Source organism: Bacillus sp. XT-2 (genome assembly GCF_025696525.1).
GTDB lineage: Bacteria > Bacillota > Bacilli > Bacillales > Bacillaceae > Bacillus > Bacillus halotolerans.
In genome coordinates this window covers 1-115,343 of sequence record NZ_JAHVOC010000005.1, presented here as the reverse complement: position 1 = coordinate 115,343, position 115,343 = coordinate 1, and the positions used below count along the sequence as shown (strand labels likewise).

At 42.7% G+C, this 115,343-nt stretch carries 119 protein-coding genes and 4 pseudogenes (1 of these 123 running past the window's edge); 90 read left to right on the top strand and 33 right to left on the bottom strand.

Going from position 1 to position 115,343, the window contains the following annotated elements; all coding sequences use genetic code 11:
- Positions 1–361, top strand: the final stretch of a protein-coding gene (locus tag KXD37_RS14580) for a M24 family metallopeptidase (RefSeq protein WP_024121192.1). It extends 734 nt beyond the left edge of the window; the window shows 361 of its 1,095 coding nt (coding positions 735–1,095); its start codon lies off the left edge, out of view; the stop codon is at positions 359–361.
- Between the two features lie 53 nt (positions 362–414).
- Here the strand turns inward: KXD37_RS14580 and KXD37_RS14575 are convergent, their stop codons facing one another.
- Positions 415–540, bottom strand: coding sequence for a hypothetical protein (locus KXD37_RS14575; RefSeq protein ID WP_010334030.1), 126 nt, complete (start codon positions 538–540; stop codon positions 415–417).
- A 106-nt stretch (positions 541–646) separates the two neighbouring features.
- Between KXD37_RS14575 and KXD37_RS14570 the strand changes: the two genes are divergently transcribed.
- The 7 genes from KXD37_RS14570 to splB all read left to right on the top strand — a co-directional run bounded on the left by KXD37_RS14570 (position 647) and on the right by splB (position 8,384).
- Positions 647–1,612: a LacI family DNA-binding transcriptional regulator gene (locus KXD37_RS14570; protein ID WP_101865214.1), complete on the top strand. Its 966-nt coding sequence runs from the start codon at positions 647–649 to the stop codon at positions 1,610–1,612.
- Positions 1,613–1,673: 61 nt separating this feature from the next.
- Positions 1,674–2,540 (top strand): glucose PTS transporter transcription antiterminator GlcT, encoded by an 867-nt coding sequence (glcT, locus tag KXD37_RS14565; RefSeq protein ID WP_038954190.1) that lies wholly within the window; start codon positions 1,674–1,676, stop codon positions 2,538–2,540.
- Between the two features lie 231 nt (positions 2,541–2,771).
- Positions 2,772–4,871: a PTS glucose transporter subunit IIABC gene (ptsG, locus tag KXD37_RS14560; protein ID WP_024121195.1), complete on the top strand. Its 2,100-nt coding sequence runs from the start codon at positions 2,772–2,774 to the stop codon at positions 4,869–4,871.
- A gap of 98 nt (positions 4,872–4,969) precedes the next feature.
- The gene (locus tag KXD37_RS14555; protein WP_010334034.1) at positions 4,970–5,236 is read left to right on the top strand and encodes a phosphocarrier protein HPr; all 267 of its coding nucleotides are present in this window, start codon (positions 4,970–4,972) and stop codon (positions 5,234–5,236) included.
- Positions 5,236–6,948: a phosphoenolpyruvate--protein phosphotransferase gene (ptsP, locus tag KXD37_RS14550; protein WP_263463631.1), complete on the top strand. Its 1,713-nt coding sequence runs from the start codon at positions 5,236–5,238 to the stop codon at positions 6,946–6,948. Before KXD37_RS14555 ends, ptsP begins: the two co-directional genes overlap by 1 nt.
- A gap of 90 nt (positions 6,949–7,038) precedes the next feature.
- Complete coding sequence (gene splA / locus KXD37_RS14545; RefSeq protein WP_044156104.1) at positions 7,039–7,278, top strand: splAB operon transcriptional regulator SplA; 240 nt, start codon at positions 7,039–7,041, stop codon at positions 7,276–7,278.
- 77 nt (positions 7,279–7,355) lie between these two features.
- Positions 7,356–8,384 carry a spore photoproduct lyase gene (splB, locus tag KXD37_RS14540; protein WP_255004352.1) on the top strand — a complete coding sequence of 343 codons (1,029 nt, stop codon included), beginning with the start codon at positions 7,356–7,358 and terminating at the stop codon, positions 8,382–8,384.
- Here splB and KXD37_RS14535 read toward each other — a convergent pair.
- Positions 8,377–9,079, bottom strand: a pseudogene (locus KXD37_RS14535) (GNAT family N-acetyltransferase). The gene splB and the pseudogene KXD37_RS14535 sit on opposite strands and share 8 nt — an antisense overlap.
- A gap of 157 nt (positions 9,080–9,236) precedes the next feature.
- Here KXD37_RS14535 and KXD37_RS14530 point away from each other — a divergent pair.
- Complete coding sequence (locus KXD37_RS14530) at positions 9,237–11,204, top strand: methyl-accepting chemotaxis protein (protein ID WP_255004354.1); 1,968 nt, start codon at positions 9,237–9,239, stop codon at positions 11,202–11,204.
- A gap of 137 nt (positions 11,205–11,341) precedes the next feature.
- Entirely contained in the window at positions 11,342–12,208 is an 867-nt protein-coding gene (locus tag KXD37_RS14525; protein WP_106020385.1) for an NAD(P)-dependent oxidoreductase, read from the top strand.
- Between the two features lie 39 nt (positions 12,209–12,247).
- Here the strand turns inward: KXD37_RS14525 and KXD37_RS14520 are convergent, their stop codons facing one another.
- Positions 12,248–13,027: a CAP domain-containing protein gene (locus KXD37_RS14520; RefSeq protein WP_024121205.1), complete on the bottom strand. Its 780-nt coding sequence runs from the start codon at positions 13,025–13,027 to the stop codon at positions 12,248–12,250.
- 338 nt (positions 13,028–13,365) lie between these two features.
- On the opposite strand from KXD37_RS14520, the gene KXD37_RS14515 reads away from it, so the two are divergent.
- Positions 13,366–15,489: a peptidoglycan D,D-transpeptidase FtsI family protein gene (locus tag KXD37_RS14515; protein WP_255004356.1), complete on the top strand. Its 2,124-nt coding sequence runs from the start codon at positions 13,366–13,368 to the stop codon at positions 15,487–15,489.
- Positions 15,490–15,652: 163 nt separating this feature from the next.
- On the top strand, positions 15,653–17,485 hold the full coding sequence (kinA, locus tag KXD37_RS14510) for a sporulation histidine kinase KinA (protein ID WP_255004358.1): 1,833 nt from the start codon (positions 15,653–15,655) through the stop codon (positions 17,483–17,485).
- Here the strand turns inward: kinA and KXD37_RS14505 are convergent.
- Together KXD37_RS14505 and KXD37_RS14500 are read right to left on the bottom strand one after the other, a co-directional pair.
- A pseudogene (locus KXD37_RS14505) lies at positions 17,482–18,665 on the bottom strand (aminotransferase A). The gene kinA and the pseudogene KXD37_RS14505 sit on opposite strands and share 4 nt — an antisense overlap.
- A gap of 201 nt (positions 18,666–18,866) precedes the next feature.
- Positions 18,867–19,028, bottom strand: a complete 162-nt coding sequence (locus KXD37_RS14500; RefSeq protein ID WP_003238943.1) for a hypothetical protein — start codon at positions 19,026–19,028, stop codon at positions 18,867–18,869.
- Positions 19,029–19,235: 207 nt separating this feature from the next.
- On the opposite strand from KXD37_RS14500, the gene cheV reads away from it, so the two are divergent.
- The gene (gene cheV, locus KXD37_RS14495) at positions 19,236–20,147 is read left to right on the top strand and encodes a chemotaxis protein CheV (protein WP_024121210.1); all 912 of its coding nucleotides are present in this window, start codon (positions 19,236–19,238) and stop codon (positions 20,145–20,147) included.
- A 41-nt stretch (positions 20,148–20,188) separates the two neighbouring features.
- Here cheV and KXD37_RS14490 read toward each other — a convergent pair whose 3' ends face one another.
- The 4 genes from KXD37_RS14490 to KXD37_RS14475 all read right to left on the bottom strand — a co-directional run bounded on the left by KXD37_RS14490 (position 20,189) and on the right by KXD37_RS14475 (position 23,559).
- Complete coding sequence (locus tag KXD37_RS14490) at positions 20,189–20,653, bottom strand: YkyB family protein (RefSeq protein WP_044156084.1); 465 nt, start codon at positions 20,651–20,653, stop codon at positions 20,189–20,191.
- Positions 20,654–20,778: 125 nt separating this feature from the next.
- Positions 20,779–22,071, bottom strand: a complete 1,293-nt coding sequence (locus tag KXD37_RS14485; protein WP_127695343.1) for an MFS transporter — start codon at positions 22,069–22,071, stop codon at positions 20,779–20,781.
- A 75-nt stretch (positions 22,072–22,146) separates the two neighbouring features.
- Positions 22,147–22,641, bottom strand: coding sequence for a L,D-transpeptidase family protein (locus KXD37_RS14480; protein WP_263463642.1), 495 nt, complete (start codon positions 22,639–22,641; stop codon positions 22,147–22,149).
- 57 nt (positions 22,642–22,698) lie between these two features.
- Positions 22,699–23,559, bottom strand: coding sequence for a metallophosphoesterase (locus tag KXD37_RS14475; protein ID WP_127695341.1), 861 nt, complete (start codon positions 23,557–23,559; stop codon positions 22,699–22,701).
- A 144-nt stretch (positions 23,560–23,703) separates the two neighbouring features.
- Between KXD37_RS14475 and fadH the strand changes: the two genes are divergently transcribed.
- The 14 genes from fadH to KXD37_RS14405 all read left to right on the top strand — a co-directional run bounded on the left by fadH (position 23,704) and on the right by KXD37_RS14405 (position 34,173).
- Complete coding sequence (gene fadH, locus KXD37_RS14470) at positions 23,704–24,468, top strand: 2,4-dienoyl-CoA reductase (protein WP_127695339.1); 765 nt, start codon at positions 23,704–23,706, stop codon at positions 24,466–24,468.
- Between the two features lie 63 nt (positions 24,469–24,531).
- Complete coding sequence (locus KXD37_RS14465) at positions 24,532–25,755, top strand: EAL-associated domain-containing protein (protein ID WP_263463630.1); 1,224 nt, start codon at positions 24,532–24,534, stop codon at positions 25,753–25,755.
- 247 nt (positions 25,756–26,002) lie between these two features.
- Positions 26,003–26,911: a manganese catalase family protein gene (locus KXD37_RS14460; protein ID WP_103671621.1), complete on the top strand. Its 909-nt coding sequence runs from the start codon at positions 26,003–26,005 to the stop codon at positions 26,909–26,911.
- A gap of 190 nt (positions 26,912–27,101) precedes the next feature.
- A complete protein-coding gene (locus KXD37_RS14455) occupies positions 27,102–27,341 on the top strand; it encodes a YkuJ family protein (RefSeq protein ID WP_003218671.1) in 240 nt (79 codons plus the stop codon).
- A gap of 109 nt (positions 27,342–27,450) precedes the next feature.
- Positions 27,451–27,969 carry a ribonuclease H-like YkuK family protein gene (locus KXD37_RS14450; RefSeq protein WP_106020384.1) on the top strand — a complete coding sequence of 173 codons (519 nt, stop codon included), beginning with the start codon at positions 27,451–27,453 and terminating at the stop codon, positions 27,967–27,969.
- 139 nt (positions 27,970–28,108) lie between these two features.
- Complete coding sequence (gene abbA, locus KXD37_RS14445; protein ID WP_003218673.1) at positions 28,109–28,300, top strand: AbrB antirepressor AbbA; 192 nt, start codon at positions 28,109–28,111, stop codon at positions 28,298–28,300.
- A 138-nt stretch (positions 28,301–28,438) separates the two neighbouring features.
- A complete protein-coding gene (cbpB, locus tag KXD37_RS14440; protein ID WP_024121221.1) occupies positions 28,439–28,882 on the top strand; it encodes a cyclic-di-AMP-binding protein CbpB in 444 nt (147 codons plus the stop codon).
- A 146-nt stretch (positions 28,883–29,028) separates the two neighbouring features.
- Positions 29,029–29,910 (top strand): transcriptional regulator CcpC, encoded by an 882-nt coding sequence (ccpC, locus tag KXD37_RS14435; RefSeq protein ID WP_044156069.1) that lies wholly within the window; start codon positions 29,029–29,031, stop codon positions 29,908–29,910.
- 115 nt (positions 29,911–30,025) lie between these two features.
- On the top strand, positions 30,026–30,502 hold the full coding sequence (locus KXD37_RS14430; RefSeq protein WP_106020383.1) for a flavodoxin: 477 nt from the start codon (positions 30,026–30,028) through the stop codon (positions 30,500–30,502).
- On the top strand, positions 30,492–31,385 hold the full coding sequence (locus KXD37_RS14425; protein ID WP_106020382.1) for a WD40/YVTN/BNR-like repeat-containing protein: 894 nt from the start codon (positions 30,492–30,494) through the stop codon (positions 31,383–31,385). The genes KXD37_RS14430 and KXD37_RS14425 overlap by 11 nt, the downstream gene beginning before the upstream one ends.
- Before the next feature lie 15 nt (positions 31,386–31,400).
- Positions 31,401–31,856: a flavodoxin gene (locus KXD37_RS14420; RefSeq protein ID WP_024121225.1), complete on the top strand. Its 456-nt coding sequence runs from the start codon at positions 31,401–31,403 to the stop codon at positions 31,854–31,856.
- Between the two features lie 105 nt (positions 31,857–31,961).
- Positions 31,962–32,672 carry a 2,3,4,5-tetrahydropyridine-2,6-dicarboxylate N-acetyltransferase gene (gene dapD, locus KXD37_RS14415; RefSeq protein ID WP_024121226.1) on the top strand — a complete coding sequence of 237 codons (711 nt, stop codon included), beginning with the start codon at positions 31,962–31,964 and terminating at the stop codon, positions 32,670–32,672.
- Positions 32,673–32,742: 70 nt separating this feature from the next.
- Complete coding sequence (locus KXD37_RS14410; RefSeq protein WP_106020381.1) at positions 32,743–33,867, top strand: N-acetyldiaminopimelate deacetylase; 1,125 nt, start codon at positions 32,743–32,745, stop codon at positions 33,865–33,867.
- A gap of 60 nt (positions 33,868–33,927) precedes the next feature.
- Positions 33,928–34,173 (top strand): YkuS family protein, encoded by a 246-nt coding sequence (locus KXD37_RS14405; RefSeq protein ID WP_010334064.1) that lies wholly within the window; start codon positions 33,928–33,930, stop codon positions 34,171–34,173.
- A 34-nt stretch (positions 34,174–34,207) separates the two neighbouring features.
- On the opposite strand, the gene KXD37_RS14400 is transcribed toward KXD37_RS14405, so the two are convergent.
- Positions 34,208–35,011, bottom strand: coding sequence for a mechanosensitive ion channel family protein (locus KXD37_RS14400; RefSeq protein WP_024121228.1), 804 nt, complete (start codon positions 35,009–35,011; stop codon positions 34,208–34,210).
- Positions 35,012–35,255: 244 nt separating this feature from the next.
- Here KXD37_RS14400 and ahpA point away from each other — a divergent pair, with 244 nt between their 5' ends.
- The 3 genes from ahpA to rok all read left to right on the top strand — a co-directional run bounded on the left by ahpA (position 35,256) and on the right by rok (position 37,365).
- Entirely contained in the window at positions 35,256–35,798 is a 543-nt protein-coding gene (ahpA, locus tag KXD37_RS14395) for a biofilm-specific peroxidase AhpA (RefSeq protein ID WP_010334066.1), read from the top strand.
- An 81-nt stretch (positions 35,799–35,879) separates the two neighbouring features.
- Entirely contained in the window at positions 35,880–36,338 is a 459-nt protein-coding gene (ykuV, locus tag KXD37_RS14390; RefSeq protein WP_103671624.1) for a thiol-disulfide oxidoreductase YkuV, read from the top strand.
- Positions 36,339–36,789: 451 nt separating this feature from the next.
- Positions 36,790–37,365 carry a transcriptional regulator Rok gene (gene rok, locus KXD37_RS14385; RefSeq protein WP_024121230.1) on the top strand — a complete coding sequence of 192 codons (576 nt, stop codon included), beginning with the start codon at positions 36,790–36,792 and terminating at the stop codon, positions 37,363–37,365.
- Between the two features lie 41 nt (positions 37,366–37,406).
- Here rok and KXD37_RS14380 read toward each other — a convergent pair whose 3' ends face one another.
- On the bottom strand, positions 37,407–38,372 hold the full coding sequence (locus KXD37_RS14380) for a hypothetical protein (protein WP_024121231.1): 966 nt from the start codon (positions 38,370–38,372) through the stop codon (positions 37,407–37,409).
- Positions 38,373–38,504: 132 nt separating this feature from the next.
- Between KXD37_RS14380 and KXD37_RS14375 the strand changes: the two genes are divergently transcribed.
- The 16 genes from KXD37_RS14375 (at position 38,505) to sipT (ending at position 54,918) form a co-directional block, all read left to right on the top strand.
- Positions 38,505–39,104, top strand: a complete 600-nt coding sequence (locus KXD37_RS14375) for a molybdenum cofactor guanylyltransferase (protein WP_263463629.1) — start codon at positions 38,505–38,507, stop codon at positions 39,102–39,104.
- A 51-nt stretch (positions 39,105–39,155) separates the two neighbouring features.
- A complete protein-coding gene (locus KXD37_RS14370; RefSeq protein WP_103671626.1) occupies positions 39,156–40,175 on the top strand; it encodes a MoeB/ThiF family adenylyltransferase in 1,020 nt (339 codons plus the stop codon).
- Positions 40,176–40,192: 17 nt separating this feature from the next.
- Positions 40,193–41,485 (top strand): gephyrin-like molybdotransferase Glp, encoded by a 1,293-nt coding sequence (gene glp / locus KXD37_RS14365; RefSeq protein ID WP_263463628.1) that lies wholly within the window; start codon positions 40,193–40,195, stop codon positions 41,483–41,485.
- The gene (gene mobB / locus KXD37_RS14360; RefSeq protein WP_106020377.1) at positions 41,446–41,967 is read left to right on the top strand and encodes a molybdopterin-guanine dinucleotide biosynthesis protein B; all 522 of its coding nucleotides are present in this window, start codon (positions 41,446–41,448) and stop codon (positions 41,965–41,967) included. Before glp ends, mobB begins: the two co-directional genes overlap by 40 nt.
- Positions 41,967–42,440: a molybdenum cofactor biosynthesis protein MoaE gene (locus KXD37_RS14355; protein WP_101865195.1), complete on the top strand. Its 474-nt coding sequence runs from the start codon at positions 41,967–41,969 to the stop codon at positions 42,438–42,440. Before mobB ends, KXD37_RS14355 begins: the two co-directional genes overlap by 1 nt.
- On the top strand, positions 42,433–42,666 hold the full coding sequence (gene moaD / locus KXD37_RS14350; protein WP_044156050.1) for a molybdopterin converting factor subunit 1: 234 nt from the start codon (positions 42,433–42,435) through the stop codon (positions 42,664–42,666). Before KXD37_RS14355 ends, moaD begins: the two co-directional genes overlap by 8 nt.
- A 237-nt stretch (positions 42,667–42,903) precedes the next feature.
- Positions 42,904–44,661, top strand: a complete 1,758-nt coding sequence (locus tag KXD37_RS14345) for an ABC transporter ATP-binding protein (RefSeq protein WP_151174988.1) — start codon at positions 42,904–42,906, stop codon at positions 44,659–44,661.
- Positions 44,662–44,671: 10 nt separating this feature from the next.
- Positions 44,672–46,486: an ABC transporter ATP-binding protein gene (locus KXD37_RS14340; protein ID WP_106020375.1), complete on the top strand. Its 1,815-nt coding sequence runs from the start codon at positions 44,672–44,674 to the stop codon at positions 46,484–46,486.
- 121 nt (positions 46,487–46,607) lie between these two features.
- On the top strand, positions 46,608–47,303 hold the full coding sequence (gene yknW, locus KXD37_RS14335; RefSeq protein WP_024121240.1) for a toxin SDP protection protein YknW: 696 nt from the start codon (positions 46,608–46,610) through the stop codon (positions 47,301–47,303).
- Positions 47,304–47,307: 4 nt separating this feature from the next.
- A complete protein-coding gene (locus KXD37_RS14330) occupies positions 47,308–48,444 on the top strand; it encodes an efflux RND transporter periplasmic adaptor subunit (protein ID WP_101860674.1) in 1,137 nt (378 codons plus the stop codon).
- Positions 48,445–49,137 (top strand): ABC transporter ATP-binding protein, encoded by a 693-nt coding sequence (locus KXD37_RS14325; RefSeq protein ID WP_024121242.1) that lies wholly within the window; start codon positions 48,445–48,447, stop codon positions 49,135–49,137.
- On the top strand, positions 49,134–50,327 hold the full coding sequence (gene skiZ, locus KXD37_RS14320) for a sporulation-delaying-protein transporter subunit SkiZ (protein ID WP_095714711.1): 1,194 nt from the start codon (positions 49,134–49,136) through the stop codon (positions 50,325–50,327). The genes KXD37_RS14325 and skiZ overlap by 4 nt, the downstream gene beginning before the upstream one ends.
- 278 nt (positions 50,328–50,605) lie before the next feature.
- Positions 50,606–51,361: a DeoR/GlpR family DNA-binding transcription regulator gene (locus KXD37_RS14315; RefSeq protein ID WP_024121244.1), complete on the top strand. Its 756-nt coding sequence runs from the start codon at positions 50,606–50,608 to the stop codon at positions 51,359–51,361.
- Positions 51,358–52,269, top strand: coding sequence for a 1-phosphofructokinase (pfkB, locus tag KXD37_RS14310; RefSeq protein ID WP_101860676.1), 912 nt, complete (start codon positions 51,358–51,360; stop codon positions 52,267–52,269). The genes KXD37_RS14315 and pfkB overlap by 4 nt, the downstream gene beginning before the upstream one ends.
- Positions 52,270–52,283: 14 nt before the next feature.
- Positions 52,284–54,194, top strand: a complete 1,911-nt coding sequence (locus KXD37_RS14305; protein WP_254518215.1) for a PTS fructose transporter subunit IIABC — start codon at positions 52,284–52,286, stop codon at positions 54,192–54,194.
- Positions 54,195–54,336: 142 nt separating this feature from the next.
- Entirely contained in the window at positions 54,337–54,918 is a 582-nt protein-coding gene (gene sipT / locus KXD37_RS14300; protein ID WP_024121247.1) for a signal peptidase I sipT, read from the top strand.
- A 34-nt stretch (positions 54,919–54,952) separates the two neighbouring features.
- Here sipT and KXD37_RS14295 read toward each other — a convergent pair whose 3' ends face one another.
- Positions 54,953–55,222 (bottom strand): hypothetical protein, encoded by a 270-nt coding sequence (locus KXD37_RS14295; protein WP_017696821.1) that lies wholly within the window; start codon positions 55,220–55,222, stop codon positions 54,953–54,955.
- A gap of 184 nt (positions 55,223–55,406) precedes the next feature.
- On the opposite strand from KXD37_RS14295, the gene KXD37_RS14290 reads away from it, so the two are divergent.
- Together KXD37_RS14290 and KXD37_RS14285 are read left to right on the top strand one after the other, a co-directional pair.
- On the top strand, positions 55,407–57,026 hold the full coding sequence (locus KXD37_RS14290) for an ABC-F family ATP-binding cassette domain-containing protein (protein WP_024121248.1): 1,620 nt from the start codon (positions 55,407–55,409) through the stop codon (positions 57,024–57,026).
- A gap of 60 nt (positions 57,027–57,086) precedes the next feature.
- Complete coding sequence (locus KXD37_RS14285) at positions 57,087–57,998, top strand: ketopantoate reductase family protein (protein ID WP_101865186.1); 912 nt, start codon at positions 57,087–57,089, stop codon at positions 57,996–57,998.
- 27 nt (positions 57,999–58,025) lie between these two features.
- Here KXD37_RS14285 and KXD37_RS14280 read toward each other — a convergent pair whose 3' ends face one another.
- The 3 genes from KXD37_RS14280 to mreBH all read right to left on the bottom strand — a co-directional run bounded on the left by KXD37_RS14280 (position 58,026) and on the right by mreBH (position 60,613).
- Positions 58,026–59,258 carry an aminopeptidase gene (locus KXD37_RS14280; RefSeq protein ID WP_106020639.1) on the bottom strand — a complete coding sequence of 411 codons (1,233 nt, stop codon included), beginning with the start codon at positions 59,256–59,258 and terminating at the stop codon, positions 58,026–58,028.
- A gap of 113 nt (positions 59,259–59,371) precedes the next feature.
- A complete protein-coding gene (locus KXD37_RS14275) occupies positions 59,372–59,503 on the bottom strand; it encodes a protein YkpC (protein WP_024121251.1) in 132 nt (43 codons plus the stop codon).
- Positions 59,504–59,605: 102 nt separating this feature from the next.
- Entirely contained in the window at positions 59,606–60,613 is a 1,008-nt protein-coding gene (gene mreBH, locus KXD37_RS14270; RefSeq protein WP_024121252.1) for a cell shape-determining protein MreBH, read from the bottom strand.
- Between the two features lie 282 nt (positions 60,614–60,895).
- Here mreBH and abhA point away from each other — a divergent pair, with 282 nt between their 5' ends.
- From abhA to ade, 5 genes are all read left to right on the top strand, one after another.
- Entirely contained in the window at positions 60,896–61,174 is a 279-nt protein-coding gene (abhA, locus tag KXD37_RS14265) for a transcriptional regulator AbhA (protein WP_095714714.1), read from the top strand.
- Between the two features lie 190 nt (positions 61,175–61,364).
- Complete coding sequence (gene kinC, locus KXD37_RS14260; protein ID WP_024121254.1) at positions 61,365–62,651, top strand: two-component sensor histidine kinase KinC; 1,287 nt, start codon at positions 61,365–61,367, stop codon at positions 62,649–62,651.
- A 15-nt stretch (positions 62,652–62,666) separates the two neighbouring features.
- Positions 62,667–63,497, top strand: coding sequence for a gamma-glutamylcyclotransferase (locus KXD37_RS14255; RefSeq protein WP_106020369.1), 831 nt, complete (start codon positions 62,667–62,669; stop codon positions 63,495–63,497).
- Positions 63,498–63,568: 71 nt separating this feature from the next.
- The gene (gene ktrC, locus KXD37_RS14250; RefSeq protein ID WP_010334094.1) at positions 63,569–64,234 is read left to right on the top strand and encodes a Ktr system potassium transporter KtrC; all 666 of its coding nucleotides are present in this window, start codon (positions 63,569–63,571) and stop codon (positions 64,232–64,234) included.
- Between the two features lie 156 nt (positions 64,235–64,390).
- Positions 64,391–66,124 carry an adenine deaminase gene (gene ade, locus KXD37_RS14245; protein ID WP_106020368.1) on the top strand — a complete coding sequence of 578 codons (1,734 nt, stop codon included), beginning with the start codon at positions 64,391–64,393 and terminating at the stop codon, positions 66,122–66,124.
- Positions 66,125–66,158: 34 nt separating this feature from the next.
- Here the strand turns inward: ade and rnjA are convergent, their stop codons facing one another.
- Together rnjA and rnpZA are read right to left on the bottom strand one after the other, a co-directional pair.
- Positions 66,159–67,826 carry a ribonuclease J1 gene (gene rnjA, locus KXD37_RS14240; protein ID WP_010334096.1) on the bottom strand — a complete coding sequence of 556 codons (1,668 nt, stop codon included), beginning with the start codon at positions 67,824–67,826 and terminating at the stop codon, positions 66,159–66,161.
- Positions 67,827–67,831: 5 nt separating this feature from the next.
- Positions 67,832–68,041 carry an RNA polymerase subunit omega 1 gene (gene rnpZA, locus KXD37_RS14235; RefSeq protein ID WP_010334097.1) on the bottom strand — a complete coding sequence of 70 codons (210 nt, stop codon included), beginning with the start codon at positions 68,039–68,041 and terminating at the stop codon, positions 67,832–67,834.
- Between the two features lie 381 nt (positions 68,042–68,422).
- Here rnpZA and KXD37_RS14230 point away from each other — a divergent pair, with 381 nt between their 5' ends.
- Positions 68,423–69,196, top strand: a complete 774-nt coding sequence (locus tag KXD37_RS14230) for a Cof-type HAD-IIB family hydrolase (RefSeq protein WP_263463627.1) — start codon at positions 68,423–68,425, stop codon at positions 69,194–69,196.
- A gap of 41 nt (positions 69,197–69,237) precedes the next feature.
- Here KXD37_RS14230 and def read toward each other — a convergent pair whose 3' ends face one another.
- Both def and KXD37_RS14220 read right to left on the bottom strand, forming a co-directional pair.
- Positions 69,238–69,792 (bottom strand): peptide deformylase, encoded by a 555-nt coding sequence (gene def, locus KXD37_RS14225; RefSeq protein ID WP_044156028.1) that lies wholly within the window; start codon positions 69,790–69,792, stop codon positions 69,238–69,240.
- Between the two features lie 109 nt (positions 69,793–69,901).
- The gene (locus KXD37_RS14220; protein WP_024121259.1) at positions 69,902–70,057 is read right to left on the bottom strand and encodes a YjcZ family sporulation protein; all 156 of its coding nucleotides are present in this window, start codon (positions 70,055–70,057) and stop codon (positions 69,902–69,904) included.
- A gap of 218 nt (positions 70,058–70,275) precedes the next feature.
- Between KXD37_RS14220 and KXD37_RS14215 the strand changes: the two genes are divergently transcribed.
- From KXD37_RS14215 to lpdA, 5 genes are all read left to right on the top strand, one after another.
- Entirely contained in the window at positions 70,276–70,947 is a 672-nt protein-coding gene (locus tag KXD37_RS14215) for a YkyA family protein (RefSeq protein WP_106020366.1), read from the top strand.
- A 408-nt stretch (positions 70,948–71,355) separates the two neighbouring features.
- Positions 71,356–72,471, top strand: a complete 1,116-nt coding sequence (gene pdhA, locus KXD37_RS14210; protein ID WP_024121261.1) for a pyruvate dehydrogenase (acetyl-transferring) E1 component subunit alpha — start codon at positions 71,356–71,358, stop codon at positions 72,469–72,471.
- 3 nt (positions 72,472–72,474) lie between these two features.
- A complete protein-coding gene (gene pdhB / locus KXD37_RS14205) occupies positions 72,475–73,452 on the top strand; it encodes a pyruvate dehydrogenase complex E1 component subunit beta (protein ID WP_014113660.1) in 978 nt (325 codons plus the stop codon).
- 114 nt (positions 73,453–73,566) lie between these two features.
- Complete coding sequence (gene pdhC, locus KXD37_RS14200) at positions 73,567–74,895, top strand: pyruvate dehydrogenase complex dihydrolipoyllysine-residue acetyltransferase (RefSeq protein WP_024121262.1); 1,329 nt, start codon at positions 73,567–73,569, stop codon at positions 74,893–74,895.
- 4 nt (positions 74,896–74,899) lie between these two features.
- A complete protein-coding gene (gene lpdA / locus KXD37_RS14195; RefSeq protein ID WP_024121263.1) occupies positions 74,900–76,312 on the top strand; it encodes a dihydrolipoyl dehydrogenase in 1,413 nt (470 codons plus the stop codon).
- Between the two features lie 45 nt (positions 76,313–76,357).
- On the opposite strand, the gene slp is transcribed toward lpdA, so the two are convergent.
- Entirely contained in the window at positions 76,358–76,732 is a 375-nt protein-coding gene (slp, locus tag KXD37_RS14190; RefSeq protein WP_024121264.1) for a peptidoglycan-associated lipoprotein Slp, read from the bottom strand.
- A 431-nt stretch (positions 76,733–77,163) separates the two neighbouring features.
- Here slp and KXD37_RS14185 point away from each other — a divergent pair, with 431 nt between their 5' ends.
- Positions 77,164–77,283, top strand: a complete 120-nt coding sequence (locus tag KXD37_RS14185) for a GapA-binding peptide SR1P (RefSeq protein WP_010334106.1) — start codon at positions 77,164–77,166, stop codon at positions 77,281–77,283.
- A gap of 36 nt (positions 77,284–77,319) precedes the next feature.
- Here the strand turns inward: KXD37_RS14185 and speA are convergent, their stop codons facing one another.
- Positions 77,320–78,792, bottom strand: a complete 1,473-nt coding sequence (speA, locus tag KXD37_RS14180; RefSeq protein WP_024121265.1) for an arginine decarboxylase — start codon at positions 78,790–78,792, stop codon at positions 77,320–77,322.
- A gap of 185 nt (positions 78,793–78,977) precedes the next feature.
- Here speA and KXD37_RS14175 point away from each other — a divergent pair, with 185 nt between their 5' ends.
- Positions 78,978–79,244, top strand: coding sequence for a UPF0223 family protein (locus tag KXD37_RS14175; RefSeq protein WP_024121266.1), 267 nt, complete (start codon positions 78,978–78,980; stop codon positions 79,242–79,244).
- 36 nt (positions 79,245–79,280) lie between these two features.
- Here the strand turns inward: KXD37_RS14175 and KXD37_RS14170 are convergent, their stop codons facing one another.
- Complete coding sequence (locus KXD37_RS14170) at positions 79,281–79,919, bottom strand: YktB family protein (protein ID WP_263463626.1); 639 nt, start codon at positions 79,917–79,919, stop codon at positions 79,281–79,283.
- A 238-nt stretch (positions 79,920–80,157) separates the two neighbouring features.
- Between KXD37_RS14170 and KXD37_RS14165 the strand changes: the two genes are divergently transcribed.
- From KXD37_RS14165 to KXD37_RS14155, 3 genes are all read left to right on the top strand, one after another.
- Positions 80,158–80,346, top strand: coding sequence for a hypothetical protein (locus tag KXD37_RS14165; protein WP_010334110.1), 189 nt, complete (start codon positions 80,158–80,160; stop codon positions 80,344–80,346).
- A gap of 137 nt (positions 80,347–80,483) precedes the next feature.
- The gene (gene suhB / locus KXD37_RS14160) at positions 80,484–81,281 is read left to right on the top strand and encodes an inositol-1-monophosphatase (protein WP_024121268.1); all 798 of its coding nucleotides are present in this window, start codon (positions 80,484–80,486) and stop codon (positions 81,279–81,281) included.
- On the top strand, positions 81,268–81,723 hold the full coding sequence (locus KXD37_RS14155) for a GNAT family N-acetyltransferase (protein ID WP_151174996.1): 456 nt from the start codon (positions 81,268–81,270) through the stop codon (positions 81,721–81,723). Before suhB ends, KXD37_RS14155 begins: the two co-directional genes overlap by 14 nt.
- Before the next feature lie 98 nt (positions 81,724–81,821).
- Here KXD37_RS14155 and KXD37_RS14150 read toward each other — a convergent pair whose 3' ends face one another.
- From KXD37_RS14150 to KXD37_RS14140, 3 genes are all read right to left on the bottom strand, one after another.
- Complete coding sequence (locus KXD37_RS14150) at positions 81,822–82,736, bottom strand: class I SAM-dependent methyltransferase (RefSeq protein ID WP_254518219.1); 915 nt, start codon at positions 82,734–82,736, stop codon at positions 81,822–81,824.
- A gap of 232 nt (positions 82,737–82,968) precedes the next feature.
- Complete coding sequence (locus KXD37_RS14145; RefSeq protein WP_232350979.1) at positions 82,969–83,067, bottom strand: hypothetical protein; 99 nt, start codon at positions 83,065–83,067, stop codon at positions 82,969–82,971.
- Between the two features lie 338 nt (positions 83,068–83,405).
- On the bottom strand, positions 83,406–84,971 hold the full coding sequence (locus KXD37_RS14140) for a M4 family metallopeptidase (RefSeq protein WP_095714832.1): 1,566 nt from the start codon (positions 84,969–84,971) through the stop codon (positions 83,406–83,408).
- A gap of 349 nt (positions 84,972–85,320) precedes the next feature.
- Between KXD37_RS14140 and KXD37_RS14135 the strand changes: the two are divergent.
- Together KXD37_RS14135 and KXD37_RS14130 are read left to right on the top strand one after the other, a co-directional pair.
- Positions 85,321–85,509 (top strand): annotated as a pseudogene (locus KXD37_RS14135) (sigma factor-like helix-turn-helix DNA-binding protein); the annotation flags it as partial.
- Entirely contained in the window at positions 85,506–85,799 is a 294-nt protein-coding gene (locus KXD37_RS14130; protein ID WP_095714831.1) for a zf-HC2 domain-containing protein, read from the top strand. The pseudogene KXD37_RS14135 and the gene KXD37_RS14130, both read left to right, overlap by 4 nt.
- Positions 85,800–85,843: 44 nt before the next feature.
- On the opposite strand, the gene KXD37_RS14125 is transcribed toward KXD37_RS14130, so the two are convergent.
- Together KXD37_RS14125 and KXD37_RS14120 are read right to left on the bottom strand one after the other, a co-directional pair.
- Complete coding sequence (locus tag KXD37_RS14125) at positions 85,844–86,449, bottom strand: hypothetical protein (protein ID WP_106020363.1); 606 nt, start codon at positions 86,447–86,449, stop codon at positions 85,844–85,846.
- Between the two features lie 272 nt (positions 86,450–86,721).
- On the bottom strand, positions 86,722–86,910 hold the full coding sequence (locus KXD37_RS14120) for a YlaF family protein (RefSeq protein WP_010334117.1): 189 nt from the start codon (positions 86,908–86,910) through the stop codon (positions 86,722–86,724).
- A gap of 111 nt (positions 86,911–87,021) precedes the next feature.
- Between KXD37_RS14120 and typA the strand changes: the two genes are divergently transcribed.
- Complete coding sequence (gene typA, locus KXD37_RS14115) at positions 87,022–88,860, top strand: translational GTPase TypA (protein WP_010334118.1); 1,839 nt, start codon at positions 87,022–87,024, stop codon at positions 88,858–88,860.
- A gap of 55 nt (positions 88,861–88,915) precedes the next feature.
- Positions 88,916–89,233: a YlaH-like family protein gene (locus KXD37_RS14110; RefSeq protein WP_024121276.1), complete on the top strand. Its 318-nt coding sequence runs from the start codon at positions 88,916–88,918 to the stop codon at positions 89,231–89,233.
- A gap of 55 nt (positions 89,234–89,288) precedes the next feature.
- Here KXD37_RS14110 and KXD37_RS14105 read toward each other — a convergent pair whose 3' ends face one another.
- Positions 89,289–89,498 (bottom strand): YlaI family protein, encoded by a 210-nt coding sequence (locus KXD37_RS14105; protein ID WP_081638297.1) that lies wholly within the window; start codon positions 89,496–89,498, stop codon positions 89,289–89,291.
- A gap of 86 nt (positions 89,499–89,584) precedes the next feature.
- Complete coding sequence (locus KXD37_RS14100) at positions 89,585–90,214, bottom strand: YhcN/YlaJ family sporulation lipoprotein (RefSeq protein WP_101865171.1); 630 nt, start codon at positions 90,212–90,214, stop codon at positions 89,585–89,587.
- 157 nt (positions 90,215–90,371) lie between these two features.
- On the opposite strand from KXD37_RS14100, the gene KXD37_RS14095 reads away from it, so the two are divergent.
- Entirely contained in the window at positions 90,372–91,700 is a 1,329-nt protein-coding gene (locus tag KXD37_RS14095) for a PhoH family protein (protein WP_255004423.1), read from the top strand.
- A gap of 4 nt (positions 91,701–91,704) precedes the next feature.
- On the opposite strand, the gene KXD37_RS14090 is transcribed toward KXD37_RS14095, so the two are convergent.
- The gene (locus KXD37_RS14090; RefSeq protein WP_103671640.1) at positions 91,705–92,190 is read right to left on the bottom strand and encodes a hypothetical protein; all 486 of its coding nucleotides are present in this window, start codon (positions 92,188–92,190) and stop codon (positions 91,705–91,707) included.
- 103 nt (positions 92,191–92,293) lie between these two features.
- Here KXD37_RS14090 and glsA point away from each other — a divergent pair, with 103 nt between their 5' ends.
- The 4 genes from glsA to pyc all read left to right on the top strand — a co-directional run bounded on the left by glsA (position 92,294) and on the right by pyc (position 98,537).
- Positions 92,294–93,223 (top strand): glutaminase A, encoded by a 930-nt coding sequence (gene glsA / locus KXD37_RS14085; RefSeq protein ID WP_106020362.1) that lies wholly within the window; start codon positions 92,294–92,296, stop codon positions 93,221–93,223.
- A gap of 97 nt (positions 93,224–93,320) precedes the next feature.
- Entirely contained in the window at positions 93,321–93,602 is a 282-nt protein-coding gene (locus KXD37_RS14080) for a YlaN family protein (protein ID WP_003221339.1), read from the top strand.
- Positions 93,603–93,804: 202 nt separating this feature from the next.
- Positions 93,805–95,016, top strand: coding sequence for an FtsW/RodA/SpoVE family cell cycle protein (locus KXD37_RS14075; protein ID WP_106020361.1), 1,212 nt, complete (start codon positions 93,805–93,807; stop codon positions 95,014–95,016).
- 74 nt (positions 95,017–95,090) lie between these two features.
- On the top strand, positions 95,091–98,537 hold the full coding sequence (gene pyc, locus KXD37_RS14070; protein WP_105954174.1) for a pyruvate carboxylase: 3,447 nt from the start codon (positions 95,091–95,093) through the stop codon (positions 98,535–98,537).
- 417 nt (positions 98,538–98,954) lie between these two features.
- Here pyc and ctaA read toward each other — a convergent pair whose 3' ends face one another.
- Complete coding sequence (gene ctaA, locus KXD37_RS14065) at positions 98,955–99,875, bottom strand: heme A synthase CtaA (RefSeq protein WP_095714822.1); 921 nt, start codon at positions 99,873–99,875, stop codon at positions 98,955–98,957.
- A 351-nt stretch (positions 99,876–100,226) separates the two neighbouring features.
- Here ctaA and cyoE point away from each other — a divergent pair, with 351 nt between their 5' ends.
- The 6 genes from cyoE to ctaG all read left to right on the top strand — a co-directional run bounded on the left by cyoE (position 100,227) and on the right by ctaG (position 106,234).
- A complete protein-coding gene (gene cyoE, locus KXD37_RS14060; RefSeq protein WP_010334129.1) occupies positions 100,227–101,144 on the top strand; it encodes a heme o synthase in 918 nt (305 codons plus the stop codon).
- 240 nt (positions 101,145–101,384) lie between these two features.
- Entirely contained in the window at positions 101,385–102,455 is a 1,071-nt protein-coding gene (gene coxB, locus KXD37_RS14055; RefSeq protein WP_106020359.1) for a cytochrome c oxidase subunit II, read from the top strand.
- Positions 102,456–102,487: 32 nt separating this feature from the next.
- A complete protein-coding gene (gene ctaD, locus KXD37_RS14050; RefSeq protein ID WP_127695305.1) occupies positions 102,488–104,356 on the top strand; it encodes a cytochrome c oxidase subunit I in 1,869 nt (622 codons plus the stop codon).
- A complete protein-coding gene (ctaE, locus tag KXD37_RS14045) occupies positions 104,356–104,979 on the top strand; it encodes a cytochrome c oxidase subunit III (RefSeq protein WP_010334132.1) in 624 nt (207 codons plus the stop codon). The genes ctaD and ctaE overlap by 1 nt, the downstream gene beginning before the upstream one ends.
- Before the next feature lie 2 nt (positions 104,980–104,981).
- Positions 104,982–105,314: a cytochrome c oxidase subunit IVB gene (gene ctaF, locus KXD37_RS14040; protein ID WP_024121287.1), complete on the top strand. Its 333-nt coding sequence runs from the start codon at positions 104,982–104,984 to the stop codon at positions 105,312–105,314.
- A gap of 26 nt (positions 105,315–105,340) precedes the next feature.
- The gene (ctaG, locus tag KXD37_RS14035) at positions 105,341–106,234 is read left to right on the top strand and encodes a cytochrome c oxidase assembly factor CtaG (protein WP_263463625.1); all 894 of its coding nucleotides are present in this window, start codon (positions 105,341–105,343) and stop codon (positions 106,232–106,234) included.
- 33 nt (positions 106,235–106,267) lie between these two features.
- Here the strand turns inward: ctaG and KXD37_RS14030 are convergent, their stop codons facing one another.
- On the bottom strand, positions 106,268–106,630 hold the full coding sequence (locus KXD37_RS14030; protein ID WP_106020356.1) for a YugN family protein: 363 nt from the start codon (positions 106,628–106,630) through the stop codon (positions 106,268–106,270).
- 139 nt (positions 106,631–106,769) lie between these two features.
- On the opposite strand from KXD37_RS14030, the gene KXD37_RS14025 reads away from it, so the two are divergent.
- The 8 genes from KXD37_RS14025 (at position 106,770) to coaD (ending at position 111,702) form a co-directional block, all read left to right on the top strand.
- On the top strand, positions 106,770–107,216 hold the full coding sequence (locus tag KXD37_RS14025) for a CBS domain-containing protein (RefSeq protein WP_127695303.1): 447 nt from the start codon (positions 106,770–106,772) through the stop codon (positions 107,214–107,216).
- An 85-nt stretch (positions 107,217–107,301) separates the two neighbouring features.
- Positions 107,302–108,339 carry a CAP domain-containing protein gene (locus KXD37_RS14020; protein WP_101860694.1) on the top strand — a complete coding sequence of 346 codons (1,038 nt, stop codon included), beginning with the start codon at positions 107,302–107,304 and terminating at the stop codon, positions 108,337–108,339.
- 439 nt (positions 108,340–108,778) lie between these two features.
- Positions 108,779–109,177: a YlbD family protein gene (locus tag KXD37_RS14015; RefSeq protein ID WP_188323711.1), complete on the top strand. Its 399-nt coding sequence runs from the start codon at positions 108,779–108,781 to the stop codon at positions 109,175–109,177.
- A 15-nt stretch (positions 109,178–109,192) separates the two neighbouring features.
- The gene (locus KXD37_RS14010) at positions 109,193–109,432 is read left to right on the top strand and encodes a YlbE-like family protein (RefSeq protein WP_024121292.1); all 240 of its coding nucleotides are present in this window, start codon (positions 109,193–109,195) and stop codon (positions 109,430–109,432) included.
- 127 nt (positions 109,433–109,559) lie between these two features.
- Positions 109,560–110,009, top strand: coding sequence for a regulatory iron-sulfur-containing complex subunit RicF (gene ricF, locus KXD37_RS14005; protein WP_010334140.1), 450 nt, complete (start codon positions 109,560–109,562; stop codon positions 110,007–110,009).
- A 54-nt stretch (positions 110,010–110,063) separates the two neighbouring features.
- Positions 110,064–110,336 (top strand): YlbG family protein, encoded by a 273-nt coding sequence (locus KXD37_RS14000; protein ID WP_024121293.1) that lies wholly within the window; start codon positions 110,064–110,066, stop codon positions 110,334–110,336.
- Positions 110,337–110,657: 321 nt separating this feature from the next.
- The gene (rsmD, locus tag KXD37_RS13995; protein WP_024121294.1) at positions 110,658–111,215 is read left to right on the top strand and encodes a 16S rRNA (guanine(966)-N(2))-methyltransferase RsmD; all 558 of its coding nucleotides are present in this window, start codon (positions 110,658–110,660) and stop codon (positions 111,213–111,215) included.
- 1 nt (position 111,216) lies between these two features.
- Complete coding sequence (gene coaD / locus KXD37_RS13990; RefSeq protein ID WP_044155995.1) at positions 111,217–111,702, top strand: pantetheine-phosphate adenylyltransferase; 486 nt, start codon at positions 111,217–111,219, stop codon at positions 111,700–111,702.
- Positions 111,703–111,714: 12 nt separating this feature from the next.
- Here the strand turns inward: coaD and ylbJ are convergent, their stop codons facing one another.
- Entirely contained in the window at positions 111,715–112,941 is a 1,227-nt protein-coding gene (gene ylbJ, locus KXD37_RS13985) for a sporulation integral membrane protein YlbJ (RefSeq protein ID WP_044155993.1), read from the bottom strand.
- Positions 112,942–113,121: 180 nt separating this feature from the next.
- Here ylbJ and KXD37_RS13980 point away from each other — a divergent pair, with 180 nt between their 5' ends.
- The 3 genes and pseudogenes from KXD37_RS13980 to KXD37_RS13970 form a co-directional block, all read left to right on the top strand.
- A complete protein-coding gene (locus KXD37_RS13980) occupies positions 113,122–113,901 on the top strand; it encodes a patatin-like phospholipase family protein (protein WP_024121297.1) in 780 nt (259 codons plus the stop codon).
- Between the two features lie 4 nt (positions 113,902–113,905).
- The gene (ddcP, locus tag KXD37_RS13975; protein ID WP_188323712.1) at positions 113,906–114,931 is read left to right on the top strand and encodes a protease DdcP; all 1,026 of its coding nucleotides are present in this window, start codon (positions 113,906–113,908) and stop codon (positions 114,929–114,931) included.
- 98 nt (positions 114,932–115,029) lie between these two features.
- Positions 115,030–115,343: pseudogene (locus tag KXD37_RS13970) on the top strand (IS3 family transposase); the annotation flags it as partial.

The window sequence follows — 115,343 nt, the reverse complement described above, 5'->3', positions numbered from 1 at the left end:
GAAGCAGGAAGAAATGTACGAGACGGTGCTTCAAGCGGAAAAAGCCGCGATAGAAGCAAGCAAACCAGGCGTGAGAATCGGAGATCTGGACTTAACTGCCCGCGGAATCATTGAAAAAGCCGGATACGGAGAATATTTCCCTCACCGGCTGGGCCATGGTCTCGGCATTTCAGTGCATGAGTACCCGTCAATGAGCAAAGCCAATGACACGCTGCTGCAGGAAGGAATGGTTTACACAATCGAACCGGGCATTTATGTGCCGGATGTTGGCGGCGTACGCATTGAAGATGACGTTCACGTAACAAAAGACGGGGCGGTTGCGCTTACTCAATATCCGAAGGAATTAACGATATTGCCGTAACAGGCAGAGATAAAAAAGGACTTTGTTCTCGACATCGTCCTTTTTTATCTGTTTTAAATAAAAAAATCATCAAACGTCCGAAATGGTTTCACTTCATGTTTTTGATTGAGCGGTCTTACAGCCAGGCAGCTTCCGCCCAGAACGGCCAGACATAATCCAATTAAAATGAAGAAACCCATTTATATCTTCTCCTTTCAGCAAAAAAACATCTAATCTGTCGGTACGTTCTTATCGTATTGTATGAAACGCATTCCAGATCAAGGGAAATCAGAAAGAAGGGAATTTATGGCTAATATTAAAGACATTGCAGACAAAGCCGGTGTCTCCGTTACGACGGTTTCCAGAGTCATAAACAATCATCCTTATGTAAGTGAAGAGAAAAGAAAAAGAGTGCTTGAAGCAATGGAAGTGTTGGAGTACACAAGAAATGTCCACGCTGTGCATTTGTCGAAGGGGTTTTCAAACATGATCGGTGTTGTGATGCCGACGATCGGCCTTCCTTATTTTGCGGAACTGATGGCGGGAATCTCAGACGCTGCCGCAGAATCAGGTATTCACCTCTCTTTATTCCAGACAAATTATGACGTGAAGAAAGAAATCTTTGCGCTGTCCCAATTAAAACAGCGCCAGGTTGACGGTTTGATTTTTTGCTCGAAGGCGCTGTCTGATGACAAGCTCAAGGAGTGGGAAGGGCCGATATTGCTTTGTCAGAATTCAAACAAGGGCGGATTTTCCACAATCAGCATTCCTCATCAAGCCGCATTCCGGGACGGACTCGACTATTTAATCGCCAAAGGGCACAAAAAAATAGCGATTTGCTTAGCGAGAAAAAAAGGCATGAACAGTCATTTTCGCATCAAAGCATATAAAGAAGCATTGGAAGAGATCGGAGAAACATTCAATGAAGAATGGGTGATCGAGAAAGCGATTACAATGAACGATGGGAAAGCGCTTTTTCATAAATGGAACAACTGGAGAGAAAGGCCGACGGCTATTTTTGTCGCGAATGACCAGGTATCGGCAGGGCTTTTACTCGAAGCGAAAGCTCAGAAAGTGTCTGTTCCGGATGAACTTGCGATCTTAAGCTTTGATAACCATGAAATCAGCCAATTGCTTGGGATATCAACTATCGATATTCAAGCGAAGGAAATGGGCAAGCAGGCGTTTGCCATGCTGGAAAAAAGGATTCAAGGTCAGCCGATTGAAAGCAGGGTTCTTGATTACCGTCTCATTGAAAGATCGACTGTTTAGTGAAAGCATGAAAAAAGGTTTGACGCGCATTCCGTTCGTTATGTACGATATGAGGTATTGAATGACAAAGGAGCTGAGGATCGTGAATGGGTCCTTTACAGTGAAAAAGGTACTGAATAATAACGTATTAATTGCTTCTCATCATAAATACAGTGAAGTAGTTTTGATAGGAAAAGGAATTGGTTTCGGAAAAAAACAAGATGATGTGATTGAAGATAAAGGGTACGATAAAATGTTCATTTTAAAGGACGAAAAGGAACAGAAGCAGTTTAAAAAGCTCCTCGACTATGTTGATGAAAAGCTCGTTGATATTTCAAACGATGTCATATACCATATCAGCAATCGGACAAACCGCTCACTAAATGAACATATTCATATTGCACTGACTGACCATATTGCATTTGCAATCAAAAGGCAGCAGCAGGGCTTTGATATGAAAAATCCTTTTTTAATGGAGACGCAGTCACTTTATCCGGATGAATATCAGATTGCCAAAGAAGTCATTGATATGATCAATGAAAAAGCGGGCATCTGCCTTCCGGAAGGGGAGATCGGTTTTATCGCCCTGCATATTCATTCAGCCCTGACGAATCGCCCGCTGTCCGAAGTCAATAAGCACTCTCAGCTGATGGCGCAGCTTGTAGAGGTGATTGAAGACTCGTTTCAAATGAAAGTAAATAAGGAAAGCGTCAACTATTTACGGCTTATCCGGCACATCAGATTTACGATAGAAAGAATTAAAAAAGAGGAACCGACTAAAGAACCAGAAAAATTAATGTTGTTATTGAAAAATGAATATCCGCTATGCTACAATACAGCTTGGAAATTGATTAAAATCTTGCAGCAAACATTGAAGAAACCAGTTCATGAGGCGGAAGCGGTTTATCTCACGCTTCATCTGTACCGATTAACCAATAAAATTTCATAAATTCAGTTTATCCTTTAAAAACGTGTTACTGATCCGATCAGGCATGAGTGATTGAGGGGAAAAAACGGGAAGGTCATTCTCGTTCTTTTGCGCACCCTATTTTGCTCATGCCTTTTTTGTTGTGTAAAAGGGCAAATGTAAACGGTTAAACTGGAAGACTTACGCCTGTGAATTCGTTGTCATGATTTTTAGCTGTAAGGTCAGACTAGTAAAAAGAGGAGGTCAATTCTTATGTTTAAAGCATTATTCGGCGTTCTCCAAAAAATCGGGCGTGCGCTTATGCTTCCAGTTGCGATTCTTCCTGCGGCGGGTATTTTGCTTGCGATCGGGAATGCAATGCAAAACAAGGACATGATTCAAGTCCTGCATTTCCTAAGCAATGACAATGTTCAGCTCGTAGCGGGTGTGATGGAAAGCGCTGGGCAGATTGTTTTCGATAACCTTCCGCTTCTTTTCGCAGTAGGTGTAGCCATCGGGCTTGCCAACGGAGATGGAGTTGCAGGGATAGCAGCAATTATCGGTTATCTGGTGATGAACGTATCCATGAGTGCGGTTCTTCTTGCAAACGGAACCATTCCTTCCGATTCAATCGAAAGAGCCAAGTTTTTCACGGAAAACCACCCGGCATATGTAAACATGCTCGGCATACCTACCTTGGCGACAGGGGTATTCGGCGGTATTATCGTCGGTGTGCTGGCGGCATTGTTGTTTAACAAATTTTATACAATTGAATTGCCGCAATATCTTGGTTTCTTTGCGGGTAAACGTTTCGTACCGATTATTACGTCAATTTCCGCACTGATTCTTGGTCTTATTATGTTAGTGATCTGGCCTCCGATCCAGCATGGATTGAATGCCTTTTCAACTGGATTAGTGGAAGCGAATCCAACCCTTGCTGCATTTATCTTCGGGGTCATTGAACGTTCGCTTATTCCATTTGGTCTGCATCATATTTTCTACTCGCCGTTCTGGTATGAATTCTTCAGCTACAAAAGTGCAGCCGGAGAGATCATCCGCGGGGATCAGCGCATCTTTATGGCGCAGATTAAAGACGGCGTACAGTTAACAGCAGGTACGTTCATGACAGGTAAATATCCATTTATGATGTTTGGTCTTCCTGCTGCGGCACTTGCGATTTATCATGAAGCAAAACCGCAAAACAAAAAACTTGTTGCAGGTATTATGGGTTCAGCAGCACTGACATCCTTCCTGACAGGGATCACAGAGCCATTGGAATTCTCATTCCTATTCGTTGCCCCTGTCCTATTTGCGATTCACTGTTTGTTTGCAGGGCTTTCATTCATGGTCATGCAGCTGTTGAATGTTAAGATTGGTATGACATTCTCCGGCGGTTTAATTGACTACTTCCTTTTCGGCATTTTACCGAACCGCACGGCTTGGTGGCTTGTCATCCCTGTTGGTTTAGGGATTGCGGTTATTTACTACTTCGGATTCCGATTTGCGATCCGCAAATTTAATCTGAAAACACCAGGCCGTGAGGATGCTTCAGCTGAAACAGCAGCATCCGGGAAAACAGGAGAAGCAGGCGACCTTCCTTACGAGATCCTGCAGGCCATGGGTGACCAGGAAAACATCAAACACCTTGATGCTTGTATCACTCGTCTGCGTGTGACTGTAAACGATCAGAAAAAGGTTGATAAAGACCGTCTGAAGCAGCTTGGCGCCTCCGGGGTTCTGGAAGTGGGCAACAATATTCAGGCGATTTTCGGACCGCGTTCTGACGGATTAAAAACACAAATGCAGGACATCATCGCGGGACGCAAACCAAGACCTGAACCGAAAACATCCGCTGAGGAAGAAGTAGGGCAGCAGGTTGAGGAAGTCATTGCAGAACCGCTGCAAAATGAAATTGGCGAGGAAGTCTTTGTTTCTCCGATTGCTGGAGAAATTCACCCAATTACTGATGTTCCTGACCAAGTCTTCTCAGGAAAAATGATGGGTGACGGCTTTGCGATCCTTCCTTCTGAAGGCATCGTCGTTTCTCCGGTACGAGGAAAAATATTAAATGTTTTCCCGACAAAACATGCAATCGGCCTGCAATCCGACGGTGGAAAAGAAATTTTGATCCACTTCGGCATTGATACGGTCAGCCTCAAGGGCGAAGGGTTTACGTCTTTCGTATCAGAAGGGGACCGCGTTGAGCCTGGACAAAAGCTTCTTGAAGTTGATTTGGACGCAGTAAAACCGAATGTACCGTCTCTGATGACACCGATCGTATTTACGAACCTTGCTGAAGGAGAAACGGTCAGCATTAAGGCAAGCGGATCAGTTAACAGAGAGCAAGAAGACATTGTGAAGATTGAAAAATAAGGGTATATAGTACGCTGTGCTTGTCAGATGACAAGTACGGCTGTATGATATAATATTGTGAAGTAATATAGCTTTAAGTTAAAAGGAGAATGATAAAAATGGCACAAAAAACATTCAAAGTAACTGCAGATTCTGGAATTCACGCTCGTCCTGCAACAGTTCTTGTACAAACTGCAAGCAAATACGACGCTGACGTTAATTTGGAATATAACGGCAAAACTGTAAACCTTAAATCAATCATGGGTGTTATGTCTCTTGGAATCGCTAAAGGCGCTGAAATCACAATTTCTGCTGCTGGCGCTGACGAAAACGATGCTCTTAACGCTTTAGAAGAAACAATGAAAAGCGAAGGACTCGGCGAGTAATGCAAGAATTAAAAGGGATTGGTGCTTCAGCCGGCATCGCGATTGCAAAAGCGTACCGGCTTGAAGAGCCAGATTTAACGGTTGAAAAGAAAAACATCTCTGATTCTGAAGCGGAAGTAAGCCGTTTTGATGAAGCGATTGCACGTTCTAAAGAAGAGCTCGAAAAAATCAAAGAGCATGCTTTGAAAGAACTGGGTCAGGATAAAGCTGATATTTTTTCTGCTCACCTTTTAGTTCTCAGTGACCCTGAGCTTCTGAATCCTGTGAAAGAAAAAATCAGCTCTGATTCTGTAAACGCTGAATTCGCTTTAAAAGAAACGTCTTCTATGTTCGTTACCATGTTTGAATCCATGGATAATGAATACATGAAAGAGCGTGCGGCAGATATCCGCGACGTAACAAAACGCGTAACGGGCCACCTGCTTGGCGTTGAAATTCCAAACCCAAGCATGATTTCAGAAGAAGTTATTATTGTAGCTGAAGACTTAACACCGTCTGACACGGCTCAATTAAACCGTGAGTTCGTAAAAGGATTCACAACTGATATCGGCGGACGCACATCTCACTCTGCCATCATGGCGCGTTCTCTTGAGATTCCTGCAGTTGTCGGAACGAAAGCGGCTACAGGCACGATCCAAAACGGCGTGACTGTTATCGTTGACGGTATTAATGGCGATGTCATTATCGATCCTTCTGCGGAAACTGTAAAAGAGTATGAAGAAAAACATAACGCTTATTTAGCTCAAAAAGCTGAGTGGGCGAAGCTGGTCAATGAACCGACTGTATCAAAAGACGGTCATCATGTAGAGCTTGCAGCGAATATCGGTACTCCAGATGATGTGAAGGGTGTTCTTGAAAACGGCGGAGAAGCAGTTGGTCTTTACCGTACAGAATTCCTTTACATGGGAAGAGATCAGCTGCCTACAGAAGATGAGCAGTTTGACGCTTACAAAACGGTTCTTGAGCGTATGGAAGGAAAATCAGTTGTCGTTCGGACACTTGATATCGGCGGAGACAAAGAGCTTCCTTACCTGCAGCTTCCTAAAGAAATGAACCCGTTCTTGGGCTACAGAGCGATTCGTCTTTGCCTTGAAGAGCAAGAAATCTTCAGAACACAGCTTCGCGCGCTGCTTCGTGCAAGTACATACGGAAACTTGAAAATCATGTTCCCTATGATTGCGACAGTTAACGAATTCAAAGAAGCGAAAGCGATCCTTCTTGAAGAGAAAGAAAAGCTTGTCAAAGCGGGACAAACTGTATCTGACGACATCGAAGTCGGTATGATGGTTGAGATTCCGTCAACTGCAGTTATCGCTGATCAGTTTGCTAAAGAAGTTGACTTCTTCAGTATCGGAACAAATGATTTGATCCAATACACAATGGCAGCTGACCGTATGAATGAACGTGTATCTTACCTGTATCAGCCATACAACCCTGCAATCCTTCGCTTAATTACACTTGTAATTGAAGCGGCACATAAAGAAGGAAAATGGGTCGGCATGTGCGGAGAAATGGCAGGAGATGAAATTGCGATTCCGATTCTTCTTGGCTTAGGCTTAGATGAGTTCTCAATGAGCGCAACTTCTATCCTTCCGGCAAGAACACAAATCAGCAAATTGTCTAAACAAGAAGCTGAGTCATTCAAAGAGAAAATCTTATCTATGAGCACGACAGAAGAAGTTGTCGCGCTCGTAAAAGAAACATTCAAGTAATTCACAAAAACCAGACGGCCTCCGGCCTGTCTGGTTTTTTTCATAATCTGGGATGCAGCGGGGCACAATAACATGGCTAGGAGGGATAGAATGTCAAACGAATTTAACGCAGGAGATACAGTCTACGTCATCTACAGAAATCCGCACGCCGCCAATGTTGCTCATATAAAGGAAGCTGAAATTGTGCATCACCCATACCATGAGGGTGAGCTTTCCCTGTTTATATTTGAAACCTATCATCCGTTTGCTGAGGATGATGCTGTTTTTGCAAGCTATGAAGAAGCAAAAACACTTTACAAAGAATTATTTGATATCGATCCGTACGAGTAACAAGGAAAACATTACAACTCATATCCTTTCCGCCTTATGAGAAAAGTAACGGTAGAAAAGGAAAAGGATGTGGCACCATGCAGAACCCATTTGTTCCGCAGCTCGTTTATATTGAACCGAGAGCAATGGAATATCCATTGGCACAGGAATTACATGATAAATTTGAAAAAATGGGCATCGAAATCAGAGAAACGACGTCCCATAACCAAGTGCGCAATATTCCTGGTAAAAACCATCTTCAGCAATACCGTAATGCAAAATCAACTTTAGTTATCGGTGTCCGAAAAACATTAAAGTTTGATTCTTCAAAACCGTCAGCTGAATATGCGATCCCGTTTGCGACAGGCTGTATGGGGCATTGCCATTACTGCTATTTACAAACCACAATGGGAACAAAACCCTATATCAGAACCTATGTAAATGTCGAAGAAATCTTGGACCAGGCGGATCAGTATATGAAAGAACGTGCACCGGAGTTTACAAGGTTTGAAGCTTCATGTACCTCGGATATTGTGGGCATCGACCATTTGACACATACGCTCAAGCACGCCATTGAACATTTTGGACAGAGTGAGCTTGGCAAGCTCAGATTTGTCACGAAGTTTCACCATGTTGATCACCTTTTGGATGCGAAACATAACGGGAAAACAAGATTCAGATTCAGCATAAATGCTGACTATGTGATTAAGAATTTTGAGCCGGGAACCTCTCCTCTCGATAAACGGATTGAAGCGGCTGTAAAAGTAGCGAAAGCAGGCTACCCGTTAGGCTTTATTGTTGCGCCGATTTACATCCATGAAGGCTGGGAGGATGGATACAGACATCTGTTTGAAAAACTTGATGCCGCTTTGCCGCAGGATGTCAGACAGGATATTACCTTTGAATTGATTCAGCATCGATTTACGAAGCCGGCGAAACGAGTCATTGAGAAGAATTATCCAAAAACAAAGCTTGAGTTAGATGAAGAAAAGCGGCGCTATAAATGGGGACGCTACGGGATCGGAAAATATATTTATCAGAAAGATGAAGAGCATGTGCTTCGAGAAACGCTTGAATCTTATATCGATACGTATTTTCCTATTGCAAAAATTGAATATTTCACGTAAACGGGCTGTCAGCTTTACAGCTCGTTTTTTCATAAAAAGGGATTTTTCCACTCCATCAAAACCCCGTAATTCAAGGATTCTTCATCGTCCAAATAATTGCTGACGATGCAGAGCGGTGAACGGCCGCAATGGAGGAGAAATGACAGTACAGGATCTTTCTTTTTTCCTTCTATAACATCCTCTACATATTGTGAAGCACTGATCTCATGTGCGTACTTATGATAAAAAGGAATACGTCCGCCGCCGAGTAACCGTTCCATTCGCATTTCAACGGCTAATTCATACATCGTATTCATCAGCCATTTCCCTATTCCAAGCTTCCGGTAATGCGGTGAAACCGAAATATCAACTACATATAACGTATTTGCCTGCGGATCATGACATGTAATATAGCCGTTATCTGTTGTCTCCGCCCATGTATGCTCGGGAGCATCAGGATCAAATTGCACGATAAGGGAAGTCATCGAACCGACGATTTCACCATTAACCAGCGCGCATAAGGCGCCTTCCGGAAAGGTGTTGATATGGCTGTCAAGCTGTTCTTCTGACCACAGCAATTCCTGCGGAAATGGAGGGGGAAAACACTCTTTCTGAAGGGAAAGCAATCCCTCAATGTCTGTTCTTGAATAATTTCTGATCGTCAGCCGCTCAAATTTAATGCCATTATGGACATACATCTGTTTAAAAATGATAATCACTCTCCTTGTGCTGTTTATTATATCGTAATCCAAACTGCTGAAGCACAATTAGTTTGAATTTTCAGTAAATATCTTGTAATTTCATTATAATTTATTTTATGTTTATTCATTTTTTGGGTGAAAAGGCCGATATAGAAAATAGGAGGGGATTGGTTTGTTTAAAAAACTTCACATGAAGATTGCTGTTTTCGTTTCTATCATGTTAGTCGTCACAGTTGTTCTTTTGATGCTTTCTTCTTACCTGACGTTAAAACCGATGATTACAGAGGATGGGAAAAACACGACACAAAACGTAACAAACTCGCTTGAACAAAATATCGAACTGCAATTAAAGAGTTATGACATTTCGCTGTTAAGATTGGCAAATGGAGAGTTAACACGTGCATTTGTGACAAACTCAAGTAAAGCAGCTTCCAGGCTGTTTAATGATGACATTAAACAAATTAAAGAAAACGATGATTATGTGGCGATGGCCTATATAGGAACCGCAAAAAAAGAAATGTTTACATATCCGAAAGCAGAATTTGCAAAAGATTATGATCCGGTTTCTAGACCATGGTATAAGCGCGCGGCTGAAACACCCGATAAAGTCGTCTGGACGGAACCCTATAAAGATGTCGTGACGGGAGAAATGATCGTCACAGCCTCAAAAGCAGTTCTTGACGGGCAGAAGGTGATAGGCGTTGCCAGTTATGATCTGAAACTTTCTTCCATCCAGACCATGGTAAATAAGCAAAAGGTGCCATACAATGGCTTTGCTTTTTTAGCTGATGCAAGCGGCAATCTTTTAGCACATCCGTCAAACCAAGGAAAAAATATCTCCAAGGACCAAACATTAAAAACCATTGCATCTGACAAAAACGGGATACAAGATGCAAAGGGAAAAATGATTGTGTATCAAACGGTTGGAGAAACGGGATGGAAAGTCGGAACACAATTTGACACAAATAAATTAATGTGGATTTCAGATAAAATGAATCGGGCGAACCTTTTCATCTCACTCATCGCGCTGGCGGTGACGATTATTCTCAGCTACTTCCTCGCCAAAACAATAACCGGGCCGATCCAGCAGCTGATTGCAAAAACAAAGGCCGTCTCTGCAGGCGATTTGACAGTGCATGCAGAGTCAAAGACCAAGGATGAAGTCGGCATGTTAACAAGAGACTTTAATCAGATGGTTGAAAACATGAAGGAAATGGTGGAACAAGTCAGACATTCTTCAGGAAAAGTGTCTGACACCTCTGAACAATTAACAGCTGTCTCCGCTGAAACCAATGAAACGAGCGGACAAATTGCGAAAGCGATCGAAGAAGTGGCAGCAGGGGCAACGGAACAGGCTTCAGAAGTTGAGACCATTAACGAAAAATCAGAAAACCTGTCTGCTAAAATCAGACGAATTGCTGATCAGGCAGGCGGCATGAAAGCACGTTCAAAATCCTCAGAGGATGCAAGCTATAAAGGGCTTGACGCGCTCGGCCAGCTGCTGATGAAATCAAACGAAGCCAATACGGAAACAAAGAAAGTCGAAACGATGCTGCTGGATTTGGAAAATCAAACGAAGAATATAGAAGAAGTGGTTACTGCGATTTCAAATATTTCGGATCAAACCAATTTACTTGCCTTAAATGCCAGTATTGAAGCAGCCAGAGCCGGTGAAAGCGGACGCGGATTTGCTGTCGTGGCTGAAGAGGTGCGGAAGCTTGCCGAGCAGTCAGCGCTTTCCACCAAGCATATCAGTGAGACAGTGAAGTTGATTCAGCTTGAAACAAAAGAGGCTTCCCATGCAATGGTCGAAGCAAGTAAAATGAATGATGAACAAAACAGTGCAATTCATGAGACTGGCGAAGTATTAAACACCATCACCGCGGAAATGCAGTCACTTGTTCAAGGTATTGATCAAATTTACGAAGAAATACAAAGAATGAGTGAAGAACAGCTTGCCATTTCTGAAGCGATTCAAAGCATCTCAGCTATATCACAGGAATCGGCTGCTGCAGCGGAGGAAGTCAACGCCTCAACCGATGAACAGCTGATCACGCTTGAGAAAGTCAAACACTCAACTGATACATTAAAACATGCAAGCCAAGAGCTTATGAACGCTATTGCTAAATTTACATTATAATCATCATTGGATACCCAAGACTTTTTCAAGTTTTGGGTTTTTTTATTTTTTAGACTCTACTATATGATTACTAGATATGGTAGTCTAGAAAATGATAAATTTTAACTAAATGAAATCTAACGTCTGGGGGAATTTACTTGAAAAAAACAGTCGGTTTTATCGGTCTTGGAGTAATGGGAAACAGTATGGCTTCACATATCCTTAAAGATGGACATCACGTATTGGTGTATACCCGGACAAAAGCAAAAGCGGACAGCATACTGGAAAAAGGCGCGGTGTGGAAAGACACTGTAAAAGAACTATCGAAAGAAGCGGATATCATTATTACAATGGTAGGCTATCCCAGTGATGTAGAAGAAGTGTATTTCAGCAGCAGCGGAATTATTGAAAATGCTAAAAAAGGCGCGTATCTCATTGATATGACGACTTCCAAACCGTCGTTAGCCAAAAAAATTGCGGAGACAGCCAAAGAAAAATCATTATTTGCCTTAGACGCACCTGTTTCAGGAGGTGACATCGGCGCGCAAAACGGAACACTGGCGATTATGGTCGGAGGGGAAAAAGAAGCGTTTGAAGCTTGCCTGCCCATCTTCACTTTAATGGGAGAGAATATTCAATATCAAGGGTCAGCAGGAAGCGGACAGCACACAAAGATGTGTAATCAAATCGCGATTGCAGCAGGTATGATCGGTGTAGCCGAAGCGATGGCTTATGCCCAAAAATCAGGCCTTCAGCCGGAAAATGTCCTGAAGAGCATTACAACTGGGGCGGCAGGAAGCTGGTCATTATCAAATCTTGCCCCGCGTATGCTGAAAGGTGATTTTGAGCCAGGATTTTATGTAAAGCATTTTATCAAAGATATGGGAATTGCTTTAGAGGAAGCTGAATTAATGGGTGAAGAAATGCCAGGTTTGTCGCTTGCGAAATCATTATATGACCAACTTGCCGCACAAGGAGAAGAAAACAGCGGGACCCAAAGTATATATAAGCTTTGGGTGAAATAAAAAGAGATTGCCTGTCCAAAACAGGCAATCTCTTTTTTATTATTTTCCGATGAATTGCTGTGTCCAGTAGCTGCCGGATTCAACATAACCGACACCGATGTGTGTGAAGTTAGGGTTAAGAATGTTTTTTCTGTGGCCCTCACTGTTCATCCAAGCTTTTACTACTTCTTCAGGTGTTTTTTGTCCTTTAGCAATGTTTTCACCAGCTGTTTTGTAGCTGATTCCGAAAGATTTCATCATATCAAACGGTGAGCCGTACGTTGGGCTTTGGTGATCAAAATAGTTCTTGTCTTTCATATCCTGTGATTTTGCATGTGCAGATTTGCTTAATGTTTCATCAATTTGTAGCGGTTTTAAACCTTGTTTTTGTCTTTCTGCATTTGTCAGCTCAACAACTTTTTTCTCATATGCACTTACAGATGAAGGTGCAGCTGTTGTTGTATTATTGCTTGTTTTTTCAGGAGTAGCCGGTGCTTTAGCAGCAGTGCTTTTATCAGCAGCGGCTTTTTCAGGAGCCTTTTGGGCTGGCTTTGCAGCTTCCGGCTTTTGAACATCCTGAATCTTCATGTTGGATTGTTTCGCGTGCTTTTGAAGAAGCTTCTCGAGATCTTTTTCGTTAGCCGCGTTTAGTGTTTTTATATTTGTTTTAATATGTAGCTTTTTCACTACATCCTTAAGTGTAAGGTTTTGCACTGTGTTCCCCGTTTTGACCGTTACCACAGGCTGGCAGGAGAGTTCTTTCGCTGATGCTTGCTGTACGCCTCCGAATGTGAATAATCCCACCGCAGCGGCAGCTGATAAAATAAATGCTTTTTTCATTAGTTCGTAACCTCCTAGAGTTGTTTGTTTTCTACAAAAAAATCATAACATAGCTTTTTTGTCATAAAGAATCCATCACTTTCCTTTGACAAATGATGATTGTCATTTTTGTAATCAAAACGCGCTAAACCGCTGATGGCAAGCGAGTAATGCGTATGTAGTGACTTTATCTCACAGTTACATAGCTTCCTATTTTTTGAATCGTTAGTTATATTTTAATGTATTTCATTATTGACAACTTTTTTTATCCCTTTTCGCTGTAACAACTATTACAAAGGTGTTACAATTAAAAACAGTATATGTAAATATATTGAATGATTTGAGAGGGGTAACCAGAAGTGACTGAAATAGGACGTGAACCAAAGAAAAAGCGAAAAGGAAGCAGAGCAATCAGAATGAATCTGTATTTCCTAGCGGTCTTTGTTCTATTTACTGCATTAATCTTTAAGCTTGGCGTTGTTCAAATTGTCGAAGGCGAACAGCATGAAGAAAACGCTGAGAAAGCTAATGCGAAGACAGCGTATTACCCAGCGCCTCGGGGGAAGATGTATGACAGAAACGAGAAAGTGGCTGTTGATAACCAGAGCGTGCCGGAAATTGTGTATGTCTCAACATCAAGCACAAAAACAGAGGACAAAATCAAAACAGCTAAACGGCTTGCCGCTTTGATCGATATTGATACCGAATTTTTAAAGGATAGAGATTTACGTGATTACTGGCTCGCTTCTCATCCAAAAAAAGCTCTCAACCTGTTAAAGGAATCTGAAAGCAATCTGAAGGGGACACAGGCTTACAAGCTTCAAGTTGAACGCGTCCCGGCTGAAGAATTGAAGGCCATCCAGCGGGATGACGAAGAAATGCAAACCGCGGCCATATACACAAGATTTTCAAGCGGGAATGCGTATGAACCTCAGATTGTAAAAGCGATGGACCCAAATGACAGCAACGGCAACGGCAAAAACGGATCATTGCTTGATGAAAAGAAAAACTCCTCGCAAAGACCGAAAAATGATTTAACATATGATGAAATTTCTATTGTGTCTGAGCATTTAGAAGAGCTGCCGGGGATAGATGTCGTAAACGATTGGACACGAAAATACCCTTATGACAAAACACTTTATTCCGTTTTTGGAGGTGTCACAACACCTGATCAAGGGCTGCTCAGCGACCGGAAAGACTTTTATGTTACGAGAGGCTATGCGAGTAATGACAGAGTCGGCAAAAGTTATTTGGAGTATCAATATGAGGACTATTTAAATTCTCATAAAGAAAAAGTGGAATACGTGGAAGACAATAAAGGAAATGTCGTCAGCCAGAAAACAATCGACAAAGGCAGCAGGGGCTATGATCTTCGGCTTTCTTTTGACATGGAGCTTCAGGCAAAGGTAGAAAAGATCATTGAAGAAGAAGTAAGAAACAGCCGTGCACGCGGAAATTACATGCTTGACAGAGCCTTTGTCGTGATGATGGATCCGAATAACGGCGATATTTTATCGATGGCAGGGAAAAAGATAGAATTAAAAACCAACAAAATTGAAGATTATGCGATAGGGGCATTTACCACCCAATATGAAATGGGATCAGCAGTAAAGGGTGCCACCGTGCTAGCCGGCTATCAGGACGGGATCCCGCATTATAAATATTTTGTTGACATGCCACTGTATTTTGCAGGAAACGGTAATAAGCCTAAGAAGTCCTATATGAATATGGGAACTATTAATGAATTAACGGCATTGCAAAAAAGCTCAAACGTATACATGTTTAATGTCGCCATGCACATTGCCGGTGTCACATACAAGCCGCATGGACCTCTTCCTGCTGACCAGAAGGATTTAAACAAAATGAGAAATTACTACAGCCAATTTGGTCTGGGAGTAAAGACAGGTATCGATCTGCCGCAGGAATCAGCCGGTATGCAAACTACACCTGATGCGGTAGGGGGGTTAATTTTAGACTTGGCCATTGGACAATACGATACATATACACCGCTTCAAATGGCTCAGTACATCTCATCAATTGCCAATGGGGGGTACCGCATTCAGCCAAGAATTGTTACAAGTGTTCATGAGCCCAGCAAAAAAGAAGGCCTTGGGAAGACCATTGAACAAAGAAAGCCAAACATTCTCAACAAAATTAACAACTCAGAAAGTGACATTCAGCAGGTGAAGACTGGAATGAAGCTAGTTACCACTTCGGGAACAGCTAGAAATACGTTTGCAGAGGATGTTTCCGGAAAAACAGGAACTGCTCAAACATTTTATTACGGAACAAATCGTAATTGGTGGGGAAAAAGCACGTACAATCTAACATTTGTCGGCTATTATCCGTCAAAAAATCCAAAAGTGGCATTCAGTGTTGTTGTTCCTTCTGTAGCGAACGACCACGACCCGATCAACAAACTCATTGCCAAAAGAGCTATCCACGCCTACGCAGAGCTCGAAAAAAAACACAGTAAAAAATAAAAAAAAGGGTGCACAACTAAAAGATTGTGTGCCCTTTCTTTTATTCAAAAATTGACGTTCACCATAAGAATAGAAGGAGAATACTCATTTTCTAGCGAATCATACTAGGTAAAAGTCAATCTGTATATGTCGAAACACGATGATCATGCAAAGGAGGGATTCTGTGGAACAGGATACGCAGCATGTTAAACCACTTCAAACAAAAACCGATATTCATGCAGTCTTGGCCTCTAATGGACGCATCATTTATATATCAGCCAACTCCAAACTGTATCTGGGTTATCTCCAGGGAGAAATGATCGGATCATTCCTCAAGACATTTCTGCATGAGGAAGACCAATTTTTAGTTGAAAGCTATTTTTATAATGAACATCATCTGATGCCGTGCACCTTTCGTTTCATTAAAAAAGATCATACGATTGTATGGGTGGAGGCTGCAGTAGAAATTGTGACGACGAGAGCTGAGCGGACGGAACGGGAAATCATTTTGAAAATGAAGATTCTCGAAGAAGAGTCCGGGCATCAGCCTCTTAACTGCGAAAAACATGAAATTGAGCCTGAGAACCCGGAATCAACTACATATATAACGGATGATTATGAGCGGCTAGTTGAAAATCTTCCAAGCCCGCTATGCATCAGTGTCAGCGGCAAAATCGTCTATGTAAACAGCGCGATGCTTTCCATGCTGGGAGCAAAAAGCAAGGATGCTGTTATTGGCAAATGGTCCTATGAATTTATTGAGGAAGAGTATCATGATATCGTGAAAAACAGAATTATACGAATGCAAAAAGGAATAGAAGTCGGAATGATTGAACAGACGTGGAAAAGGCTTGATGGCACACCTGTTCATTTAGAAGTGAAAGCGTCCCCGACCGTCTACAAAAACCAGCAGGCTGAACTGCTTCTGCTAATCGATATCTCTTCAAGGAAAAAATTCCAAACCATCCTGCAAAAAAGCCGTGAACGATATCAGCTGCTGATTCAAAATTCAATCGATACTATTGCTGTGATTCATAATGGGAAATGGGTGTTTATGAATGAGTCGGGAATTTCGCTGTTTGAAGCGGCGACCTATGAGGATTTAATCGGCAAAAATATATACGATCAGCTCCACCCTTGCGATCATGAGGACGTGAAAGAGAGAATCCAAAACATTGCCGAGCAAAAAACAGAATCGGAAATCGTTAAACAATCATGGTTTACCTTTCAGAACAGGGTCATCTACACGGAGATGGTCTGCATTCCGACGACCTTTTTCGGTGAAGCGGCTGTCCAAGTCATTCTGCGTGATATTTCTGAGAGAAAACAAACAGAGGAACTCATGCTTAAATCAGAAAAGTTATCTATCGCAGGACAGCTCGCAGCGGGAATCGCGCATGAGATCCGCAATCCGCTGACCGCGATCAAAGGGTTTTTACAGCTGATGAAACCGACGATGGAAGGAAATGAACATTATTTTGACATTGTATTCTCTGAGCTCAGCCGAATTGAATTAATACTCAGTGAACTGCTGATGCTGGCGAAGCCCCAGCAGAATGCCGTTAAAGAGCATTTGAACTTGAAAAAACTAATTGGTGAAGTCTCTGCGCTGCTGGAAACCCAGGCGAATTTAAACGGGATTTTCATCAGAACCCGTTATGAGAAAGACAGCATTTATATAAACGGGGACCAAAATCAGCTAAAGCAGGTATTCATTAATTTAATAAAAAATGCAGTAGAATCTATGCCTGACGGAGGCACTGTAGACATTATCGTAACAGAGGATAAGCATTCTGTTCATGTTACCGTCAAGGACGAAGGGGAGGGCATACCTGAAAAGGTGCTCAACCGTATTGGAGAACCATTTTTAACGACAAAAGAAAAGGGAACGGGACTCGGGCTGATGGTAACATTTAATATCATTGAGAATCATCAAGGCGTTATCCATGTAGACAGCCAGCCGGATAAAGGCACAGCGTTTAAAATCTCATTTCCAAAAAATAAAACAACGGCTTAAACGCCGTTGTTTATATCGTTTGCATCGATTCCCTTTTCTTTAGTACAAATAATTCTAAACGATCTAATCCTTCTCTTAATGTGTCCAGCGAGTATGCAAAAGACAGCCTTACATATCCTTCACCAAACGCTGAGAACGAGCTGCCGGGCACAAGCGCCACACCAGCATCCTCCAAAAGAGCCATACTAAAGTCAAACGAAGACATCCCAAAGGATTTAATAGAAGGAAAAATATAAAATGCGCCAGACGGTTTTACGACATCAAGCCCCATAGACACGAGGCGGTCATACACATAATCGAGCCGTTTTTTGTACTGCTCTCTCATGATCAGTGCGTCGTCAAATCCGTTAGTCACAGCTTCAAGCGCTGCCTTCTGAGAAATAGAGGACGCACATGACACATTGTATTGATGAACCTTTAATATGTGTTTTGCTATGTCTTTCGGAGCGAATAAAAATCCGATTCTCCATCCCGTCATGCTGTGGGACTTTGACAAGCCGTTAATGACAATGGTTTGATCCCGCAAATGTGTTGCAATCGAATGGTGCGGTCTGTCATATGTTAATTCGCTGTATATTTCGTCTGACAATACGAAGACATTTCTGCCTTTTAATAGAGCCGCGATGCTTTTCAGCTCTTCTTCAGATAATGTCACACCGGTAGGGTTTGACGGATAAGGAAGCACGACACACTTGGTATTGGGAGTCAGAGCTTCTTCAATCAGCCGGGCTGTGAGCTTAAACCCGTGAGACGTCGTGTCAACAATGACAGGCTTGGCACCGCATAAATTGATAATAGGTTCATAACCCGGGTATATCGGACCTGGCATAATGACTTCATCGCCGGGAGACAGAATGGTGCGGAATGCTGCATCAATGGCTTGGCTTGCTCCCGTTGTGATCATTATTTCACTTTCAGCTTCATAGTTGAAGTCTGCTTTTTTCTTCATATAAAGCTGAACAGCTTGTCTCAATTCCAGGTAGCCGGCATTTGGAGTGTATGACGTAACATTGTCATCAATGGCTTTTTTTGCGGCAGCTTTCACATGATGCGGCGTGAAAAAATCAGGCTGGCCGATCGTAAGTGAAATGACATTTTCGTGTTGAGATACAAGATTTGAGAATTTGCGTATTCCTGAAATTTCAATTTCTCTGGCTTTCGGATTCAGCAAATGTTCCATAATTCATCACCTTAATATATATAATGAGTTTCTCCTATTTTACCACTAGCTGGCCATTTGTCACCTTTTTAACCGATATATTTCGATTGTATGCGCCTATTTACTAAACATACCTTCCTTCTCAGAAAAAAAGAAGACAACCAGCGATTTGATTGTCTTTATTGTATCATGTTCTATTATTGTTTATATGTGCCAATTTCATCAATAACCATAGTCAAAATGAAGGTCTTCGTGCCAAATCATGTACGGGGGATGCTCTTCTTGAAGATCAGCAGATTCTTTCTTCATATGAAGATAAGTCTCTTCACTGATATCCTCTAAAACAGTCATTTCATTTTCTTTAAATATTACTAAAGTACCCATTATTTACACCCTTCTTTGGAAAAATCCTTGACTATTTTATCACTGTCAGTTGGAAAGTCAATGGCCATTAGGAAAAAAGTTTCTTTTTTTAAGGTTATCAGCATAACTGTCGCCAGAATAGGATTTTGAAGAGCCTCACCATTCATTTTTTATAATTTGCGCCGATATATACAGTACAATACTGAATGCGAATAGCGAGGGATTGAATTGTCGTTACAACAATACGAAATTTTATTGGATTCTGGTACAAATGAATTAGAAATTGTGAAGTTTGGCGTTGGTGGCAATGCTTTCGGCATTAACGTCATGAAAGTAAGAGAGATTATTCAGCCTGTCGAGGTCACATCAGTGCCTCACTCCCACCAGCATGTTGAAGGAATGATTAAACTAAGAGGAGAAATTCTCCCAGTCATCAGCCTGTTTTCCTTTTTCGGAGTTGAGCCTGAGGGATCAAAAGACGAGAAGTATATCGTAACCGAATTTAATAAGCGAAAAATTGTTTTCCATGTCGGGTCTGTTTCTCAAATTCACAGGGTTTCATGGGAAGCGATTGAAAAACCGACTTCCTTAAATCAAGGAATGGAGCGGCACCTCACAGGGATTATCAAACTGGAAGAAACGATGATCTTTTTGCCTGATTATGAAAAAATCATCTATGATATCGAATCAGACTCAGGTGTTGATACGTACAATATGCATACCGAGGGCTTTGATGAAAGAAGAACTGATAAAAAGCTTATCATTGTAGAAGACTCACCGCTTCTGATGCGTCTTTTAAAAGATGAATTAACCGAAGCCGGATACAACAATATTACAGCGTTTGAGAATGGAAAAGACGCATATGACTATATCATGAACCTTACCGAAAGCGGCAATGATTTAACAGAACAGATCGATATGATCATCAGTGATATTGAAATGCCGAAAATGGACGGACACAGGCTGACAAAGCTGCTTAAAGACAATCCGAAGAGTTCTGATGTGCCGATTATGATTTTCTCATCATTAATTACAGATGATTTGCGTCACCGGGGAGAAGTAGTCGGCGCCGATGAGCAAATCAGCAAGCCGGAAATCAGCGATCTGATTAAAAAAGTGGATACGTATGTGATCGATTAATAAAAAAAGCCGGATGCCATAAGTGGCATCGGCTTTTTTGATTAAAAATAACTCTCGCCGAGTTTCTTAAAGACAGGCTTATGATAAGCGGGCTGCTGGCGATTCGTCACAAGCGGCTTTTCTTTCATGCCGACGTATTCTTGCAATAGGTGTTTTGCTTTTGTTAAAGACATTTGAGCTTTAGGATTTCGGTACGACTGATTAAGTGTACCTAAATGCGGAAGATGTTCGAAGTCTTCTTTAGTTGGAGGCATGTGAAAATAGTAGTCTCCGATTGAGATAAGCACGTCCGATTGCTGTTGGCTGAACCTTGGATTTTTTGAAAAATGAAGCCCTATTTTCTTTCCTTTACCTTCTTTGACAAGCTTTTGCAAAGCCCGTTTTTTCAGCAGATATAGGTATTTAGGGTTGGGGGCGGTTTTTGCATGGCGGTTCACGGTGTAAACTGCTTTTGAAAGATTTTCTACGGTTGGCTGCAGATCTTTCGAGTATGCATGGTCGTCCATTATTTCTCTCCTTTGCTCTTATCAAATTTCTTATGATTAGATTATACTTTTTTAAGGTTGAAATGCAAATATTGAATGCAAAAATGCGCTTTTTCTATGGAAAAAAAGCGCATTTTCAACTTATATTATACAGATTTTGCTTTCTTTTTCGGCTGAGCCTGAAATGTTTCCTGTACATTCACTTCCACAGCCTGCGCACTGTATTTTGGCAGTGCGACAAAATAGAAAATGAAAACAGCTAAGATGAAAACGCCCATGCCGTAATACAAATAATCGATGTTTGATACAAACTTAGGGAATAACAGCGCCACTAAGCCAAGTGTCAAAGACTGCGCAAACATCATAAAAGGATCTTGCCAGCCGCTTACACGTCCCATAAGCTTCGGATTGACAATCTTAGGCATCCATCCCCCAATGGCGATGTTTACCGGACCGATGCACATCCCCAGTACAAAAGTAGTTGCATAGTACACCCATAAAACTTTGGTGTAGCCAAGGACAAAAATCAGCAAGCCCGCAATTAAAATCGGCACCGACATTAAAAAGTGAGGCTTCACTTTTTTAGAGATTAACGTGCCGATCACACTTCCTGCCAAAAGCCCAAACCCGATTGCGATCGTAAAAACGGATGTATGCCATTCATAACGGTCGGGGGCCAGTCCATACTTCATTGTAAACATTGGCAATACAGCAAATCCTCCGTTCACAAAACCAAAAACAAAGAAACCGAAAATAAGAGAGGCCAGCAGCTTGTTTTTTAAAATGTAGACAATGCCTTCCTTAAAATCGTTTATCGAATCCTTGACGGAAGCTTGTCTCCAGTTAAATGTGCCGTTCGGCTGTCTGGCTTCTTTCGGAATCCGGCAGGTGCGGATAAGCAGGCCGGAAATAATAAAGCTGACAAAATCAAGAATAATCGCTCCATGAATTCCGATTGTGTTATACATAAAAGCACCGATTCCAACGCCAAATACCATAAAGATACTAAAAAGCATCTGATTAAGCCCGGCCGCTTTCGCATAATGCTCCTTCGGCAGGATGGCTTGTACTAAACTGTTTTCTGCAGGAAAGAAAAACTTGGTTACAGCGCTTCTGACAAACAATATACAGAAAACAAGAGGAATATTGCCGGTAAATAAAGTGAAAAAAAGTACGACAGTCAGGGCGGCTCTGATCCAATCACAGTTTTCCGCGACTTTTTTTCTGTCAAACCGGTCCGCAACGACTCCCACAAGCAAAAACACAAATACTGTAGGAAGGGAATACATCAGTTCAGCCAAGGTTGTATAAGAAGGCTGGCTGCTGAAGCGGTCCAGCAAGAAAAAAGCAAATGCCATGTTGCCTACTGTCGTGCCCATTTGAGAAGCGAGTGCTGCGAAAAATAGACGAACAAAATTACGATTTTTAAATATATCCATAAAAACGCTCCTTACCCTAAAGGTCCCACTTTATCATATTATAAACCGCCTGTTTTTGAAACAAATAAGAAAACATTACCGGTTAATCATGACTCTTGTTCCGTTTGGCACAATTGAAGCGAGTTCCAGAACATCTTTGTTATGCATGCGGATACAGCCTTTAGACACAGCCTTGCCAATCGAAGCGGGATTATTCGTTCCGTGTATTCCATAGTGCTGCCTTGAAAGGCTCAGCCAATAAGCGCCAAATGGGCCGCCGGGATTGCGTTGGCGGTTAATAATATAGAACTCGCCAGTTGGTGTTTGTGTCAATATTTTACCGACGGCGATCGGATAAGTTTTTATTACCTGATTATTTTGGTACAAAGTAAGGGTTTTAGCCCCAATAGAGACTGCAATATGATATGGGATCGTATTTGGGGCCGGCAGACCGGGGATGACAATGCGCTGTCCGGCGATAACTCCTGATTGCAGCGATGGGTTGGCTTGAATCAAAGCAGCGGTGCTGATTCTGAAATCGGCCGCGATGCTGGTGAGTGTATCGCCTTGTTTAATCTGGTACGTAAGCAGTTTCCTCATCCTCCCTTTTTTATTTATAAGTATTGATGAGGAACCCATTCTGCTACATTAAGTTGTGCTTTTTAATGTAAAGACTGTGATTTCAGGTTTAGCCAGAAATCGCAAAGGCAGTCTCGTCATCCCGAGGCCGCGGTTCACATAAATATGAGTGTCGCCTGTTTGGTACATTCCTTCGGTATAGACTTTTCCGTACGGAGGCGTAATAAGCGGTCCGTAGAAGGGCAGCTGGATCTGCCCGCCGTGTGTGTGTCCGGATAGCTGCAGATTGACAGGATATGTTTTTGTATTCAAGGCAGCATCAGGCTCATGGACGAGCAGAATGGAAAACAGCCTCTCGCTTAGTTTCGATAGGGTGCCTTCATAATCGGGCTTGCCGAGCATTAAATCATCGAGCGCAGCGATCTCAATTTCGCTGCCGTCTGTGAGCGCCAATTTTTGATAGGCATTGCGGAATACCGTAAAACCTCCTGATGACATCAGGCTTTTATAAGCATCGGTTCCATAGCCGCCGTGATCATGATTGCCGTAAACACAAAACTTGCCGAAGGGTGCTTGCAGCTTTCTCAAAAAAGGAATCACTGCCTGATAATGTTGATACGTATCAGGGTTATCGATAATATCCCCGGTAAAAACAATTAAATCAGGCTTAGTTTCATTGATCGTCAGGATGACAGTTCTAAAGTCTTCAAGCGTAAAATAATCGCTTAAATGTGTATCACTGAACTGCACGATTTTAAAACCGTCAAATCCATGGGGAATGAGAGAGCTTTTAATCGTGTGCTCAGTAGTCTCAATCATATGCGGTTCCAGATAGCGGGCATAGCCATATCCCCCGCTGGCCGTTAAAACCCCGGCCGCAAAAACGCCGAGCGTTCCTTTTAAAAATTGTCTTCTGGACATCTTTTTCATTTCAAACCAACCTTTAGTAGAGTTTTTCTATTATATCACCTGTATCTTGAAAAAATCTCATCTCAGCATGTGCTGACAGAAGCTTGCGTATAATGATAGAATAATATTGAATGAATACTCATTCATAACAGGAGGGATCATACAATGGAAAAAAAGGTTGTTATTATTACCGGCGGGTCAAGCGGCATGGGAAAAGCAATGGCAAAAAAACAGGCCGAATTAGGCTGGAATGTCATGATAACAGGGCGGAACCATGAAGCACTTGAAGAAACAAAAAAAGAAATTGAAACCTTTGAGGGCCAAGTTGCCTGTTTTCAAATGGATGTCCGTTCTGATTCTGGGGCAGCACAAATGGCTGCAGAAGCGTTACATGTGTTTGGGCGTCTTGATGCACTTATTAATAATGCGGCCGGCAATTTTATTTGCCCGGCAGAAAAGCTCACGCCCAATGGATGGAAAGCGGTAATTGAGATTGTATTAAATGGTACGTTTTTTTGCAGCCAAGCCGCAGCCAGGCACTGGATTGAGCATCAGCAGAGGGGTGTTATTTTAAATATGGCCGCCACATATGCGTGGGGAGCGGGAGCGGGGGTTGTTCATTCCGCTGCGGCAAAAGCTGGCGTATTGTCGCTCACTAGAACTCTTGCCGTAGAGTGGGGCAGTCAATACGGGATCCGCACAAACGCGATTGCACCCGGTCCAATTGAACGAACTGGCGGTGCAGAGAAGCTATTTGAATCGGAAAAAGCGAAGGCCCGCACGCTGAACAGTGTGCCGCTCGGCCGTCTTGGCACACCCGAGGAAATCGCCGCTTTGGCCGCGTTTATGCTTTCTGATGAAGCTTCCTATATGAATGGGGAATGTGTCACTCTGGATGGGGGGCAATGGCTGAATCCTTATCCGTTTTAAAGCATATTAAACTTTGGATTCAATGTGGTATAATCAGACAAAGATAGAGAAGCAGGTGATAACATGTTGGATCCACTTGATATTTTAACGAACATTGATGATGTCCTCCCATATTACCAGGCGATTTTCAGTGCCGAGGAGCAGAAAATCGTCGGATATGAGGTGCTGGGACGTATATTGGCAGATTCAGAAATTCAAAGTCTCGGACCCTTTTTTTTAGATGCGGGGATACCCGAAGAATATAAATTAGAGGTTGATAACAGAATTATCCGCCAGGCTCTTGACCGCTTTTTAGAAGCGGATTCTGATCTGCTGATTTTTATGAATCAGGATGCCAATCTTTTAATGCTTGATCACGGCGAAAGCTTTCTTGAGCTTCTGAAAGAATATGAAGCGAGAGGGATCGAACTTCATCGTTTCGTGCTTGAAATTACGGAGCACAATTTTGAAGGGGACATTGAGCAGCTTTACCATATGCTTGCCTACTATCGTACATACGGAATCAAAATTGCAATTGATAATATCGGAAAAGAAAGCAGCAATCTGGACAGAATTGCGCTGCTATCGCCAGATTTGTTAAAAATCGATTTACAGGCGCTGAAAATCTCACAGCCATCTCCGTCTTATGAGCATGTGCTGTACAGCATTTCATTATTAGCAAGAAAAATCGGTGCGGCGCTGCTTTACGAAGATATTGAGGCGAATTTTCAGCTTCAATACGCATGGAGAAACGGCGGCCGCTATTTTCAGGGCTATTATTTGGTGTCCCCGTCAGAAACGTTTTTAGAGAGAGATGTATTGAAGCGAAGACTTAAGACTGAATTTCACCAATTTATCACTCATGAGAAAAAGAAACTAGAAACCGTCTATGAGCACTCTGAACAGTTTTACAAACGGGTGCACCAAGCTGTTACATCATTGCGGAAAAACAGCCAGTCCCCGGATGATGATTTTATTAAAAAGCTGGCGGAAGAGCTGACGGATTGCAGTTTTAGAATTTATATCTGTGATGGAGAAGGCGATCAGCTGACTGGAAATGTTTTTAAACAAGACGGAGAATGGATTTATCAGCCGGAGTATACGGAGAAGAACTGGAGCTGGCGTCCTTATTTTCTGGAGAACATCATGAGAATGAGAAACCTCAGAAAAGGGTTTTTCAGTGATTTGTACAGCGATTTGGAAACAGGCGAAATGATCAGAACGTTTTCATATCCGATGGATGATCAAATATATTTATTTATAGACCTGCCGTATTCTTATTTATATGAGCAGGATGGATTGATTTAAACGGCTGAAGAGCCGTTTTTTTTATGAATTGAAAAAAATATCAAAAAACGATTGACATTGATACTGAGAATCATTATCATTTAATTATAGAGAGAAGCTACTCTCTGTTCCCCAACCCCTCTATCAGATCAAGATCCGAAAAGCTTGGCGCTACCCCCGCCAAGTTTTTTATTTGTCAACGCATAAGACAATCCATAGAAACAATAAACCTTATTAGTGGTAAACAACGGCACTAGGAGGTAAAAACATGTTCAAAAGGAGCAACAGACTGCTTATTGACCTTCCAACCCCAGAACATCCTGACCCAAATGCGGCAGCGGCGGTTCAAGAGCTGTTAGGCGGCAAATTTGGTGAAATGTCCACTCTCAATAATTATATGTTCCAGTCCTTTAACTTTCGCAGCAAGAAAAAATTAAAACCGTTTTACGATCTCGTATCAAGCATTACCGCTGAAGAATTCGGCCATGTTGAGCTTGTGTCTAATACGATATCCTTAATGCTGACAGGTTCGACATTTAAAGGTGATCCCGACGTTACACCGATGAGAGATGCAAAAAATAAACGCAATTCCCAGCATTTTATTGAAACGGCTCAAACGTCTTATCCGTTTGATTCGATGGGGAAAGCCTGGACCGGTGAAAATGTGTTTAACAGCGGAAATCTGGTGCTGGATTTGCTCCATAACTTTTTCCTGGAATGCGGCGCCCGAACTCACAAAATGAGAGTGTATGAAATGACTGATCATCCGGTGGCCAGAGAAATGATCGGTTATTTGCTCGTGCGCGGCGGCGTTCATATCGTGGCGTATGCCAAAGCGCTTGAGATTGCGACCGGCGTAAATATCGGCAAAATGCTTCCGATCCCGAATCTTGATAATAAACATTTTGATACAGCCAGAAAATTCGAAGAGCAGGGAATTCATACGAAGCTATATACATTCAGTGATACGGATTACAAGGATATCAATAAAATCTGGAAAGGTGAGCATCCGATAGACGGCAGTGAGCTTCATGTCATTGAGGGAAGCCCTAAGGGAGCGCCCGTTCCTGATTTCAGAGAAGTGCCGGAGGAATTTGCTCCCGGGATTTCAAAAGAGGATTTTGACGAAATTGCAAAAAGGCTGTTGGATTCTGCCGGAATATCAAAAAAATCATAATTGTGTGTATGACATTCCAAAAAAAGCCTCAAACTACGTAAAAATAGTTTTTTCACTTTTTTTCTTTTCTTAAATTCAGCAGGGAAAATGCCATCCTGTCCGACTTTATGGTATGATGCTCAATAGAACTTGTATTATAATAAATACTTGTTGATTTGAAGTTGTTTTTTGAAAGGAGTCTTTTTTTAGAATGTCACAATTAATGGGTATCATCACACGGCTGCAAAGTCTGCAAGAAACGGCGGAAGCGGCTAACGAGCCAATGCAGCGCTACTTTGAAGTAAATGGTGAGAAAATATGCAGTGTTAAATATTTCGAAAAAAATCAAACGTTTGAACTGACGGTTTTCCAAAAAGGTGAAAAGCCGAACACATATCCGTTTGATAATATCGACATGGTTTCAATCGAAATCTTTGAACTTCTGCAGTAAGACTCTTGATATAGGGGAAACAAGCTTTCGCTTTGCAGCATGTAATCGAAATAAACGGTAAGGAACATACTTGTTTCATGGTTGTAAATCCTTGAAAAGGAGTGTCGTCATGGCCGATTCTTTTCTGTTTTATAATCTTTCAGAAGCACAGATGACCTTTCAAGATGTGATGGAGCGGCTTAAAGCCTTTATTCGAAGGGATCCCCGTTCTTCATATGTGTTATCGATCGGAACCGATTCACAGGTTTATCGTGATTACACAAAGTTTATTACTGCATTACATTTGCATCGTACAGGCAAGGGAGCTTGGGGCTGCTTGAAAAACCGCGCAGTCGACAGACCCATACATAGCCTTCGTGAAAAGATTTCGTTAGAAACGGCGTACAGTCAAGAAACAGCCGCCTATATTCTGGATGGACATTTGATGGATATTACCGATCTGCTCCTGCCTTTTGCAGGCGAAGGGGCGGATCTTACATTTGAGGTTCACTTGGATATTGGGAAAAAAGGGCTTACAAAAGAACTGATTCAAGAAATGACAGGGCGCATTACTTCAATGGGGATTGAGGCTAAAATCAAACCGGATTCATACACAGCCTTCAGCTATGCAAATCGTTTTACAAAATAATTCCGGCTCGCAAGCCGAGGGAAATGTCGAATTATGCGGTTGACGATTGTTTTCTGATTACTTATTCTAGCGGTAGAGCTGAAAGTAAGTTTTCTTGCTTTCAGAGGTATTCAGTATAAAACAGGGGGCCTGATTACGAATGAGTCTTATCGGTGAACGATTTACAGAAGAAGAACAAAAACTTCTGCTGAATATCCTGATCAATCATGAGTATGCTATCGAGCTTTTAAGCAGTGAGATCAACGATATAGAGACAGGAACCAAAAACGTTGACGGAACCACCTACAAAAAACTTGTAACGCTATACGACCGATTTCGATTTGAAAATTAATGGCACACCTTATAATTGATACTCCTCCAAAGAGTATCTTTTTTATTGAAGGAAACTTTTCGACAAATACTGATAAAGTTTATATTATTGTAGTATAGGGAATGTATGTGTTGATGAAAATGAAAAGGGGTCGAAAACATGATAAGCTTGCAATCAGATCAGCTTCTTGAGGCAACAGTCGGACAATTTATGATTGAGGCGGACAAAGTAGCGCACGTTCAAGTTGGGAACAACCTGGAGCACGCTTTATTAGTGCTGACAAAAACAGGGTACACAGCCATCCCGGTGCTGGATGCGTCATATCGTTTACACGGCTTAATAGGAACCAATATGATCATGAACAGCATTTTTGGTCTTGAAAGAATTGAATTTGAAAAGCTTGACCAAATTACCGTTGAGGAAGTTATGCTGACTGATATTCCGCGTCTTCATATAAATGATCCGATTATCAAAGGGTTCAGCATGGTCATTGATAACGGGTTTGTTTGCGTTGAAAATGATGATCAGGTCTTTGAGGGGATTTTCACAAGAAGAGTGGTTTTGAAGGAATTGAATAAGCATATTCGCTCATTAAACAAGTAGGCTGCTCAGCCTATTTTTTATTCTATTTGCAGAGCAATAAAGAAAGCGCATACATAAATTGGGGTGAAAAGGACTTGAATCATAAACTAAGATTTTATTAGAATAGAAGATAAGAAAAACTTATTGATAATAAAAAGGAGGACGACATGCAGCTTCAAGAGCTTCATATGCTCGTAGTTTTAGCTGAGGAGTTAAATATGAGAAAGGCGGCGGAACGGCTTTTTGTATCCCAGCCGGCTTTATCTCAGCGTTTACAAACCATTGAAAAGGCGTGGGGGACAAAGATATTTTTAAGATCCCAAAAAGGATTGACAGTAACGCCGGCCGGAGAGAAAATCATTCAGTTTGCGAATGACGTTACGTTAGAGCAGGACAGAATTAGAGAAAATATCGATGAGCTCGAAGGGGAAATTCACGGCACACTGAAGCTTGCCGTCGCCTCCATCATCGGCCAGCATTGGCTTCCAAAAGTTCTAAAAACGTATGTGGAAAAGTATCCGAATGCAAAGGTCTCGCTCATTACCGGCTGGAGCAGCGAAATGCTGAAAAGCCTTTATGAGGATCAGGTTCATATTGGCATTATTAGAGGAAACCCCGAGTGGAAAGGCCGCAAAGACTATTTAATGACAGACCATCTGTATTTAGTCGACACTGAAATCTCTTGTATAGAAGATATTGCTCATACAGAACGGCCGTTTATCCAATTTAAAAGCGACAGCACTTATTTTCAGGAGATTCAGCATTGGTGGCATCAAAAATTTAAAACGTCGCCAAAACAGACTATATTGGTTGATCAGATTGAAACGTGCAAACAGATGGCGCTGCATGGGATCGGATATGCGATTTTGCCGTCTGTTACCCTTCAGAACGAAGACAAAGTCAATAAAATGCCTCTGTTAGACGTGAAAGGCAATCCTATCGGGCGGGATACCTGGTTATTAGGCTATGAACCTGCTTTTGAACTGAAGCAAGTTCAAGCTTTTGTTTCAGTTGTAAAGGAGATGCTTGATCAAGAGCATCCATTTTAAGAGAAAAGACAGCAAAAGGCTGTCTTTTTTTATTTATATATTGACAATGAAAATCATTATCATTTAAAGTGATACATATGATATTGAAAATCATTATCAATTATGAGGTGATAACATGGCAAAAGCCTTGATTACATATGCCAGCATGTCAGGAAATACCGAAGACATTGCCGGAATTATAAAAGATACACTGAAGGAATATGGTTTAGACATTGATTGCATCGATATGGATGACGCGGAAGCATCGGCTCTGACTTCTTATGATTATGTGCTCATTGGCACTTACACATGGGGAGATGGCGATTTGCCTTACGAAGCAGAGGACTTTTTCGAAGAGGTTCAGCAGCTCCAGCTGAACGGTTTGAAAACAGCTTGCTTCGGCTCGGGGGATTACTCTTATCCAAAGTTTTGCGAGGCTGTCAATTTGTTCAGTGACATGCTGCAAGAGGCGGGAGCTGCTGTCTATCAAGAAACACTTAAAATTGAGCTTGCCCCTGAAACGGATGATGACGTGGAAAGCTGCAGAGAATTTGCAAGAGGTTTTCTTGCATGGGCAGACTTTGTGAACAAGGGAAAAAGCCATGTTTCATAAAGGGGCGACAGCTGTTGCGGCATCGGCGTTTTCTGGCTATTTTGTGGCAGTAAAAAGAGAAGGCATTTTTCATTATTCTTTGGAACAAGGCTGGAAAAAGCTTTTTCGTTTAAAAGCGAAAATACACTGCATCAGTTACATCGGTCCTTACTTATTCGGTGTCGGTGAAAAGGGAACGATCATTCGTTCATCTGACGAAGGGAAAAGCTGGACGATGTCAAGCTTCCCGACAAATGCGACAGTGTGGTCGATTACCGGCAGGAATGATGGATTTGTTTGCGCCCATGGCAAGCATTGCATTTATGTATCAGAAGACTTCGGTATTTCGTGGCGGGTTGCCAAACCCTTTGCGGAATTTGAACATCCGCCTGTTATCCGTTCACTGTGTCTGCATGGCGGGAATCTTTATATTGGTACACAAATACACGAATGTTTCGGAGGGATTTGGGCTTGCGATTTCAAACGAGGCGCTGTCCGAATGGTAAAAAAAGAAGACAGCCGTATGACGGCATCCATGCTTGTGTTCGATGAAAAATGGCTGGTTGCTGCAATGGGCTCTGCAAAAGGAAAGCGCGGAGCCGTCACTGCACAACATATTTTAACGGCTGAAGAAGTCACGATACATTCCAGCATGATCAAAAAAGAAGAATCGTTTCTTGATATTTCAGAGGATGATGGCATTATTTATGTCACAACGGCTCAAGACGAAAATGGCTATTCGAGGATTTATCAGGCTGATCTTGAGGCCCGAGAGCTAAAATGGTTCGATACCATTAAAGGTCATGGATGGAGAGTCGCCAATCAAAAAGAAAATTTCTTTTGTGCAGGCTTGTATGAATGTAAATTTGTCCAGCCGTACGAAGTTTCAGCAATGATTCATTAGAGGAGGAATACGGAATTGGGGAAGATTTTGCTGGTTTACGCAACGATGTCAGGCAACACAGAAGCCATGGCTGATTTGATTGAAAAGGGTCTTCAGGAGGCGGAAGCGGAAGTAGATCGATTTGAAGCGATGGACATTGATGATGCCGAGCTGTTTAATGATTATGAACATATCATCTTAGGAACCTATACATGGGGAGACGGTGATCTGCCTGACGAATTTCTTGACCTTGCCGAAGAAATGGAAGCCCTTGACTTTACCGGAAAAACATGCGCCGTTTTCGGTTCCGGTGATACAGCATATGAATATTTCTGCGGTGCTGTAGATACGCTTGAAGAGAAAATAAAAGAACGAGGCGGCGAAATTGTGCTTCCTTCCGTAAAGGTTGAAATGAATCCTGAAGGGGAAGAAGAAGAAGTATTAAAGGAATTCGGCAGACAATTTGCCAGAAAAAGCGGCTGTGCTGTCTGATAGATGCAAAGGGAACTGCCGAGCGGCTGTTTCCTTTTTTTCTTGTCTTTGTATCTTTCCTTTGATACAGTAATGAGGTAGAAAATCAGGAGGAGGACTATACATATGAAAATGATGGACGCAAATGAAATTATTTCATTTATTCAAAATAGCACAAAATCTACACCTGTAAAGGTTTATGTAAAAGGTGAGCTGGAAGGAATCAATTTCGGTGAATCTGCGAAAGCTTTTCTAAACGGAAACACTGGTGTTGTTTTCGGTGAATGGAGCGAAATCAAAACAGCAATTGAAGAAAACCAAAGCAAAATCGAAGATTACGTGGTAGAAAATGACCGCCGCAACTCTGCGATTCCTATGCTTGATCTTAAAGATGTCAAAGCGCGCATCGAGCCGGGTGCGATCATCCGCGACCAAGTTGAAATCGGCGATAACGCAGTCATCATGATGGGGGCTTCTATCAATATCGGATCAGTTATCGGAGAAGGTACAATGATCGATATGAACGTTGTTCTTGGCGGACGAGCTACTGTCGGTAAAAACTGTCACATCGGTGCGGGTTCTGTGCTTGCGGGCGTTATTGAGCCGCCATCCGCTAAACCGGTTGTCATTGAAGACGACGTTGTGATCGGTGCAAATGCTGTCGTACTCGAAGGTGTAACAGTCGGTAAAGGAGCTGTTGTCGCTGCGGGAGCGATCGTAGTGAACGATGTTGAGCCATACACAGTTGTTGCGGGAACACCTGCTAAGAAAATTAAAGATATCGATGAGAAAACAAAAGGCAAAACCGAAATCAAGCAGGAATTACGCCAGCTGTAAGGAATGATTTGATCAAAAAGGCGTGGATGATATATCCACGCCTTATTCGTATAGGCAGGAGGAAATGAAAATGAAGAAAGAGGAGCTCATTGCAATTCGCAGAGATCTGCACCGTATTCCCGAGCTTGGATTTCAGGAATTCAAAACACAGCAATATTTATTAAACGTCTTGGAGCAATATCCGAAAGACAGAATTGAAATTGAGAAATGGAGAACCGGACTTTTTGTGAAAGTGAACGGAACAGCGCCGGACAAAATGCTCGGATACCGAGCGGACATTGACGCGCTTTCAATCGAAGAGCAGACAGGGCTGCCATTCGCATCAGAGCATCACGGCAACATGCACGCCTGCGGACATGATTTGCATATGACGATTGCGCTGGGCATCATCGACCACTTTGTTCATCACCCTGTTAAGCATGATCTGCTCTTTTTATTTCAGCCGGCAGAGGAAGGGCCAGGGGGAGCGGAACCGATGCTTGAGAGCGACGTCTTAAAAAAGTGGCAGCCTGATCTCATCACTGCGCTTCATATTGCTCCAGAGCTTCCGGTCGGCACCATCGCGACAAAAAGCGGTTTGCTTTTTGCGAATACATCAGAGCTTGTCATTGACCTGGAAGGCAAAGGGGGGCATGCCGCTTATCCGCACTTAGCTGAGGATATGGTTGTAGCGGCAAGCACACTCGTTACTCAATTGCAAACGATCATCTCCAGAAACACAGACCCGCTGGACAGCGCTGTGATTACTATCGGTACGATTACGGGCGGCTCCGCGCAAAATATTATTGCGCAAACAGCTCACCTGGAAGGCACAATCCGCACGCTTTCTGAAGAATCCATGAAGCAGGTAAAGGAACGGATCGAAGATTTAGTAAAGGGAATCGAAATCGGCTTCCGGTGTAAAGGAAAAGTGACGTATCCGTCTGTGTATCACCAAGTTTACAATACAAGCGGGCTCACAGAGGAGTTTATGTCTTTTGTTGCTGAGCAAAAATTGGCACAAGTAATCGAAGCAAAAGAAGCGATGACAGGAGAGGATTTTGGCTACATGCTGAAAAAATACCCGGGTTTCATGTTCTGGCTCGGCGCTGATTCCGCGCACGGACTCCATCACGCGAAGCTGAATCCTGATGAAAATGCGATCGAAACAGCGGTTAACGTGATGACAGGTTATTTTTCTGTTTATGCCAATTAAGTACAATGGAAAGAATAAAATGCCATATGATGAGCACCCTATTTAACGGAGGTGTTCTTTATGACAAAAAAAATAGGAATTGAACAGTCGTTATCAGATGTAGAAGCTGCATTAAGAGAAAAAGGATATGACGTTGTCATGATGAAAAGTCCTGCAGATGCAAAAGGCTGTGACTGCTGTGTCGTAACAGGGCTAGACAACAATGTGCAAGGTATTGCCGATACAGTAACACAAGCACCGGTCATTACAGCTTCCGGGATGACTGCTGAAGAAATTTGCAGCGAAGTTGAAAGCAGAATTCAGTAAAGTAAAAACCGAAGCAAAAGCTTCGGTTCTTTTGTTATTCTGTTTCTTTAGGAAAAGCGCGATCGAGTGCGGTTTTTATTTCTTTTCTCAGCACTCGTTCGACCCGCCACTGTTCCATATTTTCTGTTTTTGCAATGACTCTGATCACAATTTCAGAGGTTCCCAGCTCTTGAATGCCAATGACATTAGGACCCTCTTTTATTTGTGGAAGAGCAGCTGCCGTTTCGTCACATACATGTTGTAAGATGTGAATGGTTTCATCGAGGTTTCTTTCAGCCGGGACTTTAATATCAACCAGCGCCTGCATCGTTCCGCGGGAATGGTTGCTTACATTTGTGATGTTCCGGTTCGGAATGTAATGCAGTGTGCCGTCAAAGCTGCGGATTTGGGTCGTTCTTAAACCGACCTGCTCCACAATTCCGTCAAAGGTCGCAACGGTTATATAATCTCCGACATCCAATTGTTTTTCAAGCAGAATAAAAAAACCTGTCACGATGTCGCTGACAAGGCCTTGGGCGCCAAAACCGACCGCCAGACCTACGATTCCCGCACCTGCTAAAAGAGCGCTCGGGTCGTAATGAAACAAATCCAGAACCATAACGAAAAAAATAAAAATCAATATGTAAGCAAATACGTTAAGTGTCAGGCTTCGGAGCGTGTGAGCGCGTCCGATAGACAGGCTGTTTTGGGCTTCAAATTTTGCAAATAGATGTTTAATAATTCTCATGCCTACAGATCGAACGATAAAATATAAGCAAATCATAATGACGAGCTTAATGAGTAAAACACCCGCACTGGTGACAAGACCTGTCCAATCATACTGTGTAATAAAATCCATGTTGGAGCTTCCTTTCTGAATGTGTTGCAGCATGTTAAAGTTTGTTTCCCTATACATGAACATGTTAAACTTTTTACCGTAAAATGTCGAAGGCAAAGACATGTATTCTTTGTTAAAAATTGACTGGGAAAATGCGGTTCGATATAATAGTCATTGCGAGGTTATTGACGAAATAAGGAATATTTTCCTTTATTTTCTTGTTCATCTGGCTTTTAAAGCCAAACTATCAATTGGAGGGATACATATGGCAGAACGTATGGTAGGTAAACAAGCTCCTCGTTTTGAAATGGAAGCAGTCCTTGCAAATAAGGAATTTGGCAAAGTAAGTCTTGAAGAAAACATGAAAAACGATAAATGGACGGTTCTTTTCTTCTATCCAATGGACTTTACTTTTGTCTGTCCGACAGAAATTACAGCGATGTCTGACCGTTATGACGAATTCGAAGATCTTGATGCTGAAGTGATCGGCGTTTCAACTGATACAATCCATACTCACTTGGCGTGGATCAACACAGACCGCAAAGAAAATGGTCTTGGTCAGCTGAAATATCCGCTTGCTGCTGATACTAACCATGAAGTATCCCGTGAATATGGCGTTTTAATTGAAGAAGAAGGCGTTGCACTTCGCGGATTGTTTATTATCAATCCTGAAGGCGAGCTACAATATCAAACGGTTTTCCATAACAACATCGGCCGTGACGTTGATGAAACGCTTCGAGTACTTCAAGCACTTCAAACAGGCGGACTATGCCCGGCTAACTGGAAACCAGGTCAAAAAACACTTTAATTCTTTTTGAGAACGAAAGAAAAAGGTCTAACAATTCGTTAGGCCTTTTTGACTCTTACTGCTCACTAGGAGGGAAAAGCGATGAAATTACGTCAGCCAATGCCTGAATTGACAGGAGAAAAAGCTTGGTTCAATGGTGAAGTAACAAAAGAACAACTGATTGGAGAAAAACCGACACTTATTCATTTCTGGTCCATCAGCTGCCACCTGTGCAAAGAAGCAATGCCGCAGGTGAATGAATTCCGTGACAAATATCAAGACAAGCTGAACGTTGTAGCTGTTCATATGCCTCGTTCCGAAGATGACCTGGATCTCGACAAAATCAAAGAAGTAGCTGCTGAACATGACATTACTCAGCCTATTTTTGTTGACAGCGACCATACCTTAACCGACGCATTTGAAAACGAGTATGTGCCTGCGTACTATGTGTTTGATAAAACCGGACAGCTTCGTCATTTTCAAGCCGGCGGCAGCGGCATGAAAATGCTTGAAAAACGTGTGAACCGCGTTCTGGCTGAAACAGAACAAGAAGCTGAATAATTGTGCGCAAATTAAAAACCTGATCCTAATCAGGTTTTTTTATTTGCGCAAAAAAGGAAAAGAGTAAGAAGCTTATTTTTCCATATTTGGGTATAAGAAAAACGCTTTTTAATGATTTATCTTCTAAAAACGAGACCTAATTTCTTATGTTTTTCTGCATATTTAGATATTTTTCATATCCCTGCACGCGAAAATTGTAGATATTACACTAAATTTCATTAAAGAAGTAATTAAAAGATATATTTTCAACTTTATTCCAAATGACTGACATAAGCTCTTGAACCCTTGTGAATAAAGAGGTCTGTTAAAAAATGAAACATTTTCAGAAAATAAGGAATTTTTCATAGAGTAAATATAATAGTAAAATGCTAAAATAATAGTTGATAAAATTACTTTTGTAATCTAATATCTTAATTAAAGATGTTAATTCTGATAGGGGGTACATTGAGGAATGTTTAATGAAAGAGAAGCTTTGCGCTTGCGATTAGAACAATTAAATGAAGCTGAAGTAAAAGTCATTCGTGAATATCAAATTGAACGCGATAAAATATACGCAAAATTAAGAGAGCTGGACAGAAATGGAAGCACTTCCGAAACGAAAAAGGAGTTCCGTTCTGAAAGAAAAACTGACTCTCTGCCAGTTCTCGCCGAGCTTGCAGCTCAGGAAATCAGAAGCTATCAGCCGCCATCACAGCAGCAGTCCGCCCAGCCTCAGCTTCAATCTATTTCCTCTCTTCCTGCCGGTATACCAGATGGAGCGACTAGAAGAAGAAGAGGAACGGCAAGACCGGGATCTAAAGCAGCTAAACTGCGTGAAGCGGCTATTAAAACATTAAAACGCCACAACGCGGCAATTAAGAGCTCCGAACTTCAAAAAGAGATTGAAAAGGAAAGCGGTCTTGAAATCCCTAATATGACAACGTTTATGCAAAGTTTAATTAAAATGTATCCGGAAGTGAAAAAACCGTATCGCGGCCAGTACATTTTAGAGGGTGACATCGAATCAGCTGAATCAGCAACAGAATAAGCACACAGAAAAACTGCTTGGGAGTTCAAGCAGTTTTTTTATTATTGGGTTTTTTTCGGTGAAGGTTTGTTTTCTTTTTCAAGATTAAGCTTATACACCCATTTTTGATAAGGTTTTTCTTCGGCGGCACGGCTCTTCAGCTCTTCAATTTTATGGTTGATAAGCTGGTCAGATGATTGGGCTCTGGTCAGCTGTTTTTGAAGCTCATTTACTTGTTTTGTGACATCTTCAAGGATGGTCTCTACATGACTTGACGGTGCGTAAACGGTTTGAGCTTCTTCTGCCGTTTTTTCTTTCTGTTTCGCACCGCCATCAATATCGGCAAAATGAGAAGCAATCCAGGCATCACTTTCATCAAGCTGTCGTTTGTACGAAATAATAGTTTCTTGAAATAGTTTTTCTTTCGTTTTTTCTATTTCAAGCAGCCTTTCTTTCGTTTCTATGATTCGATCTTTCATATGATCTATTTCTATTTTGATATGTTTTAGCTGGTATTCTTTTTCTATCATTTGCTCTTTCAAGCGTCCGTTTTCGGCTTTTATCGTTTCAGCTTGCTGCTTCGCTTGAAACAATTCGTTCTGTTCCCGCTGGATAGAGGTATTAAGATGAATAATTTGTTTATGCAAATTTTTATTTTCTTCCTCAATTTTGATTTTTTCGATATGAAGCTTATGTTTTTCTTCGATTTCGGTTTTGCGTTTGTAGGTTTCTGCGGAAAGAAGCTCCTGCAAGGTGACGATTTTATCGAGCAGTTCGGCTCTCATTTGATGCAGTGTATGGCTCGTATAGGAGGCGTGTTGTTCTTTCATTGACATTTGCTTTAGCTCAGCGGACAGCTGCTGAAGTTTTTCTTTCATATTGGTATTTTCTTTGAGCAGTTTGTTATTTTTCTGATGGAAGTAGCTTGCCTCAAGCTCGGAAATTAGTTTACGGCACCTTGACAGCTCTGATTTTAAATAAAGGTTCTCCTGTGACACGTCATGGAAAAAAGGACCTGTTCTTTTCAATCGAACCATCTCCCTCATGATGTTAACATTACAATATGCAAATACTGAACAGCTATTCCTCTTTAATAAACAGACAAGCATTGGCGTTGGGGCCTTGCTTTTGCTATGCTTTTGGTAACTAGAGGTGAGAGCATGAAACATATAAATGTACTTTTAGCAGGAGGAGCCTCACGCCGGTTTGGGGAGCCCAAGGCGTTTGTAAAATGGAGAGGCCGCATGTTTTACGAATGGGCTAAAAAGTCGCTGGGTGAGCAAGCGGTCATCATCAGCCGTCCCGAGTTTATCGATAGATTTCAAGAGAATGGCGAAACCGAAGTGTATCAAGACGCGGAGCCGTTCCAAGGAATGGGCCCATTGGCTGGTATCTATACTGCTTTTGAAAAGACAGACGGTGACCTTTATACGATTCTATCCTGTGACACACCGCTGATACGAAAAAGGATGATGGCGGAGCTCAGGCGCATGGTAACTGCCGATACGGACGCAGTCATCCCGATATCAGGCGGACGAGTGCAGCCATTGATAGCACTGTATCATAAAAGGATCATGCCTATTCTATATGAACAGCTATCTGAGAAAAAATTAAAACTATCAGATTTCTTAGACCGTATTTCAGTTCAGTACGTACAGGCAGAGGAAATCGCGGCAGTGCCGGAAGAGTTTATGAATATTAATACACGACATGACTATAGGCGTTTGAATGAACTCAAGACATTCTCCTGCTGGGACTGACGGGGGGAAATCATGGTATGATTGACATAAAAGATAAGGAGATCAGGTTTGATGGAAGAGCGTTATTCACGGCAAATCAGATTTAAGCAAATTGGAGAAGAGGGACAGCAAAGACTGGCAGACAGCCGCGTGCTGATCGTAGGAGCAGGAGCGCTCGGAACAGCCGGAGCTGAAGGGCTATCGAGAGCGGGAGTTGGAACCGTCACCATCATTGACCGTGATTATGTAGAATGGAGCAATCTGCAAAGGCAGCAGCTCTATACAGAAAGCGATGCGGAACTCCGCATGCCAAAAGCTATGGCTGCCAAAGAACATTTATCCGCTATTAACAGCGGCATACATATTGAGGCATACGTTACAGAGGGGACGGCTGAAACGCTTGAACCGCTGATTGAAAAAGCGGATGTTGTCATCGATGCAACAGATAATTTTGAAACACGCATGCTTATCAACGATCTAGCTCAGAAAACAAAGACACCGTGGATTTATGGCGCTTGTGTAAGCAGCCAAGGGATGTTCATGACAATTATTCCGGGGGAGACACCTTGTTTGTCTTGTTTGTTTGAGCAAATTCCTGTCGGCGGAGCGACGTGCGATACAGCAGGGATTATTCCGCCTGCGGTCCATATGGTTTCAGCCTATCAGCAGGCGGAAGCGCTGAAACTGTTAACGGGAAACACAGAGGCGATACAGCGCGGCTTTGTCACGTTTGATGTCTGGAACAATTCACATATGAAAATCAACGTTAGCAATGTACGAGTCGAAGATTGTCCGTCATGCGGCGTACACGCAGTTTATCCTTATCTTCAAGACTGGAACACGCCAAAAGCTGCTGTACTGTGCGGCCGTGATACGGTTCAAGTCAGATCAGAGTCATTAAAAAGAATACCGAAGCAGGAGCTAGCCAGTCGGCTGAAAACAATCGGCAAGGTAGAGGCCAATGCATTTTTGCTTCATATCTATTATGAAAATTTCAGAATCGTCATTTTTAATGACGGACGGGCTCTGATTCACGGAACAAGTGATGTGAAAGAAGCTAATTCTGTGTTGGCAAGAGTAATCGGATTGTAACAACAGGAGGGTTCAGAATGCTGGAGAAAAGAACACCGATACCGGTAGATGAAGCTGTTCGGCGTGTCAGCCGATTTCAAAAACGAGGGGAAACAGAATGGGTGGCGCTTGAAAACAGCCTTCACCGATTTTTAGCTGAAGATGTAACGGCAGATCACCATGTGCCTGCATTTGACCGTTCGCCATATGACGGTTTTGCTGTCAGAGCATGTGATACGGCTGAAGCTTCACGCGAGCACCCTGTCCGCTTTGAGGTCATTGACCATATCGGAGCAGGAGCTGTATCAGAGAAAGAACTTGCTGCGTTTCAGGCAGTGCGGATCATGACAGGTGCGCAAATTCCAAAAGGCGCGGATGCCGTGGTCATGATTGAGCTGACTCAAGCCTTTGAAGAGAATGGTCAGCCGTTTATGTCTTTAAAACGCCGCTTCCAGCCAGGGGACAATATTTCAAAAACAGGTGAAGATGCTCAAAAAGGGAGCGTTTTAGTCAGAAAGGGCACGCGAATTACTCCGGGGGTAACAGCTCTTCTGGCAACCTTTGGCTACGCTTCTGTGCCTGTCGTGAGAAAGCCTGTTGTCGGGATTATCGCTACCGGCACTGAATTGCTGAATGTCAGTGACCCGCTGGAGCCGGGGAAAATCCGTAACAGTAACGCCAGTATGGTATATGCACAAGTTATCGAAGCGGGCGCTTCACCTCTTTACTTAGGGAAAATCTCCGATGATCTTGATCAAAGCTTTGCTGCGGTCGAGGAAGCAATGGAAAAGGTTGATTTTCTAATCACAACAGGCGGCGTGTCAGTGGGTGACTTTGACTTTTTGCCTGGAATCTATGAAAGGCTCGGAGCTGATGTGCTCTTTAATAAAGTTGCTATGCGCCCGGGAAGTGTAACGACTGTGGCTCATGCAAACGATATGCTGCTGTTTGGGCTGTCAGGTAACCCGTCGGCTTGCTATGTCGGTTTTGAACTGTTTGTAAAACCGATGATCCGGTCATGGCTGCTTCATGATAAACCGCATCCAATTTGCGCAGAAGCTGTTTTGACTAAGGACTTTCCGAAGCCGAATCCTTTTACCCGATTTGTACGTGCTTATGTACACCATCAGGAAGGAAAGCTGTTAGCGGCTCCCGTTGGATTAGATAAGTCAAGCTCTGTCACTTCACTTGCAGAAGCGAATGCGTTTATCATCCTGCCGGGCGGTACGAGAGGTTACGAATCAGGCAGAACAGTCCACGTGCTGCTGATCAGAGAAGAGAATGGAAGTGAGTGGCCTTGGTCCGTCCTTTCCCGATCGTCCAAGTTGTAGGTTTCCAAAATAGCGGAAAAACAACATTGATAGAGCGTATTCTTAAAAAAGCCGCACTACAGGGACTGCATGCAGGCTGCCTGAAGCATCACGGTCATGGCGGTGAACCGGAAGCATTCACTGAAGGAAAAGACACTGACCGTTACCAAGCTGCGGGAGCTGAAGTAACAGCAGTAGAAGGAGCGGGTGTTTTACAGCTTACGGCCCGCCGTAAATGGGATCTCCCGCAGCTGATCGAGTTATATCGCTTTCTCGATATGGATTGCCTGCTCATAGAAGGCTTTAAAAAAGCTCCTTATCCTAAAGTAGTAATAGTACGAGATAAGAATGATCTGGCTGAACTGCAGGCAGTAAATATAATCGCAATTATATACAGAGAAAAAGAACAAATGGCTGCACACCAAGGATTACCCGTTTTTCACGCGGATGATCCAGCAGCAGTTGATTTTGTGCTTTCACAGCTGAAAGGGGAATCTGTGTAATGGGAAGGTTTGAGATTACGAAAACACCCATCGTTACTGAAGATATCATAAAAAAAGTAGAGAAACGGGAAGCCGGAGCTATTACCACGTTTATCGGGACAGTTCGGGAGTGGACAAACGGAAAAAAAACAATCCGGCTGGAATATGAGGCTTATGAACCGATGGCTGTGCAGATGCTGGCCCAAATCGGGGCTGAAATAGAAGAGAAATGGAAAGGTGCTTCGGCTGCTATCACACATCGGATCGGTGTACTGGATATCGGCGAAGCGGCAGTTGTCATCGCTGTGTCTTCTCCCCATCGAAAAGCCGCTTATGAAGCCAATGAGTATGCAATCGAACGCATTAAACAGATTGTGCCTATTTGGAAAAAAGAAATTTGGGAAGACGGAGAGCAATGGATCGGTAACCAGCTTGAGACAACAGCTTATCCGAATGGAAAACCAGATGTAAGTGAGGGAGAGCAGCATGATTAACATTCTTTTGTTTGCGGGACTTGCTGAAAAGGCCGGCACGTCAACGCTTGAAATTGATATGGAACAAGCAACAACCGATGATATAAAAGCGGTATTAAAGGAACAATACGGACTTGAATCAATTGATACGGCTATGATTGCTGTAAATGAAAACTACGTCAAAGAAAATACCTCAGTATCTTCCGGTGACACGGTGGCTGTTATTCCACCTGTCAGCGGGGGATGAAAACCGGACGGCGATAAAGCCGTCCGGTTTTTGCGTTAAAAGTCATATCCCTCTTTTTTTGCATATCCTGCTCATCATCCTGCATACAATGATTTTCTGTAGGCATTTATTTTACATAAGTCCCACCATATAAAGTAAGAGACTATCCCCACCATTAGATTGAATTTTTGAAAAATAATAGAAATTTATTTCTGGAATCGATATAGTAAGGGTGAAAAAACTGGAAGGGTGCTGGGTATGGAGACATTTAAAAGATTAAAAGCATTTTATTGGCCGTACAGAAAGGTGTTTATGTGGTCGCTTCTGGCGATGGTTTTGATGACAGCCATTACGGTCGTTTATCCGATCATTCTGCAAATTACGATTGATGAGATCGTACTGGGGAGGCAGTATCAGCTTGCAGCATGGATCAGTCTGGGATTTATTGCGGTTATGGCTGTAAAAGGAACTGCCACTTTTTTTCATCAGTATTTAGGTGATATGTTTGGCATCAAATCTGTTTATCGGCTGAGAAATGGCCTGTATGCAAAACTGCAGAGGCTTTCTTTTTCTTACTATGACAACGCAAAAACAGGTGATTTGATGTCCAGGCTGACAGCCGATGTTGAAGGGCTCAGGTTTTTTTTATCCTACGGGCTTGCTGAGTTTATTCGATTCGGCTTGCTGGTTGCAATCAGCTTATCGGTCATGTTTTACTATTCGGTTCCGCTTACGCTGGTAACAATCGCTGCTTTGCCTTTTCTGGCGGTCGCGGTATATCAGTTTGACAAAAGAGTACACCCCGCATTCCGAGGCATCAGAAAATCGTTTGCAAAGCTCAATACAAAGGTGCAGGAAAATATCAGCGGCATCAACACAGTTAAGTCACTATCAAGAGAAGATTTTCAAATCAGCGCCTTTAATAAGGCAAATGCGGCCTACAGAACAAAATATTTACAAACGTCATCCATCTGGTCTGCGTATTTTCCGCTGATGGAGTTTATCGGCAATATTTGTATTGTGGCTCTTCTTTCATACGGCGGCTATTTGGTCATGCAAAATCAGCTGAATCCGGGTGAGCTTGTCGCTTTCTTCAGTCTTGTCAATTATATGATGTGGCCGATTATGAACTTAGGTTTTGTGATTAATATGTTTTCTCAGGCAAAAGCCTCAGGAGAGCGTCTGTTAGACATTCTTGATGAAGAGGAAGACATCAAAGACCACGTTCATGCTTTACATCAGCCAAAGTTAACCGGAGATGTCTCATTCAAAGATGTAACTCTCACATACAGAAATGAACAAACGAACGCGCTTTCCGATGTAAGCTTTGAAGCAAAAAGCGGAAAGATGATCGGACTTTTGGGTCCTACAGGATCTGGAAAAAGCTCAGTCACACAGCTCCTCACTAGATTTTACAGTCCTGCAGGCGGAATCATCACCATTGATCATAAACCTATCACAGATTATTCATTAAAAACCCTTCGCTCAAATATTGGAGTTGTACTTCAAGAATCATTCCTATTTTCATCTACTATTCGATCAAATATTTCATACGGGAAGCCGGATGCTTCGATGGACGACATTATAAATGCGGCAAAAAGAGCTCAGGCCCACGATTTTATTATGGAACTGCCTGACGGATATGACACCATGCTTGGAGAAAGGGGGCTGGGGCTTTCTGGAGGTCAGAAGCAGCGCATTGCTATTGCCAGAGCCATCTGTTTAAACCCGAGCATTTTAATATTAGATGACGCCACAAGTGCAGTAGATATGCAAACTGAGCACAGCATACAGCTTGCGTTAAAAGAAGTCATGAAAAACCGCACAACCTTTATCATCGCTCACCGCATTTCTTCACTGAAACACGCAGATGAAATTCTTGTCTTCGATAAAGGTAGCATTCGTGAAAGAGGCAATCATCACGAGCTTCTTGCCAAGAACGGCTATTACAAAAAGATATACGATTTGCAATACCGGGACGTCAATATGATAAATGAGCCGCATCAGGTCGGATAGGGAGGAACATATGAAACAAGCAAAAAAACAGGGGATTTTGGAGCGTTTCTATTATTCTTCAGATGAAATCATTGAAAAACCGTTTAACTGGGCTCAAATGTGGCGGCTGTTAAGCTATGTCAAACCATACGGAAAAACAATTCTGCCGCTTTCTTTTCTCACCGTTTTGATTGGGACTGCTGTGAAGCTTGTCATTCCTATTCTGATCGGTGTTTATGTTCTCGATCAAGCCATTACAGCAAAGAATTCGGAATTGCTGATGCAGCTGATTATTTTGATCAGCGTTTTATACGCTGTTAATTATGCAGCCAATATGCTAAGGATCAGATGGATGAACCAGCTTGGCCAGCATGTCATTTACGATTTGCGCCAGCATTTATTTACCCATGTGCAGCGCTTGTCCCACCGATTTTTTGATCAGAGATCGGCAGGGTCTATTCTCGTCAGAATTATGAATGACATTAACTCCCTTCAGGAGCTTTTCACAAGCGGCGTGATTAACTTATTAACAGATTTATTGCTTTTGGCGGGAGTCGTCATCATTTTATTCACGCTGAGTCCTGAACTGACCATAGCCATCATGGTGACTCTGCCGATTATGTTTTTTATTTCAACAAGTCTCAGAAAAAAAATCCGCCGTTCATGGCAAACGGTGCGTCTGAAGCAATCAAAGCTGAACTCCCATTTAAATGAAAGCATACAAGGTATCCGCGTAACGCAGGCTTTCACGCAGGAACAAGAAAACATGGCGTATTTTGACGGAGTCAATCAGGAGAACTATCAATCATGGCGGGAAGCAACAAGAAAAAATGCTGTGTTCCGTCCGCTGGTAGAAATGACAAATGCGATAGGAACGGCTGTATTAATATGGTATGGCGCCACACTCATCATGAACCAAACTATTACAATAGGTGTCTTCGTATCTTTCGCCTTCTATTTAGGCATGTTTTGGGAGCCTATTTCAAGATTAGGCCAGGTTTATAACCAATTGTTAATGGGGATGGCCTCGTCAGAGCGGATTTTCGAGTTTTTAGACGAACAGCCGAACGTCAAGGAAAAGCGGGATGCCATTCACAAGAAAAATATTAAAGGCCATATCAGCTTTGAAGAGGTTGAATTTTCTTATGATGAAAAACGAAAGGCACTTCATGCCGTTTCCTTTTCTATTCCTGCAGGCTCGACACTTGCACTAGTCGGACACACGGGGAGCGGGAAAACAACGATTGCCAATTTAATCAGCCGATTTTATGATGCAACAGGAGGAACCATTAAAATAGACGGCACTCCGATAAAAGACCTGGCCATTGCCAGTTTACGCTCTCAAATCAGCATTGTGCTTCAAGATACGTTTATTTTCTCGGGAACGATTATGGAAAATATTCGTTTCGGAAGGCCGGATGCGTCAGACGAAGAAGTGATAAAAGCTGCTCAAGCAGTCGGAGCGGATGAGTTTATATCTGGTTTAGCAGAAGGATACGAAACAGAAGTGGAAGAAAGGGGCAGCGTACTATCCGCCGGTCAGCGCCAGCTCATTTCCTTCGCAAGAGCGCTGCTCGCAGATCCTGCTATTATCATTCTTGACGAAGCCACGGCAAGCATTGATACAGAGACAGAAGTCAAAATCCAGCAGGCTTTAAAAACTTTGCTGAAAGGCCGTACAGCCGTCATGATTGCCCATAGATTGTCCACGATCCGCGACGCCGACCATATCATCGTTCTTGATCACGGCAGGAAAATGGAAGAGGGCAGCCACGAACAGCTGCTTGCGAAAGGAGGTATTTATGCAGGACTGGTGAAAGCGCAATACAGCATAGCTGCCGAATAAAAGCCTGCAGTTTGAAAGTCTGAAGGCCTATTGAATGATTTGGATATTTTTTAAAAAAATATGAAACTTTTTTTAGATCCTTTCGTATTATCAGCTAGATATGTTCAAGGAGGTTTTATATATGGAAGCAAATGTAGAAAAAAACGGCGGAGTGTCAACTGAAAAGCCATCCCTTTTTGGAGTGATCACAAGTCCTGGAACTCAATTTGAGAGAATAAGAGAAAGGCCGGTTGTATGGGGCCCGCTCTTGATTGTTGCGGCAATCATCATAGTTGGTGCTGTATTGCAGGGTCTCGGAACGGATTATAGCGAGCTTCTTAAAGCGACGGATACTGAAGGTTTATCGCCTGAGCAGATTTCAACTGTCGCCACTATTACCAAGTTTGGAGCAATGGCAGGTTCGATTCTCGGCGGAATTGCAGCTTTATTTATTGCACCTCTCATTTATTGGCTCTGTGTGAAAATATCAGGAGGCGTAACGACGTATAAGAAAATGCTTTCTCTCGGTCTGTTTGTCTCCTTAATCAGCAGCTTAGGATTATTGATCAACGGAATTGTTGCTTTTACAACTGACACAAGTTCACTTTACAGCATGACGTCACTTGCGGGAATTATTCCTTCAGACATGCCTTTAGCCAATGTATTAAATACATTTGAAATCTTCAGCATTTGGAGCTATGTATTATTAGCGATCGGTCTTCACAAAACGGGAGGCATCTCCAAAAAAGCAGGGTGGATATCCGTTATTATTCTTTTCGTCCTTTTGGTCGCATTTTCGTTTGTTTCAGGGGCGATAAACTCTGTGGCAGGTGCATAAATAGATGAAAAAAGTCTGGATTGGAATTGGGATTGCAGCATTAGTCGCTCTTTTTATAGGAATTAATATTTACCGGTCTGCCGCTCCGACAAGCGGCAGCGCCGGCCAGAAGGTGGAGACGGGCAGTCTAGAAGAAAAAAAGATATCGTCAACGGTTATGGTTCCAGGCACACTTAAATTTTCAAATGAACAATATGTGTTTTATGAAGCCGATAAAGGAACTTTGAACGACATTAAAGTGAAGGAAGGCGACAAAGTTAAAAAGGGTACGCCGTTAGTCACTTATACGAACGAGCAGCTTAGTCTGGAAAAAGAACAGAATCAATTGACCTCTGAATCGAACCGGCTGCAAATCGATCAAATTCAAGAAAAGCTACAAGCGTTGGACAGTAAAGAAAAAGAACTGACAAAACAGCTTGGAAAGAAAGAAGCAGAAAAACAAGTTGACTCTGAGCGCACAGAGCTTGAAATGCAGGAAAAAACAGCTCAAATTGAATTAAAGCAAACTGAGCTTCAGCGGCAGTCGCTTGCCAATCAAGTGTCAGATCTTCAAGTGAAAAGCGAGATCGAAGGCACTGTGATTTCTGTCAACCAGGAAGCGGCATCAAAAAAGTCAGATATTCAAGAGCCCGTTATACATATCGGCAATCCTAAAGATCTTGTCGTTGCAGGAAAATTGTCTGAATACGATACACTTAAAGTCAAAAAAGGCCAAAAGGTCACACTCACTTCAGATGTCATTCAGGATAAAACATGGAAAGGTACAGTTTCAGCTGTCGGACTAGTGCCGGATCAGCAGGATAACGCCGCGGCAGCAGCTGGCACAGATCAGGCGGTACAATACCCGCTTCAAGTCAAAATAAAAGGTGATCTTCCTGAAGGAAAGCCAGGTTTTAAATTCATTATGAATATAGAAACGGATAAGCGGAAAACCAATACGCTTCCTTCTAAGGCAGTTAAAAAAGAAGACGATCAATATTATGTGTATACAGTAAAGGACGGTAAAGCCAAGCGAGTCGACGTCAAAATCGGGGAAGTAACAGATGATGTAACGGAAATAAAAGAAGGAATTTCTAAGGATGATCAGGTCATTTTAAATCCTGCTGATGATTTGGCTGACGGAACGGAAGTGAAAGCATAAATGATTCAGCTTTCAAATGTGCGAAAAAGCTACCAGATCGGCAGAGAAACGTTTGATGTTCTTCATTCGATTGATTTGAACATCAATCAAGGGGAATACGTTTCGATCATGGGGCCGTCAGGATCGGGAAAATCAACGATTATGAATATTATCGGCTGTCTAGACCGTCCGACTTCCGGTATATATAAGCTGGACGGCGAAGACATCTCTTCTTATAAAGACAGAGAACTGGCCGCAGTCCGCAACAAATCCATCGGTTTTGTCTTTCAGCAATTCCAGCTTCTCCCGCGGCTGAACGCTAAAAAAAATGTCGAGCTGCCGATGATTTATTCCGGCATTGGAAAAAAAGAACGCCAAGAGAGAGCCGAAAGAGCCTTAGAAAAGGTCGGATTAGCCGATCGGATGCTTCATATGCCGAATGAGTTATCCGGCGGTCAGAAGCAGCGTGTGGCCATTGCGAGGGCAATCGTCAATGAACCAAAATTAATTTTGGCGGATGAACCGACTGGCGCGTTGGATACGAAAACAAGTGCAGCGATTATGGACCAATTTACAGCGTTAAACGACGAGGGAACAACGATTGTACTTGTCACCCACGAGCCGGAAGTTGCAGATTGCACGAACCGGGTCATCATGGTGCGAGACGGAGAAATTGTTCCTCCCGGCTCCGGACAAAGGAGCGTGGGGGAATGAGTCTGTTAGAAAACGTCAGAATGGCTTTGAGCTCTGTTCTTGCACATAAAATGCGTTCCATTTTAACGATGCTCGGAATCATAATTGGTGTTGGCTCTGTTATTGTCGTCGTTGCTGTAGGGCAGGGCGGCGAGCAAATGCTTAAGCAGTCCATCAGCGGTCCGGGGAATACGGTGGAACTTTACTACATGCCGAGTGACGAAGAGCTTGCAAGTAATCCGAACGCCGTAACGGAGTCAACTTTCACAGAAAACGATATTAGCGGATTAAAAGATATAGAAGGGATAAAACAAGTGGTTGCATCGACTTCTGAAAGCATGAAGGCGCGTTATCATGAGGAAGAAACCGATGTAACCATTAACGGAATCAACGACGGATATATGAATGTCAATTCCTTAGAAATAGAAAGCGGGAGAACCTTTACTGATAATGACTTTCTTGCGGGAAAAAGGGCGGGCATTATATCGCAAAAAATGGCAGAAGAGCTGTTTGATAAATCCTCTCCTCTCGGTGAAGTTGTCTGGGTAAACGGACAGCCTGTGGAAATTATCGGTGTGCTGAAGAAGGAAACAGGTTTGCTGTCTTTCGGACTAAGTGAAATGTATGTGCCGTTTAATATGATGAAATCGTCTTTCGGTACAAGTGACTTCAGTAATGTGTCATTGCAGGTCGAATCGGCTGATGATATAAAATCTATCGGAAAAGAAGCGGCACAGCTGGTGAATGACCATCATGGCACTGAGGATTCATATCAAGTAATGAACATGGAAGAGATTGCAGCAGGAATTGGAAAGATCACAACAATCATGACCACGATTATCGGCTCAATTGCAGGCATTTCGCTTGTAGTCGGCGGAATCGGTGTCATGAATATTATGCTCGTGTCAGTGACAGAACGAACGCGGGAAATTGGGATTCGGAAGTCTCTCGGAGCGACGAGAGGACAAATTCTGACCCAGTTTTTAATCGAATCAGTCGTATTAACGCTTATCGGCGGACTGATTGGGATCGGGATCGGATACGGAGGGGCCGCGCTGGTTTCTGCCATTGCCGGCTGGCCGTCATTAGTATCCTGGCAGGTCGTATGCGGAGGCGTGCTGTTCAGTATGCTTATTGGCGTTGTCTTTGGAATGCTTCCTGCAAATAAAGCTGCCAAGCTCGATCCGATTGAAGCGCTGCGTTACGAGTAACCTCATGCATATGCATGAGGTTTTTTTATGTTTGGTGCTTTTTACTATGAATATAAAAGACTTTTTACATTAAGATAAGAAGAAAAAGTCATACAATTGTCCTTATTTTTGTCGAATTTACAGTTTACAAACCCTATATACATACGTTAATATGGAGAAACGTGAAAGATTTTGATAGTTATTGAATGAATTTGAATGATTTTAGTTGCCTATTGTAAAAAAAGCGTTTACAATGAAATTGTATTCAAAATGAATACGTTTTCATTAGGAGGTGAAGCATGCTAACTCCTGAAAGATATCAGTTGATTATTGATCAAATAGAAAAGCGTGATGTGGTAAAGATTCAAGAGCTCATAAATCTTACAAATGCTTCTGAATCTACAATCAGAAGAGATTTATCGACGCTTGAAGAACGCGGTTTTTTAAAGCGTGTTCACGGGGGAGCTGCCAAGCTTTCCGATATCAGACTTGAACCTGATATGCTTGAAAAATCATCCAAAAACCTTCAAGACAAATTGAAGATTGCTGAAAAAGCCGCTTCACTTTTGGAGGAAGGGGATTGCATTTATCTCGATGCGGGCACGACGACTTTGCACATGATTGATTTTATGGATAAAAGCAAAGATATCGTTGTGGTCACGAACGGGGTTATGCACATCGACGCATTGATAAGGAAAGAAATATCTTTTTATCTGCTTGGAGGATATGTAAAGCACAGAACGGGTGCGGTTATCGGAGGCGCTTCACTGATTGCCATGGATCAGTACAGATTCGATAAGAGTTTTCTGGGGGCAAACGGTGTGCATACAGAGGCCGGCTTCACAACGCCTGACCCTGATGAAGCCCTTTTGAAAACGAAGGCTGTCAAACAGGCAAAACACGCTTACGTCTTAGCGGACCCTTCGAAATTTGGAGAAATTTCATTTTCGGCATTTGCCGGCATAGGCGACGCAACAATCATTACGACTGACGCTGAAGAGCTTACATTCGATAATTACCAAGAAAAAACTGTCGTAAAGGTAGTGAAACCATGATTTATACTGTAACACTTAATCCATCTGTCGATTATATTGTTCACGTTGAAGATTTTACTGTAGGAGGCCTGAACCGTTCCGCATACGATACAAAGTATCCAGGGGGAAAAGGCATCAACGTATCGAGACTGCTGAAAAGACATCATGTTCAGTCAAAAGCGCTCGGATTTATCGGCGGATTTACCGGAGAATATATCAAAACATTTTTGCGCGAAGAAAACCTGGAAACAGCTTTTTCTGAAGTAAAAGAAGATACCCGCATCAATGTGAAATTGAAAACTGGTGATGAAACGGAAATTAACGGTCAGGGACCAACGATTTCAGACGAAGATTTCAATGCCTTTTTAGAACAGTTTACATCTTTGCAAGAGGGGGATATTGTCGTTCTTGCTGGAAGCATTCCATCTTCACTGCCTCAAGATACCTATGAAAAAATCGCAGAGGCTTGCAAACAGCAGAACGCGCGTGTTGTGTTAGATATCTCTGGCGAAGCGCTTATGAAAGCAACAGAAATGAAACCGTTTTTGATGAAGCCAAACCATCACGAGCTTGGTGAAATGTTCGGAACGACGATTTCATCTGTTGAAGAAGCTGTTCCTTATGGGAAAAAGCTTGTAGAACAAGGCGCTGAGCATGTAATCGTATCCATGGCCGGTGACGGAGCGCTTCTGTTTACGAAGGATGCCGTTTACTTTGCAAACGTACCAAAGGGGAAATTGGTAAACTCAGTCGGAGCAGGAGATTCTGTCGTTGCAGGTTTTCTTGCCGGTGTTTCCAAGCAGCTGCCGCTTGAAGAGGCATTCCGCTTAGGAGTTACATCAGGCAGCGCTACCGCGTTTTCTGAGGAACTTGGTACAGAAGAATTTGTCCAGCAGCTTCTTCCTGAAGTTAAGGTCACACGTCTATAGAGGAGGAAACAAAAGTGAAAATAACTGAGCTTTTAACGAAGCATACGATAAAGCTTAATATTGAAAGCAAAGAAAAAGAAAACGTTATTGACGAAATGGTCACAGTTCTCGATAAGGCTGGAAAATTAAATGACAGACAAGCCTACAAAGAAGCCATTTTAAATCGTGAAAGCCAAAGTTCAACGGGTATCGGTGAAGGAATCGCTATTCCGCATGCGAAAACGGCAAGCGTTATCAACCCGGCGATTGCGTTTGGGCGTTCAAAAGACGGTGTCGATTATGAATCACTAGACGGCCAGCCGGCACACTTGGTCTTCATGATTGCAGCGACTGAAGGTGCAAACAACACTCACCTTGAAGCACTGTCAAGACTGTCTACGCTGTTAATGCGTGAAGAAATTCGCAAACAGCTGCTTGAAGCTGAATCAGAAGACGCGATTATTGACATTATCAATCAGCATGATAAAGATGATGACGAAGAGGAAGAAGAAGAAGAAGAAGAAACGGCACCAGCACCAGCCGGAAAAGGTAAAATCCTAGCGGTTACAGCTTGTCCGACAGGTATTGCCCATACTTTCATGGCAGCGGATGCCCTTAAAGAAAAAGCGAAAGAGCTTGGTGTTGAGATTAAGGTTGAAACAAATGGTTCAAGCGGTATTAAGCACAAGTTAACTGCTCAAGAAATTGAAGATGCACCTGCAATCATTGTCGCAGCGGACAAGCAGGTTGAAATGGAGCGCTTTAAAGGCAAACGCGTGCTTCAGGTTCCAGTAACGGCAGGTATCAGACGTCCGCAAGAGCTTATCGAAAAAGCGGTGAATCAAGACGCACCGATTTATCAAGGCAGCGGCGGCGGTTCTTCTGCTCAAAGTGATGAAAATGAACCAAAAGCCAAATCTGGCGGCATTGGAAACGCGTTTTATAAGCACCTTATGAGCGGTGTCAGCAACATGCTTCCATTCGTAGTGGGCGGCGGTATACTCGTTGCAATTTCATTCTTCTGGGGTATCCATTCTTCAGATCCGAATGATCCTAGCTACAATACGTTTGCTGCAGCATTGAACTTTATCGGCGGCGACAATGCATTAAAACTGATTGTTGCAGTTCTGGCCGGCTTTATCGCGATGAGTATTGCAGATCGTCCGGGATTTGCTCCTGGTATGGTCGGCGGGTTTATGGCCACTCAAGCGAATGCTGGATTCTTAGGCGGTTTGATTGCCGGATTCCTTGCTGGTTATGTCGTGATTTTATTGAAAAAAGTATTTGTGTTTATCCCTCAGTCACTTGATGGATTGAAGCCTGTATTGATTTATCCGCTGTTTGGTATTTTTATCACTGGCGTATTAATGCAATTTGTAATCAATACACCTGTAGCAGCATTCATGAATTTCTTAACAGACTGGCTTCAAAGCCTTGGGACTGGAAACTTGGTGTTAATGGGTATTATTTTAGGCGGTATGATGGCGATCGACATGGGCGGTCCGCTTAATAAAGCAGCCTTCACGTTCGGTATCGCGATGATTGATGCAGGCAACTATGCGCCTCATGCAGCGATCATGGCCGGCGGTATGGTTCCTCCGCTAGGTATCGCACTTGCAACAACAATTTTCAGAAACAAGTTCTCTCAGCGTGACCGTGAAGCAGGTATTACATGCTACTTCATGGGTGCGGCTTTCGTAACAGAAGGCGCAATCCCGTTTGCTGCGGCTGATCCGCTTCGCGTAATTCCAGCGGCTGTGGTCGGTGCAGCGGTTGCCGGCGGATTAACTGAATTCTTCCGTGTAACCCTTCCTGCACCTCACGGGGGCATATTCGTAGCCTTTATTACAAACCATCCGCTCCTTTACTTATTAAGTATTGTAATTGGTGCTGTGGTTATGGCGATGATCCTAGGTATCGTGAAAAAACCTGTAACTGAAAAATAAGGAAAAAAGCGTCCTGTTACTAAAGGACGCTTTTTCTCTATCTTCTCGCGGCAGCGCGGTTAAGTTATGTATTTTATAATAAATTATGATAAAGTAAAAGAAGGGAAACAACTGACATAGCAATCGTCTAGGAGGAAACACTTTGACCGAAGAAAATCAAACAAAAACTGAAAAAGCGGGGAAGAAAAAAACCAATACGTATTGGGAATGGGGAAAAGCAATTGTCATTGCTGTCCTGCTGGCACTCATTATCCGCCACTTCCTATTTGAACCGTATTTAGTCGAAGGTTCATCTATGTACCCCACTTTACATGACGGCGAAAGACTGTTTGTCAATAAAACGGTACACTATATCGGTGAGCTGGAGCGGGGAGATATCGTCATTATCAATGGTGAGACTTCAAAAATCCATTACGTCAAACGATTGATCGGTAAGCCTGGAGAAACCGTGGAAATGAAGGATGACACGCTTTATATAAACGGAAAAAAAGTTGCCGAGCCTTATTTGTCTAAAAACAAAAAAGAGGCAGAAAAGCTTGGTGTCAGTCTTACAGGCGACTTTGGCCCGGTGAAAGTACCGAAAGGCAAATATTTCGTCATGGGGGATAACCGGCTAAACTCCATGGACAGCAGAAATGGCCTCGGACTGATTGCGGAAGATCGGATTGTGGGTACGTCGAAGTTTGTATTTTTCCCGTTTAATGAAATGCGCCAAACCAAATAAAAACGCCTTGCTGGCCTTTGGACAGCAGGCGTTTTTATTTGGAAAAAGAAGCGACTAATGCAATGCATAATACAGTGACAAATACTGAACCGATAATGGCCAGCACACTGAAGAAAAGATGCACTTGCTTGTTCTCTTTGCCGCGTTTTTCTAATAACCGTTTAGAGAAGATATGTGAGAAGATATAAATCAGGGCGATCCCGATATATAAGCCGATATCTTTGGCGGTAAAGCCAGTTACGGCAAGGTAAAAGCCTGTAAAAAAGATCAATAAGCAATATTCAGTCAGTGTTAAAAGCCTCAATGTGTTCCTCCGAGTAAGAATGTATGATTTTCCATCTGGATGCATCCTCTTTGCCTTCAATTGTACCACAGCTTTTCCCTTTTAGTGTAGAAGTGTTTCTGCCTGCTTTTATCAGGGAAGCATTTCTCTTGTCTTCCATTCATGGTATACTTTTAATGATGATAGACATGATGGAGGATATTAAATGATTGCTGTAAATAATGTGAGCTTGCGCTTTGCGGATCGCAAGTTATTTGAAGATGTAAATATTAAATTTACCCCAGGCAACTGCTACGGGTTAATTGGTGCCAATGGTGCTGGTAAATCAACGTTTCTGAAAGTGTTATCAGGAGAAATTGAGCCTCAGACAGGCGATGTTCATATGAGTCCTGGCGAGCGTCTTGCCATCCTGAAACAGAACCACTTTGAGTACGAAGAGTATGAAGTGCTAAAAGTTGTAATTATGGGACATAAGCGTTTATACGAGGTCATGCAGGAGAAAGACGCAATTTACATGAAGCCTGATTTCTCGGATGAAGACGGAATTCGTGCGGCAGAGCTCGAAGGTGAATTTGCAGAGCTGAACGGATGGGAAGCAGAAAGTGAAGCTGCGATCCTTCTAAAAGGTCTCGGCATCTCAGAAGATCTTCACACGAAGAAGATGGAAGACCTTGGCGGTTCCGAAAAAGTGAAAGTTCTCTTGGCTCAGGCATTATTCGGCAAGCCCGATGTTCTGCTTCTTGATGAGCCGACGAACCACTTAGACCTTCAGGCAATTCAGTGGCTGGAAGAGTTTCTGATTAACTTTGAAAACACTGTGATTGTTGTATCCCATGACCGTCACTTTTTAAATAAAGTGTGTACACATATTGCTGACCTTGATTTTAACAAAATCCAAATCTACGTCGGAAACTATGATTTCTGGTATGAATCAAGCCAGCTTGCTTTGAAGCTTTCTCAAGAAGCGAACAAGAAAAAAGAAGAGCAAATTAAACAGCTACAAGAGTTTGTGGCCAGATTCAGCGCAAATGCGTCTAAATCAAAACAGGCGACTTCAAGAAAGAAACTTCTTGATAAAATTTCTCTTGATGATATTAAACCGTCTTCACGCCGTTATCCTTACGTCAACTTCACACCGGAACGAGAAATCGGTAATGATGTTCTCCGGGTAGAAGGATTAACGAAAACAATTGACGGTGTAAAAGTTCTCGACAATGTCAGCTTTATTATGAATAGAGAAGATAAAATTGCTTTTACAGGACGTAATGAATTGGCTGTTACTACTTTGTTCAAAATCATTTCCGGGGAAATGGAAGCTGACAGCGGAACATTTAAATGGGGCGTGACGACATCTCAAGCGTACTTCCCTAAAGACAACAGCGAATATTTTGAAGGCAGTGATTTAAATCTTGTAGACTGGCTTCGCCAATATTCTCCTCATGATCAAAGTGAGAGCTTTTTACGCGGCTTCTTAGGACGCATGCTGTTTTCCGGTGAAGAAGTACACAAAAAAGCAAATGTTTTATCCGGGGGAGAAAAGGTTCGCTGCATGCTTTCGAAAGCTATGCTTTCTGGCGCCAATATTTTAATTTTGGATGAACCGACCAACCACTTAGACCTAGAATCTATTACAGCGCTCAATAATGGCTTAATCAGCTTTAAAGGCGCTATGCTGTTTACATCACATGACCACCAGTTTGTACAGACGATTGCCAACAGAATCATAGAGATTACACCTAATGGCATTGTTGACAAGCAAATGAGCTATGACGAGTTCCTTGAAAATGCTGATGTGCAGAAAAAACTGGCTGAACTATACGCGTAATAAAAAAAGCAGAGAATTCTCTGCTTTTTTTTGTACATAGAAAAGAAAGGGGACATTAACTTGAAATTTTTAATTGTCGGAGCAGGTGGAGTAGGCGGTTATATTGGCGGACGGCTTGCAGAGAAAGGGAATGCGGTGACGTTTCTTGTCCGTCAAAAAAGAGCTGAACAGTTAAAACAAACGGGACTAGTTATTCATAGTGAAAAGGGTGACGTGTCCTTTCAGCCCGCAGTAATCACTGCAGGAGAAAAAGAACAGTTTGATGTAATCATCATCGCTTCTAAAGCATATTCACTCGGTCAGGTGATTAGCGATGTCAAACCTTTTGTCCATAGCGAATCAGTCATTATTCCTTTCTTAAACGGTTATCGTCATTACGAGCAGCTGTTTACGGCATTTTCGAAAGATCAGGTGCTGGGCGGGCTGTGCTTCATAGAAAGTGCTTTAAACAATCTGGGAGAAATCAACCATACAAGTGCGTCGCATCGTTTTGTGTTCGGTGAATGGAACGGTGAGCGTACGGAACGGATAAAAGAGCTTGAGGAAGCATTTGCAGGAGTGAAGGCAGAGGTCATCATTAGCGGGCATATTGAGAAAGACATCTGGAAAAAATATCTGTTTATTGCAGCACAAGCAGGAATGACAACCTTATTTCAAAGACCGCTTGGACCAATCCTTGAAACAGAGAGCGGACGGCACACTGCGCGAACACTCATTGGGGAAATCGGTATGATCTTGCGCAAGGAAGGAGTTCCGGCTGATCCAGAGCTTGAAGAAGACAGCTTCCGCACAATGACAAGCATGTCTTATCATATGAAATCCTCCATGCTCCGTGATATGGAAAATGGCCAAACGACTGAAGGAGATCATCTGCACGGCTTTTTGCTTGATAAAGCAAAGCGTTTGTCTCTTTCAACACCAATATTAGAAACAGTTTATGCCAATCTGCAAATGTATGAAGCAAAAAAATAAGAAGGAGGCGAAAGCCTCCTTCTTTATTTAAAAAGCCCAATTTCCATTTCTAAAGATAGGCTCTCTTTTTCCGTCTTCAGTAATTCCATCAATGTTCATATCCTTAGAACCAACCATAAAGTCTACGTGGGTAATGCTTTCATTTAAGCCTTCTTTGACAAGCTCTTCGCGAGACATCTGTTTTCCGCCCTCAATATTAAAAGCATAGGCACTGCCGATCGCCAGATGATTTGACGCATTTTCATCAAATAAAGTGTTGTAAAAAAGAATATTTGACTGTGAAATAGCCGAATCGTACGGGACAAGAGCTACCTCACCAAGATAGTGAGAGCCTTCATCTGTTTCGACCAATTCTTTTAAAATGTCTTCTCCTTTTTCGGCTTTAATGTCAACAATACGGCCATTTTTGAATGTGAGCGTGAAGTTTTCGATAATGTTCCCGCCGTAGCTTAGCGGTTTTGTGCTCGATACAAACCCGTCAACCCCGTCTTTTTGCGGCAGTGTGAATACTTCTTCTGTCGGCATATTGGCCATAAATTCATGTCCGCTTTCATTTACGCTTCCGGCACCTGCCCAAACGTGTTTTTTCGGCAGCTTGATTGTTAAATCAGTTCCTTCTGCTTGGTAATGTAAAGCGGCATAATGTTTTTGGTTCAAGTGATCAACTTTTTCATGAAGGTTTTGATCATGATTGATCCACGCTTGAACCGGATTTTCTTCGTTTACGCGTGTGGCTTTAAAAATTTCTTCCCACAGGAGCTGTGTCGCTTCCTCTTCTGATTTGCCAGGGAATACTTTCTGAGCCCAACCTGCTGATGCAGCACCGACGACAGTCCAGCTCACTTTATCAGATTGAATGTATTGTCTGTATGTATGTAACGCTTTGCCTGCAGCTTTTTGGAAGGCGGCAATCCGTTTGGAATCTACACCTTGCAGTAAATCTGGGTTTGAGGATACGACTGAAATAAAAGCAGCTCCTTTCTTGGCAAGCTCTTCTCTGCCTTTCGCTTCCCATTCAGGATACTCTTCAAAGGCTTCAAACGGCGCCAGTTCATATTTTAATTTGGCCAATTCGTCATCCTGCCAATTCACTGTTACATTTTTTGCGCCTTTTTCATATGCATGTTTTACAATCAGACGGACGAAATCGCGTACCTCCGTCGAAGCATTTACCACCACATACTGGCCTTTTTGGACATTAACGCCGACCTCAACCGCCAGCTGGGCATATGTATTTAGTTTCTCTGAAAATGTATCCATCAATCTTTCCTCCTCGTGCTTTTTTCTCATCATATCAAATAATCTCCTATAAAGAAAAGAAAGGAGTGCAAAGAGAAAAACCCAAAACAAAATGGTTTTGGGCTTTTCAACACTTATGGATGATTCATTTTTACAGTACCTTCAGGCGCATGAGGCATGTTTGCCAGTGAAATGCTCATGCCTCCAAGAATGATTCCGCTCAAAATGGCTGCAATCGCTACCCGTCTTCCTAAATCTCTAAGCATCTGTTTCCTCCTTATCGTTTCTCCATTTCCCACAATATGAAGCGAGAGAGGAAAAAAGAAGCAGGAATTTCAATTACTTTCTGAGATTTTGCGAGAAAAGGATTATTTAACCGCTTTTTGGAGCTTATCAATCACCTCTAAAGAACGGCCGGTGCCGATTGCCACGGATTCAAGCGGGTTTGGCGCCACGTGTACAGGTACAACGATTTCTTCTGACAGCCATTCTTTGATCCCGTTAAGAAGCGCCCCGCCGCCTGTTAAAATAACGCCGCGATCGACAATGTCTCCGCTTAATTCAGGAGGACAGTCCTCAAGTGTGGCTCTAATCGCTTCAAGAATATGAAGGAGAGATTCACGCATCGCGTTTTGAATTTCATTTGATTGAAGCATAATGGTTTTCGGTAGCCCCGTCACAAGGTCACGTCCGCGAATTTCCATTGCATCCGGCACATGCTCAATCAATGCATGGCCAATTTCCATTTTAACCTGCTCAGCTGTACGTTCACCGATCAGCAAATTGTACTTTTTCCGCACAAAAGCAACGATATCCTCATCAAGCTGGTCTCCGCCGATTCTGATTGAATGGCAGGAGACAACGCCTCCAAAGGAAATAATCGCGACTTCCGTCGTCCCTCCGCCGATATCTACCACCACGTTAGCAACCGGCTCGTCAACCGGCAAATCCGCTCCGATTGCAGCTGCCACCGGTTCTTCAATTAAATGGACGTTTTTCGCTCCGCAATTTTTCACCGCGTCACTGATGGCGCGGCGTTCCACTGCAGTTGAGCCTGATGGTGTGCACACAACGACATTCGGCTTTCTGAACGACATGCCGATGCTCTTTCCGGCTTTTTTCATGATGTGCTTTAACAAATCAGTTGTCATGTCGTAGTCAGCGATAACGCCGTCCTTCATCGGTCTGACAGCGACAATTTTTCCCGGTGTTTTACCGATCATATTTTTCGCGTCAGTCCCGATCGCAAGCACTGCTTTAGTCGTTGTATCTACTGCGACAACAGAAGGTTCATTTAAGATGATTCCTTTATTTTTGCTGTAAACAAGTATATTAGCTGTTCCTAAGTCAATTCCAATTTCAGTTGATTGAAACATGTTTTCACCCAATCTTTATCCTGATTTTATATGATTCTACATTTAAAGTTTCTAAGAAAAGAAGTGATTTTTGGGGGTGTGCGTCGGGAAAGAAATGTTTTTGTAAAAAACTGCGGAAGGGTGTAACAGAAGTAATACATTTTTCGGTTTTATGGAAAAAATATCTTGCGATTCTTCAAGAAAGCGGGAAACTTTTTCTAAGTTTCGTACGTCTACGATATATTGAGGTACAACCTTGAATATTACATGAAAAAAGAAACATTTAAGGAAGAAGGGTTTTTTATGAAATCAATAGGTGTTGTAAGAAAAGTAGATGAATTAGGCCGTATTGTTATGCCGATAGAGTTAAGACGGGCACTGGATATTGCTATTAAAGACAGCATTGAGTTTTTTGTCGAGGGCGATAAAATTATTTTGAAAAAGTACAAACCTCATGGCGTTTGTTTAATGACTGGGGAAATCACTTCAGAAAATAAAGAGTACGGCAACGGTAAAATTACGTTAAGCCCTGAAGGCGCACAGCTGCTTCTCGAAGAAATTCAAGCCGCTTTAAAAGAATAATATATGTTGAAAAAGGCGGAATGGTGTAATCTCCGCCTTTTTTTGCGTGCCGATTTCTGATTACCGCCGCCTAAGATATGACATCATGAACAAAAGGTAATGAATGATTTGGGATACTTTACATATTTTACTCAATTATTTGTCGAAGAATGGTACAATAAACAGAGAAACACAAGCGGCAGGTGGTCATATGAGAAAATATCAAGCACGTATCATTTCCATTATTTTGGCAATGATTTTTATTATGTTTTGGGATTATTTATTTTATTTTATAGGCAAAAACCCGATTAATTGGCCTGTTGACATTGTGTATACAGCAGTAACGATTTTCAGTGTCTGGATGCTGGCGTATTATGTCGATGAGAAAAAACAGCTGGTCAAGAAAATGAAAGATAATGAATGGAAGTATAAACAGCTTTCTGATGAGAAGAACCGCATCATGGATAATTTACAGGAGATCGTTTTTCAAACAAACGCAAAAGGCGAAATTACATACTTAAATCAAGCGTGGGCAGCCATCACAGGTTTTTCGATCAGTGAATGTATGGGGACAATGTATAATGATTACTTCATAAAAGAAAAGCATGTAGCTGATCACATTAATACTCAAATCAAAAACAAAGCGTCCTCGGGGATGTTTACGGCAAAATATGTGACAAAGAACGGGACGATTTTTTGGGGCGAGGTTCACTATAAACTTTACTATGACCGAGATGAGCAATTTACCGGAAGCCTGGGTACAATGTCAGACATCACTGAGCGAAAAGAGGCTGAAGATGAGCTTCTGGAAATTAATGAACGGCTTGCGAGGGAGTCGCAGAAACTGTCAATCACGAGTGAACTGGCTGCCGGCATTGCACATGAGGTCAGAAATCCTTTAACGTCCGTCAGCGGATTCCTTCAAATTATGAAAACATCATATCCGGATAGAAAAGATTATTTTGATATCATCTTTTCAGAGATTAAAAGAATTGATCTGGTGCTCGGCGAGCTGCTGCTGCTGGCGAAGCCGCAGGAAATTACATTTAAAACGCACCCAATCAATGAAATTTTGAAACAAGTCACGACATTGCTTGATACGAATGCCATATTGTCCAATATTGCTATTGAAAAGAATTTTGGTGAGACGGAAGCCTGTATGATTAAAGGGGACGAAAACCAGCTGAAGCAGGTTTTTATCAATATTATTAAAAATGGAATTGAAGCAATGCCAAAGGGCGGTGTCGTAACGATTTCCACTGCTAAAACAGCTTCACACGCCGTAATAAGCGTAAAAGATGAAGGGAACGGCATGTCACAGGAAAAGCTTGAGCAAATCGGAAAACCTTTTTATTCAACAAAGGAGAAAGGCACAGGGCTGGGGCTCGCCATTTGTTTGAGAATATTAAAGGAACATAACGGGGAATTGAAGATTGAAAGTGAAGCTGGAAAAGGCAGCATCTTTCAAGTTGTTTTGCCTTTGAAATCTGACAGCTGAGAGGGGAAAAACAAGATGAACTCGCTTCTGTTTGTATATGGGACCTTAAGGAAGCATGAAAAAAATCATCATTTGTTATCACAGTCGGCTTGTATCAGTGAGCAGGCGCGGACAAAGGGAAGTCTTTTTAATACGGCAGCCGAGGAACCCGCGGCCGTGTTTGGGGCTGATGGCTATATTTGCGGTGAGATATATGAAGCAGATGAATCGTGTATACATAAGCTTGATCTTTTTTATCAAGGCTACCACAAGAAATCTGTACATGTCGAAACTGATGCTGGAATCAAGGAAGCACTTGTATATTATATGGAAAAAGATGATTGTGCTGACTTTGTGAAAATAGGCAGCGGTGACTGGAAAGAACATCAGATGATCAGCAAATCTAAAGATCCCGTGTACTATTTTGCCTATGGATCTTGTATGGACAATGCCCGTTTTCAAAAAGCAGGGGTTGATCATTATTTTCAAGATCCAGTGGGAGGAGCTGTTTTAAAAGGGTATACAACCCGCTTTACGTTAAAAAGGCCAGACGGCTCAAGAGCGGATATCACTGAAGACGGAGGCACGACAGAAGGGGTTCTGTATCGTCTTCCTTTTTCAGCTGTCACCTATTTGTATAAAAGGGAAGGGGTTGAATCTCTTACCTATCGGCCGGCATTTGTAGACGTTGAAGCAGGGGGAAAGCTCTATACCGATTGTTTAACCTTTCTCGTCCTCCGAAAAGAAGCAGAAACAGCACCTCCTCAGCATTATCAAATCGAGATTGAACGGGGAGCGGAGCTTTATTTGACCCCGGGCTTTACTGAACGGCTTAAGCAGCATATGAATTCGCTGCCAAAAGGTTGATGAAATTAACACTGCTTCAAAAGAATATGTTAAAATTTGATCAATATGATGTTAGGTAAAGGAGCACCACTATGAAAAAAGAATTTGCCGTAATTGGTCTCGGCCGTTTTGGTGGAAGTATATGCAAAGCATTGAGCGAAGAGGGCGTCGAGGTCATGGCGATGGATATTGATGAAGATAAAGTCAACGAGTATGCCAAGATTGCATCACATGCCGTCATCGGAGACTCGACCGACGAATCTGTTCTGAAAAATTTAGGTTTGAGGAATTTTGACCACGTCATTGTTGCGATCGGTGAAAATATTCAGGCGAGTATATTAACAACTCTGATCCTCAAAGAACTGGGTGTCAATACGATTACAGTTAAGGCTCAGAACGATTATCATGAAAAAGTGCTGTCCAAAATCGGCGCGGATCACATTGTCCACCCGGAACGTGATATGGCAAAAAGAATTGCGCATAATATCGTTTCCAACAATGTACTTGATTATTTGGAGCTGTCAGAAGAGCATAGTCTTGTCGAGATCGTGGCCAACAGCCGTCTTGCCGGAAACACTCTTCTCGATTTAGATATACGGGCGAAATACGGTATTAATATTGTAGCGATTAAAAGGGGCAAGGAAGTCATCGTGTCGCCGCTTGCGACTGAAGTGATACATCAAGAAGATATTCTCATCGTCATTGGATCGGTTACGGATATTTCACGTTTTGAGAAAAGAGTTCTTCATACGAAATAGAAGAAATATAAGCCGTCCTTAGGGGCGGTTTTTTCATATTATCAGAATATAACAACTTTAATGAACTAAGCGCCAATTTACTAAAATTTTATTGACTACGGATAAGCGTTCCGATAGCATATTGTACCATATAAATAAAAAAGAGGAGGGGGCCATTTGAATAAAGAAGCGCTGGTCAAAAGGCTGAATGCTTCAGCCCGCAGACAAAAAGCTGACATCGTCATTAAGAACGGGAAAATCATGGACGTATATAATCATCAGTGGATTTATGAAGATATTGCGATAACAGACGGAGTTATTGTAGGCCTCGGCCTGTATGAAGGTGAAGAAACCATTGATGCAGAGGGGCAAGTCATTGTGCCGGGATTTATTGATGGTCATGTACATATTGAGTCATCAATGGTGACACCGATCGAGTTTGCAAAAGCCGTATTGCCGAATGGCGTGACGACCATCATTACCGATCCGCATGAAATAGCGAACGTGTCCGGTCAGGAAGGGATCAAATTTATGATTGAACAGGCTCGCCAAACACCGCTGAATATCCATTTTATGCTTCCCTCCAGTGTGCCTGCCGCCAGCTTTGAGAGATCCGGTGCGGTACTTCAGGCGGCCGATTTGAAGCCATTTTACGAAGAGAAGGAGGTATTGGGTCTGGCTGAAGTGATGGATTATGTATCGGTTGAGCAGGGTGAAGCAGACATGGTTAATAAGCTGTTTGATGCCCGGAGCGCGGGGAAACGGATTGACGGACATTTAGCAGGCTTGTCAACTGATCTCATCAATATTTACAGAACCGCTTTTGTCTTGACCGATCATGAGGTAACGACGAAGGAAGAAGCGCTGGATCGTATCAGAAGAGGAATGTACGTCATGATGCGAGAAGGGTCAGTCGCCAAAAATACAATGAAAGTGCTGCCGGCTGTTAATGAAAAGAATGCGCGCCGTTTCTTCTTCTGTACTGATGATAAACACGTAGATGATTTATTGTCAGAGGGAAGTGTGAATCATCAGGTGAAAATGGCTATTCAAGCAGGTCTCGATCCGTTTTTGGCATACCAATTAGGAAGCCTGAATGCAGCGGAATGCTACGGACTAGATACAAAGGGAGCGGTTGCTCCGGGATTTGACGCCGATTTGCTCTTTATTTCAGATGTGGAAAATGTCACTGTCACAAAGACGTTGGTAAAAGGACAAACTGTTGCTGAAGATAATAAAGCAGTCTGTCAGGCGCAAGCTCATACGCTAACACCAGACCTGACGCTGCTTCATTCCGTTAACCTTGCTGCTCCTCTTTCCGAACAGGATTTTCATATGCCAATTGATCCTCAGCAGCAGATGAATGTCATTCAAATCATACCAAATCAGCTTGAAACACGCCTGGTGAGTGTTCCGGCTCCGGAAGCACCCATTTTTCAGCCTGATATCGATCTTGACTTGTTAAAGATTGCAGTCGTGGAACGGCATAAGGGATTAAAAGAAACGGGACTTGGTATTGTGAAAGGATTTGGTTTGAAAAGCGGGGCGATTGCAACAACGATTTCACACGATTCGCATAATATCATTGCCGTGGGGACAAATGACACCGATATCGCAGCCGCAGTAAATAAGCTGCAGGAAATTGGCGGCGGATTAACAGTTATAAAAGACGGGGAAGAACTTCACTCGGTTCCTCTGCCGATTGCGGGGTTATTATCCGACCAATCTGCAGAATTGGTGAATCAAAGCTTAATGACGCTTCATGAAAAGCTCTCATTCATCGGTTTCAAAGACCGGTTTAACCCATTTTTGACGCTTTCATTTTTGGCTTTGCCTGTCATTCCTGACATCAAAATGACGACAACAGGGTTGTTTGATGTAAAGTCATTTCAGCATATAGCACTGCAATAAAAAAGATGCACTCCTAAGTGAGTGCATCTTTTTTTTAAACCTCCATAATGATCGGAAGGATCATTGGGCGGCGTTTCGTTTTTTCATATAAGAACGGAGCAAGCGTATCCGTGATCTCATTTTTGATTTCTGACCATTGAGTGGTTTTTCGTTCCATGACTTTTTGCAAGTGGTTTGAAATGAGCTCCTGGGCGTCATTGATCAAATCACCTGATTCTCTCATGTAAACAAACCCTCTGGAAATCAAGTCAGGGCCCGCTGAAATCTTAAAGTCATCCATATCTATGCTGACAACGACGATCACAAGACCTTCTTCAGAAAGAATTCTGCGGTCGCGAAGCACGATATTTCCAATATCACCGATACCGCTACCGTCGATATATACTGAACCGGATGGGATTTTACCGGCAACTGAAGCTTCATCGCCTTTAAGCGCCAATACTTCACCGTTATCCATGATAAAGCAGTTTTCTTCAGGGATGCCGCAATCTGTCGCAAGCTTGACATGCATCTTTTGCATTCTGTACTCACCGTGAATCGGCATGAAGAATTTAGGCTTGATTAAACGAAGCATCAGCTTTTGTTCTTCCTGTCCGCCGTGACCGGATGTATGGATATCATTAAGAGGTCCGTGAATAACCTCGGCCCCCGCACGATACAGCTGGTTAATTGTGCGGCTCACGCTGATTGTGTTGCCCGGGATAGGGGATGAAGAAAATACGACTGTATCTCCAGGATTGATTGAAATCTGCCGGTGTGTGCCGTTTGCAATTCTGGATAAAGCCGCCATCGGTTCCCCTTGGCTTCCTGTACACAGGATCGTTACTTTATTGGCAGGAATGCGATTGATTTCATTATGTTCAATAAACGTATTTTTAGGACAGTTAATATAGCCGAGAGTTTGTCCGATTTCGATAGCCGATTCCATACTGCGTCCAAATACGGCAACTTTTCTTCCATTTAATACAGCAGCCTCAATTACCTGCTGCAAGCGGTGAATATTCGACGCAAATGTAGCGAAGATAACTCGGCCGTCCACCTTGCGGAAAATGTCATGAATGCTTTCTCCGACACGGCGTTCAGACATAGTGAACTCGGGGTTTTCACTGTTTGTGCTGTCTGAAAGGAGGCACAGAACGCCTTCTTTGCCGATTTCGGCCATTTTCGTTAAGTTTGCCGGCTCGCCGACTGGAGTAAAGTCGAATTTGAAATCTCCAGTATGTACGATGTTTCCGGGCGGCGTTTTTACAACAATACCGTAGGAATCCGGAATACTGTGTGTTGTTCTAAAGAATGACACAGCCGTTTTGCGAAATTTTACGATATCATCCTCACCGATGATGTTAAGCTTAGTCTGTCTTAATAATCCGTGCTCTTCAAGTTTATTCCGAAGTAAGCCGATCGCGAGTTTACCGCCGTAAACGGGAATATTGACTTGTCTAAGCAGGTACGGGATGCCGCCGATATGGTCTTCGTGCCCGTGAGTGATAAAAAGCCCTTTAATTTTATCTTCGTTTTTAACTAAATACGTGTAATCGGGAATGACGTAATCAATACCGAGCAGTTCGTCCTCGGGAAACTTGATCCCCGCGTCAATCAGCACAATTTCATCCTGAAACTGCACCGCATACGTATTTTTACCGATTTCGCCCAGTCCTCCGAGGGCGAAAACAGCAGTTTGATCGTTTTTTACAAATTTCATACCGCTCATAACTCCAATACTTTAAAATTTTCACTCTGTTGCTCATATTCTAAAAAAGCACCGTCAACAGGTGTGATAAATTCAATATTAAATTTCTTGTCTTTCAGTTTCGTTCTGACGTCACGCTCTGATACGCCTTCAATATAAAGTGAATCTGTTTTTTCCCGAACAGGTACTTCCTCAGCTTTTTTTTGATAAAATACCTTATAAATCATCCAAATCTCTCCTTAAATGCCGTATGTTAGACTCGCTTATTCTATTATATTCGAAAACGGAATATAAGGAAAGTCTTGAGCAAAATAAGGACCTTTCAAAAAGGGACAGATCCCTTATCAGGCAATGGCTCTCCTGCGGAGCATTCCGTTCCATTGTCTTCTGAGTTTCTTTTTTAACTTCCGAAGCATAACGCGGTCCCTCCTTCGATTGATACTTGTCCAAGGCTGTTTTATACAAATAGTATACGGAGTTTAGCACGGACTTTTCGTGGATATTAATGGAATTTTATTTTGTTTTTGAGGGAAATAGTTTGCTGAACTGAAATCTTTTTGTATGATGAGTGTGGGAATTGCAGATTTAGACGATAAAGGGGAATAACGATGGACTCAAAATTAATTTTTTTCGATATTGACGGCACGATATATGATCACGACAAAAAGATACCGGAAAGCACAAGAAAAACGGTAGCGGAGCTTCAAAGGCAGGGGCACCATGTGTTTATCGCCAGCGGGCGGTCCCCGTTTCTGGTGAAGCCGATTTTAGAGGAGTTAGGCATTCACTCATTTATTTCCTACAACGGTCAGTATGTCGTCTTTGAAAATGAAGTGATTTATAAGAATCCGCTGCCTGAAGAGGCAATCAGAAAATTGTTAAAGCAGGCGGGAGAAGGAAGCCACCCGGTTGTGTTTATGGCTGAAGATACAATGAAAGCGACTGTTGCTGACCATCCTCATGTCTTGGAGGGAATCGGCAGCCTGAAAACCGACTATCCTGAAACCGATGACCTCTTTTATGAAGGAAAAGAAATTTTTCAGCTTCTGTTGTTTTGCCAGGATGAAGAAGAAAAAATTTATGGGGCTTTTCCAGAATTCGATCTTGTACGCTGGCATGAGCTTTCGACTGATGTGCTGCCGCGCGGCGGATCAAAGGCGGAGGGGATTAAAAAAGTAATCGAGCGCCTTCCGTTTGATATCAGCGATACATATGCCTTCGGTGACGGATTAAATGATCTGCAAATGATTCAGTTTGTCGGAACAGGCGTTGCCATGGGGAATGCCGTTCCTGAATTAAAAGAAGTTGCGGATTTTGTAACAAAGCCTGTAGACGAGGATGGAATTGCTTATGCTGTCAAAGAATTAGGCCTGCTAAAATAAAAAAGCGGCTGGCACTTATAGTGTCAGCCGCATATTTTCTTTTAGCGGTCAATCGCCATCGCGTTTTCAGGTTCTTTAAATGGATTTTCTTTATCGATATGATCATAAAACATAACGCCATTTAAATGGTCGATTTCATGCTGAAATACAATCGCCGGAAATCCTTTTAAACGAATGTCTATTTGTTCTCCCTCCAGTGTTGTTCCTTTCACTCTGATACGAGCGTAGCGCGGAACATAGCCGGGAATTGCCTCATCAACTGACAGGCAGCCTTCACCGCTTGTTAAATAGCTTCTTTCAACGGAATGGCTGACGATCTTCGGGTTAAACAATGCATAGCTGTATAACTTCCCGGAAGCATCTTCTGCATGGACTGCGATCATCCGTTTATTAATATTAATTTGAGGTGCCGCAAGTCCTACGCCGGGGCGCAGATTGTATTTTTCAGCTAATTCCGGATTTTGGCTGTTTTTTACGAATTCAATCATATCTGCCAGCTGCTGTTTTTCTTCTTCTGTGGCAGGCAGCCCGACAGGCTCTGCTGTCTCTCTTAAGGCAGGGTGGCCGTCGCGCACGATGTTTTCCATAGTAATCAAGAAACTTCACTCCTAAAGCTTAATATGTAAATTATATCGGATTTCTTCGTAAAGGTGCAACGAAACGAATGACCAGCCGTAAATGGCTGGTCAGTGTTTTACTGTGTAATTAGCAACAGCCTCCGCCTAAATAAGCAGCTCCAACAATGATTAACAGAATGAATAAAACAACGATTAACGCAAATGTGCGGCCATATCCTGCTCCGCCATATCCGTAACCATAACTGCAGCAGCCTCCGCCGTAACCATATCCATAACCGTACATGAACATAACCTCCTCTTTTAATTACGCCAGAGCCTTGTAGTAGGCATAGCGTCTACAATAACCTATGTAAAAACAAAAAAGTTGTATGGTCATCTGTCCTGATTTTTGACGATTTAGATTTGATTTTTTGCTCAGCAAGCCATGCGATAACCACCTGGCTATTGTCAAATATCTCTATGGATTCTATAGTAGAAATTGTCAAGATTGGGGGATTTAACGTGAAAGACGGAATAAAACGGCGCCACGGTGTGAAAATCGGAGCCTTTTGCGCTGTGACTTTACTATTAACAGGGTGCGTGGGACAGGATCCGCTGGATTCACTTCATGACTCATTAGAAAAAGTCGCTGATCTAGAAAAACCGTTTCAAGAAGAACAGAAAACGCTCGAGGAATTAGAGAAAAAAGAACATGCTCTCTACAATGATGTCATCAAGCTCAATATGGATGATTATAAAAAAATCGTTTCATTATCAGACGAAGCGCTTGAGAATGTAAATAAACGCGAAGAACATCTGAAGCTTGAAAATGAGAGCATCGAAAAATCCGAATCAGAATTTGAGGAAGCCAAAACATCCGCAGAAAATATTAAGGATAAACACATCAAGGCAAAGGCCGAGACTGCGGCAGATCATATGAAAAAAAGATATGCTGCATACAGCTCTATGTCTGAAGAATATGAAAAAGCCATTAAACTTGATAAAAAACTGTATAAGCTGCTGAAAGACAAAGACTTGACGCTGGATAAGCTTGATCAGCAGATCGAAAAAGCGAATGCTTCTTATAAAAAAGTCCTTAAACAAAGCGGCGAATTTGATGTGCAAACGGAGAAATATAATAAAGCCCGCGAAGATTTATATGACGCCGCAGGCTATCATATAAAAAAGAGCTGACTATGATCAGCTCTTTTTTAAAATTCTATTCAAAATTTAAATTTCTATTGTAGTACAGTGTGATAGGTTATACTAGTACAGTTTGAGGTACAGGCTGCATCTGTTTTTTTATAGAAAATGTAAAGCGAATACATTTATTGAAAATCAGCGATGAAAACGATTGACGGTTCTTCTTTATATGGTGTAAACTAATCCATGTTAAGCGGTGTTGTATTAGTTTTTTACAACTTCGAAATAATACAGTTCAAAGCAGAGTGTAACTATCCTACATAAATGGTTTCGGCAAACTGGGGATCGGCTAAAATATATACGACTTACTGCTGATACTTTAGGGTACCCTAAGTTTGTATGTATAAAAGGAATGCACGTCTAATGACTGTTTAAAAGAAAGGAAGAGGTGACTTTAGTATGGCTGCAAAAACGAAAAAAGTAATCGTTGATAGTAAGAAGCAATTTGATGCCATTAAAAAGCAGTTCGAAACGTTCCAAATTTTAAATGAAAAGGGAGAAGTCGTGAATGAAGCGGCGATGCCTGATTTAACTGATGATCAATTGAAAGAGCTTATGCGCCGCATGGTATTTACGCGTGTGCTTGATCAGCGCTCTATCTCATTAAACCGTCAAGGACGTCTCGGATTCTACGCTCCTACTGCGGGCCAAGAAGCTTCTCAGATTGCTACACATTTCGCGCTTGAAAAAGAAGACTTCGTTCTTCCGGGATACCGTGATGTGCCTCAGTTAATCTGGCACGGCCTTCCATTATATCAAGCGTTCCTGTTCTCTCGCGGACATTTCCGAGGAAACCAAATGCCTGATGATGTGAATGCCCTTTCTCCACAAATCATTATCGGTGCTCAATACATTCAAACGGCCGGTGTTGCGCTAGGTCTTAAAAAACGCGGTAAGAAAGCTGTCGCAATCACTTATACTGGTGACGGCGGAGCTTCACAAGGGGACTTCTACGAAGGAATTAACTTTGCCGGCGCTTATAAAGCACCTGCGATCTTCGTTGTACAAAACAACCGCTACGCGATTTCAACTCCAGTTGAAAAACAATCTGCAGCAGGCACAATTGCACAAAAAGCAGTAGCTGCCGGTATTGTGGGTGTACAAGTAGACGGAATGGATCCGCTTGCTGTATACGCTGCAACTGCTGAAGCACGCGAACGCGCGATTAACGGCGAAGGCCCGACACTGATTGAAACACTGACATTCCGTTATGGCCCGCACACAATGGCTGGTGACGATCCGACTAAATATCGCACAAAAGAAATCGAAAACGAGTGGGAGCAAAAAGATCCGCTTGTACGCTTCCGTGCGTTCCTTGAAAACAAAGGCCTATGGTCTGAAGAAGAAGAAACAAAAGTAATCGAGGATGCAAAAGAAGAAATTAAGCAGGCGATCAAAAAAGCGGATGCTGAGCCTAAGCAAAAAGTAACTGATTTAATGAAAATCATGTTTGAAAAAATGCCTCATAACCTTGAGGAGCAATTTGAAATTTATACACAGAAGGAGTCGAAGTAAGCCATGGCGCAAATGACAATGATTCAAGCAATCACGGATGCGTTACGCACAGAACTGAAAAATGACGAAAATGTCTTAGTTTTCGGAGAAGACGTTGGTGTTAACGGCGGCGTATTCCGTGCGACAGAAGGATTGCAAAAAGAATTCGGTGAAGACCGTGTGTTTGACACGCCACTTGCTGAATCTGGTATCGGCGGTCTTGCCCTTGGTTTAGGCTTAAACGGCTTCCGTCCGGTAATGGAAATCCAATTCTTTGGATTTGTTTACGAAGTAATGGATTCAGTTTCTGGCCAAATGGCTCGTATGCGTTACCGTTCTGGCGGACGCTGGACTTCACCTGTAACCATTCGTTCTCCGTTCGGCGGCGGTGTTCATACTCCTGAGCTTCACGCTGACAGCTTAGAAGGTCTTGTTGCACAACAGCCTGGTATCAAAGTTGTTATTCCATCAACTCCTTACGATGCCAAAGGACTTTTGATTTCTGCGATCAGAGACAACGATCCTGTTGTTTTCTTAGAGCACATGAAGCTTTACCGTTCTTTCCGTCAGGAAGTTCCTGAAGAAGAATACACAATTGAGCTTGGCAAAGCTGACGTAAAACGTGAAGGTACTGACCTTTCAATCATCACTTACGGCGCAATGGTTCATGAATCATTAAAAGCTGCCGAGGAGCTTGAAAAAGACGGCATTTCTGCTGAAGTTGTCGACCTTCGCACTGTAAGCCCGCTTGACATTGATACAATCATCGCATCTGTAGAAAAAACAGGACGCGCGATTGTTGTTCAAGAGGCACAAAAACAAGCCGGTATTGCTGCAAACGTAGTAGCAGAAATTAATGACCGTGCGATCTTGAGCTTGGAAGCACCTGTACTTCGCGTGGCTGCGCCTGATACAGTATTTCCTTTCTCTCAAGCGGAGAGCGTATGGCTTCCAAACCATAAAGATGTTCTTGAAACAGCAAGAAAAGTACTTGAATTTTAATCAAACTGCATAATCGAGAGGGAAGATGAACGTTTTCCCTCTATTATATATCTGTTTTCAATGCTTACGTTGTAAACTTTAAAATTGCTTAATCAAACTAGGAGGTCGAGAACTGTGGCATTTGAATTTAAACTTCCAGATATCGGGGAAGGTATCCACGAAGGCGAAATCGTAAAATGGTTTGTCAAGCCTAACGATGAGGTTGACGAAGATGATGTACTGGCGGAAGTCCAAAATGATAAAGCAGTAGTAGAAATTCCTTCACCTGTTAAAGGAAAAGTATTAGAATTAAAAGTTGAAGAGGGAACGGTTGCAACTGTTGGACAAACGATCATTACGTTTGATGCACCTGGTTACGAAGACCTTCAATTTAAAGGCAGCGATGAGTCTGGCGACGCAAAAACTGAAGCACAAGTTCAGTCTACTGGTGAAGCTGGACAAGATGTTGCGAAAGAAGAGCGTGCTGAAGAGCCTGCTAAAGAAACTGGTGCAGGACAGCAGGATCAAGCTGAAGTTGACCCGAACAAACGCGTGATCGCTATGCCTTCTGTACGTAAATACGCTCGTGAAAAAGGCGTAGATATCCGTAAAGTAACAGGTTCAGGCAACAACGGACGTGTTGTGAAAGAAGATATCGACAGCTTTGTAAACGGAGGAGCGCAAGAAGCTGCGCCGCAAGAAACGGCTGCACCTCAAGAAACAGCTGCTAAACCGGCTGCTGCACCGGCTCCAGAGGGTGAATTCCCAGAAACTCGCGAAAAAATGAGTGGTATCCGTAAAGCAATTGCAAAAGCGATGGTTAACTCTAAACATACTGCTCCTCATGTAACACTAATGGACGAAGTGGACGTAACAAACCTTGTTGCACATCGTAAACAGTTCAAACAGGTTGCTGCTGATCAAGGCATCAAGCTGACATACTTGCCTTACGTTGTAAAAGCTCTTACATCTGCACTGAAAAAATTCCCTGTTTTAAACACGTCAATTGACGATAAAACAGATGAAGTAATCCAAAAACATTACTTCAACATCGGTATTGCTGCTGACACTGAAAAAGGCTTGCTTGTGCCAGTTGTAAAAAATGCAGACCGTAAAGCGATCTTTGAAATTTCTGATGAGATCAACAGCCTTGCAACAAAAGCTCGTGAAGGCAAGCTTGCTCCAGCTGAAATGAAAGGCGCATCTTGCACAATTACAAACATCGGTTCAGCCGGCGGACAATGGTTCACTCCGGTTATCAACCATCCAGAAGTTGCGATTCTTGGTATCGGACGCATTGCAGAAAAAGCGATTGTTCGTGATGGCGAAATCGTAGCAGCTCCAGTCTTAGCTCTTTCTCTCAGCTTCGACCACCGTATGATCGACGGAGCGACTGCGCAAAATGCACTAAATCACATCAAGCGTTTACTGAACGATCCACAATTAATTTTAATGGAGGCGTAATGTTATGGTAGTAGGAGATTTCCCTATTGAAACAGATACTCTTGTAATTGGTGCGGGACCTGGCGGCTATGTAGCTGCCATCCGCGCTGCACAGCTTGGACAAAAAGTAACAGTCGTTGAAAAAGCAACTCTTGGAGGCGTTTGTCTGAACGTTGGATGTATCCCTTCAAAAGCGCTGATCAATGCTGGCCACCGTTATGAGAATGCTAAGCATTCTGATGACATGGGAATCACTGCTGAGAACGTAACAGTTGATTTCACAAAAGTTCAAGAGTGGAAAACTTCTGTTGTTAACAAGCTTACTGGCGGTGTAGCAGGTCTTCTTAAAGGCAACAAAGTAGATGTAGTAAAAGGCGAAGCTTACTTTGTAGACAGCAATTCAGTTCGTGTAATGGATGAGAATTCTGCTCAAACATACACGTTCAAAAACGCAATCATTGCGACTGGTTCTCGTCCTATCGAATTGCCAAACTTCAAATATACTGATCGTGTCCTAAATTCAACAGGTGCTTTGGCTCTTAAAGAAATTCCTAAAAAGCTTGTTGTTATCGGCGGCGGATACATCGGAACTGAGCTTGGAACTGCGTATGCAAACTTCGGAACTGAGCTTGTTATTCTTGAAGGCGGAGATGAAATTCTTCCAGGCTTCGAAAAACAAATGAGTTCCCTTGTAACTCGCAGACTGAAGAAAAAAGGCAACGTTGAAATCCATACAAACGCGATGGCTAAAGGCGTTGAAGAAAAAGCTGACGGCGTAACAGTCACTTTCGAAGTAAAAGGTGAAGAAAAAACTGTTGATGCTGATTACGTACTGATTACTGTCGGACGCCGTCCAAATACTGATGAGCTTGGTCTTGAGCAAGTCGGTATTGAAATGACTGACCGCGGTGTTATCAAAACTGACAAACAGTGCCGCACGAACGTACCTAACATCTATGCAATCGGTGATATCATTGAAGGACCGCCGCTTGCTCACAAAGCATCTTACGAAGGTAAGATTGCTGCAGAAGCGATCGCTGGAGAGCCTGCAGAAATCGATTACCTTGGTATTCCTGCGGTTGTCTTCTCTGAGCCTGAGCTTGCATCAGTCGGTTACACTGAAGCACAAGCGAAAGAAGAAGGCCTTGACATTGTTGCTGCTAAATTCCCATTTGCAGCAAACGGCCGCGCGCTTTCTCTTAACGAAACTGACGGCTTCATGAAGCTGATCACTCGTAAAGAGGATGGCCTTGTAATCGGTGCGCAAATCGCCGGCGCAAGCGCTTCTGACATGATTTCTGAATTAAGTTTAGCTATCGAAGGCGGCATGACTGCTGAAGATATTGCTATGACAATTCATGCACATCCAACATTGGGTGAAATCACAATGGAAGCTGCTGAAGTGGCAATCGGAAGCCCGATTCACATCGTAAAATAATAGAGATGACATAAAAAACAGCCCCGTAAGCGGGGGCTGTTTTATTTATTTAGACAGTACATGCTGTAATGGTTTAATGATGTCTTCTTTCTTTTTCACACATCCCTCTATTTTCACAACGACATGCCGCTGATCAACTACCATGAGAGTAGGGACGGTTTCGATTTCATCTTCCCAGCCTTTTCTGTTATCGTATACCTTCATTTTATCTATTTGATCAGGATAATCCTTTTCTAAATCTAGCAGAGCATCATAATATGACGCCTCTTGATCAATTTGATTTTCATCAGAAAAAAATAGGATTTGAGTATGATGAATGCTGTCAATTCGGCTTTTTTTTATTGGATTGATTGTGGAAAGGGTGCAGCCCGATAAAGCAAATACTATCATCAGTATGGGAAATACCGCGCGATATCGCATCTATCTTCTCCTCTGTATAAACCATAGTAAACTAGTTTTAGTTTATCACGAGTAACCGCGTCATCTGCTTCTTGTTACCTAATTGTTATATAATTGAAACCGTTTTTAAAGAGAGATAACATCTCTTTAAACCGAATACTCTGAACGCACACATTATTCATCGCGAATCATTTGCAATTTCGTTACACTATTCAAAAAAAGTTCGCGAAAACATGAAATCACAATGTCTTTTCAGCATAAGTATCGAATGAAAGCGTTTGTTAAGAAGATGATAATTCATGGAACCGAAAAGAAAAAACATGTTACATTAAAAGTTTTTGAAATAAATGTGTTATACAGTTTGTTGTTGACATTTTAAATGTGACATATTAATATAATACCAACAAAAGAAATTAAGCGTTTTCAAAATTAAAAGAAATGGGGAATGAGAGATGGGTACGATTGTTTGCCAAGATTGTAACGAAGCCATTCATTACTTCGAGGATGAGAAGGTTACAACGTTATACGGAACATGCTGCGGACAATGTCAGTGTCCTCTTGATGAAGAGTAAGAAAAAGCATGCGGCTTAGCCGCATGCTTTTTGTATTTATTGAATAGCTTTTTGCTCTTTTATGACTCGAATCATGCTCAAAGTAGAATCCTCCGGTCCTTGAACTGGAAGTCCGGCATCAATGTTTTTGAAGATGTAGCTGATGTTTTCTTCTGTAATAATCTCGCCCGGGATAAAGATAGGAATTCCAGGAGGATACACCATCACAAATTCAGCGATAATCCGTCCTGCTGCTTCTTTTAATGGAACAACTTCTGTATTTGCATAGAAAGCGTCACGCGGCGTCATCGCCAGTAATGGGATTTCTGGAAGCAGTACCTTTGTCTGTTTATGCGTAACATCATTTGCTGACATTTGACGCGCTATCTCTTTTAAAGCTTCCACAAGGCGATCTGCATCGTTCTGGCTGTCACCAGGTGTGAAGATACACAAAATGTTGTACAGATCTGAAAGCTCTACTTCAATATTAAAGGATTCCCGCAGCCACTTCTCGACATCATGTCCTGTGAGCCCCAGGTTTTTAACTGAAATAATTAATTTTGTCGGGTCATAATTGTAAGCGGCTTTAGAACCGATAATTTCAGAGCCGACACAGTAAATACCGTCAATTTGGTTCAGACGTTCTCTCGTCTGATTAGCAAGCTTCAACGTTTCTTCAGCAAGCTGATAGCCCTCTGTCGCAAGCCGTTTTCTGGCGACGTCCAAAGAGGCTAGAAGCAAATAAGAAGTAGACGTGGTTGTCAGCATGCTGAGTATCGATTGCACTCTGTCTTTAGAAACAAGGCCTTCTCTCATGTTTAGAATAGAGCTCTGTGTCAGTGATCCGCCTAGTTTATGCACACTTGTCGCAGCCATGTCTGCACCTGCCTGCATCGCTGAAAGCGGAAATTGGTCGTGAAAATGAATATGAACGCCGTGTGCTTCATCGACCAGAACCGGCACATCAAAGGAGTGGGCTAGTTCTACAATGCTTTTTAAATCAGCAGCTACTCCGAAATATGTCGGGTTGATCACAAGAAGCCCTTTGGCATCAGGATGTTCATTCAGCGCCCGTTTAGCGGATTCAAGTGTAATGCCGTGAGAGATGCCCAGTTCATTGTCAATTTCAGGATGAATAAAGATTGGGACGGCTCCGGAAAATACAATAGCTGACATAATGGATTTGTGCACATTTCTTGGAATGATGATTTTATCTCCAGGTCCGCAGACAGCCATCACCATTGTCATGATTGCGCCGCTTGTTCCCTGAACAGAAAAAAAGGTGTGATCCGCGCCGAAAGCTTCGGCAGCCAAATCCTGCGCTTCTTTAATGATGCCTTTAGGCGCATGCAGGTCATCTAATGGTTCAATATTAATCAAATCTATACTTAACGCGTTTTCACCGATAAATTGTCTGAACTCTGGATCCATTCCTGCCCCTTTTTTATGGCCGGGAATGTGGAATTGAACAGGCTGTCTGCTTGCGTGCTTTTTCAGGCCTGTGTATAAGGGTGTTTCATGTTGCGACAATTGTTTTCCCACCTTTGTAGTAATACCTATGCATATTAGTGTGTATTAAAATCAGTTTCTCAACCGTTTTTTAGACGTAAAACAAATGAATTATATTATGAACTTGAAAGAATGTAAAGAACAATTTATGATCAAATGAAGATGCTTTTTGTAAAAGGAAAGCGAATCTATAAGGAGTGAAGAAAATGGAATACCAATATCCGATGAATGAAGATTGGACAACCGAAGAAGCAGTGGATGTGATTGCATTTTTCCAGCAGGTTGAGCTGGCTTATGAAAAGGGAGCCGACCGTGAAGAGCTGCTTAAGACGTATCGGCGATTCAAAGAAATTGTGCCGGGAAAAGCAGAAGAAAAAAAGCTGTGCGGCGAGTTTGAGGAACAAAGTACATACTCTCCTTATCGTACGGTCAAGCAGGCGAAGGAATCTGACCAGGCAAAGATTAAGATGTAAAAGGAAAAGAGCCGGATGAAAGGTCCCGGCTCTTTTTTATGCTTGTGATACTTTTTGGGTTAAGCGGTACAGAAATGCAAGCTGCTGGAAGGCATCATCGATTCGCTGAAGGAATTCTTGGTTATTCATATTCAGCACCTCTTCTTTTTGAAGCTGAATGCCGCATAACAGCTCGGCTTTCTTTATTGTCTGCAACCGTTCAAACAATGTCTTGAGCTGTTCCTTGCCCATTTCTGACTGCTTATGGACCCCTGGTTTTGTGTGATCCGCAGACCAAACAAAGCTGTCTGGAATGTGATTTGTAATGCTGTCTTGATTCGCTTCAAGCAATTTGCCGTATTCTTCTTTTATAGGGGACTCATAAATGATCGCGAACCATACAAAAACATGGCTCTCCCACAAGCCGATTTGAAAATGCGGCAGTTTTTTATAGCCTCTTTTGCTGTTTGCGAATGCCACCCAGCTGTCTGCAGGAGGGTTGACTGATCTCCTTGCATGCTTGGCCACATGGGGAAACATTTCATCTCCGGTTAAAGCGGATAATGTCGGGGCAAAGTGCTCGCCTAAAGCAGTCAGCTTCGGACGAACCCGCTCTTTTAACACCTCCATGCGTGGGTCTAAGCCGTCTATTGTAAATGTGTTAAAGTCTTCTTCAGTAAAACGCATTTGTGTCATGATTTTCCTCCTTCATGCTAAGTATACATATTTTATCACAGTTAGAACGCGCAGCAAAAAGATGAGCACGCGTTTGAAGAGAGGGGGAATGTGGTAATAAACGAATAGGTAAACACACAATTTTCAGAATCATGTTACAGGTAAATAGAAGAATCATAGGATATAAGAAGTATCATTGTTGAATGGCAAAATGGGATGCTTTTTTAAAACAAATGATCTCTGGAAGGGGCGAAAGACAATGAGGCAAGTTGTGAAAGAGGGATTTAGGGAAGAGAAAAACAACCGTGTAGCTGTCTGGAGACTAGAGGTTGATTATGAATTGGCAACCCTTTATGAGGCAATGCAAAAGGAAAATGACGAACAAATTGAGCTAAGCAAAAACAAACTTGAACGTCTCAGAAAAGAATGGATTCGCCTCAACGGGTAAAAAGCTATAGTAAAAACGAACCGCGTGAATGGTTCGTTTTTACGTGAGAAGGCATATTTTTCATTTTCCTTGCTTTTTCACCGCCGTTATCAGTATCCTATAAAATAAAGGTCTACATAGAAAAGAGGTACGCATGAATGACAAATTGGACGGAAATTGATGAGACTGCAAAGAAATGGATAAAAGAAGCAGGCGCAAGAATTAAACAGTCGATGCACGAAAGTCTGACAATTGAAACAAAATCAAATCCGAATGATTTAGTCACCAATATTGACAAGGAAACGGAAAAGTTTTTTATTGACCGCATCCAAGAAACCTTTCCGGGGCATCGCATACTCGGAGAAGAAGGACAAGGAGACGAACTTCACTCGTTGGAAGGTGTCGTCTGGATTATCGATCCGATTGACGGCACGATGAATTTTGTGCACCAGCAAAGAAATTTTGCAATCTCAATCGGTATTTTTGAAAATGGAATTGGCAAAATCGGTTTAATTTACGATGTGGTGCATGATGAACTGTATCACGCGTTTAGCGGTAAAGGTGCTTATATGAATGAAACGAAGCTGTCTCCTTTAAAGGAAACCGTTATTGAAGAAGCGATTCTAGCCATTAATGCGACATGGGTGACGGAAAACAGAAGAATTGACCCGGGTGTGCTGGCACCGCTTGTGAAAAGGGTGAGAGGAACACGCTCTTATGGCTCTGCCGCTCTAGAACTGGCAAACGTCGCTGCGGGAAGAATTGACGCTTACATTACGATGCGGCTTGCTCCTTGGGATTACGCAGCCGGCTGTGTGCTGTTAAACGAAGTAGGGGGCATTTATACAACGACTGAAGGGGAACCGTTCACTTTTTTAGAAAATCACTGTGTGCTGGCCGGAAACCCATCTATACATAAAACAATATTTGAAGAGTATCTTCATGCTGAAAAATAGACCATTTGAACAGGATGACCTCAGTTGGTTAGAGGAAATTGCGGAGGCTCATCCTGTTTGGAAAAAGGAAGAGTTTGGGGAAAAAGATGCAGAAAGCTATATGATCTCCTATTCGATGTATAACGGATCATGGCTTGTTTGGGAAAAAGACGGTTTGCCTGTTGCCGTCAGCTATCATCTCGAATGGGCTCCTTCCAACGGAAAGCCATGGCTGGGAACAGTGCTGGTTGATCCTGTTGAAGAAAGAAAGGGACATGCTAGGAAGATCATTGAACAGATCGGCCAATCGCTTCAAGACAAACATAGAGCACTATTTACAGCGGTTCCGATTGACCGGAATGAATGGATACTGTTTTTGAGCCAATGCGGCTTTGAACAGCTCAAGACGGAGAAAGATGAGGCAGATAAGCCGTACATAATCATGGTAAAGCCTTTAGTTTAAGCTGCCGTATATATGACGGCAGCTTATTTTCATGCGCAAAAAACCTCCCAATCCTTCACCGTCGATTGAGAGGCGAGCCTGGTGAAGAACCAGGGGGGTTATTTTTTTACGGCATGTATATAATGAATGGTTTCAAACGCTGACAAATAATCCGTTCGTTTCTTGAAGAAAAGGTCATTGATTTCGGCTGGTGTTACATGTTCATAGATGAGTAAACCAGCTGAATCTAATGCTTTTTCGATTTCAAGATAAGTAAAACACGATTTCATCGGTTCACCGCTTGCTGAAGCCATTTTCACCATATGTTCAACTCTATTAGACTTTCCTTTTGTTTCAAAGAGCGTTTCGTCTGCGTAATCAAAAACGATAGAGCTTCCGGAGGGGACATGGGCAAATAATTGGTTAAGCAGGCTTTTATTCTCTTCTTTCGTCAAATAATAAGAAACGCCTAAAAGGCTGAAGAACGTTTTTTGGTTATCAAAGCCTTCATTTAAGAGAGGCTGATATGAAAACGTTTTGGTAAAGTCCATAGGAACCAAATGAAGATTCGCTGGAATAGTAAGCCTTGCATCATCCAGTCTTTTCTTTTTCAATTGCTGTGTAGCCGGGTAATCAATTTCAAATATGTCTAAGCTGTCTTCCAGCTCTGGATGCCGGAAGCAGAATGTATCTAACCCGGCGCCAAGAATGACATACTGTTTTGCTCCCAGCACCACTTCGTTGCGAAATACTTTCTCACAATATGCTGCTCGAGCTAAGGGCGTAGGGGAAAGCTGGACTTGTGTAATCCACTTTAGTATCTCTTCTGGGTCATCTTGAAACTTTCGGGCAATATCTTTATTGAAAAACTGTATGCATTGTATCATATTTTGACTAATGTCGGAAAACTCTTTTTCAGAAATAAGGTGTTTGGCGATATAATCGTCAAAAATTTTAGGTGTATCATATTGACTGTGATAGGCTCGGCTAAATGCTGATATTAAAGCTGTTAAACTGGACTCATTTTCCCTCATACCATGTCCTCCTGATAAACAAAAATAAGATTCCCCTGGCCAGGAGAACCTTATTATACACACAAATATACTAATAGTAAATTATAGCATAAATAAAAAATTTTGTCAATGTATTTGAGGTTGGAAGAGTAAGATTCTTCTATTCAATTTTTGGCTGTTTAAATGGGAATGAAAGAATGTTTTTACAATACGAAGTGTATGGTCTTGGGTAAACCGATATGTCCGGCACCTTTTACTTTATACATAACTCATCATGACCTGCTTTTGTAAGTGCCCTGTATAAATCAGCGCTATGCTTATACAGAACAACGTCATCCTGATCACCGCACATAATGAGAAGCGGAGTCGCCTCGCGATGAACATAAGCGGCTTGGGCCTAGCTCTAGAACCTGAAGTTTATTTGTTCGGGTCCAGCAGTCGGGATGAGAGTTTTCATGAGTGTGGAAAAGCTCACCTTCTTCAACAATCTCTTTTGACATCGATGAAGCCCGATTTTTTTAACAATCGGCTGATTTGGCGGATAATGACCGAGTTTGTATTTACACTGTCTGCGATTTGTTCAGAGGCAAGGTGGTCATATGTACGGCTATCATGAAACAGCTGCTGATTTTTAAACAAACTTGAAAATCAAGAAAAAGCCTGAGATATCTCAGGCTTTTCATTTAGAAATTACAAACCGACGGCTTTCCAGGCTGCTTCAACTTTTGCGGCATCAGTTGAGCCATAAAGGTCACGGGCAGACTGAATGAGGGCGGCCTTCGCATCTTTGAAAGTGGAATAAGGGGTAAGGTACGTTGTTAACGCACGGTAATAAATCTGCTGTGATTTAGATATGCCTAGGCTTGTAATGGTATTATAAGCGGCTTTGTTTGGAATTCCGCTGTTTATGTGTACACCGCCGTAATCGCCTTCATCTGTATTCGGAAGGTTTTGATAGTTGGCGTAATTGTCAGGCTGGTCATATTTTGTCGGATTGGACAAACTGCGGAGAGCCGGCTGGCTGACCGTAATGTCTTCACCGATATCCCAGTCTTCTGTATCAGTGAAATAACCGAATACATCAGAGAACGACTCGTTTAATGCCCCAGGCTGGTTTTCATAGACAAGGTTGGCTGTTTCTTGAGTGACACCGTGTGTCATTTCATGCGCCGTCACATCCAATGAGCCGGAAAGCGGGGAGAAGAAGGAGCCGTCTCCATCACCGTAAATCATTTGATCCCCTGTCCAAGCGGCGTTATTATAACGGCTGCCGTAGTGAACAGAAGAAACGATTTTACTGCCTTTGTTGTCATAGCTGTTTCGTTTAAACGTAGAGTAAAAATAATCGTACACTTTACCCAGGTTATAGTGGGCATCTACAGCTGCGCGCTGTGATGAAGTTGTGAATTTATTTGTTGTGCTTGAGACAAGTGTTCCCGGAAGGCGGCTTTGTCTGTTTTGTAAATCATACGTGATAATTTGAGTGCCGGTTGGTTTTGACAGATCTCTTAAAACATATTTGCCGCTTTCATAAGAAATATTCAGAGGAACTGTTGCGCCTTTTAGTGTTGTCCCTGATCCTGTTGCGGCTGCATGTTCTACTTTATTTTGCTGTTTTAAAATGGTGCCTGATTCGGCATCCACTAAAACTTCCCAGTTAGCAGGTTCAGGTTCGATATAGCGAATCGTGACATCGTAAGCCAGACGATAGCCGCCGTCCTCTGTTTCTACCGCTTTTAACTCTGCTTTATCGCTGTTTTTTGCGCTTCCGTTAGAAACGGCGTCAGGTGATTTGCCAATGGCTTTAAAAGCGAGTGCCAGTGCTTTGTCAGAGGATACCTTTTGGCTGTTTTCTGTTTTTGAAGCAGACTGATTGTGCAATTCTCCATTGATCGCATAGACATTGTCAGATTTATCGACGTGAACGATCACTTGCGAATCTTTAATAGGCACTCCGTTAATGACAGGCACATATCGAAAGTGCTTGTACCCAAGAGCGTCAGTTGTGCTTTCCACAAGTTTCAGTCTTTTGGCGGGATCGCCTTTAAACACTTTGCTGTTCTTTTTCAAAAACTGTTTGACAGCTTTGTCATTTGGAGCAGAGAGCTCTGTTTGTGCAATGGCGCTTTTAGGGAGAAAGTTTGTTTGATTCTCCTTAAGCTGGTCATTCTCAGCAGCCTGAACACCCGGAAGGCCGATTGATAAACTCATAAACGAAGCAGCGACAACGACGGACAATTTCTTACCTAAACCCACAATAAATCCCCCTTTTTGAAAATACTGAAAAATCTTTATATTGTTATATTAAACGAGCAATCTGGTATTCTCAACAAAAACTAACATAACTAGACAAAATTGATAGAATTGTCCTGTGTTTATTTTTGTTGAATAATATCAAGATGAGTCAAGTGTCATGTGATGGATAAATTGCAAGAGTTATGTCGTCTTTATATCGAAGGGGGGAGATGAGAAATTTTTGGTTTTTATTGAAACTTTATAACAAGCGGCTTGTCTAACCGGATGAGGCCTTAATAAGAAGTAAAGGATTGTTGTTCGTGTTTGATTTATTCAGTCATTATGTATTGCATTTTGAACAGATATACTGCAAGAGCTCCTGCAGCTAAAGGATCAGCACCAATCCGTTTTGATTTTAAGAGAATTTCAAGAGCTTTCTTATGAGGAAATCGCCGAAATCTTAGGCTGGAGCCTTTCGAAAGTGAAAACCACTCTTCACCGGGCTAGATTAGAGCTCAAGAAAAACATGACGAAAAGAAGAGAGGAGGAGCGGATATGATCTGCTTTCTAGTAAGAGACCTTCTCCCTCTGTATATTGAAGGTGATTGCAAAAAAGAAACGGAAAACTTCATTGAAAAGCATATGAACACCTGCCGCAGCTGCAGAGAAATGTTTGAACAGATGTCTGAGCCTTTTGAGTTTAAAGATGAACAGCCCCCTCAAGATGCTTTTCTGCCTGAAGAAGAAATCCGTTTTAAACAAAGATACTATGGTTTGCTGATTATTAAAGCAGCCTTCTGGTTTGGAGCTGTGTTTGCTGTGATGCTGATCATCAAACTGCTGATATAAAGGAAAAGCGCTTGCCGGATTTACGGACAAGCGCTTTTCTTACATTAAGCTTGCGGATGAAGCATTTGGTAGATGGCTGCAAGCTGTTCTTGAGACAGTGCACCGAAGAGCTTTTCATAAAAATCAGCCTGCTCCGGTGTCGCACCAGCTTCTAAAGCTGCATCTTTATCAAAGCTGTACGCTCCATCTTCTGAAACAATGGATGCCTGCAGAATATGAATTTTAAGGGAAACAGCGGCGAAAAATTGGTCAAGCGCGAGTGCTTCTTTTTCTGTGAAGCCGAGCTCAACAGCTTTTTCTGTATCAAATTTGTAGCTGCCGTCTTCAACATACACACATTGTGAAACAATATCGAAGAATTCAGATGTCGATTCCCACAATTTTGCAATGATTTGAGCCTCTTCTTGTGTCATTCCTAACTCGACAGCTTTTTCACTGTCAAAATAATAAACCCCGCCTTTTTCATATATACATTGATTTAATAAATCGAAAAATGTATTCAGGTCTTCATTTGTGATTGTCTCCTGCAAAGCAGGTGTGCTGTGACTAACTGTTTTTGCGCTTGCGGCATCGGGTCCGAAAGTAAGCAGGGTGGCTGAGGTCAGTGCGGCAGTTGTAAGTATGGCTTTTTTTACAAATGGTTTCTTCATGTTTCGTCTCTCCCTTTTGTGAATTGTGGTACAAATCCCATTATAGGGAGAGGCTGGTGTGAGGAAAATAGGCTTTATGGTAGTTTGTGTATATCAATGTCGAACCACTTTTGTTTGGTTAAAAGTGTCATATTTAGAACGATTGTCCATGAATGGATGTTGTTTTGCTTCTTCCCGCCTAGGAAACAGGGGAGATAAGCCTTACGCAACGAAAAAACACCGCATTCATTTGCGGTGTTTTTGATTACAATGTCTTTAGCAAGGATAAGCTTTTAATCGAGTAATCCTTGCTCACGCATTTTCTTTTTTAACGTAAATCCGCTTCCCATAACGGCGCAAACGAGCACAATGCTGGCGATAATGCCCCACGCGCTTTTTTCGGCGATAAAGACGCCGATCAGCATTATGCTGAAAACCGCTGCAAATGCAAATAATAATAAAAGCCAATTCATTTTTTTCATATTTCCATCCCCTTTTACGTCTTATAATAAGTTTACAGAAAAACGTGACGCTTTTAAAGAGGATGTGTGGTATAATATGAAAGTTATCTAATTTTTTTAGGAGATGAAAAAGTGAAACTTCGAAATGATCTTCGCAACATCGCGATTATTGCCCACGTTGACCATGGGAAAACGACTCTAGTCGATCAGCTTTTACACCAGGCTGGTACATTCCGTGCCAACGAACAAGTTGCTGAACGCGCAATGGACTCAAACGATCTTGAACGCGAACGCGGCATTACAATTTTGGCGAAAAATACTGCGATTAACTATAAAGATACACGCATCAATATTTTGGATACCCCTGGACACGCAGACTTTGGGGGAGAGGTAGAACGGATTATGAAAATGGTTGACGGCGTACTGCTTGTCGTTGACGCATATGAAGGCTGCATGCCTCAAACTCGCTTCGTTCTGAAGAAAGCTCTTGAGCAAAACTTGAACCCGGTTGTTGTTGTGAACAAAATCGACCGTGATTTCGCACGTCCTGAAGAAGTTATCGATGAGGTTCTTGACCTGTTCATCGAGCTTGACGCAAATGAAGAACAGCTCGAATTCCCGGTGGTATATGCTTCCGCGATTAATGGAACAGCGAGCCTTGACCCTAAGCAGCAAGATGAAAACATGGAAGCTTTATATGAAACGATTATTAAGCATGTTCCGGCACCTGTTGAGAATGCAGATGAGCCGCTTCAATTCCAAGTTGCACTTCTTGATTATAACGACTATGTAGGCCGTATCGGAATCGGACGTGTTTTCCGCGGTACGATGAAAGTCGGTCAGCAGGTTTCTCTTATGAAGCTTGACGGTACAGCTAAATCATTCCGTGTGACAAAAATCTTTGGTTTCCAAGGCTTAAAACGGGTGGAAATTGAAGAAGCAAAAGCGGGAGACCTCGTTGCGGTTTCCGGTATGGAAGATATCAACGTCGGTGAAACAGTCTGTCCTGTTGAGCATCAAGAACCGCTTCCGGTGCTTCGCATTGATGAACCGACACTTCAAATGACATTTGTCGTGAATAACAGCCCGTTTGCCGGCCGTGAAGGGAAATATGTAACAGCCCGTAAAATTGAAGAGCGCCTTCAGTCACAGCTGCAGACTGATGTCAGCTTGCGTGTCGAGCCTACAGCTTCTCCAGATGCTTGGGTGGTTTCCGGCCGCGGTGAGCTTCACCTGTCTATTTTAATTGAAAACATGCGCCGTGAAGGCTATGAGCTTCAAGTGTCAAAACCTGAAGTCATCATCAAAGAAATTGACGGTGTACGCTGTGAGCCTGTCGAGCGCGTGCAAATTGATGTTCCGGAAGAGCATACAGGCTCTGTAATGGAATCAATGGGAGCGCGTAAAGGTGAAATGATCGATATGATTAACAACGGTAACGGCCAAGTCCGTTTAATCTTTACAGTGCCTTCCCGCGGATTGATCGGTTACTCAACAGAGTTCCTGTCATTAACACGCGGCTTCGGTATCCTGAACCATACGTTTGACAGTTACCAGCCGATGCAGGCGGGCCAAGTCGGCGGACGCCGTCAAGGTGTGCTTGTGTCAATGGAAAACGGAAAAGCGACATCTTACGGAATTCAAGGGATTGAAGACCGCGGTGTGATCTTTGTTGAACCTGGTACTGAAGTTTATGAAGGAATGATTGTCGGAGAGCATAACCGTGACAACGACCTTGTTGTCAATGTCAGCAAAATGAAACAGCAGACAAACGTCCGCTCTGCAACAAAAGATCAAACAACAACAATTAAAAAAGCGCGCATCATGTCTCTTGAAGAATCTTTAGAGTACTTAAACGAAGATGAATACTGCGAAGTAACGCCTGAATCCATCCGTTTAAGAAAGAAAATCCTTAATAAAAACGAACGTGAAAAAGCGGCTAAAAAGAAAAAAACAGCAGGATTGTCTTAATCCCTTGCAGAATTTGAAAAGATAGAACCCGTACGCTGCAGGGGAGGGAATCTTTTTGAATGACGTAAGCGAACGCCTGTCGTTCTTCGCCGCTCTATATCAAGTGGACCGGCAGCCAGCAGCAGGCATGTGGCTGCTGTATGGCACCATTTTTGTTTTAGCTGTTATTGTGTTTAAGCTTGGATTTGCAAAACGGCTTCCGGTATTAAAATCAGCAGTGGTGTACTTATTTCTGGCTTTAGGCTGCACTGTTTTGACTTTTCTCGGTGTATTTTTGCCTGTGGCAGAGGGATTGGTCGTCGCTGCATTGATTTTAATCATTTACAAAATTCGGCTGTATCAGTCGAAAAAGGAACAGTCGGCAAAATCATGAAAAAGACTCAGCATCTCGCTGAGTCTTTTTTTATTCTGTATGAATAGCTGCCGCTTTATTTTTTAACTTTTTCTTTCTTCTGCTGTCCCGGGTGAAATGTGAACTTTCCGGTTTTCAGCCGTTCTTCTGTTTTTTTGGCAATTCGGTCATGGCATTCCTGGCACATATATGTATGGATCGGACGGTTTCTCAGCCGTTTCGCGATCAGGGTTTCATCATCAATTGTTTCAATTTTATCGCAAATGGAACATTGGACCCTCATCATATCACCTCTTTCACTCTAATATGCATTATATCATGGATCAGATGCTGTCCAAAATAAGAAAAAGCTAAAGCCGCAAGGGCTGTAGCTTAATCATTATTGTTCTTTTTCATATGATGATCAGATTGATCGTTTTGTTCCGTTTCCATTTCCTTCTCTTGCTTTCTGTTTAATTGATCGTTTTGCTGCTTGGTTTGCGGTTCATCTTCATCGTCAATCACATCGTTAGGCACTTCCGGAAGCACCCGGCCGACAATCGCGGCCAGTTCATCTAAAATCCCCGTAACAGGACGGCCTTCACTGATCTCTCTTCCCATTTCATTGAGACGGCTGACGGTATCAGGATCAGCAACCACTACTGCATTGGCGCCGTGCCGATCATTTTTTAAAGCCTGTGCCACAGAGTATTTGATGGTTTCGACTTTGCTTCTATCCAGATTATCGTCGACGTCAATTCCTACTACAGCATATCCTCCAAGCACAATAGCTGTCGCATCCTTGACATCCGGCACTTTTTCAGCAACGCCGACAAGATGTTTGGCAATATCAGTTCTAGTTCCATTGTCTTTTGTTTCCTGAGATGTGTCCTTTACGTGAATCGGTTTTGTTTCCTGCTGTCTCGTTGATTCTTTTTCAATATTTTGCTCCTGTCTTCCCTGTTGAACAGCGCATGCGGACAAAATGAGTGTGAGCTGTATGATAATGAAAAGAATTCGCACTTGCGGTTTCCCTCCTTGAAATGCATTCATTAATTTTATTGTTGAATTAACCTTCTATCTTTATTCACAAAAACATATATTTTAGCAGGCGTTCACCTTTTTCATCGTAAGAGAAGCAGGAAGAACTTTGACCACCCTTATATCAGGAGGCTGAGACTTGAGTAAAATTTATGTGTTAGATACGAATGTGTTATTACAGGATCCTAACGCTATTTTTTCTTTTGAAGAAAATGAAGTTGTCATCCCTGCTGTCGTTTTAGAAGAGGTTGATTCCAAGAAACGATATATGGACGAAGTTGGGAGGAATGCGAGGCACGTATCTAAGCTGATAGACGCGCTAAGACTGAAGGGGAGGCTGCATGAGAAGGTTCCGCTTGATACGGGGGGAACGCTGCGAATTGAATTGAACCACCGTTCCTTTCACCAGCTTCAAGAAATCTTTATCGAAAAAACGAATGATAATCGTATATTAGCCGTTGCTAAAAACTTAAGCCTTGAAGAAGAGACGAAGGAAGACGGCAGGCCTGTGATCCTTGTCAGCAAGGATGTATTAGTCAGAGTCAAAGCGGATGCCATCGGCCTTCTTGCTGAAGATTTCTTAAATGACAGGGTTGTGGACAATGATGAAATGTACAGCGGTTATAAGGATTTATATATTAACCAGCAGTTATTTAGCTCTTTTTACGGAAAAAATCAAATTTCAGTTCAGGATATAAAGCAGCATGCATTTTACCCAAACCAGTTCGCGTTAATGAAGGATGAATTAGGAGGATCGTCCTCAGCTGTCGGTATTGCGGATAAAACGGGTAAGGTCTTAAAAAGGCTTGTGTTTGATGATGAACACGTTTGGGGAATCAGACCGAGGAATGTTCAGCAGACCATGGCGTTAGAGCTTTTGCTGCGAGAAGATATTCCGCTGGTGACGCTGATCGGAAAAGCCGGAACCGGGAAAACATTGCTTGCTTTGGCAGCAGGGCTATTACAGACAGAAGATTTAGGGATATATAAAAAGCTGGTCGTGGCAAGGCCGATTGTACCTGTGGGCAAGGATATCGGATACTTGCCGGGTGAAAAAGAGGAGAAGCTAAAGCCTTGGATGCAGCCGATTTTTGATAACTTGGAGTTTCTGTTTAATGCCAAGAAACCGGGAGAGCTCGAGGCGATTTTGGCAGGGATCGGTTCAATCCAAGTAGAGGCGCTGACTTATATCAGAGGGAGAAGCATTCCCGATCAATTTATTATTATTGATGAGGCGCAAAATTTGACCAGGCATGAAGTGAAAACACTTCTTACAAGAGTGGGAGAAGGCAGTAAAATTGTCTTAATGGGCGATCCTGAACAGATTGATCACCCATATTTAGACAGTCTGAATAATGGTCTGGCATATGTTGTTGAGCGGTTTAAAGGACAACCTATCTCCGGCAGTGTGAAGCTTTTAAAAGGTGAGAGATCCGGGCTTGCCCAGCTTGCCGCTGACTTGCTGTGACGATTTAAATGATGTCGATCTCTTTTATATTGGTGATTGGCTGTTCGTGATCAACTGGATCTTCAAAATAAATATGAACTGGGCCGCCTTCCTGAATCGGCTTGCCTGCCTGGCTGAAATGGACAATACTGTTCAGCGCGGTTTCAAGAGGAACAGCGGCTTTACCGGAACTTGTAATAAATACACATTGTGATGCAGAGCTGAGCGGCTCGGCATTTTTCAGCACATTTCCCAATTTCATTGCGAAGCTGCCGTTCATCAGTTTTTGTTTCTCAAATTGTTTTTCCGTCTTTAATGTAGGCGGCGCAATCCGTCCTTCTCTAATAACACGTTCAGTGTCAAGGCCAGATTCATTCTCAGCCGTATGAAAATTGATTTCTTGGCCGTCCCCTTTACGGTCAAAGGAAAATTTGCGATCATCAAAAATCCATACGCTAGGATCAATCGTAATCGGATATGTAACATTGCCTTTTACTTGTATAACGCTCATGGTATAACCCCCTTCTCTCAAAATTATAAAAGTTTTCGCATGAATTGTCACTTTGTGTAACAAATTATATGTATTGAGATGCTCAGGGAGCGAGGGTGGTCGCATGGTATGCCGGCATAATGACGAGCTGGAAGCGTTAGTGAAAGAAGCGAAAAAGGTGACAGGCAAGGGAGCGGTGGCCAGCTATATTCCCGCTTTAGCAAAAGCTGATCAGCACGATCTTTCAGTAGCGATTTATTATTCAAATAATACTTGTCTGTCAGCGGGTGACGTAGAAAAAACATTTACTCTTCAAAGTATATCGAAAGTGCTCTCGCTTGCCCTTGTGTTAATGGAATACGGCAAGGACAGAGTCTTCAGTTATGTCGGACAGGAGCCGACCGGTGATCCGTTTAATTCAATCATTAAGCTTGAAACCGTGAATCCGAGCAAACCGCTAAATCCTATGATAAATGCCGGAGCATTGGTTGTCACCAGCTTGTTGAAAGGACAAACGTCTAAAGAGAGACTCGATTATCTGCTTTCTTTCATCAGAAAATTGACAAACAACCAAGGCATCACCTACTGCCGGGACGTAGCTGAGTCTGAATACAGCACATCTATGATTAATCGGGCGATGTGTTATTATATGAAGCAGTACGGGATTTTTGAGGATGATGTGGAAGCAGTAATGGATTTATATACGAAGCAATGTGCGATTGAGATGAACAGTCTTGATTTAGCAAAAATCGGGGCTGTGTTTGCGCTCAACGGCAGGCACCCGGAAACAGGAGAACAAGTCATTTCGAATGATGTCGCGAGAATTTGCAAGACGTTTATGGTCACCTGCGGAATGTATAATGCAAGCGGTGAATTTGCGATTAAGGTCGGAATTCCTGCGAAAAGCGGAGTATCAGGAGGGATTATGGGCATTTCACCCTATGATTTTGGCATCGGCATTTTCGGCCCGGCTTTGGATGAAAAAGGGAACAGCATTGCAGGTGTAAAGCTTTTGAAAATAATGTCTGAAACGTACAAGCTGAGTATTTTTTAATTTATGTCATCTGTTTAAATCCTCTTGCATTTTCTGCTGATACCCTTTATGATAAATAGAAGAATTAGGTACTCGCCTGGGGAACGGAGGGATACTTTTGGCTTCAGAGATGATAGTCGACCATCGGCAAAAAGCTTTTGAGCTACTGAAAGTTGACGCTGAGAAGATTTTGAAGCTGATCCGAGTACAAATGGATAACTTAACGATGCCTCAATGTCCTCTATATGAAGAGGTATTAGATACTCAAATGTTCGGACTTTCGAGGGAAATCGATTTTGCTGTCCGCCTGGGATTGGTTGACGAAAAAGATGGAAAAGACCTTTTATACACATTAGAACGCGAATTGTCTGCTTTGCACGACGCGTTTACAGGTAAATAAATGATAAAACTCAAACTAATTAACAGTTTGGGTTTTTTTATAACCGCTTGCTTTTTTCACCGTTAATGACGGTCTCTTTTTGTGCATTTCATCCGAATCGTATAGAGAATCTTCGTGTCGTTTGATAAATTGTAGTAAAATAAAAAATATAAATACATAAAAACCATAGGTAATGGAAGTTGGAAGCAGGGAAGAGGATGTTATGTTAAAAAAAATGCTAAAATCTTATGATTACTCACTGATATTCGCAATTGTTTTACTATGCGGATTCGGTTTAGTGATGGTGTACAGCTCAAGTATGATTACGGCTGTTTCTCGGTATGGGGTGAGCAGTAATTATTTTTTCATGCGGCAGCTGTTTGCTTTAATTGCAGGAGGAATCCTTTTTATTGTTATGGCCGTGTTTCCTTACAAAGCACTGGCTCATCAAAAGTTTCAAAAGGTAATGCTGCTTGCTTCTGTGTTTGCGCTTATCTCACTGTTTGTATTCGGGCATGTTGCCGGAAATGCGCAAAGCTGGTTTAAAATCGGCGGAATGAGTATCCAGCCGGGTGAATTTGTCAAGCTGGTGGTCATTTTATATCTAGCAGCTGTATATGCAAAAAAACAAAGCTATATTGATCACCTGTTAACGGGAGTTGCGCCTCCTGTGGTGATGACGGTTATTATTTGCGGTTTAATTGCCATGCAGCCTGATTTTGGTACAGCGATGATTATCGCCATAATCGCAACGTGTATGATTTTGTGCTCTGGTTTCAGCGGAAAGACGCTGGCAAGGCTTGTTTTGCTGGGCGGAATTGTTTTAATCCTGGTCAGCCCGCTTATTTATTTAAATAAGGATGACATTTTAACTAAAGGGCGTTTAGCTCGTTTTGAGAGTCTGGAAGATCCCTTTAAATATGCGGATTCATCTGGTTTGCAAGTGATCAATTCTTATTATGCGATTGGGTCGGGCGGTATATTCGGTCTCGGACTCGGTGAAAGTATCCAAAAATACGGGTATCTTCCAGAATCCCATACTGACTTTATCATGGCCGTTATTGCTGAAGAACTTGGCATTTTTGGGGTATTGTTTGTTGTTTTCCTGCTGGGCTTTATCGTATTAAAAGGTTTCTATATTGCGAGAAAATGCGAGGACCCGTTTGGAAGTCTTCTGGCAATCGGCATTTCTAGCATGATTGCCGTACAATCGTTTATTAACCTTGGCGGTGTCAGCGGGCTAATTCCGATTACGGGTGTTACGCTGCCATTTATCAGCTACGGAGGCTCTTCTTTACTTCTATTATTGGGAAGCATGGGGATATTAATCAATATCAGCATGTTTGTGAAATATTCAGAGAATAAGAAAAAGAGAGAGTCCTTGGCGCCAAAGGGAATGAAAAAGAAGCAGCTTGAAAAAACTGTTTATCTGTAAAAAACAAGTGTGTACACGTGAAGGATATTCCGATATGATAGATTATATTCCATTCGGGTAAGGGGGAAAAAAGTTTGTCACAGCAATCGATACAAAAAGTGTTAGTAGCAAACAGGGGAGAAATTGCAATCCGTATATTCCGCGCTTGTACAGAATTGAATGTTCGTACAGTTGCGGTTTATTCAAAAGAAGATTCCGGTTCCTATCATCGTTACAAAGCCGATGAAGCGTACCTGGTTGGCGAAGGAAAAAAACCAATTGATGCCTACCTGGATATTGAAGGTATTATTGATATTGCGAAAAGAAACAAGGTGGATGCGATCCACCCGGGATATGGTTTCTTATCTGAAAATATACATTTCGCAAGGCGCTGTGAAGAAGAAGGCATCGTGTTCATTGGTCCGACTTCTGAACATTTAGATATGTTTGGTGATAAGGTAAAAGCGCGTGAGCAGGCGGAAAAAGCCGGAATTCCTGTAATACCAGGAAGCGACGGCCCTGCAGAAACGCTTGAAGCAGTCGAACAATTCGGACAAACTCACGGTTATCCGATTATTATTAAAGCTTCGCTTGGCGGCGGCGGCCGCGGCATGAGAATTGTCAGAAGTGAAAGTGAAGTCAAAGAAGCATATGAACGTGCGAAATCAGAGGCAAAAGCAGCCTTTGGCAATGATGAAGTATATGTAGAGAAACTGATTGAAAACCCTAAGCATATTGAGGTCCAGGTTATCGGAGACAATCAGGGAAACGTGATTCATCTATTTGAACGGGATTGTTCTGTTCAAAGACGCCACCAAAAGGTAATCGAAGTAGCGCCGAGCGTTTCGCTGTCAACTGAATTGAGAGATCAAATTTGTGAAGCTGCGGTTGCGCTTGCTAAAAACGTGAACTATATAAATGCTGGTACGGTTGAATTCCTTGTCGCGAACAACGAGTTTTATTTTATAGAAGTAAATCCGCGTGTTCAAGTTGAACATACAATTACGGAAATGATTACCGGTGTTGATATTGTGCAGACACAGATACTTGTTGCCCAAGGCCACAGCCTACATAGCAAAAAAGTCAACATTCCGGAGCAGAAGGACATTTTTACAATCGGCTATGCGATTCAGTCACGGGTAACGACTGAAGATCCGCAAAATGATTTTATGCCTGACACAGGGAAAATCATGGCTTACCGTTCAGGCGGAGGCTTTGGTGTTCGTCTTGATACAGGAAACAGCTTCCAAGGCGCCGTTATTACGCCATATTACGATTCACTGCTCGTTAAGCTTTCAACTTGGGCTTTAACGTTTGAACAGGCGGCGGCCAAAATGGTTCGAAACCTTCAGGAGTTTAGAATCAGAGGAATTAAAACAAACATTCCGTTCCTTGAAAATGTCGCAAAGCATGAAAAGTTTCTGACAGGACAATATGATACGTCTTTCATTGATACAACGCCTGAGTTGTTTAATTTCCCTAAGCAGAAAGACCGCGGAACAAAAATGCTTACTTATATTGGGAATGTGACAGTGAATGGTTTCCCTGGAATCGGCAAAAAAGAAAAACCGGCGTTTGACAAGCCGTTAGCTGTAAAAGTCGACGTTGATCAGCAGCCTGCAAGAGGAACAAAACAGATTCTAGATGAAAAAGGCGCTGAAGGGCTTGCAAATTGGGTTAAGGAACAGAAATCTGTTCTATTAACTGATACAACATTCCGGGATGCCCATCAGTCTTTACTTGCGACTAGATTCAGATCGCATGATTTGAAAAAAATCGCTAATCCGACGGCTGCGTTATGGCCGGAGCTGTTCAGCATGGAAATGTGGGGAGGCGCGACCTTCGATGTAGCTTACCGCTTCCTGAAGGAAGATCCATGGAAGCGTCTGGAGGATCTCCGCAAGGAAGTGCCGAATACGCTGTTCCAGATGCTGCTTCGCTCCTCAAACGCTGTCGGCTATACGAATTATCCGGATAATGTGATTAAAGAATTTGTGAAGCAATCCGCTCAATCCGGTATTGATGTTTTCCGTATTTTTGACAGCTTAAACTGGGTAAAAGGGATGACGTTAGCCATCGATGCCGTTCGGGATTCAGGTAAAGTGGCTGAAGCGGCAATTTGTTATACAGGTGATATTCTTGATAAAACCCGTACAAAATATGATCTCGCTTACTATACATCTATGGCGAAGGAGCTTGAGGCTGCAGGGGCCCATATTCTCGGAATTAAAGATATGGCAGGTCTGTTAAAACCGCAAGCTGCATATGAGCTGGTGTCTGCGTTGAAAGAAACGATCAATATTCCGGTTCACCTTCATACGCATGATACGAGCGGCAACGGAATTTATATGTATGCAAAAGCAGTAGAAGCAGGCGTTGATATCGTAGACGTGGCGGTCAGCTCAATGGCTGGCTTAACATCGCAGCCTAGCGCGAGCGGATTTTACCATGCGATGGAAGGCAACTCCCGCCGTCCGGAAATGAACGTGCAAGGCGTGGAATTACTATCCCAGTATTGGGAATCAGTTCGTAAATATTATAGTGAATTTGAAAGCGGGATGAAGTCTCCGCATACTGAAATTTATGAGCATGAAATGCCTGGAGGCCAATACAGTAACCTGCAGCAGCAGGCGAAGGGAGTAGGCCTGGGCGATCGCTGGAACGAAGTCAAAGAGATGTACAGACGAGTAAATGATATGTTCGGTGATATCGTGAAGGTTACGCCTTCCTCTAAAGTAGTCGGGGATATGGCGCTGTACATGGTGCAAAATAACCTGACTGAAAAGGACATTTACGAAAAAGGCGAATCATTAGATTTCCCTGACTCTGTTATTGAGCTTTTCAAAGGAAATATTGGACAGCCTCATGGCGGATTCCCGGAAAAACTTCAAAAGCTCATTTTAAAAGGGCAGGAGCCGATCACAGTGAGACCGGGAGAACTGCTTGAGCCGGTATCCTTTGAAGCGATCAAACAGGAGTTTAAAGAGCAGCATAACCTGGAGATCTCAGACCAGGATGCTTTGGCGTACGCACTTTATCCCAAAGTCTTCTCTGATTATGTAAAAACTGCTGAAAGCTATGGAAATATTTCGGTATTAGATACTCCGACCTTCTTCTATGGCATGACATTAGGCGAAGAAATAGAAGTGGAAATTGAACGCGGGAAAACGCTGATCGTCAAACTAATTTCAATCGGTGAACCTCAGCCGGATGCAACTCGTGTGATCTATTTCGAACTGAACGGCCAGCCGCGTGAAGTGGTCATAAAGGACGAAAGCATTAAGTCTTCCGTTCAGGAAAGATTAAAAGCAGACCGTACAAATCCAAGTCATATTGCAGCTTCTATGCCTGGAACTGTTATCAAGGTACTGACAGAAGCGGGTGCCAAAGTTGATAAAGGTGATCATTTGATGATCAACGAAGCCATGAAAATGGAAACAACGGTTCAGGCGCCATTCTCAGGAACAATCAAACAGATTCATGTGAAAAATGGAGAGCCGATCCAAACGGGAGATCTGCTTCTCGAAATTGAAAAAGCATAATCAAAAAAGAGTGTATATCATTTGATATACACTCTTTTTTAGTGAGGAACGAGATATGAACGTGCAGCTGCTGCAACGAGCGGGGGCTGTTTCAAACGTGTGTGAAGGACGCATTGGTTGTCTGCTCGCGGGTGCAGGAATGAGAAAAGCTGATGCTTAATAAGCTTGGTATAATTACGGCTTCTTTTCTGGTGAGAATGAATTGACTTCTTGAGGAAAAGTTATTTTAATTAAAATCCTGTCCCAAACATCGATTGAGCAGCGCGTTTAGAATACATCATCGCCCGAGATTATCCAAACCTTATATAAATCATCAAGTTCAGTATGCAAACCGAAAGTTGAATTATATGAAGCTGCCGAAATGGAATGATAAAAAAGACCAAAGCGTATAAGAGCTTTGGTCTTGTGTCTTATGTCTTATACCCGTCTTGATTCGTAACGAAAACGTGCAATCAATAATAAGAAGTAGCATAAAACCCCAAACAGGCAGGCAATAAAAAATGAGTGCGCAAGCGCAAAGCCCAGCGCCAGTTCAGAATACACGATCATAATGCCGGACAGTGCCTGTAACGTGATAAAAATAAGACACGAAATCCAGCCCCAAAAGATTTGCTTTTGTTCTTTATAGGAAGTAATCGCATGAACAGCGGCAACGATGATCCATACAAACAGGAGCAAGGCTGCAGCTCTGTGCCCCATTTGCACCCATTCGTGAAATTGGGTCGGAAGTCCATTGTTCAGCCTGCTGCACAGCGGCACATCAGGACACGCCAGACTGGATTCTGTATGTCTTACGTATGCGCCAGTATACACAACGATATAGGAATATATCAAAATACCTATCATGTGAAATTGCATTTTCTTGCCGATTTGAAGCGGTTTGACCAGTTTTCTGGCTGATTTATCAGCTTCAAATATAAGCAAAGTTAATATTAAAACAGACGCAAAAGAAATTAGTGAAATCCCAAAATGAAGCGCCATAATAAGCGCGTTTGAACCGAACACGACAGCCAACGCACCAAGCAGTGCCTGAAGAAACAAAAAGATAATGGACATGATAGCGAGAAACGTTGTTTCACGGAAAACAGGTGTGATTTTTCTCCATGACCAAAAGGCAAGGCTTAATACAAGAATAATTGAGATGCCGCTTGCGAATCTGTGGCTCCATTCAATAATAGAAGCGGGATTCAGTTCAGGGAAGAAGCGCCCGTGGCACAGCGGCCACTGTCTGCCGCATCCTTGGCCGGAACCTGTTTTTGTAACGAGGGCTCCCCCGATTAAAACAATAAGCATCACAAATGTTGTCAAAACACCGAGAGCTTTTAATGCTTTATTCATACAATATCCACCTTCTTAACAAACTGCTGCAATTTTTTATACGTACCAAGTGTAAGCGAATATGTGTTTTGTGGCAATTCTTAGAGCCCTTTGTTCACAAAAATATAATAGAATCACGACTTCTGGAAATGTATACTTGATTATTCATGCCGGGTCTGATAGAAATAAGGTAAACGCATTATCGAATTGGCGTTTGCCTTCATCTTTGGTAAAATTCATAAAAAGTTCACAAATAAATTCCTGTTTCTCGTTTAATATTTAATAGGATGTTTTTTTACAAGTTGTTATCTTGTATGATAGAGTTGCAGGTTATTATAAACCTGCGTTAGGTTTGTAAGGGAGGTTTACGTTATGGCTAACTCCAGAATCTTAAATGATACAGCTATAGACGGACAAATTGAAGAAACAACGGCATGGAAAGATTTTCTGTCCCTCATTAAAATAGGGATCGTAAATTCTAATCTCATCACAACTTTTACTGGAATGTGGCTTGCTTTTCATATTTCCGGTTTAAGCTTTTTAGGCAATATAAACACCGTTCTTCTTACTTTATTTGGATCATCTTTGATTATTGCGGGGTCCTGTGCGATCAATAACTGGTATGACCGGGACATTGACCATATCATGGAGCGTACAAAAGTAAGACCGACGGTTACGGGTAAAATTCAGCCGAATCAGGCATTATGGTCTGGAATTTTGCTTGTTGCTTTAGGATTGATCATGCTGCTGATGACCACTGTGATGGCTGCTGTTATTGGTTTTATCGGAGTATTTACTTATGTTGTCCTGTACACAATGTGGACGAAACGCCGCTATACGATTAACACAGTAGTAGGAAGTGTTTCCGGAGCGGTGCCGCCTCTGATTGGATGGACGGCAGTAGAAGGAAATATCGGCGTCGTGGCATGGGTATTATTTATGATTTTATTCATTTGGCAGATTCCTCACTTCTTATCGCTTGCCATTAAGAAAACTGAGGACTACAGAGCCGCGAATATTCCAATGCTTCCTGTCGTATACGGATTTGAAGTAACGAAAAGACAAATTATTGTATGGGTTGCGTGCCTGATGCCGCTTCCATTCTTTTTAGGAAGCCTCGGTCTTCCGATTGTGATTCTCGGATTGCTGTTAAATATCGGCTGGCTGATTCTTGGCTTGATGGGCTTCCGTTCAAAAAATATCATGAAGTGGGCGACGATGATGTTCGTTTACTCACTGAATTACATGACAATCTATTTCGTTGCAATGGTTGTCTTTACGCTTTTCTAAAAAATAGATACATTGCTTGTTTTATCGCTTCAAAATAAACGATGACAACTAGTAAATGCCGCCTTGACCTTTTGTTTAATCAGGCGGCTTTACTTTTATACATAGATGGCATTTTGAGTAAAAAAACTCATAATTTAAGAGAAGAGGAAATGTAAGTGCTTTATTGGGAGGCGGACTGGATTGCGTTAAGAATCAATCTATTCTCCGCCGTTGTATTGACCAGAAAAGGGGTTGGGTGAAATGGTAAAGCATTGGCGTCTTATCTCATTATTAGCCTTAGTGCCGCTTCTGTTAAGCGGATGTGGAAAACCTTTTTTATCCACGCTCAAGCCTGCTGGCGAGGTGGCTGATAAACAGTATGACCTGACAGTGCTCAGTACATTGATTATGGTTGTTGTCGTAGCAGTCGTATCTGTTATCTTCTTTTATGTGATTGTGAGATTCAGAAGGTCGCGGGTTGGGGAGAACACGATACCAAAACAGGTGGAAGGGAATAAATTTTTAGAAATCACATGGACAGTGATCCCTATTTTGCTGCTCATCATTCTTGTTATCCCTGTCGTATTATATACGCTTGAACTCGCAGATACATCACCTATGGATAAGAAAAACCGCAAAGCCGAGGATGCTCTCGTTGTCAATGTCAGAGCAAATTTGTATTGGTGGGAGTTCGAGTATCCTGATTACGGCATTATCACAAGCCAGGAGCTGATCGTACCGACAGACCAGCGGGTTTATTTCAGTTTAAAAGCCTCTGATGTAAAACATTCTTTCTGGATTCCTTCAGCAGGAGGAAAAATTGATACCAATACTGATAACGAAAATACGTTCTTCTTAACCTTCGATTCAAAACGCAGCAAAGAGGCGGGAGATACGTTCTTTGGAAAGTGCGCTGAGCTTTGCGGGCCTTCACACGCACTCATGGATTTTAAAGTAAAGGCGCTTTCTGCGAAAGAATTCCAGTCATGGACAAAAGATATGAAAAACTATAAGACGGCAGCAGAAAGTGATTTGGCTAAGCAGGGGGAAGACCTGTTCAAAGAGAAGAACTGCCTGAGCTGTCATGCGGTCGAGCCAAATGATAAGCGTGCAGAGGCAGCAAGAACGGCGCCAAACCTTGCTACTTTCGGTGAAAGGACAAAAGTGGCAGGGGTGAAGGATGCGAATGAAGAAAATGTGAAAGCCTGGCTGAAAGACCCTGAGAGCATAAAGCCAGGGAACAAAATGACAGGAACATATCCGAAGCTTTCAGACAGTGAAATGGACGCGCTTTATGAATACTTAAAAGGCTTGAAAGCAGAAAGCAAGTAGGGAAGAAAGGGAGATATTGGGGGAGGTCACATATGTTGAATGCGCTTACAGAAAAGCGGACGCGCGGATCTATGCTTTGGGATTATTTGACGACGGTGGACCATAAAAAAATCGCGATACTTTATTTAATCGCAGGGGGATTCTTCTTTCTTGTCGGGGGAATTGAAGCGATGTTTATCAGAATCCAGCTTGCAAAGCCGGAAAATGCTTTTCTCAGTGCTCAAGCGTACAATGAAGTGATGACGATGCACGGGACGACAATGATCTTTTTGGCTGCGATGCCGCTTTTATTTGCTTTGATGAATGCGGTTGTTCCATTGCAGATCGGAGCGCGGGATGTTTCGTTTCCATTTTTAAATTCGCTTGGTTTTTGGCTCTTCTTTTTCGGGGGCATTTTCTTAAACTTAAGCTGGTTTTTGGGAGGAGCGCCAGATGCGGGCTGGACGTCATATGCCTCGCTTTCGCTTCATTCAAAAGGGCACGGCATAGACTTTTTCGTCCTTGGCCTGCAAATATCCGGACTGGGGACGCTGATAGCCGGGATTAACTTTTTGGCCACGATTATTAACATGAGGGCTCCCGGCATGACGTACATGAGGCTGCCTTTGTTTACATGGACGACATTTGTGGCGTCGGCATTAATTTTGTTTGCGTTTCCGCCGCTTACGGTTGGCTTGGCTCTTATGATGCTGGATCGGCTGTTCGGCACAAATTTCTTTAATCCTGAGCTTGGCGGTAACACGATTATTTGGGAGCATTTATTTTGGATATTCGGACATCCGGAGGTTTATATTCTGATTTTGCCTGCTTTCGGCATTTTCTCAGAGGTCATCCCTGTGTTTTCCAGAAAGCGATTGTTTGGATATTCTTCAATGGTTTTTGCGATCGTGCTTATCGGTTTTCTTGGCTTTATGGTTTGGGTGCACCACATGTTTACGACAGGTCTCGGACCGATTGCGAACGCAATCTTTGCAGTTGCTACAATGGCGATCGCGATCCCGACCGGGATTAAGATATTTAACTGGCTGCTGACGATTTGGGGAGGAAATGTGAAGTACACGACGGCCATGCTGTATGCCGTCTCATTTATCCCATCCTTTGTGCTTGGCGGTGTGACAGGTGTCATGCTGGCTGCGGCAGCTGCAGATTACCAGTTCCATGATACGTATTTTGTGGTGGCGCACTTTCACTATGTCATTATAGGCGGAGTCGTATTCGGGCTATTAGCCGGTGTTCATTTCTGGTGGCCGAAAATGTTTGGTAAAATTCTGCATGAAACAATGGGGAAAATTTCATTTGTTTTGTTTTTTATCGGTTTCCATCTTACTTTTTTCATCCAGCACTTTGTCGGTTTAATGGGAATGCCGCGCCGTGTGTATACCTTCTTGCCAGGCCAGGGCCTTGAAACCGGCAACTTGATCAGTACAATCGGGGCGTTTTTTATGGCAGCAGCAGTTATCCTCCTGCTTGTCAATGTCATATGGACTTCGGTGAAGGGCGAATATGTCGGAAGTGATCCATGGCATGACGGACGTACGCTTGAATGGGCTGTTTCGTCACCGCCGCCTGAATATAACTTTAAACAGCTTCCATTTGTCAGAGGGCTTGACCCGCTGTGGATCGAGAAGCAGGCGGGACACAAATCTATGACACCGGCTGAACCGGTTGATGATATCCATATGCCAAACGGTTCAATTCTGCCGCTGATCATTTCCTTCGGTCTCTTTGTCGCTGCCTTTGGTCTCTTGTATAGAACCGAGCACGCTTGGGGCCTGCCGGTGATCTTTATCGGACTTGGCATCACATTTTTTACAATGCTGCTCCGTTCATTGATTGATGATCACGGTTATCATATTCACAAAGAGGAACTGCCGAACGATGATAAAGGGGTGAAGGCGTAATGCAAATTGAAGAAAAATTCACCGCAGAGACCTTTCCAGCTTCTCCCGAAAAAGCAACACTGGAAGGGAAAAATAAATTTTTAGGATTTTGGCTTTTTCTTGGGGGAGAGACTGTTTTGTTCGCGTCTCTCTTCGCCACTTTTCTTGCACTACGGAATTCAAACGCCGGTGACCCGCCTACAACAGAAATGTTTGATGTCACACTCGTTTTTATCGCCACAATGCTCTTATTAACGAGCAGTTTAACGAGTGTGTATGCGATGTACCATATGAAAAACTTTTCATTTGGCAAAATGCAGCTCTGGCTGGGAATTACCTTGTTATTGGGTGCGGGATTTTTAGGCTTGGAAATTTATGAATTTAAGCATTACACACATGAGTTTGGCTTTACCATCACAAGCTCGGCGCTTGGCTCATCGTTTTATACGCTTGTCGGCACACATGGTGCACACGTGGCGTTTGGCCTTTTGTGGATCAGTACGCTGATGATCCGCAATGCAAAGAGGGGCTTAAGTTTATATACAGCACCTAAGTTTTACGTGGCCAGTCTTTACTGGCATTTTATTGATGTCGTGTGGGTCTTTATCTTTACCGTTGTATATTTAATGGGGATGGTGGGATAAACATGGTCGATAAAAAAAGCAGAGGACATATCAGCAGCGACCTTGAATATAAGAAAAAGAAGCATGCTCAGGAGATGAAATATCAAGTCATGTCTTTTGGCCTGATGATCGGCCTTACGCTCGTTGCATTTCTGACTGTGGCAACAGACGGCATCGGCAGCTGGTTTACGATTCCTTTCATTATACTGCTCGCGGCTATTCAAGTGATATTTCAGCTGTATTACTTCATGCATATGAATCAGAAAGGGCATGAAGCGCCGGCATTGTTTCTGTATTCAGGCATGTTTGTCGCGTTCATTACGGTGCTTGCGTTTGTTACAATTATATGGTGGTAATTTGAGCAGCCGCCGGAGGTGAAGACATGAATCAGTTAGACGTGTTTGGGTTTCGCGCCATGTGGAGCCCTTATCTTTTTTGTATCCTTTTAGGCATCACGGTGCTTTACATCTTTTTTTACAGGCGGTTGACTTCAAAGCCTGACCGTATCATGGGTAAAGAAATGGCCTGTTTTCTGTCGGCGATGCTGTTTTTATATGCAGCCGAAGGAAGCCCGGTTGATCTGCTCGGACATATTATGTTCAGCGCCCATATGGTGCAGATGGCTGTTTTGTATTTAGTGGTTCCGCCTTTATTAATCGCAGGAATTCCCGCATGGGCCTGGGAAAAAATGATTTTTCGGCCTGCCATTAAGCCGTTTTTTACATTTTTCTCTACACCTTTAATTGCATTGCTTTTATTTAACGGCATTTTTTCTCTATATCATGTGCCGCTAATATTTGATACTGTCAAAACGGATACGCTTTACCATGCGTTAATGACTTGGCTGATCTTCGTGTTAGCGTTTTTTATGTGGTGGCCGCTCGTACACAAGGTGGCTCGGCTCCCGCAGCTCAGCGGCCTGATGAAGCTGGGCTATATTATGGCGGACGGTATGCTGCTCACGCCTGCTTGTGCACTGATCATGTTTAGCGGCATGCCCTTATATGCCACTTATACCGATCCGTCTGCCTGGGCGGAAGCCATGAAGCTTTGTGTTCCTGCGGATATGCTGGGACAGGTTCCGTTAACAGGACCGGAAATGTTTAACACACTTCCTTTGTTAGAGGATCAGCAACTCGGGGCAGTTATGATGAAAATCATTCAGGAAATTGTGTACGGCGCTTTTTTGGCTATTGTCTTTTTCCAATGGGTGAAGAAGGAAAGGGAAAAGGATGGACAGGAGGAGCCGCCTTATATTCAGCAGACGATATCATAAAAGGTACAGCGGCAATCGGCTGTACCTTTTTTATTACATTTGAACTGTTTTCAGCATGTCGGAGATGTCCTGGATGAGTGCCTTGCTTTTGGTCACAACCTGCACTGGGAATTCTTCTGTTTCTCCGTATTCCACTCCGTGCGGGTAATAGTGTTTTCCTAATAGAGGGGGCATTAATTGAATAACGGCGCGGCCGCTTCCGACATCGCCCTCTGCCGCAATGCCTTGAACCCGCAGGTAAAACGTTCCCTCAATCGTCGAAAACTTTCTGTCATAGGTCACTCTTTCATAATCCCATTGACCGGCTCTGATGAGTCCCTTGCTTTCCATCAAATCGTCCAAGAGGCTGAGCTCAGCCTTTACCCCTTCAAGTCCGCTATCAGTAAACTTCAACACTGACCCCTCCTTATAAAAATTACCTTTCCTGACAATCATAGTATGAAAGCGTTAAACTTTCAATGAATCTTCTTCTTTTGAAAGTATGCAAAAATGAAAATTTGACGAAAATATCACTAGATAAAAGGAGGTTTTACGGATGACAAAAATAAAAGATCTGATGACAGCTGACTTGCAATATTGCACGGTATTAGATAATGTATATGAAGCTGCGGTAAAGATGAAAGACGCGGATGTAGGAGCCATTCCGGTAGTTGGTGAGGATGGAGAAACACTGGTCGGCATCGTAACCGATCGTGATCTGGTGTTAAGAGGCATCGCCTCAAAAAGGCCAAACTCGCAAAAAATCACTGACGCTATGACTGAAAAACCTGTCAGTGTTGAAGAGGACGCGCCAGTTGATGAGGTTCTTCATTTAATGGCATCCCATCAGCTCAGGCGCATACCTGTAACCAAAAACAACAAGCTGACTGGTATTGTCACGCTTGGCGATCTTTCCTTATCTGAACAAACAAATGAACGTGCCGGCAGTGCTTTATCAGATATTTCAGAGGACGAAAACAGAGAGCAAGGCTTTTTGCATTAACACATAAATCTTTGACATGTTAAATAGGCTGTATTGTAATGAAAAATAAGGCAAGACATGCAATTCACATCACGGGGGTGATAGATTGAAAAATATATTAAGAGCCATGGTTATCCTCTTGATTATTTGCGGAACTTATGTTCTGTTTATTCAATATGGGGCTGTTCCTGAAAAAAAATCAAATGACAGCGAACCTCAAGTCTCTAACGAGGAAGCGGCAAGCGGCAAACGAATACATATGCCGACTTCAGGATTATTGTCCTTTATGGGCAAATCCGCCGATGATGTAAAGAAAAAACTTGGGGAACCGGAACGTATTGACCCCTCGGCTTATGATTACGAATGGTGGGTTTACAATCAGGGAAAAGACCAGTATGTGCAAATCGGGATGCTGCACAATAAAGTGGTCACATTATTTGCGGCGGGAAATGATATTAACGCAAAGCCCTTCAAAATCGGTGAGTCAACGGGAGAAGTATTTAAGACAACTCAGGTGGCTCCGTTTGTAAATGTAGAGTATAAAGGAAATTCCTATCGGTTTGAGTTTTCTGAAGAGGACATCAATACCAGACCGACTGTAAAAGTAGGGAAGATGTACGTCCAGCTGTATATGGACAAATTTGAAGGGAAGCTATCCAGCATCAGGGCGTTTGATTCGCAAACCTTTGTCAAGCAAAGACCTTATGAGGTAGTGTACCGCGGTGAGTTAGTAGAACCGCAAACCGTTACGGAAGATAAGTGGAAAGAGATCCAATCAACGAGTGAAAAGCAAATACTTGATTTGACCAATGTTATTCGTGTCAAACATGGGTTAGCTAAGCTTGAGTGGGATCAGCCGACGGCCGAAGTGGCTTTTGGCCACAGTGAGGATATGAAAGAAAACAACTATTTCTCCCATGTATCGAAGAAATACGGCACGCTGAAGGACCGCTTAGAAAAAGGGGATGTCGACTTTGAGCAAGCGGGAGAAAATATCGCGTACAATTATGTGGACGGTCCGGCTGCTGTAGAAGGCTGGCTGAATAGTGAAGGCCATCGAAAAGCGCTTCTACATTCAGACTACACGCACCTTGGCGTCGGTGTAGACCGGAAGTATTACACTCAAAACTTTATTAAACGCTGAAATCAGCCGCGGACGACAGGTTCTGCGGCTTTTTATTGTTTCTGCAAAGGCTTTAGAACAAGGTGATTGCAGCAGACGAAGCTTTCTCAATGGATACTGTGAGTGACATTACCAAAAAAATGAACTTTTAAGGAGCTGAAGCTGGATCAACGTGTTGCTGTCCGGCTCTTTTTTGATGAGGAGACTTTAAGATCGGCCGGGGGCGATTAAGGATCTTGTTCTGATGGGCTTTGGAATGCGGCATCCCAAACATTTACAAAAGGCAGGAATCTTGATTTCAGGAACAATTAAGGCCCCGGCTTTATCGGGGGAGGAAGCTTCTGTTATTCTGCGCTTCTTGTTTTACGAGAAAATGATTTTTCGATGAATATTAGGCGAACACATTGGCTCACAAACCGATACATTGTAGTAGGTATATTTTTCGGAGGGGGTGAGGATTGTGGCGAATCAACATGCCAATCATTCAATTAATGACTTTAAACAATTCGTTAAAAAACATCCCAAGCTGATCAAAGAAGTGCGCAAAGAACAAAGAAGCTGGCAGGACGTGTACGAAAATTGGGTCCTTTTCGGAGAGAAAGACCCAATTTGGGACCCGTACAGAGAACCGGAGGAAGCCGCAGAAGCGGTACCCGAAACATCAGAAAAAAATGATTTTGTTTCTAAAATGGTTACAGCTGTGAAAAGGATGGATGTCAATCAAATGAATGAACAGATCAATAAAATGAGCCAATCGATCTCATCGTTGCAAAGCCTTCTCAACACATTTTCCGGAAGCGGACAGAAGCAATCTCAGCCAGGACCCGGACAGCATCCTTTTTCTTTTCGGAAGGATTAATAAAGGAGAGCTTATATGCGCAAAGACGTTCAGGAATTTATTTTAGCAGATAAAGAACGAAAACGATTCTTAAGAGAACAGCCGATATGGTACCGGAGGCTTGCAAGAAAGCCGGATGACTTGGCTTCATTTCAGCTTGAGATGATGAATTTTTACGAAAAAACCATTCCGCATCGGGTGAATCAATTTACGAACGGGATTCAAATGGCGCAAATGATGATGCAAATGTTCCAAGCAATGCGGACAAAAGATTAAAAGACCCGAAAATGGGTCTTTTTCATTGTGTAAACTAGGGAGGCTTTTACAACTTCATTTTTAAGTGCGGCTAAGCATTTTCCAATTGGCTGGTTTCATGGTAAACTAACAACTGGAGGTGCGTGCTATGTATGCGACGATGGAATCCGTGCGGCTTCAAAGTGAAGCTCAGCAGCTTGCCGAGATGATTCTGCAGTCGGAGACGGCTGAGAACTACCGCAATTGTTACAAGCGTCTCCAGGAAGATGAAGAGGCAGGGCGGATTATTCGTTCTTTTATCAAAATAAAAGAGCAGTATGAGGATGTGCAGCGTTTTGGCAAATATCATCCTGACTATAGAGAAATATCCCGAAAAATGAGGGAGATCAAACGGGAGCTCGACCTGAACGATAAGGTGGCCGACTTCAAAAAAGCAGAGACGGAACTGCAGTCTATTCTTGATGAAATCAGCGTTGAAATTGGGACAGCTGTATCAGAGCATATTAAAGTTCCGACTGGGAATCCTTATTTTGACGGTTTGTCTTCATGCGGAGGCGGCTGCGGATCAGGCGGCGGCTGCGGATGCAAAGTGTCATGACGAGACTGGCCGTCTCGTCTTTTACATATAAGAGAAATCAGGCAGGTGAATGTATTGGAGAATAGACGCCAAGGCATGATTGTGTATCTTCATTCTTTAAAGCAAAGCAAAATGCTGAGAAAGTTTGGAAATGTGCATTATGTGTCAAAACGCTTAAAATATGTCGTGCTGTATTGTGATATGGGCCAAATTGAAAAAACAATGGACAAGATCTCATCTTATTCTTTTGTTAAGAAAGTTGAGCCTTCATATAAACCGTTTTTAAAATTGGAATTTGAGTCAAAGCTTGATAAAGCAAAAGAATATGATTATAAAATCGGAATATAGCTGTATAAAAAAATCCCCGCAGGTTTCTGCGGGGTCCTTCTATTCCTTAACAAGTTAAGGAGAAGGCAAAGGGAGAGGAGAAACCGGAGGAAAACTTATGGGGAAACGTAAGTCTTCTCCGCGGTTGGCAACAACATCCTCTGGATGCTGTTGCTTATAGTATGGACAATGATCATTCCGCTTATACACTTGTATATGAAGATTAGCGCTCATTGTTTGAAAGAATGCTTTATGATAAGATAGGATTGGTTTTTTCTTATACATAACGGCGTCCGGCCGAACAAGGAAACAAAATAGCTTTTAGAAAAAGTGGTGTGGAACATGAGAGTAATTTCTGGATCAAAAAAAGGCCGTTCACTAAAGGCAGTGCCGGGAACATCAACGAGACCGACAACCGATAAAGTGAAGGAATCCATTTTCAATATGATTGGCCCTTATTTTGACGGGGGCAGGGGACTTGACTTATTCGCAGGAAGCGGAGGTCTTGGTATTGAAGCGCTTTCACGAGGGTTTGACCATTGTGTATTTGTTGACCGTGATTTTAAAGCGATTCAAACGGTGAAATCGAACTTGAAAACATTAGAGCTTACAGCATATGCAGATGTGTACCGTAATGATGCGGAACGTGCTTTGCACGCAGCTGCGAAAAGAGAAGCGGGCTTTCACGGGATTTTTCTTGATCCTCCGTATAAGGAACAAAAACTGAAGGCGCTCTTAAGTGTGATAGACGAACAACAAATGCTGGAAGATGGCGGCTTTATCGTCGCAGAGCATGACAAAGACGTCGAGCTTCCCGAAGCAGTAGGTGATCTAGTGATAACAAGGAAAGAAACCTATGGCCTGACAGGGGTGGCGATCTATAAAAAGAGGGGGTTGTGATGTGACGAGTATAGCTGTCTGCCCCGGCAGTTTTGATCCGGTGACCTACGGGCATCTGGATATCATTAAACGCGGGGCCAATATATTTGATCAAGTGTATGTGTGTGTGCTGAACAATTCTTCAAAAAAGCCGTTATTCAGTGTAGAAGAACGCTGTGAGCTTTTGAGAGAAGTGACAAAAGACATTCCGAACATAACAGTTGAAACGTCACAAGGGCTGTTAATTGATTATGCAAAAAGAAAAAATGCAAAAGCCATTTTAAGAGGCTTGAGAGCGGTGTCTGATTTTGAGTACGAGATGCAGGGAACATCCGTAAACCGTGTGCTTGATGAATCAATTGAAACCTTTTTTATGATGACAAATAACCAATATTCTTTCTTAAGCTCAAGCATAGTAAAAGAAGTGGCAAAGTATAAAGGTGCGGTGTCAGAATTTGTACCTCCGGAAGTCGAGAAGGCGCTTCAGAAAAAATTCAGGCAAGGATGAGTGTTTTTAAGCTCATCCTTTTTTTGTACCGTTTGTCAGTCTGTAAGAAAAAATGAAAATGTACGTAAACAGTGCACATAACGTGACAGCAGGGCCAATCTCCACAAGCAGATTCCATCCGCTGATAAGAGCTGTCGGCAGCTCACCTGTATCAAGAGATTTAAAAACGTACTGATCATGGTCATTCCACGCGGTGTAAAGAGGTTTCCATAACAGAATGACAAAAACGGCGGCATAAATGCCTTGCAGCACACGCGCGATAAAGAATGGTTTAAATCTGATGTCCGTCTCTGATAAAATGCCTGCCACCTGAGCCTGAACGGAAAAGCCGCTGAATCCGAGGATAAAGCTGACAACAACAGCTTTTTGCAAAAGGGAGACATCTGTCTCGCTGACAAGCTTGCTTCCTAATGTGATTTCAAACATTCCTGATAATAGAGGAATGTCCAATTGAGCGGGAAGCTGAAACAAGGTCAGTGCGCCTTTTGTAACAATAGAGAGAATGTCGGTCAGCTGTACGACGGATAACAAACGATTAAAGACAGAAAACAAAATAATAAAGCCGCCTACCATTAGAAGCGTTTGAACGGATGAGGTTACAGCGTCGCCCAAAATTTTTCCTAAAGGCCGTTTTTCCGCAAGCCTTGCGGTGTGAAGCGCATGTAAAGCATCTTTGATAGAAGGCAAAGATATGGTTTTATTTCTCATGAGCTGGCGCTCTTCTTTACGCCCGTAGGAGCGCATCGTTAAACCGACAGCCAAATTACCCAAATAGTGTGCAGATGCTAATAAAATACCTAATGACGCATTCTGAAAAAAGCCGACGGCGACAGCTCCAAAAATAAAGAGCGGGTTGGATGAATTGGTGAAGGAAGCAAGCCGTTCTGCTTCTACTCTTGAAATCTGTTTTTCCTGCCGCAGCCTTGCCGTCAGTTTTGCGCCCGCGGGGTTCCCTGATGCCATGCCCATGGCCAGAACGAAGCCGCCGACACCCGGCACGCGGAAAATAGGGCGCATAAAAGGCTCAAGCAGAACACCGACAAACCTTACAATACCAAAGCCGATTAATAGCTCAGACAGTATGAAAAACGGCAGCAAAGACGGAAATACGACCTCCCACCACATGGACAGCCCGGTTTTAGAGGCTTCGAATGAGGCCTGCGGATGTGAGATGACAGTCGCTGTTAAAAAAATAAAAAACGCAGCAATCAAAAGTGTATGAATCTTCGACAAGTTCATTCTTACCTCCCCGACGCTAAAAATGCACAATGACATGTATATCATGATAAAATATGGTATGACTCGAAACGGCCAAGCAGTACCTGTCCTCTTGACCCTTTGTACTAATATACGAGCATAGGGGTTCAGTTTAGACCATAGAATTCCGTATACAGGGAATTCGGGCAGGAGGTTAACATGTTGGCCAAACCTAAAATCGGGTTAGCGTTAGGATCGGGAGGCGCCAGAGGACTTGCTCATCTCGGCGTGCTTTCCAGTTTACATAAGCACCAAATTGATGTGGATATGATTGCGGGGAGCAGTATGGGCGCTTTGGTCGGCAGCTTCTATGCCGCGGGGCATGACGTGGAAACGATGAAAAAAGTCGCCAAGGCTTTCAAACGGCGGCTCTATGCTGATTATACGGTACCGAAACTCGGTTTTTTGAGAGGTGACCGTGTCAGGCAGCTCGTGCATGCTTATACATTCGGCAAACCGATTGAGGAACTCAAAATCCCTCTTGGAATTGTCGCGTGTGATCTGCAGACAGGAGAAAAGATTGTTTTCCGCAAAGGATCAGTGTCAGATGCGGTTCGGGCAAGCATCAGCATACCAGGCATTTTTATTCCGCAGAAGCTGGACGGACGGCTTCTCGTAGACGGCGCGGTGGTCGACCGTATTCCGGTTTCTGTTGTAAAAGATATGGGGGCTGACATTATCATCGCTTCAGATGTCTCCAGGGTTCGGAAAACCGAAAAGGCGGCGCATATTTTTGATGTAATCATGCAAAGTATGGATATACTCCAAAATGAATTGGTGCGACATCAGACGATTGCCGCTGATATCATGATTCGCCCTTCTCTTGAAACATACAGCTCCAGCTCGTTTGCCAATATTGATGAAATGATATCGGCAGGCGAGGAGGCAACAAACCGAATGATCAGCCAGATAAAAAAAGAAATAGAGAATTGGGAGGGCTAATAACTTGCTACGTAAAAAACATTTCAGCTGGATGCTTGTCATCCTCATACTGATTGCCGTTGTATCATTTATAAAACTGCCATACTATATTACAAAACCGGGAGAAGCGACAGAGCTCGGCTCACTGATAAAAGTGGAGGGGGGCTACTCGGAAACAGGGAGTCTGTCCTTAATGACTGTCAAAGTGGGACCGGCTAATCCATTTACATACGCATGGGCTAAAATGCACCCCTATTATGAAATTGTTTCTGATGAAAGCATCAAGGAAGAAGGCGAATCAGATAAGGAATATATGAAACGGCAGCTGCAAATGATGAAAAGCTCACAAGAAAATGCCGTCATCGCCGCATATCAAAAAGCAGGAAAAAAAGTAAGCTATTCCTTTAACGGCATCTACGCAAGCTCAGTTGTCGAAAACATGCCGGCGAAAGGGAAAATAGAAGTCGGCGATAAAATCATCAGTGCGGACGGAAAAAACTATCAGTCTGCTGAAAAGCTGATCGATTATATCAGCAGCAAAAAAGCCGGGGATAAAGTAAAGTTAAAAATCGAAAGAGAAGAAAAAGATAAGACGGTCACCCTTGCGTTAAAACAATTTCCTGATGAGCCTGGCCGTGCCGGAATCGGGGTTTCGCTGTATACGGACAGAAACGTCAAGGTAAAGCCTGATATTGATTTCGAAATCGAAAATATCGGCGGCCCGTCAGCGGGATTAATGATGTCGCTTGAAATCTATAATCAGCTGACAAAAACAGATGAAACAAAAGGCTACGACATTGCAGGCACCGGAACGATTGATGTTGACGGGAAAGTCGGCCCGATCGGCGGCATTGACCAAAAAGTTGTTGCCGCAGACAAAGCCGGCAAAGACATTTTCTTCGCTCCGAATCAAAACGGCGCCAGCAATTCTGATTACAAAAATGCAGTAAAAACAGCGAAAGACATTGATTCGGACATGAAGATCGTGCCTGTTGATACGATGCAGGATGCGATTGATTATTTGAATAAGCTGAAAGCGAAAAGCACCTGATATGGGACTGACCCCATAAGATGAGACAAATAAAAAACACCTTCAAGTTTGAAAACGGATAGTTGTTATCCGAAATAAGACTTGGAGGTGTTTTTTGTATGGGAACAAGAATGAGTTATCCGATTGAAGTCAAACAGAAGGCTGTAGAAATGAGATTGGCAGGCGTGCCTATGAAAGAGATCATGCAGGAATTGAATATCAGGAATAAGACGCAGGTTCAAATATGGGTTAGATGGCATAAAGCAGGGGATACACATCGATTTGAACAGCCTGTTGGTAAGCAATACACTTACGGAAAAGGTCCAGAGTATTCTTCCGAATTAGAGAAACTGCAGGCAGAGAACCGTTATCTGAGACAACAAAATGAAGTTTTAAAAAAGTACAACGAATTGGAAAGGAAGTTGATAGCCAA

Coding starts and splice junctions, on each gene's coding strand:
- pdhB (WP_014113660.1), top strand. CDS start 72,475: ATGGCGCAAATGACAATGATTCAAGCAATCACGGATGCGTTACGCACA.
- rnjA (WP_010334096.1), bottom strand. CDS start 67,826: ATGAAATTTGTAAAAAACGATCAAACTGCTGTTTTCGCCCTCGGAGGA.
- KXD37_RS14490 (WP_044156084.1), bottom strand. CDS start 20,653: ATGGACGACCATGCATACTCGAAAGATCTGCAGCCAACCGTAGAAAAT.
- KXD37_RS14125 (WP_106020363.1), bottom strand. CDS start 86,449: ATGAAGAAACCATTTGTAAAAAAAGCCATACTTACAACTGCCGCACTG.
- KXD37_RS14345 (WP_151174988.1), top strand. CDS start 42,904: ATGGAGACATTTAAAAGATTAAAAGCATTTTATTGGCCGTACAGAAAG.
- KXD37_RS14275 (WP_024121251.1), bottom strand. CDS start 59,503: ATGCTTAGAGATTTAGGAAGACGGGTAGCGATTGCAGCCATTTTGAGC.
- kinC (WP_024121254.1), top strand. CDS start 61,365: ATGAGAAAATATCAAGCACGTATCATTTCCATTATTTTGGCAATGATT.
- KXD37_RS14170 (WP_263463626.1), bottom strand. CDS start 79,919: ATGACACAAATGCGTTTTACTGAAGAAGACTTTAACACATTTACAATA.
- ctaF (WP_024121287.1), top strand. CDS start 104,982: ATGGTCGATAAAAAAAGCAGAGGACATATCAGCAGCGACCTTGAATAT.
- KXD37_RS14255 (WP_106020369.1), top strand. CDS start 62,667: ATGAACTCGCTTCTGTTTGTATATGGGACCTTAAGGAAGCATGAAAAA.
- coxB (WP_106020359.1), top strand. CDS start 101,385: ATGGTAAAGCATTGGCGTCTTATCTCATTATTAGCCTTAGTGCCGCTT.
- KXD37_RS14400 (WP_024121228.1), bottom strand. CDS start 35,011: ATGGATTTTATTACACAGTATGATTGGACAGGTCTTGTCACCAGTGCG.
- KXD37_RS14075 (WP_106020361.1), top strand. CDS start 93,805: ATGTTAAAAAAAATGCTAAAATCTTATGATTACTCACTGATATTCGCA.
- KXD37_RS14465 (WP_263463630.1), top strand. CDS start 24,532: ATGTTGGATCCACTTGATATTTTAACGAACATTGATGATGTCCTCCCA.
- KXD37_RS14185 (WP_010334106.1), top strand. CDS start 77,164: ATGGGTACGATTGTTTGCCAAGATTGTAACGAAGCCATTCATTACTTC.
- KXD37_RS14500 (WP_003238943.1), bottom strand. CDS start 19,028: ATGGGTACTTTAGTAATATTTAAAGAAAATGAAATGACTGTTTTAGAG.
- rnpZA (WP_010334097.1), bottom strand. CDS start 68,041: ATGATTTATAAGGTATTTTATCAAAAAAAAGCTGAGGAAGTACCTGTT.
- KXD37_RS14315 (WP_024121244.1), top strand. CDS start 50,606: ATGCTAACTCCTGAAAGATATCAGTTGATTATTGATCAAATAGAAAAG.
- KXD37_RS14010 (WP_024121292.1), top strand. CDS start 109,193: ATGCGCAAAGACGTTCAGGAATTTATTTTAGCAGATAAAGAACGAAAA.
- skiZ (WP_095714711.1), top strand. CDS start 49,134: ATGAGTCTGTTAGAAAACGTCAGAATGGCTTTGAGCTCTGTTCTTGCA.
- lpdA (WP_024121263.1), top strand. CDS start 74,900: ATGGTAGTAGGAGATTTCCCTATTGAAACAGATACTCTTGTAATTGGT.
- abhA (WP_095714714.1), top strand. CDS start 60,896: ATGAAATCAATAGGTGTTGTAAGAAAAGTAGATGAATTAGGCCGTATT.
- ylbJ (WP_044155993.1), bottom strand. CDS start 112,941: ATGAACTTGTCGAAGATTCATACACTTTTGATTGCTGCGTTTTTTATT.
- ktrC (WP_010334094.1), top strand. CDS start 63,569: ATGAAAAAAGAATTTGCCGTAATTGGTCTCGGCCGTTTTGGTGGAAGT.
- KXD37_RS14340 (WP_106020375.1), top strand. CDS start 44,672: ATGAAACAAGCAAAAAAACAGGGGATTTTGGAGCGTTTCTATTATTCT.
- ccpC (WP_044156069.1), top strand. CDS start 29,029: ATGCAGCTTCAAGAGCTTCATATGCTCGTAGTTTTAGCTGAGGAGTTA.
- ctaE (WP_010334132.1), top strand. CDS start 104,356: ATGCAAATTGAAGAAAAATTCACCGCAGAGACCTTTCCAGCTTCTCCC.
- mreBH (WP_024121252.1), bottom strand. CDS start 60,613: ATGTTTCAATCAACTGAAATTGGAATTGACTTAGGAACAGCTAATATA.
- rsmD (WP_024121294.1), top strand. CDS start 110,658: ATGAGAGTAATTTCTGGATCAAAAAAAGGCCGTTCACTAAAGGCAGTG.
- KXD37_RS14325 (WP_024121242.1), top strand. CDS start 48,445: ATGATTCAGCTTTCAAATGTGCGAAAAAGCTACCAGATCGGCAGAGAA.
- KXD37_RS14425 (WP_106020382.1), top strand. CDS start 30,492: ATGTTTCATAAAGGGGCGACAGCTGTTGCGGCATCGGCGTTTTCTGGC.
- pdhA (WP_024121261.1), top strand. CDS start 71,356: ATGGCTGCAAAAACGAAAAAAGTAATCGTTGATAGTAAGAAGCAATTT.
- KXD37_RS14280 (WP_106020639.1), bottom strand. CDS start 59,258: ATGGATACATTTTCAGAGAAACTAAATACATATGCCCAGCTGGCGGTT.
- KXD37_RS14485 (WP_127695343.1), bottom strand. CDS start 22,071: ATGGATATATTTAAAAATCGTAATTTTGTTCGTCTATTTTTCGCAGCA.
- KXD37_RS14410 (WP_106020381.1), top strand. CDS start 32,743: ATGAAGAAAGAGGAGCTCATTGCAATTCGCAGAGATCTGCACCGTATT.
- KXD37_RS14460 (WP_103671621.1), top strand. CDS start 26,003: ATGTTCAAAAGGAGCAACAGACTGCTTATTGACCTTCCAACCCCAGAA.
- KXD37_RS14570 (WP_101865214.1), top strand. CDS start 647: ATGGCTAATATTAAAGACATTGCAGACAAAGCCGGTGTCTCCGTTACG.
- abbA (WP_003218673.1), top strand. CDS start 28,109: ATGAGTCTTATCGGTGAACGATTTACAGAAGAAGAACAAAAACTTCTG.
- glsA (WP_106020362.1), top strand. CDS start 92,294: ATGGTATGCCGGCATAATGACGAGCTGGAAGCGTTAGTGAAAGAAGCG.
- splB (WP_255004352.1), top strand. CDS start 7,356: ATGCAGAACCCATTTGTTCCGCAGCTCGTTTATATTGAACCGAGAGCA.
- KXD37_RS14370 (WP_103671626.1), top strand. CDS start 39,156: ATGGAAGAGCGTTATTCACGGCAAATCAGATTTAAGCAAATTGGAGAA.
- KXD37_RS14475 (WP_127695341.1), bottom strand. CDS start 23,559: ATGAAAAAGATGTCCAGAAGACAATTTTTAAAAGGAACGCTCGGCGTT.
- KXD37_RS14355 (WP_101865195.1), top strand. CDS start 41,967: ATGGGAAGGTTTGAGATTACGAAAACACCCATCGTTACTGAAGATATC.
- dapD (WP_024121226.1), top strand. CDS start 31,962: ATGAAAATGATGGACGCAAATGAAATTATTTCATTTATTCAAAATAGC.
- KXD37_RS14575 (WP_010334030.1), bottom strand. CDS start 540: ATGGGTTTCTTCATTTTAATTGGATTATGTCTGGCCGTTCTGGGCGGA.
- KXD37_RS14290 (WP_024121248.1), top strand. CDS start 55,407: ATGATTGCTGTAAATAATGTGAGCTTGCGCTTTGCGGATCGCAAGTTA.
- cbpB (WP_024121221.1), top strand. CDS start 28,439: ATGATAAGCTTGCAATCAGATCAGCTTCTTGAGGCAACAGTCGGACAA.
- KXD37_RS14150 (WP_254518219.1), bottom strand. CDS start 82,736: ATGAGGGAAAATGAGTCCAGTTTAACAGCTTTAATATCAGCATTTAGC.
- KXD37_RS14455 (WP_003218671.1), top strand. CDS start 27,102: ATGTCACAATTAATGGGTATCATCACACGGCTGCAAAGTCTGCAAGAA.
- KXD37_RS14405 (WP_010334064.1), top strand. CDS start 33,928: ATGACAAAAAAAATAGGAATTGAACAGTCGTTATCAGATGTAGAAGCT.
- KXD37_RS14175 (WP_024121266.1), top strand. CDS start 78,978: ATGGAATACCAATATCCGATGAATGAAGATTGGACAACCGAAGAAGCA.
- KXD37_RS14120 (WP_010334117.1), bottom strand. CDS start 86,910: ATGAAAAAAATGAATTGGCTTTTATTATTATTTGCATTTGCAGCGGTT.
- fadH (WP_127695339.1), top strand. CDS start 23,704: ATGGAAAAAAAGGTTGTTATTATTACCGGCGGGTCAAGCGGCATGGGA.
- pfkB (WP_101860676.1), top strand. CDS start 51,358: ATGATTTATACTGTAACACTTAATCCATCTGTCGATTATATTGTTCAC.
- KXD37_RS14450 (WP_106020384.1), top strand. CDS start 27,451: ATGGCCGATTCTTTTCTGTTTTATAATCTTTCAGAAGCACAGATGACC.
- KXD37_RS14520 (WP_024121205.1), bottom strand. CDS start 13,027: ATGAAAAAAGCATTTATTTTATCAGCTGCCGCTGCGGTGGGATTATTC.
- glp (WP_263463628.1), top strand. CDS start 40,193: ATGCTGGAGAAAAGAACACCGATACCGGTAGATGAAGCTGTTCGGCGT.
- slp (WP_024121264.1), bottom strand. CDS start 76,732: ATGCGATATCGCGCGGTATTTCCCATACTGATGATAGTATTTGCTTTA.
- cyoE (WP_010334129.1), top strand. CDS start 100,227: ATGGCTAACTCCAGAATCTTAAATGATACAGCTATAGACGGACAAATT.
- KXD37_RS14330 (WP_101860674.1), top strand. CDS start 47,308: ATGAAAAAAGTCTGGATTGGAATTGGGATTGCAGCATTAGTCGCTCTT.
- KXD37_RS14105 (WP_081638297.1), bottom strand. CDS start 89,498: ATGATGAGGGTCCAATGTTCCATTTGCGATAAAATTGAAACAATTGAT.
- ricF (WP_010334140.1), top strand. CDS start 109,560: ATGTATGCGACGATGGAATCCGTGCGGCTTCAAAGTGAAGCTCAGCAG.
- KXD37_RS14220 (WP_024121259.1), bottom strand. CDS start 70,057: ATGTACGGTTATGGATATGGTTACGGCGGAGGCTGCTGCAGTTATGGT.
- ykuV (WP_103671624.1), top strand. CDS start 35,880: ATGAAATTACGTCAGCCAATGCCTGAATTGACAGGAGAAAAAGCTTGG.
- KXD37_RS14145 (WP_232350979.1), bottom strand. CDS start 83,067: ATGTGCGGTGATCAGGATGACGTTGTTCTGTATAAGCATAGCGCTGAT.
- rok (WP_024121230.1), top strand. CDS start 36,790: ATGTTTAATGAAAGAGAAGCTTTGCGCTTGCGATTAGAACAATTAAAT.
- ptsG (WP_024121195.1), top strand. CDS start 2,772: ATGTTTAAAGCATTATTCGGCGTTCTCCAAAAAATCGGGCGTGCGCTT.
- ahpA (WP_010334066.1), top strand. CDS start 35,256: ATGGCAGAACGTATGGTAGGTAAACAAGCTCCTCGTTTTGAAATGGAA.
- suhB (WP_024121268.1), top strand. CDS start 80,484: ATGACAAATTGGACGGAAATTGATGAGACTGCAAAGAAATGGATAAAA.
- ctaD (WP_127695305.1), top strand. CDS start 102,488: ATGTTGAATGCGCTTACAGAAAAGCGGACGCGCGGATCTATGCTTTGG.
- ctaA (WP_095714822.1), bottom strand. CDS start 99,875: ATGAATAAAGCATTAAAAGCTCTCGGTGTTTTGACAACATTTGTGATG.
- KXD37_RS14130 (WP_095714831.1), top strand. CDS start 85,506: ATGATCTGCTTTCTAGTAAGAGACCTTCTCCCTCTGTATATTGAAGGT.
- KXD37_RS14230 (WP_263463627.1), top strand. CDS start 68,423: ATGGACTCAAAATTAATTTTTTTCGATATTGACGGCACGATATATGAT.
- KXD37_RS14430 (WP_106020383.1), top strand. CDS start 30,026: ATGGCAAAAGCCTTGATTACATATGCCAGCATGTCAGGAAATACCGAA.
- moaD (WP_044156050.1), top strand. CDS start 42,433: ATGATTAACATTCTTTTGTTTGCGGGACTTGCTGAAAAGGCCGGCACG.
- KXD37_RS14555 (WP_010334034.1), top strand. CDS start 4,970: ATGGCACAAAAAACATTCAAAGTAACTGCAGATTCTGGAATTCACGCT.
- KXD37_RS14165 (WP_010334110.1), top strand. CDS start 80,158: ATGAGGCAAGTTGTGAAAGAGGGATTTAGGGAAGAGAAAAACAACCGT.
- glcT (WP_038954190.1), top strand. CDS start 1,674: ATGACAAAGGAGCTGAGGATCGTGAATGGGTCCTTTACAGTGAAAAAG.
- KXD37_RS14155 (WP_151174996.1), top strand. CDS start 81,268: ATGCTGAAAAATAGACCATTTGAACAGGATGACCTCAGTTGGTTAGAG.
- KXD37_RS14090 (WP_103671640.1), bottom strand. CDS start 92,190: ATGAGCGTTATACAAGTAAAAGGCAATGTTACATATCCGATTACGATT.
- yknW (WP_024121240.1), top strand. CDS start 46,608: ATGGAAGCAAATGTAGAAAAAAACGGCGGAGTGTCAACTGAAAAGCCA.
- KXD37_RS14025 (WP_127695303.1), top strand. CDS start 106,770: ATGACAAAAATAAAAGATCTGATGACAGCTGACTTGCAATATTGCACG.
- ptsP (WP_263463631.1), top strand. CDS start 5,236: ATGCAAGAATTAAAAGGGATTGGTGCTTCAGCCGGCATCGCGATTGCA.
- ctaG (WP_263463625.1), top strand. CDS start 105,341: ATGAATCAGTTAGACGTGTTTGGGTTTCGCGCCATGTGGAGCCCTTAT.
- splA (WP_044156104.1), top strand. CDS start 7,039: ATGTCAAACGAATTTAACGCAGGAGATACAGTCTACGTCATCTACAGA.
- KXD37_RS14375 (WP_263463629.1), top strand. CDS start 38,505: ATGAAACATATAAATGTACTTTTAGCAGGAGGAGCCTCACGCCGGTTT.